The sequence below is a fragment of the Roseivirga ehrenbergii genome (genome assembly GCF_001593005.1).
In the GTDB taxonomy this organism is placed as follows: domain Bacteria; phylum Bacteroidota; class Bacteroidia; order Cytophagales; family Cyclobacteriaceae; genus Roseivirga; species Roseivirga ehrenbergii.
Genome location: NZ_LQZQ01000050.1, coordinates 115,344 through 230,686 on the forward strand (window position 1 = coordinate 115,344; position 115,343 = coordinate 230,686).

A 115,343-nucleotide genomic window follows, 5' to 3' on the forward strand; every position below is an offset into this window, starting at 1 on the left:
ACAGAAAAATGGTAAAGAAAGAAATTGAAGAAGCGCTCAAGGCAAGAATGGATGGTAAAGTGCAGGTAATGAAGCCAATGATTGAATTATCGGAAGATAATGAGAAGGATATTAAATGGTATCAGGCTAGCTAAAATTTATGAATTATAGGCTCTCCATAGCAGAAACAGAAATGGAGTCTTCGGACTCCTTTTCTATGTAAATAACCAAGCCCAGTAAATTAAAAATCCCTGCAGCGGAAGCCTTACCCACAGGGCAATTATGTACCATGTCTTTTTTACTTTGTTCGTTTGGAGCATATGGATATTGGCAGGGAAAACGCCAATGAGTACGGCTATAATTCCCCAAGCACCAATTTCTTGAGTAGAAGGAAAGAGGAGTAATGTACCAAAAACGATCTCGAAAACACCACTCAAATATACCAAGGCTAAATGGTAGGGAAGATACCTCGGCATAATTCTGAGGTAGGCCTTTGGTTTAATAAAGTGCATAATGCCAGCTAAAATGTACATGGCACTCATGATATAAAGCGAAGTATTCTCCATGAGGGAACGGTTTAGCTGTTCAATATAAGTCAATTCGATTTGAGAACCCTACATATTAATATTGGGGTACTTAATTACTTATAAAGTCGACCAGAGGCATAGTCAATTCCAGCGCTAGAAATGTTGTATTTAGACACTAGAGCAATGGCTTTGAGTCGGGCTTCTATCAAACTAGATTCGCGGGAATTGACTAAGAAAAGAGAACTCTCGCCTATATTAAATTTGATTCTTTCTCCTTCTAGTAAGCTACTATAGTTGCTTACAGCATCTCTATATATATCTACCTGTTTTCTTAATGCAACATGTTCATTAAAGTAACTCAGTACTTTATTTTCTATTTCCAACTGTTTTTGTCGTTGCCCAAAGGCGGTATTCTCTATTTTATACTTGGCCAATTGCAGGTTGCCACGTTGTTCTCTTAAAAAAATAGGTAAGCTAAACTCAATACCCCATTTGTAGTTTTGGTTCGAAACATTATTCAGGAAATTGTCTCCTACAGGTTCGCTTAGGAAATTATAGTTGAGGTTGAGTTTTGGTTTTATTTTCTCTGCTTTCAATTTTCTTTCAATTTCTAGTGATGACAGCTTGAATTGATAAATCTGCATGTCGGGATGAGCATTAGGTACAGCATTAACATAGGCTTGTAGAGTATCAAAGGAGGTGGTGTTACTCAACTCAATTTCATCGAAAAGCGGAGGTCTGAGTTCGTCAGTAATCTCTAAAGGAGTGTTGTTTTCAAACCATAAGTAGTTTGAAAGTTCGAGCGTAGCATTTTGGTAGGCTAGTTGATATTCATTTCGACCTAACTCTCTATTCTGAACTTGAATTTTTGCTTCTAAGGTATCTATTGCAGGCTTGTCGCCAAGTAAATGACTGTTTTTAACGGCTTCAAAACGAGTAACTGCCAAGCTAACAGACTCCTCATAAACTCGATATTCATTATAGGCCTGTACCCACTTCCAATATTGTTTAATAGCATCAAAGTAAAGTTCATTCATCAGTGCTTTTTGTTCTGCCACAGTCGAAGAAGCAAATACATTGGCTTTTTGTAATGCCGCCCTGCGTTTATCTATAAACAGGCCTTGTCCTAGTGACACTGAAACACCCCCATACCAAAGACCTCCATTAGGAACTTTGTTTTCTGGATTTAGGTATACACCACTGTTTTGATCAAATCCAGTTTTAAACTCAAGTCCATACCAAGTTGGGATTTTCAAACCACTATTCAGGATGCTGTAATACTCTTTGTCTTCAAATTGCTTTTGATCAAAATTGGCGAATAACTTGGGGTCGAAGCCACCACGGGCTGCCCTTACAGAGCTTTCTCCTTGCTGAATTAGTAGTTTACCTTGCTGAGCAATAGGGTGATAATTCTCTATGTACCAAAGAAGTTGATCTTGGGTAAATATTGGACGCTCTTCTTGCCCTTGAGCAAAATGGAAGCAGATTGAAAGTAATAAGATGGTTTTTATCAATCTATTCATTACTTCTTTTTTGAACTATTGTCTGTACTGTTCTCGGCTACATAGTAGTCTGCAGGAAAGCCATTGAGCTTACGCCATAGTTCATACCATATAGGTACGTTTTTCAATAAGGCCATTCCATTAGCGCCAGAACCCACACGCAAACCTTCTGGCCAAGGTTCATCACTTGGGTCTGGGGCTACCAAAACCCTATACTGTCCGTTTGCACTTGTGAAATTGTCTATGGCTACTACATTTCCTCCGAAAGTTCCGTACGACAGGTTTGGCCAGCCAGAAAAAGCAATAGACGGCCAGCCATCAAAGATGAAACGGATCGGTTGACCTTCTCTAATGAGAGGTAGATCCATTGGTTTTATGTAGAGGGAAACGGCTAAATCATAATCTGCAGGCATAATCGTCAAAAGTTGTTCGCCTTCTTTTAAGGTTTCTCCTATACCAGATTTAATGGTTTCTGTAATGTATCCATTTTGAGGAGCCGTAATATAATGCATGCCCATTCTTACAGAATAGTTTTTGTACTGATTCTCCATTTTAGATACTGTAGCCTCAGTATCAAACTTATTCGACATGGCCGTGAATTTGTCCGATTCTGTTTTGGCAATTTTATCTTGGTACTGATTTTCAATGGAGTTAACCTCAACTTGAGCATTGATCAGTTCATTTCTGCTGCTGAGTAATTTGTTTTCAGCACTAATCTTTTTGGCTTGTGTTTCTTGAAGCTTTAAACGAGTGCTTTCCAGATCTGTGAGCGACTTTAAACCACTTTCATAAAGTTGTTCCATCCGTTTCAATTGATTCTCTGCAATTGCGTTGTTTGTTTTAGAGGCTTGAAAATCAATACTATCTGACTGAATTTTGAGCTCAATTTGTCGAATGTAGTTTTTCGCTTGCTCAAGCTTAAGCTCCTTGGTTTTTAATAAGGCTTCTAGCTGGTTATCTAAAGCGTTTATTTTTCCTGAATAGGAATTCAAGCTAGATGATTTCGAAGTGATTTGTTCTTGGGTTCTAGACAAAAGTTCAGGATCGAAATAATCGTCTTTCACTTCTGAGATGTATAAAATGGTATCTCCCTTATTTACATAATTGCCTTCCCTTACATACCACTTTTCTATTCTACCACTAATAATTGAGTTTACTGTTTGCGGACGTTGATCGGGCTGCAAAGTGGTTACCACGCCAGTTGACCTAATGTTCTGTGTCCAAGGTAAAAACAAGGCCAGAATAAAAAGCGTGAAGAATATGGCAACAAGCCGAGTGAAGATTTTACCAGCATAATAATCCTTTACCATGGCAAACGATCGGAATTTTGATGTTTCAACCTTCCCCTCAATTTTGTTTGGACTGATGTTTAGCATGCTATGATTATTTTTTAGAAAAAATGTTTGAATACCATGGGTAAGTCGTCATCGATGACACCGTACCCTTTGCAATAATTTCTCCCTTTTCCATCACAATGGTTCGGTCAAATTTGTCTGCTACAAATGGGTCGTTCGAAACCGCTATTACTGTCCATTGCTGGCTAAGAAGGAAGTCCAAGAATGAAGCCTTGTCTTTCTCATTCAGTTGATTAAAATTGTCTTCTAGTAGAATCATTTTAAAATTTCCAGCAATACTTCTGGCCAACATTATTCTCAGGATTATGCTTTGCGGTAGGTTTCGCCCTTCGGGCAATAGGGTAGTGTAATAGCCTTGAGGAATGGCATCTACAAAATCTTTGAGACCCACAATTTCTGCTACTTGCTGTACGCGACTCATAGTGATTTCAGGTTTGCCTAATGAAATATTCTCGAATAGAGTGGCATTGAAGATGTCACCACGCGTAAGGTTGTCGCCAATAAGTTTATGAAAATCTGCTTTACACCAGTTCGTCAATGGTACGCCCTGGCTTGAAATCGAACCGCTGTATTCATCGTATAAACCAGAAACAACATGTAGAAGCAAAGATTTGCCGGAGCCATTATAGCCTGATAAACATATCTTTTCACCCGGGTCAATACTTAGGTTTACATTTTTGATGGTGTCTTCTTTCAGGTAACTGAACCTGTAACCTAAATTGGTAATATTAATGGAAAGGCCAAGTTCGTCTGATGTATCTGCCGTTGTGCCACTATCACTGTCAAGAGGAATATCTGTTACATTTCCTATTTTTTCAATTGAAGTGAGTACATCGTAAATGGTTTCCATGCTCAGAATGAGCTTTTCAACTGAGTTTAAAACCAAAATGATGATAATTTCAGCCGCTACAAATTGGCCTATGTTCATTTGCTGATTAATCACCAAAAGCCCACCGATTAATAGCAAACCCGCAGTAACCAATACTTTAAAACCTACCAGGTTAATGTATTGCGTAAGTAGGGTTTTAAAATGCGCTTTCCTAGAGGTCAAGTAGCCTTCTACAACATCATCTGTTCGCTCTAAAGGTAGAGGTGTTTGACCAGCCAGTTTAAAGGTTTCCATAGCGCGGGCCAACTCTTCTAACCAATGCGCAACCATATACTTGTTTTTGGATTCTATAATGCTGGTTTTAAGGCCTTTTGGTGCCGTAAAACGAAATATTAAATACACTACAACCACCAAAAGCAATCCGAACATGATGAAAAACGGATGGTAAAGCGAAAGTAAAATCAGCCCAAAAACTACCTGCAACGATGCACTTGAAAAGTCGATCAAGATTTTTGATAGTCCTTTTTGAACCGATAAGGTGTCAAAAAAACGATTAGCCAATTCAGGGATATAGGCATTCTTAATCGATTCCATCTTCATTCTAGGAATGCGATAGGCAAACTCAAAAGCGGAACGAGTAAATATTTTCTGCTGAATATTTTCCGTTATGGTGAGTTGCATGATTTGCATTACACCTGATGCTATTACTCCAACGATTACGAAAATCACTAAAATAAACCATGAGGTAGATACCTGCCCGCCACTAATAAGGTTGATGATAGCTTGAATTCCTAAGGGTAGTGAAAGTGTGATAACGCCATTAAAGAGTGCATATACATACACGCTTATAATTTCACGCTTATCCACTTTAAGCATGTTTAAAAACCTTTTTACAGGAGAAATACTTATTGCAGGGTTCATTATTTAGTGTTTTGCTGAATGGTTGAAATGGCCATGTCGGTATAAAATTGTGTAAGAACAGATGAGTCGCCAGATATATCTGTTAGGGTAGGCAAATGCTCGGCAAAATATTTTTGATCATGAATGCCTTCTATAATCGTTGAAGTGAGCGTACTCGCAAAACCAAAATTTGGATTTAGCTCTTTAATAATTTCGCTAATTCGAAGCACCATACGTTTGTAACCCGCATAGAAGCCTTCCTTATTGGCATCGTCTACCTGCTTGGTAAGGTATGCCTTAGATGATTCTGAGATTACAATTTTGTTGAGCAAACCAAGATTGATATGGCCAAACATTTCATTGTCGGGAATGTCTTTTGAGATCACTTTGATAGCCACTTTCAACCTTTCCTCCGCAGATGAAATATTAGCAGTTGAAAACACTAAGTGATACTCTAACCAGCCCCAGTACCAAGAAGTAAGGTATAAAAGGAGTTTGTGCTTGCTTTCGAAATAACGGTAGATTGAGCTTTCTGTAGTTTCTAGTTTAGTAGCTAACTTCCTGAAAGTGAAACTTTCCAGCCCTATTTCATTAATTAATTCGATTCCGTTACTAATGATTTTTTTACCAAGTTCAGATGAATTAGGATCCTTTAAGAAGATCTTCTCATTCACTTGGATTTGCATCTGGCTAATTAAATTATTCATGTCGCGAAAACCTAACGCCTACTTTCAAAAAAGGTTTAAATACTTTTGAAATAAAAATTAAAATAAACAATAACGATAGTATTACTTTCAATTATGAATTTTGTTGATTGAAAAGGGTTATGAGATTTCCAGGGTGGACATAAAAAAGCAGCTCAACCTTTCGGCTGAGCTGCTTCATTATAATTTTTTGTAGAAGTTTACTACTTGTTAGTATTCAAAGAGTTCGCTTCCCATTTGTTGTTTCCTCTTTCTACATCGGCCATTCTACCAGAAGGATCAATTTCAATTGAAGCAATGTCAGACATTGGTCTGTCAATTGTGAAATCATAAGTAGGGCTTACCCATGCCCAGTCAGGGTGTACAATTCTTTTGTCTTGAGTTTCAGCTGGTTTTTCGCCACGCATCATTCTCAAGGCCATGTAGTGTACTTCTTTTGAACCATCTTTATAGGTCACAACCACATCCATTGGCATTGGCATCATACCAACTCTTTCTAGAGTAACGTTGGTTTTATTGCCTTCACCGTTTACTTCTTTTACTCCATAATCAATTGATTTTGTAGTGTATACAAAGTATTCGTTGTACCAATCTAATTCTAAGCCCGATACTTTTTCAAAAGACCTCAAAACATCGTTTGGATTAGGATGTTTGAATTTCCAATCATCGAAGTAGGCCAATAAAGCCTTGTTTAGGTTTTCTTCGCCAATTACATATCCCATTTGACTCATCCAAACTGCTCCTTTACCATATGCCGAGCTACTATAAGCCCCATTAAGGTTGAAATGATCCGAGTGAGTACTTAAAGGTTCTTCTCTTCCGCTTTTTGATAAACCCACATAGCTTCTTTGACCAGAGTTATTACCTAGGTTTTCTAGGGTTACTTCAGGCTCAGATTCACCTCTAGTTTTACGGTTAATGTAATCCATAATTCTAGTTGAAGCATATGAAGCAAAACCTTCGTCCATCCAAGGGTGAAGAGCTTCGTTACTGCCCAGAATACCGTGATACCAATCGTGCATTGCTTCATGAACAGTTACACCTATTAAGCTTCCTCTTGATCCTGTAATCAAAGTAGACATTGGGTATTCCATACCACCATCTCCGCCTTGAATTACAGAGAATTGCTTGTAAGGGTATTTACCAAAGTGTTTGCTCGCATACTCAAATAACATTTCTGTTTGAGGTATTACTTTATCCCAGTTTTCTTCATTCTGACCTTTTTTGTGGATGAAATGAAGTTCTAAACCGTCTTTTGTAGTTAACTTTTTGTGTGTATAATCAGGGTCAGCAGCCCACATGAAATCATGAACATTTGGCGCTACAAAATGCCAAGTCAGCTTTCCGTTTTCAACTTTTTGATTTACGGTTTCTCCTTCGTTTTCATATCCATGCCCAATTTCTAATGGGTTTTGTAAATAACCAGTGCCACCAATTAAATAATCTTTGTCGATCTTGATTTTTACATCAAAGTTACCCCAAACACCATAAAACTCGCGGCCAATGTATTCATCCGCATGCCAGCCTTGGTAATCGTATTCAGCCATTTTAGGGAACCATTGCGCCATAGAGTAGCGTACGCCTTCGGCATTATCACGCCCTGTTCTTCTAATTTGAACTGGAACTTGTGCTTCAAATTCCATATCAAAATCAACAGTGCTTCCTGGGGCGATTGGTTGGTCAAGTTGAACTTCTAAAACCGTTCCTACCACTTCGTATTTTACAGGCTTTCCGTTTAGTTTTAAAGATTTGATTTTTTGGTAGCCGATTTCATCTTCTTTCAAATTGAAAATTCTATCTCTTACTCTTCTGTCTGGATCAGCAATGGTTCTTGATCTAACATCCATCATGCTTCCTGGTTGGAAGGCATTAAAATAGAGGTGGTAGAAAACTTGATCTAAGGCATCTGGAGAATTGTTAGTGTATTTCACATTCTGAACGCCCTGAAACCTGTTGGTTTTCACGTCCATATCAATTTCCATTTTGTATTCAATGGCTTGTTGCCATCGCTCATTGTCGGGCTTTGTTGCCGCAGGTCCGTTTCCTTGAGAGCAGGCCTGTAAGCTAAACATTAGCAAGGCCATGGAAAGGAAGTAACTTCCAATTTTTTTCGTCATCGTCTTTTAAGTTTAAAGATGTAAATTATTAAACTGATGTCATCAGTCCAAAACAATATTTTCGAGTGGTAGGATTTATTGTTTCAGGAGTAAACAGAATTGAAATTTGGTAGGATGAAATTTACGAACTTAAACCGTTTTGTCGGGCTTAGTTTAATCTATACCGTACCTGAAACTTGACCTCTGTCCGTTTATTTCCATTAATCGTTTCTAGTCCTGTTCCAATTTCGTTTCGGTCGTAATAAGTGGTTCTGGCAATTCTTGCCCATAGGTCCATTTTTCGGAATGCTTTATAGTGAACCAGTAGGTAGTTTCTAATGCCTCTGCCGCTGTATGCTGGAATTGAAAACGCATAGAGTACATCACGCTCATATGCATATTGTCTGTTTTGGCTTCCTTCTGTATCGAATAGGGCCATTCTTGCACTAAAAACCCAGTCCCCATTTTTATAAACGGCATCTTGAATAAAAGCATAGCCCATTGTTTTTTCATTAATCAGACGGTATTCGCTGAATTGTACTCGTGATTTAAAACTAAACCGAATACCGGAGGCATATTCCAGATTAATGAGGTACTGATCTTTCCGTCCTGAGGTTATAATATTGTTGTTCAAAGTTTCACTACTCACATTGGTATCCTTGAACTCTCGTCTGAATTGGCCATACAGTTTTATTCTGCTGCCAGGGTTATAATTTAGCCTAAGCAAATAATCATGACCATTAGAAGGCGCGTCAACCCGAAATCTTAACCACGGGAAATGGTATGTGTCATAATAAGCAGTGAGATAGAATTTTCGATTCAGGGTGTATTTGATACCCCAATAAACGCCTTTTTCGTTGATGTTACGGCTTCCTTCGGCAAATGAGGTTCCACGAAAAGTGTGGAAATTCTTTTGGTAAGATCGAAGTACCATAGCAAATTCGACACGAGGAGTTAAGCTGGTTGTAAAGCCACCAACAGCACCAATTCCTCCACTTTTGGAGATGGCACTTTCACCAAAAAGCAGAAAATGCTTCCATTGGTATTTTCCATACATACTCATGTTCAGGTTGGATTGGCCTTTAAATTCAAACTTATTATAGGGTTTGTCGCTACGTAAAATTGGGGTTGAGAAATGATTGGTACTTGCGATAAAACCAGCTTCGGTACGGTCGTTTGGTCGGTAATTAAGATTCATTCCCAAAACAGTTTCACCTACCTGTTTTTTGTTGGCCAATTCTGTTGGCGTTCGGTGCATTCCTGTAAGTTGTATGGTAGAAAAATAGGATTCAAAATCCTCATTATTTCCACCTGTTTGAACATTGGCGTCTTGTTTTAAATAAGATATAAAAGTGGTGGCTGTCAGCTTTTTATTCAAAGTATAACTGGCTGCTGCTCCTCTTAAAAAGCCACCTTCCAAAACTGAAGTATAAGGCTTGATTCCTAATGTAACTCGGTTGGCTGTATTTACTGTTTCAGAACCTTTTCCAACCCCAAATCCAGCGCCAAAGATTAGGCCTTGTCCAAACTGTAATTGGTAGTCTCCAACAATCAGTTTTTGCCATTTGCCTTGATTTTCGAGCATAAAATGAGCCGACCAGAAATCGCTGAAATAGGTTTTGCTTTTTGGGTTCCAATGAAATTGTTCTCCTGCGTCTTTTTCTGTGGTAAACCCAATGCTGAAATCATTGGGCTTGGAAACTCGATACCGAAGGTAGAATTTGTCTGCTGAGCCAGCATAACGCGAATCATCAGGGGATTCTTTTGGGCTGTTGCCTTTCTTCTGGTTTAAGATTCGTTCGTAGCGAGAAATGAGATAATTGTTCCGTTCTTCTAAAATTCGCTGCAAAAGCGGACGATCATCTACTAGGGCATCTTTAGAATCAACCGTTACAAAAGGCTTTAGGCGTTCTATGGTTGCAAAATCAAAACCCTCGATTACTTGTAGCTCATAAAGCGTAATCAGCTTTCCTTTTTCTAGGATGTAATTTTGCAGGTTTTGAATTTGAACACTGGAAAGTATATATAAACTCTGTAACTCGTATGTGTTGGCTGTATTGAGGTTTAGCGGATTTTGATAAAGAGTAAGCAAAGTCTCATAGAGGTCTTCATAGTTAATATCTTCATCTTGAAGGTTGAAGAGTTCTTCAATAAATAATTCTAGATCAAATTGTTCTTCTTTTTGTGCTAGTGTTTTTCCTTCACAGAGAAGTAAAGCCGTAAGCGTCACTATGAATAACCGAGCACATTTCATTACTCATTGATTTGGAAGGTTAAACCGAAGTTGTGAGTGTGGCCTAATTTTCTATCAATTCGGATTCCGTAATCCAAACCAAAGCGACTGAGTTGTAAACCTGTTCCAAACGAATGGGTGTTGGTTAAGGTTGAAAAGCCCGTTCTGGCTTTTACTTTTTCTATGACTTGGTACTCCAAACCTAACTTTAAGTCTGGGTCAAGATCAATGTCTTTTTCGCCTTCAATCACCAAAGTGATTTCTTCAGAAGGCTTATAAGCAATGCCCAAATTAATTACTGTGGGTACTTTTTCTCGGTTATCTGCTGCAATTGAAGACTGGGTGAAATTATAAATGTGCGCCCCAAAAGTGAGTTGAGGAGTGAGGTCAGCTACTACACCAATGTCTGAAAGCAGGGTGCTCTTGCTCCCAAACCCCTCGATATTATATTGCAAATAATTCAATTTTAGGCCTAGTCGTATAATCCCAGTTTTTCTAGCAAAAGAAAGGCTCGCCATTTGGCTATTGAAAATATCGTCACCAAAACGGAACACTGAAAAACCCATACTGCCTATACTAGTAGGCATGGCAACACCAGCCGAAACAGTATTGAAAGGAGCAAAATCAAAAATGGTTTTGTAAGCAAAAAGAGCGGTCAGTTCTTCTGTTTCAGTTAGGCCCGCTGGGTTATTGAATATGGACCAACTATCGTGAAAGACGGACGATACACCGCCCATGCTGAGTGCTCGTGGCCCCACAGGTGCTCTGCTGGCTAATTGAGCAGAGGTACTTAAGGAAAAGCAAAGTGCGATTAAAAGAGTATAGACAATCTTCACAAACTAAAAATACAATATTTGGAATAAATCCTATAAATATTTTTTACAAAATTGAGGAGGTCAATATTTGATTTTTTACACTACAGTGCCGACATGAAGTTGACAAAGAAACCTGTTTGCTTTTGTCGGTTTACGCTAAATTCAAAGCGGACCACAAAGTCATAGTAGGTCACTATATCGAGGCCGAGACCAGCGCTATACATTAATTCCTTATTGTAGAAATTATTGGTTGTAGAACGAATCGGGTCACCAGCATAGCCCATGTCTACAAATGCCTTGAGATAAAAAGCATAAGGCATGGTTCTAAATTGATCGATCAGGCTTCTTCTATTCAGTTCTTGAATACCCGAAAGGAATTTGTATTTGAATTCACTTCTATTTGATACAAATGCATTGCTTTCAACTACATAGCGTTCGTAGCCTCGAATAAAATCTGGCCTATAGCCAAAGCCAGAGCGAAGCATATATGGGATTTCATCACTAAAATTATAGTATCCTTCAAGTGAATTAGCTAAGTATAATTTCCCTCCTAAATCAAAAAAGTTACTGGTTGAGCCACGGACAGAAAACATATTTAAGTCATTGAAAATGCCCATTCCATAATTACTGACTTCACCTCTGAACAGATTGCCAGAGAGGGGGTAGGCGAAGTAATCACGGTTGTCCCATGAGTATACATAGCTTAGCCTGAAGTACTTCTGTAACTGTTCACCATTCTGAAAATAGTCGGGGTTGGCATTTGTAATAAGTTGGCTAACACTTGCCCGGCTAAAGCCCGCATCAATGGAATGCCTGCTGTAAAAAGATGGACGATAAGTGAGTGTTCCGCTAGAAGAAAAAATTCTGCGATTAATATCGTCCGACTGTTCAAATTGTAGCCGGTGCCCATCGGTGTTGGTGGCAACCGTTTTGTTATTTGCGAAGCTGGTTCTTAGTGTAAGTCCTAAGGTTTGTGCTTTATTGATATACGGTCGCTGATATTGTAATTCGTATTGCTTTGTAAAGCCGAATTGCGACCTGAAAATAAGTTTGTCGTTATGGCCTGTTAAGTTGAAATGATAAAGTTGAACTCCATAATTCACCCTTGCAAAATCACGTTTTTGGTTCACCCACCATTCTGTGAAGTTCCTGTCGGCAAGCTTAAAAATAGGCAATGGAAAAATGTACCAACGCTCTTGCAGTCGAATTAGAATATCGACTTGAGTGTCGGACATAAAAAGAGGGACAACTTCAGCAATAACAAATAGTCGCGTATTGATTAATTTTTGCTGACTTAAAACAATCGATTGACTGAATTCTCTTGCGCTAATTTGTTGGCCTTCAACAAAATCTAGCTCTCTAAGGATGATTTCAGCTTTCGTTTTTTTATTTCCTGTAATGTAGATTTTGCCAACATTGATAGTCACAGAACCCAAACTGTCTTCAACAGAAATGTTTTGCCCAAAACCATTTAGGCTGAAAATCAACAGAAGGAATAAAACTATTCCACCTTTTAAGCCTTTTTTTACCTTAATGTCGATCACTCTTTTTTCTTGCTTACAACCATAGAGCGGATTAAAACAAAGAACCCGATGAGCACCAAAGGAATACTCAATAGTTGTCCCATATTGTATTTCATTCCTTCTTCAAAAGCCACTTGGTTTTCTTTGAAGGTTTCGTGAAAAACACGAAGCCCAAAAATCCAGATAAGGAAGATTCCTAAGAGTAAGCCTTCTGGCGTTCGTTCTTTGTATTTGAGCCAAAGCGCCAGTAAAATAAAGAATAATATAAGTGATGTTGCCGATTCGTAAAGCTGAGCTGGGTATCGAACAATCCCATAAGTATGGATTGTAGCCGCCCACTGCCTGCCAATAGGTGTTAACTCATAATTTAACGGAGTTCCTAGTGGTTCTTGATAATGCTCATTAACGGGGTAGCGCGTAAGCATGGGTTTGAACTCGCGTTCTAGTTTAGCTCTTATTTCTTGCTCTGTGCTGCTTGTGCCTTCAAAAGTTACATAAATATCTACAGGTACAATACCCGGCTCTAGGTCTTCTGTACTTGTTCCTTTAGAAGCTTCGGCACGGTCCACACCGTTAATGCCATCTTCAAAATACATTTCGGCAATGCGCCCAAATACTACCCCTTGGTCGGTTCCTGTTGGTTTTCCTACAATTTCGGAATTCACAAAATTACCCATTCGAATAAAAACTGCGGCTAGAGCCACAGTAATTACAATTCTATCTACAATCCAGAGATAACTCTGGCCGGCTTTTTTCTGTTTTTTGAATTTGAGTGGAGGAAACCAACCAACTGTTATGAAGTAATTTCTGTATAGGAAAAGCGCTGCTAAAATTCCGAAAGCTGCACCATGGCTCGCTAAACCGCCTTCCCAAGTTCTAAAGAACATTAATGGGTCGGCTAAAAAGCGATCGGGTTCATAAAACAATAAATGCCCCAAACGAGCACCAATTATGGTGGCCAATACCATATGTACGGTAAGTGTATCTACGTTAAGCGGGTCTTTACCTTCTTTTTTGAAAATATAGACCATGATTTGATAGCCTATAATAAAGCCAAGTGCAAAAAGTACACTGTACCAAACGGGCGGTTGAATTCCCCTGATGATTTCTTTCATGGGATCCCAAACGATGTAGGAGAGTATTGTCAAATGGTGCATACAGCAAAGATATAGGAATTAGGAAAAGGTGAAGGTTTTAGAATGGATAAACGTCAATATTTTGAGGAAAGGTATTTGAAGGAACTAAATTATGATGAGCGCTTGAGGTTAATGTTTATGGAATTCCAGTTTAATATATTTTTAGTGTTAAATGAAATGAGTTTTGTTTTGGTTATTCATAATTGTTATTTTCCTGAATAAATTGAAATTATGAAAGCGTTTTTCACTCTACTCTTATCAGCCCTTTCGGTTGCTCATTTCAATGCTCAATCTTCGCTTCCTAGTTCCGTAATAGGCAATTGGTTTTTGGTAGATGGCTCGAATACCCTTGAATTAAGGGTTTCAGATAATTATATGATGTATGAATCTGATTTCTGGAACTTCAAAGATCCTATTAAGAAAGGTAAAGAATGGCATGTTAATCTTTCTCAACCAGGAAAAACAAGACAAATCATAATAAGAGAGGTTGGTGATTTTCTGATTTTGGAGGATGGAAGAATTATTAAACGATTGAGTAAAAATAAATTGGGTGATGACCGTCAGAGAATGCCTAACCAAAGTGTTTGGCAAGATGACTTTTTTAAAAGTAGTCAAGTAACTCTTTCTGGTGTGGTAAAACCTAAAGGCGAAATGCCCTTAACGGCTTCCGTTATTTATAATCATGCCTTTAGCTCTGGGCAACAAAAGTTCACTGTGAATGTGGATGAACAGGGTCGATTCAAAATATTTTTCCCTTTAGATAATCCACAAGATATAATGTTTAGGGTGGGAGAGGTCTTTACGATGTTTTTAGCCGAGCCTGATAGCAAAATGGCAGTATTTGTAGATGAAGAAAAAGCAGTTAGCGGTATTGATGGCTGGTATGCAGAATCTCCAATTTCGTTTATGGGAGCTTTGGCAAAGGAAAACGAGGAGCTGAGAGTGGTAAAGCCAAAGTATATGAAGGTGAGAAACTACTTTGAGAACGATAGTTTGCAAAAGGCTTTGGAGCCCATGGAGTATTTAGAGTACCGCTTAGATTTACTAAAAGAGCATCAGAATTTTTATCAGAATTACTTTAGTGAAAATAGCCCAAGCCGAATAGTAAAAGAATACAGCGAGCGAAATATCAATTTGTATGCAGCTAATGATTTGATGAGGTATCGCTGGTTGCATAGCGCAGATAATGGTGCTTTAACTCCAATTGATTTACCTGAGGCTTATGAGGCAAAAGTTAAAGATATGATAGTTGATGAGCCTTTGAATATGCTTGCTGGAGAGTTTGGTGATTTGATGCGAGAGTTTTCGATGGCCATGATGCCTAAAGAGAGAGTGGCAATGCACGATTACAGAATAGAGCAGGTTTATGGTTTTTTGAAATCTAAAATTATTTCTGAAACTGGAAGGGCTGAGATTGAGGAATGGAAAATTGAAGAGAAAAAAAGAGAAAAACATTTTGGCTATGTTAAGCTAAGCGACCCATTAAAAGCCAGAACAGAAGAGTTCTCAAAAGAACTTTTAGAATTAAACCAAAAAATTACTTGGGATGATTTGTTAATGAGAATCGACAAGTTGGACCCAATGTCTAAATCTAGTATCATTGCTACTTATATTGATGAGAGCTACTTTAGTCGAGGAAATGAGCTTCCTCAAGTAATATGGGATAAAGTGAAAACCTTAAACTTGAATAGTACAGCGAGAAATGTGCTAGAACGTAAGTATAGCGACTTTGTGATTTTGAAGGATAAGAAGTTTGTCAATGGAGTAGAAATAGTTGATTCAGAAGGAGATGTGTTAAGTCAACTGAAAAAAACTTACCCTGGTAAAGTGGTTTATATAGATGTTTGGGCTACTTGGTGTGGGCCGTGCATAACAGAGTTTTCTCACTTACCAGAAATCAAGGCCAATTTTAAAGAGGATGACAATGTAGTTTTTGTTTACCTAGGTGCCCAATCTGAAAAGAAATCATGGGAAACTATGGTGAAAAAGCATGAGCTAAAGGGAGAGAATTTCTTTTTAGATGACGCCCAATATGCCAAGTTTGATCAGGCTGTAAACATTACGGGCTTCCCTACTTATATGGTAATTACAAAAGAAGGCAAATTGATAAGAGAAGGGATTAAAAGACCTAGCGCTAAAAAGGAACTTGTTGAACAGCTCAAAGGATTCGCAAAGCGTTAATCAATTCATTGTTTCAATTTGCTTGAGGAGTTCATCTGCTTCCGCTGTTTTTAGATCACTAGCTCTACGGTTGGTGTGCGAAAGCTTGTAGGCTTCATCAATAAGTTTTTTGTATTTGGCCTGAAGCTTTTCCTTTTCTGTTTTCCTTGAAAATAATCCCATGATTGAAATAACAGTAATTGAATAAGAATGTTTAACGATTTACTTCATCAATCAATTCTCCGCTTTCGTATACTTCTATTCTGATGAGTTTGCCGTTTTTTGCATAGATGTTCCAGCCACCTTCTTTTATGCCATTCTCTAATTTTCCAGTACTCAATTTGCGACCTCTTTCATCAAAGAATGTCCAATTACCGTTAGGAAGCCCGTTTTTGTAAGGTCCTTCAGAGAATTTGGTTCCATCAGGGTAATAGCCAATTTTAATTCCTTCTCCGTTGATTATCGTGCCTGAGCTGTGTTTGTCACCGTCATCGTCTGTAAATTCAGATACTTTCATGAGTTTTCCTTTGTCGTAGGTTTCATCTAGCATGGGTGAACCATCTTCATGAAAATAGCCCCAAAGCCCGTCTTTTTCGCCAGCCAAATAACTTCCAATAGATGATAATTGTCCGCTTTCATGATAAGTGAACCATTGGCCTTGCTCTTTTCCTAATCGGTAATCGCCTTCGGAAATCAGTTTTCCTCGCGGACTAAAGCTTTTCCAGTTTCCAACCCGGAGATCGTTCTTGTAGCTTCCAAATTCTGAAATCATACCATTATCGTGGTAGTATTTCCACACGCCTTCCCTAAGGCCTAACTTAAAATCACCTGTTTCTGCTACCACTTTATTGTCGTAGTAGGCAGTAAAAGTGCTGTCAATAAAACCCAATCTATATCGGCTTTCACTTGCCACTTGGCCATTTGAATACCACTCTTTAGAAGTGCCAATTGGTTTGTCGTCTGCATATGTGATTTGACTTGCCATTCTGCCACTTTCATGAAAAGTTGTCCAAGTCCCAGTTTTTTTGCCTTTGTCATAATACTCTTTAATCGAGGGTGAGAACTCACTGAATTCATAATACAGCCACTCTCCATCTCTTTCACCATAAACAAACTGGCCTTTTTCAATAACAATGGCACCATCGTATTTAACCCAATCACCGTTGAGGTAACCTTCTTTATAATTGGTTTCAATCATTAGTGAACCAAAAGGATCGTATTGCTGAAATGGCCCATCGAGCTTACCTTTTTTATATTGACTTTTGATTTGAAGAGCACCGTTGTCATAATAACTATTCCATATCCCGGTTTTTAAACCATTCTCAAACTCACCTTTTTCATATAGTTGGCCAGAACCATAATATGAAGACCATGTGCCATTAAGCTTACCTGCTGTATAATTGGTGATGACTGTCGATTTTCCCTCTTCATTAAAAAGTACATAAGCTCCATTTAAGACGTTGTTGTCATATTTAAGTCTGGCCCTTTCTTGTCGGTTTAGAAAGATCATCCATGCCCCAGCTTTTTTACCTTCAACATAATAGCCTCTTTGCAGAAAACTACTATCCGCATTGTATATGGCCCATAGCCCATCACGTTTGCCTTCTTTGGTTTTTCCTTCTTTCTTCAGCGAGGGGTCGTCAGAGGGGAATATTAGTTCATAGCTTTCTTCTTGAGCAAAGCCTGAAAGGCTGAACACTGTAAAAAATAAACTTGAAAGTATGAATTGACGAAAGCGCATAGAACGTATATCGGATTGCATGCAATTGGGTTTCATGAAAAATGATTCGGATCTTTCTTCTCAAATATTACGCCAAGAAAGCCCAAAACATTGCGCCTCATGACGTCTATTAATAAACGCTATAAAATGTTCACCTCATTAGCTGAATTGATTATCAATTCAAACTCTCAATAAGAGCTTTTAAGCTACTCATCTAACATTTAAAGCCGTTTTTAGTTCAAAATAAGGAGAGGTTTGCTAACGAAAACGGCATAAAGAGTGAATGCTATACTTACCAGCGAATTAATGCCGAAGCCCATGTGAATCCGCTACCAAAGGCCGCTAAACAAACTAAATCGCCTTCTTTGATTTTACCTTGTTCCCAGGCCTCGCTTAAGGCAATTGGTATTGATGCCGCGGTAGTATTACCATAGTGCATAATGTTGTTGAATACTTTTTCATCTGGCATATTTAATTGCTTTTGCACATAATTGCTAATGCGCAGGTTGGCCTGATGCGGAACCAAAAGATCAATATCTTCTGCCGATAGATTGTTAGCGGCCAAAGCTTCTGCAATTACTTCGCTAAAACGAACCACTGCATGTTTGAATACAGCATTTCCGTTCATGGTAAGGTGAAAAGTTGGGCCTTCAATTAGTTCTTGAGAAAGCCTTACAGTTCTGCTACTGCCAGGGTCTTTTACATAAAGTTCTTCGGCAAAATCACCATCGGCATGTAGGTGAGTTGACAGGATACCTCCCTCAGAAGGTTCAGCAGCTTTTAATACTGCCGCTCCGGCACCATCGGCAAAAATTACCGCACTCGACCTGCCGGCTGTAGATTTGTCAATGGCCGAAGATTGAATTTCGGCACCAACCACTAAAACAGTTTTATACATGCCTGTTTTAATAAATTGATCGGCAATTGAGAGTGCGTAGATAAACCCACTGCATGCGTTCCTAATATCTAATGCGCCAATGCCTTGTAGCCCAAGTTCTCTTTGCATTAAAACGCCAGAGCCAGGGAAAAAATAATCTGGAGTAATGGTGGCAAAAACAATAAAGTCAACTTCACTAACATCTGTTTTTGCTCTTTCGAGCGCCATCTTTGCTGCTTTGGTGGCCATATTAGACACGGTATCCTGTTCAGGATCGAACCACCTGCGCTCTTCAATACCCGTTCGCTCTATAATCCATTCATTACTAGTGTCTATTATTTTCTCTAAGTCTGTGTTCTTAACAATGTTTTTCGGTACATAATGACCTAAACCAACAATTCTGGAACTCTTCATGGCAATTCTATTTATCGATACAAAGTAAAGAAATATCCGATAGTTCGAAATTGTTTCTGCATGCTTACTTATTTAAAAGGAAATTAAGGCCATTCATCACAGCATGTGTTGTTCTACTCGGTTCAAAGGAATTTCTTCGGCCACCCAAGTAATGAAAGTAACTAATTGGGAATATTACCGTAATGGCTTACGGAAGAATTGAATTGTGTAAAATGATAAGAGTTAATCCAAGTGTTTTTATTGTGTTGACCTGGGTTATGGTGTCTTCAAGCTGTGCTGTGAATGAGCCCACTGCTCAGCAAATACTGGATTCGGCCATACAAAAACATGGATATAAATCTGGTGAACCGTTAGAAATTCAGTTTGATTTTCGTGGTAATCACTACAACGCTAGAATTTCTGATAAAGGAGATGTTTATAAGCGCACCTCTTATAAAGGTGGAAATGAACTTGAAGACATTGTTACTTCCAATACCTTTATAAGAAGGGTAAACCAAAAGGAAGTTCGAATGGAAGAAGATTCAATTTCCAGCATTTTGGCTGGTGATACCAGGTCTGTGGTTTATTTCGCGTTGCTTCCATATGCTGCTAACCGGGAAGTCATTAGCAAACACCTTATGCCTTCTATAAAAATAAAAGAAGACACTTATTATAAAGTAGAGGTGACCTACGGAAAGAATGGTGGGGGAAAGAATTTCGAAAATATTTTTGTTTACTGGATCAACCAAAAAACGCACACTATTGATTACTTGGCATATAGCTACTATATAAATGGTGGAGGAGTGAGGTTCCGTGAAGCATATAACCAAAGGGAAGTAAATGGAGTGCTATTTCAAGATTACGTCAATTACACTATTGATAGTGATTTCCCTGCACATGAACTGGATTACGCTTTCCAGACCGATCAGCTAAGAGAAATTTCAAGAATTGACATCGAGAACGTTCAAGTCACACGATAATCCCAAATACTAAACTATCCAAACAGCGTAAAACTTCCGAATTGGTTTGCGGGGGGTGCTTTTTTAAGAAGCTCCGGGCTATCGAAATCGGGGTTACTGATTTTAGGTGTGATTGAGAATCGATCTAATGGCTTTTCCCTGTAAGGAGTAATGAAGTTGATTACGCTTTCCTCTGTATTAGATTCATTTAGCCAATCTATCATTAAATCGCTGTCGAGTATGGCTGGCATTCGGTCAGTAATATCTTCTACATCTGGATTAGCCTTGGTCGTTATCATCATGAAAGTATGCACCGACTCTCCGTTTTCATCTTCAAACTCATCCCATAAACCAGCAATGCCAAAGGGGCTTTTATCGGCCAAATGAAAACGATAAGGGATTTTTTCTTTTTTTGAAATGCTTTTCCAAGCGTAAAAACCATCTGCAATAATTACACAGCGTTGAGTTTTTAAATTTTTTCTTAGGCTGGCCTTGTTTAGTATTTGATCTACTGGCGCAAAAATTAGTTTTTCGCTAATACTATGGTTTTTTACAAATGCGGGATTTATTCCCCAGTAGAAAAAAGAAAGTCCGTCTGGGTTTTCTGCAGTAATTACTGGGAGTAGTTTTGTAGGCGAAGCATTATACTTTTCTTTATACTGTCCAGTCACTTCAACATTGAAATATTCTTCAATAACTTTAGCAGAACTGGCAATGGAATAGCTGGATGGCATATTAAACTTTTTTAGAAATTTAAGTGATCAGGTTCATAAATACTAATACTTCGAACCATTCCCCGAGGGGCTAAGTTGCAGAATTATTCTATTGAAGATTAACCGATTATAAAATGATAACAAAAGCTTAGGGCAATAGGTCATTCAATAATTTGAATATCGGTTGTTTAAAACTATTTTTGGGCTCAATTTTCACAAATCTTATGGCAGAAATCGTTAGGATGCCGAAAATGAGTGACACCATGGAAGAAGGGGTGATCGCTGTTTGGCATAAAAAAATAGGTGATAAAGTAGAATCAGGTGAGTTAATGGCTGAAATCGAGACCGACAAAGCCACAATGGACTACGAATCATATAATGAAGGAACCGTATTATATCTTGGCGCAGAAGAGGGAGAGGCCGTTCAAGTCAATGGCATTTTAGCCATTGTTGGAGAAAAAGGCGAAGATTATAAGTCGCTTCTGAATGAGTCAAGTGAAAATGGCTCGGATGATAAAGAAGAAAAATCAACTGAAGCGAAGAAAGCCGATGCCGAGGCGATAGATACGAGTAACATCAAAGCAGAAGTGGTGAGAATGCCGAAAATGAGCGACACCATGGAGGAAGGAGTTATTTCGGCTTGGCATAAAAAGGTGGGCGATACAGTAGAGTCAGGTGAACTGATGGCTGAGATCGAGACCGATAAGGCTACCATGGAATACGAGTCTTACAATGATGGAACTGTATTGTATCTTGGCGCTAAAGAAGGAGAGTCAGTGGCTGTAAATGGTGTTTTAGCCATTGTAGGCGAAAAAGGAGCTGACTTTGAAACGCTTTTAAAGGCTGAAAGTCAAACAGAAAGTGAGACAGAGCCGGCCAAGGAAGAGCCTGCTAAAGCTACTCCAAAGCAAGAGACTTCTGAACCTAAGAAAGAAGAAAGCCCTGCACCAGCCCAAACTAATAACGGAAGAATTAAAGCTTCACCTTTGGCTAAGAGATTGGCGGAAGAAAAGGGAATCAATATTTCAGAAGTGAAAGGTTCTGGCGATGGCGGAAGAATTATAAAAAGAGATGTAGAAGATTTTGTTCCTGCTAAAGCTGAACAGACTAAATCTGTAGCTCCAGCACAAAAATCATCAACGCCTGCAGTGGAGCTTCCTAAGATTGTAGGTGAAGAAAGTTTTGAAGAGCTAAGGGTATCGCAAATGCGAAAAACCATAGCCAAGCGTTTAGCCGAAAGTAAATTTACTGCGCCTCATTTCTACCTTACCATGGAAATCAACATGGATAAGGCCATTGAAGCAAGAGCTAGTATGAATGAAGTTTCGCCAGTGAAGATTTCATTTAACGATATGGTAATTAAGGCCGCAGCCGCAGCTTTAAGAAAACATCCTCAGGTAAATTCATCTTGGTTGGGCGATAAAATTAGAATCAATCACCATATCCATATCGGTGTAGCAGTAGCTGTAGAAGAAGGTCTTCTTGTGCCTGTAGTTAGGTTTGCAGACAATAAGCCACTTTCTCATATTGCTGCCGAGGTAAAACAATTAGGAGCAAAGGCAAAGAATAAAGAATTACAGCCTGCTGAATGGGAAGGAAATACTTTCACCATTTCTAATTTAGGAATGTTCGGTATAGAAGAATTCACAGCCATTATTAATCCGCCAGACGCTTGTATTATGGCTGTTGGTGGTATTAAGCAAACGGCTATTGTTAAAGATGGTGAGTTGACTATTGGTAACATCATGAAAGTAACCATGTCATGCGACCACAGAGTAGTTGACGGTGCAGTTGGCTCAGCATTCCTGCAAACCTTCAAATCTTTATTAGAAGATCCAGTTAGGTTGCTGGTTTAGAAACTTATTAAGTTCAAGTCCCGTTCTCATACGGGACTTTTTTATTTAGAAATAACATGACCAAGATTAGATCAACCACCGTATTAGCGGTAAAACATAACGGTTCAATTTCAATTGGTGCCGATGGGCAAGCTACTATGGGTAATACCGTAGCCAAGAGTAACGTAAAGAAGATCAGAAAGCTTCAAGACGGAAAGATAGTAACAGGTTTTGCAGGCTCTACTGCCGATGCCTTCACTTTACTAGAAAGGTTTGATGAAAAACTGAGTGCTTACGGGGGCAACATGAAAAGAGCAGCTATAGAACTGGCTAAAGATTGGCGTACTGATCGCTACTTAAGAAAGCTAGAGTCAATGCTGATTGTAGCAGACAAAGATGATATTCTGATCTTATCCGGAACGGGTGACGTTTTAGAGCCAGACAATGGTATTGCGGCCATCGGTTCTGGAAGTATGTATGCTCAAGCTGCAGCCCAAGCGCTAAAAACTCATGCGAAAGATTTAGACAGCTTCGCAATTGTTGAAGAGAGTCTTAAAATTGCTGCTGACATCTGTATATACACAAATCACAATTTGATTATAGAGAAAATTTCTTAATTTCGTAATAAGGAAAAGATTTTCAATCACTTAGCTGATTTTGTAGTAGCTATTTGTTGAGTGGAAATTCAATTTAACCAACTGAAACAATGCGTACTCCTATCTCAAAGCTCTTTGCTTTAATGGCTTTAATTGTCATGAGCAATAGCTGTATTGACACCAAAATTCCCTCATATACTGAAGGAAGTGAAGGAAGACTTCTATTAGGGGCTACAGTACACTTAGGAGATGGAGAGGTAATTGAAAATGCAGCTTTAGCGGTAAAGGACGGGTACGTTACCTTGTTAGCAGATGGTGCCCCAAAAAAGCTTGACCTATCTAAATTTCAAGTAGATCGCTTAAGTTCTGAATATCATATCTATCCTTTTAAGAAGACGGAATTAGGTAACTCTGGAATTGTTTTGGCCAGAGCTGATGCAAAGCCCTTTAACATTACCATTCGAGATAATGAAGTGGAAAAATGCATTACGATTGGTTGCGAAGCGGCCTTATTGATTTGTAGAGGAAGTATAACCGACATCAGTAAGTTCAGAGTGGAATATGTAGTGGATGGTAACGATAAAGTTAAAATTCTAGAGCAATCAGACTACAAGGTGAATGGTAACAACCGCTAGTCCGTATCCTCATTAAAATAGTATAAAAGAGCGACTTATTGGTCGCTCTTTTTGTTTGAGGTCTGTTGCTTAATAAGCTTTTATCGTTAATAGATGTAGCCTCTAATGGTTGGGGGAACGAAAAAGGCCATCGTTTTCGATGACCTTTTAGCATTCATAGTAAATAATATTTACTCTTATTTTTTAGGTTCTAACCAAGCTTTTCTCAACTTGAGCTGGGCTGGCGTAGCATTCTCGTCAAAGGCCAATGTAAAGGCAACAGGTACATCAATTTGTTTGTTAGGTGTTGTAAGGGTCATTTCTTTTGGTTCGCCATCTACAGCCCTAATAACCGTAACGCTCATGGTTTCAAGACTTGGGATTTTTTGAAACTGTCCTCCAAGAAAATTGTTGATTTCAGGTCCAAACTCGGGAAATTCATCTCCGTTCATTTTTGTGAGGATGTCACCATTTTGTAACCCCAGCGCTTTACCTATAGCATCAAGTTTATCTTGATCTCCAATGGCCAACATTCTTTTTCCTTGATATTGAGTTACAGCAATGCTTTCCTGACTGATGATTAATGAGTATTGTTTCTTGGTGCCGTCTTTAACTACTTTTACACCTACTTCGGCCAATACTTCTTCATAGTTGATAGGTGTGTTTCCTGCCACATAAGTGTTGAGGAATTCTCCGATTTCAGGATAGGTCATGGCTACTATTTCACTGAACAGTTGATCATCTTTAAAAGATTTCTCCATACCGTATTTCTTAGAAAGATCAGCCATCATTTCTTGCACGCCATAAGCACCGTCAGAAAGTTTTCTAAGCTTGATGTCTAAGGCCATTCCAATTAAGGCACCTTTCATATACACATTGTAGTATTGGTCAGCATAGGTATCTAAAGCGCCAAGACTCAACTCTGTAAAAGGCAAATCATCTTTAAACTGTGCCGAGGTAAGAATTTTTTCAGATAACATATCCAAGTATTCCTCTGGGCTTACCAAGCCGTATTTAACTTGTACGCTACCTGCGAAATACTCAGTCATACCCTCGTACATCCAAAGGTGACGCGACATTTTAGGATCGTTAAAATCGAAGCTTCCAATTTCTTCAGAATGAATTGTTAAAGGAGTTACGATATGGAAGAATTCATGGGCAGCAAAGTCACGCAATTGCTGATTCATTTGCTGAATAGTTTGCTCAGGCATAAAATAAAGTGAGCTGAAAGAATGCTCCAGAGCACCATATGATACTACTGGCTGATCTGTGAAGTAGAAAATGAAAGCATATTTTTCAACTGGTAGTTTTCCGCCTAAGAAGGTACTTTGGGCAGCAAGAACTTCTTTAATGCTTGCAGCGATTTCTTTAGCTGTAACCTTTTTATTAGGAGAATAACTAGCTACTAGTACTTCAGTATTTGCTACTTTAACTATGGCTGTGTCAGCTCTACTGTACATTAAAGGAGAATCTACTAAGCGATCGTAATCTAAAACTTCGAACCTATCAATAGTGCTGTTGGCATCAGGTGTATTGAAGTCTTTCTTTATTAATTTACGGCTTAAGCTTGTGTTTGTAGCCTCTGCTTTTAAACCAGTGGCTCCATAAAAGTTCATAGGGCGAATGATATTAATCTCGAAAGCTTCTTTTTTCATTCCCTCAAAGTAGCCGAAGAAGCCGCTGGAATTTAAAAGGAAGTTTTTTCCTTCTTCAATATTAGTTCCTGCTGGTTGAAATATCTCAGGGCCTTCTTTTGGGTTATCATAAGTATCATCTACCCAGTAGCTTATTTTGGCAATTTTTTTAGCATCACTGATTTTCCAAGTGTTGTCATCAAGCCTTTTTACCTGAAGTGGGTTTCCTTTTTTATCGAAAGCTTCAAAGTCTGAAACCATTCGGCCATAATCGGCTATGGCGTAAGTACCAGGGATGATTTTTGGTAAGTAGAATAAGATTTCGTCTTGTTTGATTTTGGGTGGGGCGAGTTCTACATATACTTTATCGTCCGACACACGGGAAAGATCGATGATGTATTTGTATGGGTTTGCTGCCCATGTGATTGTTGTGAATAGGAGACCTAAACAGATAAATTTGAGTTTGTTCATGATATTGAATTTAAACACCAGAGGTTTGACATGCTCTAGCGTTGATTTATACTATAACTACAATATTAAGGCTATTGTGTAAATACCATTAATGAAAAGTGCGGATTTTAATTTGAGGGCAAAAAAAAGACCATCAATTGACGGTCCTTTCTATAAAGTCTTTGTGTTCTTACTGGTTACCTGTTGTGTCAGGAGCAGTTTGAGGTATGCTTCCAGCCTCTGGTGTTACAGGGGCTTGTTGTTGCATTGGCAATTCTTGAAGCGCCTTGTCTATGTTAGGGTTATTTGAAAAATCACTATTGCCGTTGTCTACCATCATGCCAGATGCTAGGCTAAGCGCTAATAAGGTTAGTGCAAAACCCCAAGTTACTTTTTCTAATAAATCGGTTGTCTTTTTTGCTCCAATTACTTGAGTAGCACCTGCGCCACCAAACTGGCTTGACAAACCGCCACCTTTAGAATTTTGAACCAATACGATTAAAATTAAAAGTATGGCAACGATGATGGCAAGGATTATTAATAGCTTAAACATTCTGTACTTCCTTTATTTTTTGAATTTGGCTCGCAAAGTAAGTTCTTTTTTCAGGGAATTTCAAGCTTAGTTTTTTATAAATGTCAATAGCCCTGGTATATTTTTTTTGTTTCAGTAATAATTTGGCTAAAGTTTCAGTAACGAACTCGTCTTTAGACTTCATGTGCTTGGCTGCAAGGTCTTCTTGCGTGTACTCATTCTCTTCGTTAATACCCTTTTTGTTTTCAAAACGAGGTTCATTTTGGATGAATTTTTCTATCAACTCTACCTGAGACTTGTTGCTTTGTGGTGTTGTCTCGGCTTTGATTGTTTTTGTTTCTTCTTGGCCTTCAAACATCTTTGCCAATCGGAGTTTACGTTCTTTAATCTCCAATAGGTCTTTTTCCAACTGATTAATCTCTGGATTTTGCTTACCCAATGTTTGAGGAACAATAGGTTCTTCTTGTGGTCCGTCTTTGTCAGTCTTAGAAATAGCTTCTTTAGTTACCGTTTCTGTCTCCGTTTCAGCTTTTGGGGTAACTATTTCCTTTGAGGTTTCCGGAGTTTCAATTGTCTTTCCCTGCTTTTTTTTGATTGTGTTCTCTTGGGGGGCTTCAAAGCTTATTTCGCCAAGAATTATTTTCTTTAAATGCGCCCTGTTAGGAGAATAGATGGCGGCTTTTTTAATGAAAGCATCTGTTTTTGGATGATTTCGGTCTTTAAGTGCCTTGGCAACTATTACGTAGGGTGTTTGAAAAAAAGGATACTTTTTACGCAGATCATTGAGCGATTTAATGTCCTCATTGGTGACTTGGTGTAGGTTTCCAAGAAGTTGATTAAACCGTTCTCTGTTCACTGGTTTTTGTTTTGGGATGTCTAAAATAGAATGAAAATTACCATTGGGCAACTGACTGCTGGAAAATTTCAAAAATAATCTCTTTAAAAATCTGACTTACCAATTCTGGCTCGACAGATGTTAATGAGGTAGTTTGTGGGTCATAATCAGCATAGAAACTAAAGCTACGTTTAAAGTTATTTTCCTCCTTATTTAGATTCGTGAACGCCACCTCTACACCTATCGTCAATCTCATCAAACCTGACCTGTCTGCCACATTTTCGTTTCCAGATGACACAACCGCTTGAGGTGAAATGTTATATCTAGAAATTGCTCCTTCAAACTGTAAATCGCCCTTTGAAGGTACTAATTCTAATTTAGTATTCCGCTGAAAATAATCCTTCATGTCTTCCGTAAACAGTTGCCCCATATTTGGAAGTCCTCCGTCCACAGCATCATTAAAGAAATTGGCAATAGATATAGTTTTCGTGGTGTTATAATCTATTGAGGCACCTGTAAAGCCATAGGTACAGCCAAAAAGCGTGGAAGCCAATAGTGCTATACTCAGTATTAATGATTTACTCAATTTCATACTGCTTGATTTTACGATACAGGGTACGTTCAGAGATGCCTAAATCTCTAGCGGCATACTTTCTTTTATTGTTATTCTTTTTCAAGGCTTTAATAATGAGTTCTTGCTCTTTCTTTTCTATGGATAACGATTCGTCTTCCATTTCATGCGTAATGTCTTCTACTTTATCTTCTTCGTAATCGTAGTCGTCAGCAATAGGCTTAGGCTCTAAGTAATAGCTTTCATTTGTTTGTTTTTCTAGCTGGTCGCTAAGTAGGGCACTGCTGTCATCATCTATGTTTCTAAATAAACTTGCATGCTCGCTAATCGTCTTTTCACTCAAATCACCAGATTCTAAAATATCGTGAACCAACTTTTTAAGCTCTGTCATGTCCTTTTTCATATCGAACAAAACTTTATAGAGCAAATCTCTTTCACTCAAGCTATCCCCTCCTTGTCCGTTATGAGCTTTATAAAGGGCAGGTAAGCTAGATCTGTTTTGAGGCAAATATTTGACCAAAGTTTCCGCAGAAATCTGTCTTTCCATTTCTAATGCAGAAATCTGTTCTACTAAATTTTTGAGCTGACGAATATTACCAGGGAAATTGTAGCGTAAAAGAATGGCTTTGGCATCTTCATCTAGCTTTATAGATTCCACTCTATATTTTTCCGCAAAGTCAGAAGCAAATTTTCTGAATAACAAATCAACATCATTACCTCTATTTCTTAGCGGAGGAACAGAAATCGGAACAGTGCTTAATCGGTAATATAAATCCTCTCTGAATTTACCATTGTCCACCGCATCGAGCAGGTCGACATTAGTAGCGGCTACCACTCGCACATCGGTTTTTTGAACTTTGGATGAACCAACTTTGATGAACTCTCCATTTTCTAAAACACGTAGCAAACGCGCTTGGGTAGACATTGGCATCTCTCCAATTTCGTCTAGAAAAATGGTTCCACCATCAGTTACTTCAAAATAACCCTTTCGGGCATCGTAAGCACCAGTAAATGACCCTTTTTCATGGCCAAACAGTTCAGAATCGATTGTGCCTTCAGGAATTGCTCCGCAGTTGATAGCGATAAACTTACCGTGCTTTCTTGGGCTCAGCTGATGGATAATTTTTGAAAAGGATTCTTTACCACTACCGCTTTCACCAGTAATCAATACGGTCATGTCGGTAGGAGCAACTTGTGCCGCTACCTGAATGGCGTGGTTTAACTGAGGGCTATTGCCAATAATACCAAACCGTTGTTTTATGCTTAATATTTCGTTGCTATTCAAGGTATTAGGATTGCGGGTTAATCAACAGGGTTTCCTAGAAGCGTGGCTGTGGTACAGTCGTCCACAAAAACATTCACATAATCTCCTTTTTTGAAGTTCTTTTTAGGGAAAATCACCACTTTGTTTGCAGAGTTTCTTCCGCTTAAGTGTTCTTCCGAACGTTTCGATGTGCCTTCTACTAGTACTTTATGTACTTTGTTCAGGTCTAGTTTGTTTCGTTCGAACGAATATTGTCGCTGCTTATCAATAATTTCCTGAAGTCTCCTCTTTTTCACTTCCAATGGAACATCATCATTTAATTTTTTAGCTGCTAAAGTTCCGGGTCTTTCCGAATAGAAAAACATGTAGGAGAAATCGAACTTTACATAATCCATTAAGCTAAGCGTATCTTGGTGCTCTTCTTCTGTTTCTGAACAAAAGCCAGCAATCATGTCGGAAGAAATGCCACATTCTTCGCCCAAAATTTCTCTGATGGCGTCAACTCTATTAATGTACCATTCGCGCGTATAAGTTCTGTTCATCAATTCCAATACTCGGCTGTTTCCGCTCTGTGCAGGTAAATGGATGTACTTACAAATGTTCTCATACTTTTTCATGGTATGGAGCACCTCGTTGGTAATGTCTTTTGGATGCGAAGTAGAAAAACGAACCCTAAGGTCGGGAGATACTTGGGCTACCATTTCAATCAGGTTTGCAAAATTGATAATGGTTTCGGCTTCACCTTGCTTTTCTTTTTTCTCTAACCAAGCCTTATTATTCTCTTCAGGAGACCACTTGTAGCTGTCTACGTTTTGGCCTAGAAGTGTCACTTCTCTGTATCCTTGATCGAAAAGGTCTTGTGCTTCACGAACAATTGAATGTGGGTCTCTACTTCTTTCTCGACCTCTGGTAAACGGCACCACGCAGAAAGAACACATGTTGTCGCAACCTCTCATGATAGAGATAAATGCATTGACTCCGTTAGAATTTAACCGAACAGGAGAGATGTCGGCATAGGTTTCTTCTCTAGAAAGTAGTGTGTTGATGGCTTTTAAGCCTTCCTCTGCCGAACCCACTAAACTTGGTAAATCGCGGTAGGCATCTGGACCTACCACTACATCTACCAATTTCTCTTCTTCCAGAAGTTTATCTTTTAGCCTTTCAGCCATGCAGCCCAAAACTCCAATGGTGAGTTCTGGCTTTCTTTTCTTTATTTTATTGAAGTCAGATAAGCGCTTTCTAACCGTTTGTTCGGCCTTTTCCCTAATGGAACAGGTGTTCAGAAAGATAACATCGGCTTGTTCAAACTCCGAGGTGGTATCATATCCATTGTCTTTCATAATGGAGCTTACAATTTCGCTATCAGCAAAATTCATTTGGCATCCATAACTTTCAATGTAGAGTTTCTTTGCTTTACCAGTATTCTCTTCTTTTGAAGTGATTACCGTGTCTGTCGCCTCCCGACTATTTCTATCTAGAATGTCTATGTCCTGAATAATGTTATCCATTTACTTCTATCTCTATTCTACAAAATTGAACCGCAAATATAAGTGATTTGACCGAAGAAGCGCCAATATGGCAGAGAAGTGTTGGGTTAATGTATTTAGGTATTGAAGGGTTGACGTGTTGATGTTTCTAAGATGAAATCAATCTGTTTTCTGAGTTTTAGATTTCGTCATAGCGTTTGATTAAGTGGTCGTAAGCAGAGTTTAAATCTAGGTGAAAATCGCTTTCTGCATGTTTAAAATCTATTTGTATTAAAGAAGAAAGGCCAAATCTGTTTTTATCTGATAAAACGAAGGATGTGATAAAACCTTTATCAGGATAGATAACAACATCTTGAAAAATTTGAAAGAGGTTAATGATTCTGTCTCCATAACTATATTCCAATTCTCGCATGTCAATCAGAATGGCTAAGGGTTGAAATGAGAGAAGCGCTAATCCTATTTTTTGATACAGAAACTTGCCGTAATCTTCTCCTTGAGATCCGTGGCTACACTTGCCTTTTATTTCTACCCAAAGAATGCTTTCTTCCTTGTGGTCGTAAATGTCGCATGTAATTTCAGTACATGGAAGAATGGAAAGGTCTTGATGTATGAAGTTGTTTTTCATTAGTAATGAGGTATCATTTTCAAGATAGGAGGTTTTTTAAATTATTCGGAACATTAAGCAACTACAGTTGTTGGTAAGGTATAATGAGCTACGCAAAACATATTCAATGCCCTAGAAAAATCATTTTTTCTAACCTTCAGGCCCTTCCTGTGGTCTTCTGCGTGTTCGTTAATTAATTCACTGAAATCTATTTAGTTGTCGCTCCCAAGGTATTCACCTGGGGCATATTGCTATATGCAATCTTTAAATTCATTTAATAAACACAATCATGAAAGTGCTAGTAATTGGTGCAGGAAATATGGGGTTGACCTATACTTCTTCCATCGCAAAATCAGGTTATTTAAAGAAGGAAGACCTGATCATCTTCGACAAATCTCTTGAGTTGAGAGAAACCTTAAAAAAATCTACAGAGAATTATGAGGTCTACGATACCCTAGAGGACTGTTTGCCTATTGCGGATATTATTTTTCTAGCTGTAAAACCTTACCATAACGATGAGCTCATGCAAGAAATGAGGGCTATGATGAACGATCAACAGTTGGTGATTTCAATTATGGCTGGCGTTACTATTGAAACCATTCAAAACGGTTTGGGAATTAAAAAAGTAGTACGGGCCATGCCTAATTTACCGGCTCAGGTGGGTAAGGGAATGACATCCTATTTGGCTGCCCCTGAAATATCTCGTATTGAACTTTGGATGGTAGAGGACTTGCTCAATACTACTGGTAAATCGGTAAGGGTTGATTCACAAATGTTTATCGATGCCTCTACAGGTATATCTGGTTCGGGGCCTGCTTATGTTTTCTATTTTATGGAATCAATGATGGAAGCTGCTAAAAGCATGGGCTTTTCAGACAACGATTCAAAAGTACTAGTGAGCGCCACGTTTGAAGGCGCAATCGAGCTCTTCAACAAAAATAAACTTTCGCCAGATAGTTGGATGAAAAGGGTGAGCTCAAAAGGAGGCACTACACAGGCTGCTCTCGATTCTTTAATAGATAATAATGTGCAGCAGCTAATTCACGATGCCGCTTATGCCGCTTTTAACAGGGCCGTAGAACTGGGGAAAGAATCAACCGAATTACAAGAAAAATAGTCGTGGTAAAATCAACTAAGAAAAGAGTAGTAATTAAAGTAGGTACTAACGTATTAACGAATAAAGACAACCGCATTGTAAGGCCTGTAATTCAAGGAATTGTAAGGCAAATTGCTGAACTCTACGAAAGAGATATCCTTTCGGTATTGATATCATCAGGATCTGTAATTGCAGGTAAGGAAGTGCTTGGCCATTCTGAAATTGAAGATAAAGCCATCAGAAGGCAGGTTTTTTCATCAGTAGGCCAACCGCGTATGATGAGAACCTATTATGAAACATTTCATGATTATGGAATGAAGTGCGCTCAAGTATTGGCTACTAAAAGGGATTTCAATCCTGGCGTTTGGCGCGAAAATATGATCAATTGTTACGAAGGGTTGATGTCGGAAGGCATCATTCCCATTGCGAATGAAGATGATGCTACATCTTTATCGCACACTATGTTTACCGATAATGATGAAATGGCAAGTTTGGTGGCTGAATTGATCAATGCTGATATGCTCATTCTTCTGACCGATACGCATGGTCTATATAATGGTCATCCAAATCATAGTGATACTTCAATTATCAGAGAAGTAAATGGCCAGCAGAATCTAGAAAAATACATACAGAAAAGCGAAAAAGGCGAAGCCGAAGGTAGAGGAGGAATGGGCTCTAAACTGAAGATTGCTCAGGGAGCAGCAGCAAAGAACATTACTGCATATATAGCTAATGGCAAACAAGACAATGTGATTTTAGACATTATTGATGGAAAAACGGTAGGTACCAAATTCACAGCATAAAAAGTAAAAATGGAATTATTAAAGACAGATAAGAAGAATAAAGTATTAGCATCATTTATAAAAATTTTAGGGCTGAATAGAGCCCGAATCATTGCCGCAAATCAGTTGGATTTGGCTGCTTTTGATCAGTCTGACCGTGCCATGTACGATAGACTTGTGGTCGACAATACAAAGATCGACAGTATGGTGAAGGCCGTTAAAGAAGTAATGGAAAAGGATGATCCCGTAGGGCAAACCAAATCTACTTTCAAAAGAGAGGATGGACTGGAGATTATTAACAAAACTGCACCATTCGGTACCATCATGATGATTTACGAATCACGACCAGATGTAACAGTGGAAGCAGCGGTTTTGGCTTTTAAAGCCAATAATAGAATTCTTTTAAAAGGAGGGAAGGAAGCCATTCACTCCAATCAAATACTCATTGATTGCTGGCATCAGGCTTTACATCTGAATGGCCTAGATACGAATTGGGTGCAGCTACTCAAAATGTCGAGGACTGAGACGCAAGCGTTCTTGAAAAATCCAGATCAGAAAATTGATTTGATTGTTCCAAGAGGAGGTGAACGTTTGATTGCTTTTGTGAAGGAACACGCTACTTGCCCTGTTTTGGTAAGCGGAAGAGGAAACAACTTCATTTATGTAGATCATAAAGCAGATTGGAATCAAGCATTGAAAGTGATTTTAAATGCTAAAACCGATAAGATTTCAGCTTGTAACGCCCTCGATAAAATTTTGCTCGATAAGCGTTTGCCAGATTTAGAGAATAAACTGATTCAGCTACAAAAGGCTTTACACGAATTTGAGGTAGAGCTTGTGGTAGATCAAGAAGTGAAGAAGGTTTTGCCAGAAGAGCAAACCATAGAAAATGAAGAAATTTGGTTTGAAGAGTTTTTGACACTCAAGGCATGCGTAGCCCTTGTAGGTGACGAAAAGGAAGCCATCCAGAAGATTAATAAATATTCTGGTGGCCACTCTTCAGCCATTATAACAACCGATAAAGTGCTTGCACAGAGCTTTATGGAACAGGTGGATAGTGGAGCAGTATATCACAATGCTTCTACCCGTTTTACCGATGGAGGTCAAATGGGAATTGGTGGCGAATTGGCCATCAGTACAGATAAGCTGCATCACCGTGGTCCATTGGGGCTAGAACAATTGGTGACCAATAAATATTATTTCTTCGGAAATGGTCAGGTAAGAGTATAAACCGAACTGATGATTTTTGGGCCTGTGGACTGTAAGTATTAACTATTTACAGTCTACAGGCCCTGTTTTTTGATCCTGGTTTTTCAGCAAACTTACTTCGATTAAAGAAGATGGACCTGTGCCTAACCAAGCATGAACTTCTCTGGTAATTCCTCCAATATGATCTTTAGAAGAAGGCCCCGTTTCATAGCCTGCAATCACCACTATACTTTTGTTATTCGCCTTAAGTAGGAACTTGGTGCCCCTTTTCGGTTTTGATTCACTCGACCACATCATGCACATGAACCACATTTCATCCTCTGGCGATAACTCACTTCGCTGTACTTCACCCACAGAACCTTGTCCAAAATGCCCGCCTTCTTCAGGTGTCCATTCTTTATTCCATTTTCTAGAATACAATTGCTCAAAAGTAATTTTTGGGTCGAAGGATTGATAGAGAAGAAAGCCACGCTGAAGGTGCTGCTGTATGTTGTCTGTTATGGTTTTGGGCCAAGGCGCTTGGCTATCGAACTTATCTGAATTCGTGACATAATGGTTTTCTTCCACAAACTTTCCGTTTGTCGGTAAGTTGATCGTTCTCTGCCAAGGAGCGTTTCCATAAGGCATATTATGCTTGATTTCTATTGGGCTTGTCTCACAAAATGAGGTAGGTAATTGTGTCTCTAGAACCGACTTATTCACCGTTAGTTGGGTGCAACTACAAACCAAAAACAGAAGTGCTAAAAACAGGAGTGATTTCATGGAATGGTTTAAACCAATTTAAAGCCGTGATTTTTCAAAGGAAGCGAACGCACACGTTCGCCAGTTGCAGCAAAAATAGCATTGGTGAGTGCAGGAGCAATAGGCGGAGTACCTGGTTCACCAACACCACCCGGTGCTTCATCGTTTTCCATGATGTTCGTTAACACCTCAGGCATGTGTTTCAACTTCAACATTTCATAGTTAGGGAAGTTTGACTGCTGAATTTTGCCTTCTTCAATGGTGATTTCGCCATAAACTGCTGCTGTTAAACCAAAAACAATTCCGCTTTGCATTTGCGCTATAATGGTGTTTGGGTTTACATAATTGCCGCAGTCAATCACGCAAAACACTTTGTTCACACTAAATTCTTTGTCGGGGTTGATGCTGATTTCGGCCACTTGCGCCACGATAGAACCGAAAGATTCGTGAAAGGCAATTCCTCGGCTTTTTCCTTCGGGAAGAGGGGAATTCCAATTGCTAATTTCAGCTACTTTGTCCAACACTTTTTTCTGTCTAGAGTTTGAAGGAAGAAGCTTTGCTCTAAACTCATAAGGATCGGTATCGGCTTCATTGGCCAATTCATCTATAAAGCTTTCAGTGAAAAATCCATTGTATGAATGACCTACACTTCGCCAAAAACCTAAACGCATTGGGCTTTCAATAAACGAATACCCCACTTTTCGTGCACCCAGATTATAAGCTAAACCCAAAGCGCCTTCGGCTGCGGTAGTGTCCTGAGATTCTGGTGGAGTCATTAACGGAAAGTTTCGCCCAATGCTGCTTCGTAAAACCGATTGAAGCGTAACATGATTTTCCCAGGCGGATATTGTTCCGTCAGCATTGATTCCTGCCTTAAAACTGGCCATGGCTGCTGGGCGGTAGGTGTCGAATTGAGTATCCTCTTCTCTCGACCAAACCATTTGAATAGGGGTGCCCTTCATTGCTTTGGCAATGCGTACAGCTTCAGTTACAAAGTCGTTTTCGGCCCTTCTTCCAAAACCTCCTCCCAAATATTTGATGTCGATTTCAACTTTACGGCTTTTTATATCCGCCTCCTTGGCGGTGGCCATGGTGACCAAAAATGGCGCCTGATGACCCACCCAAACTTTGGCTTTGTCTTCTTCCACCAACACCGTACAATTGATGGGTTCCATGGTGGCATGCGCTAAAAATGGAACTTCATATTGAGTCTCGAAAACCTTGTCAGAAGCTTCCAATGCTGTAGCAGTATTATCAATCTTCTCTTTTACATGGTCAATTTCTTTGTCGAGCCTTGTTTTTAGAAGTTTAGAAATATGAGCTGAAGAAAGCTGCTCATTTCCTTTGTTGTCAATTTCAAAAGTGAGTGCATTCGCGGCTTGTTGTGCTCGCCAAGTGTTGTCGGCAATTACAGCCACACCAGTAGGCCACTGCACGATGTGCTTTACGCCTTGCATCGCCATTACTTCAGATTCATTCGTAATGCTCGTGATCTCTCCTCCAATAATTGGGCAGTGTTTTACTGCAGCAAAAAGCATGTTCGGTAAACGCACATCAATGCCAAATTCGGCAACTCCTGTCACCTTCTCTTTTAGGTCAATGCGTTGAGTAGGTTTGCCAATGATTTTAAAATTAGACTTCGCTTTTAAAGTTGGTCGGTTATTGGGTTTTTCTTCTGCGGCAAAAGGCGCAAGAGACCCGTATGAGACTTTTTCTCCCGTTTCAGTATTGACGAAAAAGCCTTTTTCTGCTTTCAATTTATTAATGTCAACAAGCCATTTTTTCATGGCTACTTTCATTAACATTTCCTTGGCAGAAGCGCCCATAATGCGGTAATGTTCGTAGCCATCACGAATGGTGGTGCTTCCGCCAGTGGCAATATATGGAAGAATATAGGCCACTTTTTCCATGAAATGGAAACCAGTAGAACTTGACGTTCTTTCGTAATGGGTAGCCAAATTCACGTTGGCGTAAGGCGATTCTACTTGCGGGTGAATTACTTCGATTTGCTCTAAATCTACTTCCAGTTCTTCGGCAGTAAGCATGGCCAATGCGGTATGTACCCCTTGTCCCATTTCCGCCCGAGCAATGGCCAGTTTGATTTTGTTATCTGGTGTAATATGAATGAAAGCATTGAGCGATTCTGCACCTTCAAAGCCCATTCCGCTGAACTGCTTTTTCTTATAATTGGAAAATGCTACTCCGCCCAAGCCCAATGCAAAACCACCTCCGATTACAGCTCCTGAGATAATAAATGCTCTACGACTTATTTTCTGTCCTCTGGTTCTTTCTTTAGCCATTTTCTTGATTTTGGGTCAGCACCTCTTTAATGGCTTCTTTAATTCTTTGGTAAGTTCCGCAGCGGCAAATGTTAGAAATGGAAGCGTCAATTTCCTCTTCAGTAGGCTGGCTATTGTTATTTAACAGGCTTTCTACGGCCATAATCATTCCCGATTGGCAATAACCACATTGCGGCACTTGATGGTCGATCCAAGCTTGTTGAACGCGTGATAGCCGATTATCTTTTGCAATGGATTCAATGGTAGTAATGGCTTTTCCTTGCAGTGCAGCAACGGGTAATACACAAGAGCGAACGGCTTGTCCGTCTAAATGAACAGTGCAGGCACCACAAGCGGCAACTCCGCAGCCGTATTTAGTTCCGGTAAGGTTAAGTTCATCACGCAAAACCCAAAGTAAAGGCATGTTGGGTTCCACATCCACTTCATGGTCAATACCATTCACGTTAATCTTCATAGCATAATTTATCCGTTTTGGAATTTAAGAAAAGAAAGTGGAGGTGAAAAACTTTACTGGTTTTTGATGGCCGTATAAGTTTTTCCTTCTACGAGAAATTCAGTTTTATTGCTCGAAGTTTTGAATAGAGTGGGGAGTGAAACCTGTCGATCTTTTTCAGTTTTACGAACGATAAAATGCAGATGAGGCCCAGTGCTCCATCCTGTATTTCCACTTAAGGCAATGGGATCACCGGCTTCCACTATATCACCCAATTGTACTGTAACGCCTTCATATTGCAAGTGGAGGTAGTCTGCATAAGTACCGTCTTTGTGTAGAATGGTCACGTAATTGCCCATGTCGTTGCACCTTTTGCTTGCGCAGCCTTGATTGGAGTCTTCTTTAACCCTAATCACTTTTCCCGCCCTAGCGGCAAAAATTCTAGTGCCTTCATCCATCGTAAAATCGAGTGCATTTTCTCCTTGATGAGTTCGATCGCCATTATAACCTTGAGTAAGCCTATAGCTTGTTCCTTCTTCAAAAGGAAGTAAATATTCTTGTTTAGGATCGTGTTGTGCGTTTGCATCGCCAAAACGATAGATGTAGCTAAATGAATACTGCCAAGATCTTTCGAAGGGAATTATGAGACTGGTGAGTCTAAATTCTTTGGTGTTGGCAGGAACTACAATAAAGTCAGGAACTTCTTTGGATGGCCTTAAACCTTTCAGTTTGAGCGTTAATGTAACCGTTTGCGGATAGGGTTTGTCGTTGTCTGCGTAAATGCCGATTCTACCATCTTCTCTAATATCGTATACATTGATTTCTTTTTCTTGGGTAAAAGAAAGCTTAGAAGAGCCTGAAAGAAAGAGTAAACCGATAAGTATTAACCGAATGCGCATAAGTGGTCAGACCAATGAGTTAAAGACGCAGATAATATACGGTTTATTATAAAAGGTAGTTTGAAAATAGCTTCAACTCTTTTCCTAAAGCTCGATCAGTTTATGTATGTATTTTTCGAAAGCTGGTGAAATCTCTGGCTTCTGGGTATATAACCCGAAGAGGGTAGAACCTGAACCACTCATGGCAGCATAGGCCGCTCCATTTTGATAAAGGGCTTCTTTAATCTCTCTTAAAACAGGATGATTAGGAAAGATTGATACTTCGAAATCATTGATCAACTTTTCACGCCAAAGTACAAAGTCCTTGCTTTCTAAAAGTGATTTTAGATCTATTTCGTTTGGCTTTGGAGTTACATTGGCGTATGCTTCTTGGGTCGAAATGTGAACATTAGGCTTAATTAAAAGCATCCACATGCCAGATAAATCAAGGTCGAAAATTTCTAAATCGGTACCCGTTCCCGTAGCAATGGCTGGTTTGTTCTGAATAAAGAAGGGGCAGTCACTTCCCAGTTGGGCTGCATAATCTTCTAGAACCGAATCATCTAAGAATAATTGAAATTCGTTGTTCAGCATTTTCAGCATAAAAGCGGCATCTGCCGAGCCTCCGCCTAATCCAGCACCCATCGGAATGATTTTGTGCAGGTGAATATTAAGCTCAGGAAGCCCAAAATCTTTACGAAGTAGTTTGTATGCTTTTAAAACTAAGTTGTCTTTGTCTTCGCCAGGAATGTCTATTCCGCTGGAAGAGAATGAAATTTTCTTACCTGGAATAAACTCCAATACATCGCACCAAGGAATAGGGTAGAGGCAGCTTTCAATGCTATGGTAGCCAGTATGAAGCTTCCCAGTAATGGAAAGTCCTAAATTGATTTTAGCATTGGGGAAGGTAACCATAGCGCGAATTGGTGAATTAAAAACAGCCTGCTGATTTTCGTTTGAAACGCTTAATCGGCAGGCTGTTATACTATTGTCCTAAGGACTATTAATTAATCTTTTTTCAACTGCTCAATTAATGCATCGGTAATTCCAGAAGATGAAAAACCTCCGTCATGCATTAAGTTTTGCATGGTTACCATTCTAGTGTAATCCGAGAACATCATTGCGCAATATTTAGCACAATCTAATGCACTTGCATTGCCTAATGGGCTCATTTGGTCTGCATATGAATAGAATACATCAAAACCTCCAACACCTGTTCCAGCAGTAGTCATGGTAGGCGATTGAGAAATAGTGTTTACTCTTACTTTTTTCAAACGAGCATAGCGTTCACCGTAGCTTCTGGCAATGGATTCAAGCATGGCTTTTGCGTGTGCCATATCTGAATAATCTGGGAAAGTACGTTGCGCTGCAATGTATGATAAACCTAAAATTGAGCCCCATTCATTCATGGCGTCAAGTTTTTCGGCTGTTTGCATTACTTTATGAAAAGAAATGGCAGAAACATCTAAGGTTTTAGTGAGCCAATCGTAGTTCAAATCGCCATAATCACGGCCTTTTCTTACGTTCGGGCTCATGCCTATTGAGTGTAAAACGAAATCGATTTTACCACCCAAAATCTCCACTGATTTGGTGAAAAGGTTTTCTAAATCTTCGATTGAAGTTGCATCGGCAGGAATAATTTCTGCACCGCAGGCTTCAGCTAATTTATTGATTTCACCCATTCTCATCGCAATCGGAGCGTTGGTTAGGGTAAAGGTGGCGCCTTCAGCTTTTGCTACTTCAGCTACTTTCCAAGCAATAGAGCGTTCGTCTAATGCGCCAAATATGATTCCTCTTTTACCTTTTAATAGATTATTTGCCATAGTACGTTTTCTTATTTCGGTTGTAAAAATAGACATTCAATTTAATAAACCGATACGAAATGTGTTTTCGAATAATGAGACATACCCGGCAAATAATCTAATCTGGTTTAATTTAATTTTCTGTTGGTACGTTTAAATCTTTAAGCAAACCGTTTTTAATGTCGTATACCCAACCATGAACTTTTGGTGAATCTCCTTTTGCCCACATGTTTTGGATAATACTGGTAGTGGTAAGGTCGTATACTTGTTCTATCACATTAAGCTCTACAAACCTGTCGGCTCTTGCTTTCTGATCTTCAATGCCGTCTAATTCTGTTTTATGAAGTCTGTAAACATCCTTAATGTGACGAATCCAGTTGTCTACTAAACCATATTGGTTGTTGTCCATCGCAGCTAAAACTCCACCACAACCATAATGACCACATACAATTACGTGTTTCACTTTTAAGATATTTACTGCGTAATCAAGTACACTCAACATATTCATGTCGGTGTGAACCACCATGTTAGCGATGTTTCTGTGAACAAAGATTTCACCTGGTTCAGTACCCGTAATTTGGTTTGCAGGTACACGGCTATCCGCACAACCAATCCACAATACTGGTGGCTTTTGGCCATTTGCCAATTTGTTAAAGAAGTCTTTGTCTTCGTTTAACTTGTCTTCTACCCACTTCTGATTGTTATCTAATAATTCTTTAGCTAATGTCATATCTCTTAAGATTAATGTTTTACGGTTACTGTTGATCCTGTTGGAATGTTAATGAGTTCTAGTGTAATGTTCTTTTCATGGGCTGACTCCTTGAAATTATAGATAACTTCAAGTGCATCGTAATCAATTTTGGTTGATCGCGACCCATCTAGAATTACATTGCTATTGTGTGGTAAGTGTTCTAAGGTAAGTTGTAAACTGGCCTTATTTAAGAACGACACATGTTCGCTTAACTCTAGTCTAATTTTACTGTTATTGGTACTTACTTGCTTCTCTTCTTCATAATGATAAGGCACTTTGTAGTTGGCTTTTAGAATATAGAATATACCTACAGCCATACCGATTAAAATACCAATCAAAAGGTCGGTAAAAAGAATAGCAACTACTGTGGTGATAAATGGAACAAACTGTTCGCGCCCCAGCTTAAATTGTTGTTTGTACAAGGCTGGCTTGGTTAATTTAAACCCAACCACAATTAGGATTGCCGCCAATGATGCCAATGGAATCATGTTCATTATTGTTGGGAAAATTGCCACCGCAATTAGTAACAAAATACCATGAAAAATGGCCGACATTTTTGATTTTGCTCCTGCTTCAATGTTGGCCGAACCTCTTACGATTACTGCTGTAATTGGTAAGCCTCCAATCAGACCAGATACTATATTACCTACCCCTTGAGCTTTCAATTCAGCATTCTGAGGCGTACGTCTTTTATGTGGGTCAAGCTTATCCATTGCTTCTACACACAGTAATGTTTCTAAACTGGCTACAATGGCTAGTGTAAACGCGGTGATGTACACGTTAATGTTAGTCAGTAGAGAAAAGTCTGGAAATTGGAACACAGCGCCCAATGAATCTAAGCCGGAAATTACAGGAATATTTACCATGTGATCTCCGCTAATCGAAAGGTCTGGGTAGAATACACCAAAAAGGTAGTTAATCAATACACCTATCGTTACTACAATGATGCCCCCTGGAACACCCTTAAGGAACTTGTTTTGTTTTATGAAATTACTACCCCAAGCAATTAAAATGAACAAGGATATTAATCCTACAATTAAACTGCCCAAGTAAATATGGTCGAAGGAAGAAACGAGGAATGAAAGCGTATTGCTACCGTCTTGTTGCATAAACTCCATTTCACCAAAGGCATCAGCGTCAAAGCCAATAAGGTGTGGCACTTGCTTCAGAATTAGGATTAACCCGATTGCTGCCAGCATACCTTTAATTACTGGCGAAGGGAAGTACAAACCGATAATTCCAGCTTTCAAGTAACCTAGCGCTACTTGAATTATACCTGCCATTACAACGGCAAGTAAAAAGCCCTGAAAACCACCTAGATCGTCAATCGCTGAAAGAACGATAACGACCAGACCAGCGGCTGGCCCACTTACGCTCAAACTTGACTTACTTAACATTCCCACCACGATACCGCCTACAATACCGGCAATTAAGCCTGAGAAGAGTGGGGCTCCTGATGCGAGTGCTATTCCTAAACAAAGCGGTAGTGCTACTAAGAAAACTACCACACTTGATAGCATATCGCTTTTCAAGTTTTCTTTTGAAAACATATTTTTAATACTCATAAACGGATTTTTAAAAATTTTTCGACTTGCCCTTATGTAAAGAATAAGCCTGATTCACTGTGCTTTAGCAACAGTATTTTGATAAAGTAAAAATTGAATGGAATTGTTTTGTTACACTATTGCTAACAATTCGGGGGGTGGGGTTGGTATTTTCTCTTTTATGAACTCTCCATCTAAAATGAAGAAGTAAAAATCTCTTTTCACGAAGTCAATGAGAGTCCAGTTTTTACGATAGGAAGAGTGACTCACTACTAAGTCATCTATATCAACGCAGTCTTCTTTGGTTTCTTCGTCAGGTAATGTTAGAGGGAGTGGGATCGAGTCAGAATCTGAGTTTTCTTGATCCTCAGTATTATGCTCCTCGTCTTGGCTCATGTCAACCACAATGCTTTGACTTGGTGCCATAACAACTCTATTGAAGGAATACACTCCGAAACCCTGTATCGAAACGAGAAAACTCATTAAGATAATAAAGCATGTATGGAGGTATTTTTGCATTAAAAAATTACAGTTGTAATAATATTCTGCAAATATACGGTCTATGAAAGCCTAGGGCTGAATCTCAAGATTAGAATACCATTAGAATTTCTTAACGGTCTATCGAAACGGCTTGTCTATAGTTGGGTAGGCTAATTTTTACATTCGTACCCTCACCCTCTTTTGAATTAATAATTAAACTTCCACCATGGATTTTAATTACTTTTTGAGCTAAAGGCAAACCAATTCCAAAACCGTTGAAAGCTCTAGCATTTGAAGCACGATAAAAGTGCTCGAAGATGTTCTTTAATTCTTGAGGAGGAATACCAATGCCTTTGTCCGTTACTTCAATTTCTACCCAATTTTTATTGGCAGAAACCTTTATTGTTACAGGCTTATTCATTGAAAACTTGCAGGCGTTTTCTACAATATTATTTAGAACCATTCGCAGTAGGCTTTGACTTCCCTGAATGATTAAGTACTCAGCTGTTTCGGGTAATTCTGAAAAATCGAAGCTGATTTGGTTTTCAGGTTTGATTTTATCAATGTCGCTTTTTACAATCAGCATCAATTCATCAACACGGATGCTCTCAATGATTAGTCCTTTGTTATCGTGATCGGCTTGAGCTAACTCTAATAAGCACTTAACAAGAATCTCAAGCCTGTTAGATTCTTTTTCGATAGTGTTTAATGAAGCAATATATTCATCAACAGTTCTTTGTTTTCGGAGCGCTACTTCAACCTCACCCAGAATAGCGGTAAGCGGGTTTTTAAGTTCATGCGAAGCATTGCTTACAAAGTTGCTTTGGATTTCAAACGAAGTTTCAAGCCTGTCTAACATATTGTTAAAAGTGGAAGATAGTTCTGCGAGTTCATCATTATTTTCACCGGTATCTAGCCTTAAGTGAAGGTTAGAGGCCCTAATTTCATTCGCCCTTTTTACAATGCCCGAAATGGGAATGAGTACTTGTTTTGCTTGAAAAATACCGACAATAAAAATGACCACTGAACATGTGATAAAGGCAATGATTAATATGCTTTTGAGGCTTTGAATAAGCTTGATTCCGTGCTCATCAATAGCAGAAATAATTACGATATAGTCTTTATTATGATGGGAATGTATCATTCCATAGAAGGCTACATTATCTATTTTTTGGGTAAGCGCTTCGTTATTTGTTATGGATGAAGCAAAAGTTCTAACAGAATCGGGTAGAGTATTTATGTCTGACTTTGGAACTACATAGGCGGTTTCACTGGTAAGGTGAAGCAAATGCTCTTTTTGAATTTCATTGAAAGTCAAAGAATCGAGTTCTTCGGCTTTAAGAAAGAAGTCGGCTTCAATCTTAGCTCTTCTGCTTAGGTGTTCATAAAATTCTTTTTCAGAATATACTTTTGCGAAATAATAAATAGATACAAAAGTTGCCAGAAGCAAGGTGCAGGTGGTTAAGGTAAAAATGAGGGTGATCTTACTTCTAATTCTCATTTCAAGCTTCGTCTTTTAAAATATATCCCATTCCGATTACGGTTTGGATCATTTTCACCTTAAACTCTTTGTCGATTTTATTTCTGAGGTAATTCACATACACATCAACCACGTTGGTACCCACATCAAAGTGTAAGTCCCAAACGTTTTTAAGTAGTTCAACCCTTGAAAGTACTTTGCCAGAATTTACCATCATGTATTCTAGCAGCTTGTATTCTGTTGATGTCAGTTTGATTTCTGTTCCTGCCCGACTTGCAGTTTTGGCATCTTTATCTAGCGTCAGCTTGCCCACAGTTAACAATTGACTGTTTTGATATTTCTGAGCCCTTCGAGCTATGGCGTTAATTCGGGCAAGTAGTTCTTGAAACTTAAAGGGTTTGGCCAAGTAGTCATCTGCACCTGAGTCTAAACCTTGAACTACGTTCTCGGTAGAACTCAAAGCCGTAAGCATTAATATTGGGGTTTGAACACCTTCTTTTCGTAGCTGTTTGCATAATTCTAAACCACTAATGCCTGGCAGAATTACATCCAGTATATACATATCAAATTGACTAGTGGTTATTGTTTCTCTTGCAGATTCAGCACTATGGGCTACCTCAACGGCATAACCTTCCTCTTCAAGCCCCTTTTTTATAAAGGCTGCTACATTCTGTTCATCTTCAACTAAGAGTATGTTTTGCATGGTTTTTTAAAGAGAGGGTAATGAATTATGCTCAATTACAAAAATAGAGATTCAGATCGATTATTAAACCTACTATAATTTGACGCTTATGAATCGTGACTAAACTAAAAACTTAGAAAAATGAGAATTTCTTTAGTGTACTAAATCCACTGCGAGTGCTACCTGCGTATGTCGGTTAAGTTTCAATAATCTTTATTGAAACCGGAATTAAATAGTAGAGTGGTTCATTTCGTGTGGAGTTATGAATCGAGTTAATTGAGGTGAAGGCGGATCCGTAAGGGAACCGCCTTTATTTTTTTCTGACCCCTTATTATCTAAATGTTAAATAAATGTTATCTTCAAGCCAGTTTTAGAACAAAGAAAACGAAGGCATGTAAGGGATTACATGTTTTTGATTAGGTAGAAGGGAGGTGTGATGGCCTCCTTTCATTTTTTCCTCCGGTCAAAGTTGGCTTGTATATCTTCCTCTTTCTGTTTAACTCGAATTAAACCTCTTATAGAATGAATAGATTTGCCCTAGTCCTCAGCATCCTTATTGTGCTTCTTGCCTCAATTTCAGTATCAGCCCAGAATTACTTTCCGCCCAGAGGCAAATGGGAAACCCGAACGCCACAGTCCTTAGGTTTGAATGCGGCTAAAATTGATATTGCTGTAAAATTTGCCCTAGATAATGAGTATTCAGGTTCTAAAGATTCCAGAATTGCTTCTTATGAAGGCTTTAGCAGCGAGCCATATCATGAATTAGTCGGGCCAACAAGAGAAAGGGGAGGGCCGGCAGGGGTGATTTTAAAAAACGGTTATATCGTAGCGCAATGGGGTGATGTAAAACGGGTAGATATGACCCACAGCGTAACTAAAAGTTATTTATCAACTGTAGCTGGTTTGGCATTGGACGAGGGGATAATTGGTAGTGTTCATGATAAAGTCAGTGACTATGTTTGGGACAATACTTTTGATGGTGCTCACAATCAAAAAATAGAATGGCATACTTTGCTCAATCAGTCTTCGGCTTGGTCTGGTACTTTGTTTGGAATGCAAGATTGGGCAGACAGACCGCCAAGAAGGGGAGGGATTGACGATTGGCGTTTTGAAAAGCCTGTACCATCAGGTACAGTAATGGAATACAATGATGTACGTGTGAATGTACTGGCTTATTCGCTACTTCAGGTGTGGAGAAAACCACTTCCACAAGTCTTAAAAGAGTACATTATGGATCCCATTGGGGCGTCTACTACCTGGCGTTGGTTTGGTTATGAAAACTCTTGGGTAAATGTTGATGGTATAAATATGCAATCTGTTACGGGGGGCGGGCATTCTGGTGGAGGTGTTTTTATCAGTGCATTAGATCATGCTCGTTTTGGTCTGTTGTTTTTAAACGAAGGTAATTGGAATGGTAACCAACTCATTTCCAAAAACTGGGTAACCGTGGCTCAGAAATCTTCTGAGGCGAATGCCAGTTATGGTTATTTGTGGTGGTTGAATAGAGGGCCAAGAAAGTGGAAAGAAGTAGATGATGAATCTATTTATTTTGCCGCAGGTTTTGGAGGAAACTTTATTGTAATTGATAAAAAGAATGATTTGGTAGTGGTAACACGCTGGTTAGAGCCTAATAAAATTGGGCCTATGATGAGTTTAGTTTTAGAAGCCACAAAATAACTCTGCCCGTTGTTACCTACAAGAATATCCGAGCTGGAGGGTATTCTTTCACTATGATAAATCTCGGTTCTTCGTCTTAAAATATTTTAACATGAAGAACAGAACTAAATACCTACTAGCAGCTTTGGCCATTTTTGCATTGGTTGGCTGTAAACCCAAAGGCCCTTATGATACCAGCACGCCTGAAAAAATGCTTCTCTCTTTAGGCTTAGTTTCTGCTCAGCCAGTAGATCATAACCCTATTCCTTATTTTTATGTAAAGAAAGATGGAATTGCCATTACGAATTTTGATGAGGCTGGATTCAAAGCACTAGATGCCTTCGAGTCGTTTAAAACAGCCATGATGAACAACTTTCAAACTAAAATTAAGCGTAGCTCTAAAGATAAAATAGAGTTCTATAAAGATGAGGAACTGTTCTCTACCGTTTCACTTTCGCTTTCAGCTTCGCTTATTAGACCGCAATTGCAAAATCGCTCGCCAGAAGATTATGAAGTAATTTCAGTTTCTGAACCTAATGAAGATGGAGTGGTGACTATTAGATGTAGAATGGTAGATAGAGAAACTGACCTTGAAGTGAAGGAAGAGGATGGTCACTATTTAATGTTCTTGAAGGATAAGGATTACGTTCAAATTCAAAAAATGACCAAGTTCTTCGAAAAAGCCAATGCTCTTTTTACTAGGGCGGCTTCTGAAATCAAAAATAAAGAAGTTACAGAAGAAAACTTTGAAGAGATGTCAAATAGTTGGGATACTGAATACATGGATTTATTCGCAGAGTTGAATTGATTGAAAAGAACTCAACCTCACCTGATTAATAATAATGAAAGACTGGAGTTATTTCCTGTCTTTCATTATTTCTGAGAAAATCTGATACGATTTCACACGGTCTTCATGGTGAAAAATATGAGAAGCCACCATCACTTCATTAATTCCTGTGGCCTCAATAAAGTCGTTTGTTTTTTGCTGCACAGTTTCTTTACTACCTACAAACGCATATTTAAGCATGCGCTGAAAAGCCTCGTGTTGTGCTAAGGATTTCAGTTCAGCAGTCATTTCTTGCGGAGGCTGCATATAGTCGATATTATTCGTCAATACCCCGTACATCATTTTTATAAGCGAAGTAGATAAGCGCTCCGCCTCATGATCCGTATCAGCTGCAATCACGTTGATGCAAGCAGTGGTGTAAGGTTCCTTCAAAAATGCTGAAGGTTGAAAATTATTATGATAAATATGAAAAGCCTCAAAAAGCTGAGCTGGCGCAAAATGACTAGCAAAAGCATAAGGCAAACCCATTTTTGCTGCCAAATGAGCACTGTCGGTACTAGAGCCTAAAATGTAAATAGGCACTTCCACACCCTCGGCTACTGACGCCCTGACCTGAGCGGTTTTATTTTCTTGAGAGAAGTACTTTTGAATTTGCGCAACCTCATCGGGGAAGGCAACTACCGACCTCGCTCTATCTGACCTGATGGCATGAGCCGTAGCTTGGTCGGTGCCAGGTGCTCGACCTAAACCCAGGTCAATTCTGTTTGGGAAAAGCGAACCTAAGGTGCCAAATTGTTCAGCCACGATCAGGGGCGAATGGTTGGGGAGCATAATTCCTCCAGAACCCACTCTTAAAGTCTTTGTACCTCCAGCAATATGCCCAATGAGTACTGCAGTAGCAGAACTTGCAATACTTACCATATTATGGTGTTCCGCCAACCAAAACCTGGTATAGCCCATTTCTTCCGCTTTCTGCGCAAGATCGAGACTCTGTGAAAAGGTGTCTCCGGGAGTGGATCCTACCCCCATAGAGGCCAATTCTAGGATCGAATATTTTATATGTTCAGAATGCTTAAACATGGATTCTCTTTTTAATTTCTCTAACCGTGTAGGTAATGAGAAATAGAAGAGAATAATTCCCTCTTGTTGGATTTTTTAAAATGGGTTTAGAAGTAACTGTTAGCCTATCTGTTGGAGTGTAGGTATGTAGATATCGAAAGTAGCTCCTTGGCCTTTTTCACCACTTGCATTAACTATTCCATTATGGTTTTCAACGATTTTTTTCACAATGGCCAGTCCAATACCCGTACCCTTATACTCCGATTTACCATATAGCCGCTGAAACAGCTCAAATATGATTTCGCTATGTTGCTTATCGAATCCCACACCGTTGTCTTGGACTCGAATATGACAATAGGTTCTATCTAATTGAAGTCTCTTAGGCTCAAGTTGCTCTCCTGTTCCTGTTTTGCTCGATATTTTTATAACAGGAGGGATGCCCGGCTTTGCAAATTTTAATGAATTGCTGATAAGGTTTGTGAGCAATTGTTGGAACTGGAAGTGTATGATATGCACCTTGCAAGGTGCGGAAACTTCTAACTTGGCTTGTTTCTGCTCGATTTCCTCTTTTAAATTTTCCGACACTTCATTAACGACTTGATCAAGCGGAATTCGCTTAAACTTTAATTCACCAGTACTTGTTCGCGAATAGGCCAGTAAGTCCTCAATCAAGGTTTGCATTCGGTTAGCAGCATTCTGCATCCTTGATAAGTAGTCTACCCCTTTTTCAGAAAGGTTTTCCTTTTCTTTATCTATAATTCGAGAGGCAAAGGTTTGAATTTTACGCAGAGGCTCTTGCAGGTCATGACTTGATATATAAGCAAAGGATTGCAGCTCTTTGTTCATTTTTTCAAGGTCTTTATTTTTTCTAGCGAGTTCTGATGTACGTTGTTTTACTTGTTTTTCCAGTTCTTGTAAAAACATTTTCTGGTCCTGAATATCAGTACTAGATCCTACCCACATTCTTATGTTACCGTCTTCGTCTCGTTGTGGAATAGCTCTGCTTAGTTGCCAGCGGTAAGTGCCATCGTATCTTTTAAAACGATGTTCTATAAGGAAGTCTTCACCAGTTTCAATCGATCGCTTCCATTGTTTAATATTTTCTTCTCGGTCATCGGGATGAACAATCTGAATCCAGCCATCCTTATCTATTTGTGCTTGTGTTAGACCAGAAAAGTCGAAAACAGACTGATTAAAATAATTCAGGTTACCCATTGGGTCAGATGTCCAAACATGTTGTGGCATGGAGTCTGCCAATAGTCTAAATTTTTGTTCACGTTCAAAGAGCTGTTGTTGTATGCTTTTTTCTTCAGTGATATCGCGAACTGTTCCAATCATGCGATAAGGCTCATTGTTTTTATAGAAAACTGTGCCTTTTGCTTCCATCCAATGTAGCGAATTATCAGGCCAAAAAATTCTGGCTTTGTAGTGTAAAGAGCCTATAGCAAAAGCTTCTTCAAAAGCTTTTTGTCTGATAGGAAGGTCTTCTTTATGAATTTGTTTAAGGAATGTATTATGTGGTAGCTTGCTATCTTTTTCATAACCAAATATTTCTAAATAGCGGTTTGAATAATTGATTTCATGGGTTTTTAAATTATACTCCCAAGTACCTAATTCACTGGCTTGAATTACTACATTTAATTTTTCTCTATTGGCTTCTATTTTTAAACGGGCTTTTACCTGGTCACTCACATCAAATCCTACACTCATTATACCGTTGATAACTCCATTGTCATCATATAGAGGTTCGTAGGAAAAGTTGATGTATACTGTTTCGAGTCGATTTCTCCTTAGTATTTCAACAGGAAGTTCTTTGGCCACAAACCTGTTGCCTGTGTTGTAAACATCGTCTAGTAAAGCTTTTATGCCTTGCTCATTGAGTTCAGGCATTGCGCTTAGTATTTCCTGGCCTAATACTTCATCCTCTTTTCTACCCCAAAGCTCTAAAGAATGCTTATTCACAATTTCAACCACGTAATTAGTGCCGCGAAAAATAGCAATAGCCACTGGTGCTTGATGAATCATCAGCCTGAGGTTACGCTCACTGGCCTTTATCTTTCTATCGATTCGTTTCCGTTCAGTAATATCTCTAGCAATGGCGAACATGTAAGGAACACCTTGAATAGACAGTCCTTTCATTTGAATTTCAACTGGATAGATAGTTCCATCCTTCTTTTTGTGTAGTGTTTCGAAAAGAGGAAGTGCTTCTTTTTGAGCTCGTTGAAATGTGGTTTGGAATAGATCTTCATGGTATATGGGGTCTACGTCAGGTACCTTCAATGATTTGGCTTCTTCGGCAGTGTATCCCCATTTTTCTAAGGCCAATTCATTTAAATACTCAAAAGAGCCATCTTCACGCATTAAGATAAAAGGATCACTGGCAAAATCGGCAATGAACTTAAATCGTTCTACTTCAACTTCTGCTTTTTTTCTAGAGGTAATGTCCAATGAAGAACTAATATACCCAGTGAATTTGCCATCTGCCGAATAGCAGGGGGTGCCTTTTGAAAGAAACCAACGATAATCATTGTTGCGGTCTAAAGCCCTGAATTCACTTGTAAACTCTGTTTTACTTTCGAAGGCCTTTAGGTAGTCATTCAATACACTGTCACGGTCTTCAGGGTGGATTAAGTCTGCCCATCCAAATTCTAATAGGTGTTCCAATGATTTACCCGTAATTTCTACCCATGCCGTATTGAAGTAAGTGGCTTTACTAGTTTCATCACTTAAGCCAATTAAGATATCGGTGCTTTCAGTAATGTTCTTAAATCGTTGTTCGCTAGATTTGACTTCTTCTAAGGCCTTAATTTTTTCGGTGGTTTCGGTACAGGTTACCAAAACACCTGCTGGTTTTTCTGATTCATCAAAAACAGGGCTGTAACCAAATGTCCAATATACCTCTTCCATTTTCCCATTTCTAAAAATAGGAATCAACTGATTTTCGCTCCAAGTAGGTTCAATTTTGTTTAAAACTTGATCAATGAGTGGTTTGATAATATGCCATATCTCGGGCCAGGCGTCTTCTGCTCTCATGCCCAATATGGCTGGGTGTTTTCCTTGTTCGCCTAAACTTGGTCGGTAGTAGTCATTGTAAAAACAAATGAGATCGGGTCCCCAAAAAAGAAACATTGGGAATTTAGAATTTAATACAATACTTAAAGTGGTACGCAAACTTTGGGGCCAAGTATCAGGTGAACCTAACGTGTTTTTGGTCCAGTCTTTTTCTCTAGTGAGTTTCCCCATTTCTCCACCACCCTGAAGAAATTTAAATTCCGTATTTGTTTTCATAAAATGTGAGTGCTGTCCATGGAGAAGGTTCGTAAATGCTATTAATCTTTGGCGATATTTTTATGGGTTACGTGTAGGGTTAATTAACCTTATGTAAACGACTTTGTTTAGATTCTAATTTTATTTTTTCTTGAGTTTAGGGCGGTTTATTGGTACGTAAATATCAAATGTAACACCTTGATTAAGTATTCCTTCTGCCATGATTATGCCGTTATGATTGCTGATAATCTTTTTAACAATGGCCAAACCGATACCGGTGCCACTGTATTCAGATTTACCATGTAAACGATGGAATATCTCAAACACTTTATCATTGTGTTGAGGATCAAATCCTACACCATTGTCAGAAAAAGCAATATGGCAATATTGCTTTTTGGGCGAAAGACTATCTATTCCGAAAGAAGTTCCAATACCTGTTTTAGTTTTAATGTCGACAACGAGTGATGTGTCTTTTTTGGCAAATTTAATCGCGTTGCTAATAAGGTTTGAAAGCAATTGTCGAAACTGAAAACGGATTATCTCAAGGTTGACATCTTCACCGAGGTTAAATTTGGCTCCTTTTTGCTCTAGTTCTTCTTTGAATGTTTGTTGAGTTTCTTCAACGATTTTATTGAAAGATGTAAGCTCAAATTTATGTTCGGCTGTTGTCGTTCGGGAGTACTGCAAAAGGTCGTCTATCAAAATCCGCATACGGTTTGTTGCATTTTGCATGCGGTTCAAATAGTCTAAGCCTCTTTCTGATAAAACCTCTTTTTCTTTATCTGCTATTCGCGAAGCAAAAGTTTGGATTTTTCGAAGCGGTTCTTGCAAATCATGGCTAGAAACGTAAGCAAACGATTGAAGCTCTTTGTTCATCTTTTTGAGCTCTTGATTTTTAAGCTTCAGTTGCTTAGCACTTGTTTTTAATTTGTCATCGGCTGCCTTTTTTTCAGTGAGGTCACGCGTAATTTTTGAATAACCTATAATGTTTTTATCACCATCTTTAATAGCGGTTATTACTACACTAGCCCAAAACAGACTGCCGTCTTTACGAACTCGCCAGTTTTCTTGAGCGGCTTTTCCCTTTTCTTTAGCAAGCGTTAGTAATTTTTGTGGTACGTTGCTATCTCTATCAGATGGAATATAAAATACTGAAAAGTGTTTGCCAATTATCTCTTTTTCGTTGTAGCCTTTTATCTTTTCAGCTCCTTTGTTCCAGTTTTCTATATTGCCTTCGGTATCTAAGTAGATAATTGCGTAATCTTGAATTTCATCTACCATAAGGTGATTGCGCATCTCGCTCTTTTTCAAAGAGTTATTGGATTCTCTTAATTCCTTTGTACGCAACTCTACTTTTTTCTCTAGCTCGGAAGCAAAAGACTGTATTTGTTCTTCAGCAATTTTTTGCGAGGTAATATCGGTGTTGGAACCTAACCAATGAGTAATATTTCCCTTTTCGTCACGAATGGGCAGGGCACGTGATAAAAACCAATTGTATTCGCCATTCTTAGCTCTCAATGGAAAAGTATCTTCCCAAATTTCTCCAGTGTCCCATGAGCGCTGAATTTTTTGGGTTACCCTATCTACATGGTCAGGGTGATGTACTTTTTGCCAGCCCCAGCCTTGCATTTCTTCAAAAGTACTTCCGGTATAATCATACCATCGTTGATTGTACCAATAAATCCAACCTTTTGCATCGGCCATCCACACCAATTGGTGCATGTTGTCCGCTAAAGTCCTAAATCTTTTCTCGCTTTCTTCAATTGTTTTTCTAGCCAGTACTTGGGTTGTAACGTCAGACGCAATGGCCACGATTCCAGAAATACTTCCGTCAGATTCTCTTAAAGCATCGTAAACAAAATTGATAAATATGGTTTGCATCTTACCATTTCTTGGTAAGTCTACGGGTCTTTCTATGGCCGTGAATTTTTCCCCAGTAGTATATACTTGATCTAATAATTTCTCTAGTCCTTGCCCTTTAGCTTCTGGTAAGCCTTCGAAAATTGGTTTTTTTAGAACTTCTTTCTCGCTTTTCCCCCATAGCGAGAGCATTAGGTCGTTGGCAATTTCAACTTCGTAATTTGGCCCTCTGAATATGCACATAGCAATTGGTGATTGGGCAATATTCTGCCAAAAACGCTGATTGCTGTCTTTTAAACTTTTAAGGCTATTTACTTTTTGAGTGGTTTCAGTACAAGTAACTAAAACACCCGCAATTTCACCTTGTTCATTATGTACAGGACTATAACTAAAGGTCCAATAAACATCTTGTATTTCGCCATTTCTATAAATTGGAATTAGCTGATCTTCACTCCAAGTAGACTGTCCTCCTTCTAAAACCTGGTCAATTAATGGCTTAATAATGTGCCATATTTCACTCCAAGCTTCCTCGGCTTTCATGCCTAATATAGAAGGGTGTTTTCCTTCATTTCCTAAACTAGGCCTATATGCATCATTATAAAAACATAATAACTCAGGTCCCCACCATAAAAACATTGGAAATTTAGAATTAAGAATAATTCCTAATGTGGTACGTAAACTTTGCGACCATGTGTCGGGGGTACCTAGCGAGGTTTTACTCCAATCTTTTGACCGGGTTAGTTCACCCATTTCACCTCCGCCAGAAAGGAAGTTATATGTTGTTTCTTTACCCATTGATTATCACTTTACGGCTGAATTAAAAACGAATCTTTCGTAGGTGGCCTATTTTTTTCTCCTTTCACTAACTCAATTGCGCGCTGAATTACTTTTTTTAGGTTTGAAAAGGTTTTGGGCTTTCTAATATAATAATTTGCCCCTTGCTCGAAAAGCTTATTGGCTATTTCTGGATTGTAGGAAGTGGAGTAAATAATAATGGGCAATTCTTTAAAATTGTCATATTGCCTTATTTCAACCAAACAATCTGCACCGTTTTTTCTAGGCATATTCAGGTCTAGGAAGAGGGCGTTTGGAAGCTTTCTATTGTTTTCGGATAGTAATTTTAGAAGCGCTTCTCCATTGTTAACAGTGGTTAAGCCTGCCGATATTGAGAGCTCAAGTAAGGCCTCTTCAAAAAAAAGGCAGTCATCCTGATCATCATCTGCGAGTAAAAGTTCAAACCCATTGCCCATAGTATTTATTTAAAAAATGAATGACACTTTGAACAAACTTTTGGCTAAAGAGTCTCTTTCGGTTCTTAGAAGTTAACTCCTATTTCAAATAAAGGTCAATAAAAATTATTTGTTTAACAAAAGTGGTTTAAAAGGTATAAACCTTTAAAAGGAACTTTTGAGCCAAAAAAGGAATAACTGTACAACGAACCAAAATGTTACAACGCGACCATAAAGAATCGTTGTAATAGACTAGTTATCTGAAACTCTGATACTTTAAATATGAGCTAGTTGAAATGGCTTCATCAGTATTCTGGAATTATCACTGCTTTTTAGGTTGGTACTACCGTTAATCAATAATTAAAAAATATTTTGAAGCAAACACTATTGCCTTATTCCATAATCAAATTGAAAGCCCCTGAGATCAAAAATTCAGTATTGGGCTTGAAGTCTTGTGCATTTAAAATTGAGGTAAAACCATTTTCTGTAATACCCACTTTTACTATTCTTTTTTCAAAGATTGAAGCCCCATTTTCGGATCCTATTTTTACCAAAACGTAATAATTGCCTTCTATCTCTATTACGGCTGCTTCTGGTAAAGCCATTTCGGTTTGGTTAGAAGTTAATATTTCGGCTTCTACGTACATGCCCGGAATAAAGAGCAATTCGTCTTCTTCATTGTCTAAATGGCAATGCACTAATACCGATCTGTTTTCCTCGTCAATGGCTTTATTGATGAGGTTGATTGTAGCGGTAAATGTTTTGTTTGGATCATTTTGACGCTTGAATATTACTTTTTGCCCTACTTTTATCTTATGGAGGTCATTTTCAAATACCCTCAATTCCATATGCATATGTTCTGTATTGGTAATGGTGATGGCAATATCCGAAGGGTTTAAAAACATGCCTTTAGAAGCTTCTACAGAAGTAATAAAACCGCTAATGGGAGATTTTACAGAGATTACTGAAGTCATGTTTTCTGCAGTTAAGTTGTTGGAATCAATGTTCATCAACACCAACTTCTTTTTTAGGGCTTCATATTGAGTCAAAGCACTGTTGTATTCTGTTTCTGCCTGAAGAAACTTCTTCTGAGAGCTGATATTCTCTTCCGAAAGGCTCTTCTGTCTTTCGTAGTCAGACTTTAAAAATGAAATATGGTTTTTAACTTCCAGAAAATCCTGCTGCATTTGAATGTAAGCTGGGTTTTCTAATGTGAACAAGGTTTGTCCTTTCTTGGCTATTTCACCTGGTAACAGTTCACTTTCTTTCACATAACCACCAAAATAGGCACTTACAGAGGCTTTATGCCCTGGAGGCACATCAAACATGCCAGTAGTGTGTACCTTTTCTGAAAACTGGAACGTGTCCATTTTTCCAAGTTGCATGGCCGAAGCCTGAAATTGAGAGTTACTTACGCTTATGATGTTCTCATCAGTGTTTTCTTCTATGACCAACGTTTCGTTAGAAGCGCCTGAGCCGCAAGAAAGTATGCTGAACACTAGGGCAAGACTGCCTAAAAATAAGCTGATACTGAATGTATGTTTAGAACTGTTCATTTCAGAGTTGTTAAATGTTTGATATCCAATAAGATCATGTTGTAGTTGTAGAGATTTTCTAAGTAGGTAATCTCAATCCCTTTGGCATTATCGAGTAACTGTGTGTACTGCAAAAAGTCGATTTCACCACTTTTAAAAGCCTTTGTGCCATTGTTGATCAACTCCTGAGCCAGCAATTTTCCAGCACTTTCATAGTAGTTTATGGCCTCTTGGTATTGTTCCAAATCAGCACGTTGAGCTTCGTAATTCGCTTTTAACTGTGTTTTGTAATTCTCCGACTCGTATTCAGAAATAAGTGATTGAATTTTGGCTGCGTTGATTTTTGCCTTATCGGCTCCAAAAAAGAGGGGAATGCCAATGCCTGCTTGAAAACCCATATAGGCTTTTGCATTTACGCCATTGTTGGTACCTCTGAAAATATTGAAATGTAAATCGGGCAATAGTTGCTGTTGTGCAAGTTTTAATGATTGCTGCGATAGTAATTCCGCCTTTTTAAAGTACTGAATACCCAAATGGTTTATGGTGTCTAATGGGCTGTACTCAAGCATTTGCATTTGCTGTGGCTCTACTTCAATATCGGTATCGGATTGAAGCCACTGATTTAGTAAAGCATATGACTTTTGAACGCTTTCTTTGCTCTGCTTTAGGGCTAAATCAAGCTCTCTTTGCTTGGCCTCTGCCGTTAGTTTCTCCAAATAATTAGATTCTCCTTCTTCAAATTTGCGCGAAGCCGCTCTGGAAAAGTCTTTATATAGGCTGTCTAAATAAGCATAATTCTGGGCTACACTTTGCCAATACACAACAGTGTAATAGGCTTTCGAAACTTCTTTTGTGATTCTATTTTGATCCAGTAAATTCTGTTGTTCCGAAAGGGAGGTAATGCCCTGAAGCACTTTTTTCTGGTTTCCATACACCGTTGGAAAAGCAAGAGATTGACTAAGACCAAAGACATTGAGCGCTTGGTTATTTTCGGCAATGTTGTTTTCGTCATAGTGATAATACACCTGCGTTTTTTCAATGTTGAATGAGCTGCCTACCAAAGATTTATTCTGATCTATTCTAGCAGAAGAAGCTTTCAATTCACTGTTGTTCTTTAGCGCAATGTCGATGGCTTCATTTAGGCTGACGGGTTTGGTTTGTGCTATTCCGTTGCTATTAAAGGCAAGCATCAACAGAATGACAATCATAAGCGGTTGTGCTTTCATTGGTTTTTTAGCTTCTTTTTTATCGAAAATAGAATACAAAACAGGCAGTACAATTAGCGTAAGAATGGTGGCGGAAATTAGTCCACCAACGACAACTGTGGCAAGAGGCCTTTGAACTTCGGCACCAGCGGAAGTAGAAATGGCCATAGGAAGAAAGCCGAGTGCTGCGGCCATGGCTGTTAATAATACTGGTCTAAGTCTTTGCTTAGTGCCGAGAATCACCCTCGAATTAATATCGTCATGACCGTGTTTTTTCAGTTCTTTAAAATGCTCAATCAGCACAATTCCATTGAGTACCGCGATTCCGAAAAGAGCGATAAAGCCTACGCCAGCGGAAATACTGAAGGGCATATCTCTAAAATAGAGTAATAAAACACCACCCACAGCTGACAGCGGAATAGCACTGTAAATCATTAGGGCCTCTTTTACAGAATTGAAAGCGAAATAGAGTAAGAAGAAAATGAGGACTAAGGCTACAGGCACTGCAAGCATTAGTCTGGCTCTGGCTGATCTTAGGTTTTCGAACTGCCCACCATATTCGATGCTATAACCCACGGGGACTTTTACCTTACTTTTAATGATTTGCTGAACATCGTTTACCACAGACTCTAAGTCTCTGCCACGAACATTTACACCTACAACAACACGCCTTTTTGTATCATCGCGCGATATTTTTGCTGGCCCTTTGGTGTAGGTGATTTCAGCAAATTCGCTAAGCGGCACTTTGTTTCCGTTGGGCAAAAGCACCGATGCTCTTTCTATGTCTTGAATGTCTTTTCGGTGTTCTGCATCATACCGAACCACCAAATCGAATTGCTTTTCGCCTTCAAAAACAGATCCTGCAGTTGCTCCTGCAAAACCCATCGTAATAATGTTATTCAATTCTTCTACGTTCAGGCCATAGCGCGCAATTTTTTGGCGGTTGAATTTTACAGACATTTGAGGTAAACCTGCTACTTTCTCCACAATAATGTCTGCTGCGCCATCTACATTGGCAATCGCCTTTTCTATTTCTAAGGCTTTTTGGTAGAGCACGTCCAAATCTTCCCCAAAAACTTTGATTGCCAAATCGGCCCTAACACCAGTGATAAGTTCATTAAAGCGCATCTCAATCGGCTGGGTAAACTCAAAATCAACTCCGGGTATTTTGGCGGAAAGAGCTTCTTTAAACTTGTCGGCCAATTCATCTTTGGTTTCGGCAGAAGTCCATTCTTTGATCGGATTTAGTTTAATGATTACATCACTTTCTTCCATCGACATAGGGTCGGTAGGTACTTCTGCCGCTCCAATTCTGGTCACTACCTGATCTACCTCTGGAAACTCCTTGAGGATTTGTTCCATTTGGGTAGTGGCTTCTATGGTTTTACTTAATGAGGTGCCGGTTTTAAATACTGGCTGGATTACAAAATCACCTTCATCTAAAGTAGGTACGAATTCTCCACCCATTTTTGAGAATAATATTCCTACAGCAATGAGTAGTGCCGTAGCAGCAGCCAATACAATTCCTTTACTTTTCAAGGCCCAAGTAATGGAAGGAGTATAAATTCTGTCCAGAAACCCGATCAGTCGATTAGAGATGTTCTTTTTATTTGGATCAGATGGTTTTAGGAAGATTGAAGAAACTACCGGAACATAAGTGAAACAGAGGATCATTGCGCCAATCAAAGCAAAGCAAAACACCAAGGCCATAGGCTTAAACATTTTGCCTTCGACCCCAGAAAGGGAGAGGATTGGAATGAAAACAATGATGATGATCAGCTGCCCAAAAACCGCAGAGCGCATCATTTTTGTAGATCCGCTAAAAGTAATTTTATCAATTAGGCTTTGCTTTTCAGACTTTGGTAAACTTATGATTTGAGTTCTTTCCGCAGTAATTTTAAAAGCAATGTATTCAACAATAATCACCGCTCCATCTATGATAATTCCAAAGTCAATGGCGCCTAAACTCATTAGGTTGGCATCTACTCCAAAAATGTACATTAAGGACAGCGCAAAGAGTAAGCAGAGTGGAATTACTGAGGCGACTACCAAGCCAGAACGCAGATTCCCCAACAAGAGCACCACTACAAAAACTACAATTAAACAACCTAGAATTAGGTTTTCAGCAATAGTGAAAGTGGTTTTCCCAATCAGCTCACTTCGCTCTAAAAATGCATTTATTTTAACACCTTCAGGAAGGGAACCTTGAATTTCTTCTACTCGCGATTTTACCGCGTCAATTACTGCTTTTGAGTTGGCGTCTTTCAGCATCATTACTTGGCCTAGTACTTTTTCGCCTTCGCCATTTCCAGTAATTGCTCCAAAACGATTGGCATGACCAAAACCTACTTTGGCCACATCTCGAATAAAAATTGGAGTGCCATTTCGGTTGGTAACTATAATGTTTTCAATGTCTTCAAGAGAACTTACTAAGCCTTCACCACGGATGAAAAAGGCTTCATTTCCTTTTTCTATATAACTACCACCTGCAACGCTGTTGTTTTTTTCTAAGGCATCGAATACTTCGGAAAGGGATAAATTTAATGCACGTAACTGCTCCGGATTAATAGAGACTTCGTATTGTTTGAGATAGCCGCCCCAAGTGTTTACTTCCACTACGCCAGGTATTCCAGATAATTGACGTTTTACAATCCAATCCTGAATGGTTCTTAAATCGGTAATTGAGTATTGATCTTGGTATTCAGGCTCTACATCTATTATATATTGATAGATTTCACCCAAACCAGTAGAAACAGGCCCCATAAAGGGTTTGCCAAATTCTGCGGGAATTCTTTCTTCGGCACTTTTAATTTTTTCTGCAATAAGCTGACGCGGTAAATAAGTGCCCATTTTGTCTTCGAACACCACCGTCACCACAGAAAGCCCAAACTTGGATATTGAACGAATTTCCGTTACCCCAGGCAGATTGGCCATTTCTAATTCTACAGGGTAAGTCAGAAATTTCTCCACATCCTGAGTTGCCAAATTACGCGATGTGGTGATGATCTGAACCTGATTGTTGGTAACATCGGGCACGGCTCCAATGGGGATGTTGTTAAGTGAAAAAATACCAAAACCCACCATGATTGCTGTGAAAATCATCACAATGAGTTTGTTTCGAATGCTGTATTGAATAATCTGTTCTAACATTACTATGGTCTAAAAGTGACTTCTCAAATCTATAATGTGTTTCCTTAGGCTTCTCATAAGAGAAACTTAAGGTTTCCTTAAAAATGCAATCGTAAAAGTGGTGCCTTTATTGATTTTACTTTCTACAGTAATCTGCGCACCAATAGCATCTACTGCCTTTTTTGCAATAGATAATCCCAAGCCAGCTCCTGTAATCTGTTTATGTTCTAAAGCATCGGACCTAAAAAATGGATTAAATAGCGAACTAAGGTCTTCTTGCTTAATTCCAATGCCTTGGTCGCTTATTTTACAAAGCGTATACTTTTCTTCTTCTGAGATTTCTACTGATAGCGTTTTGCCTTCAAGGGAATATTTGATGGCATTTATGATGATGTTTTCCAGTATCAAACTCGCGTAATATTGAGGTACTAGAGTTTCGGTTTCGGCCTTTACTTCAAAATTTACTTTTAAATTTTTCTGACTGATGGTGTTGCCATTTCTAGAGAGTACTTCATCAACCAAACTTACCAATGGAATAAGATGATTCTCTTCAATTTCGCCTTTAGAATCAAACCTAGCGAGTAACAAGAGCTGCTCCACAATATTGCTCATGCGGTCTATTTCGCTCAAACCATACTGCACTTTTTCTTCATATTCTGATTGTGTGCGTGGTTTTCTGATGAGCACTTCTAAAGTACCTCTGAGTGTTGAAAGTGGGGTTCTAAGTTCGTGCGAAGCATCTGAAGTAAACTGTCGTTCACGCTGAATGGCGTTTTCTATGCGCTGCAAAAGTTCGTTGATGGCTGAAGAAAGTTCGAAGATTTCATCTTTGTTAGGCGGTAGCGGAACCCGTTCGTTTAGATTATTTTTTGTAATGGTGTTTGTGGAATCTATAATGGCTTGAAGCGGAGTGATGCTTCGGCCTGCCAATGAACTTGAAATTAAATAAAGACCAAAAAGCACAATAGGAAAGGAGATCAATAAAGTATTCTGCAGGTTCTTAATCACCATTGTGGAACTCTCCATTGAAATGGCGGTAATAATATAGCCTTGCTTTCTTCCATTTTTTTCAATTGGAATTTGGGCTTGCCTAATGGCCCTATCTACAAGGAATGTGCTAAAGTGATCGTTGCTTTCTACTGCTTCAAGAAAGGAGAGTTGCTGCTCTTTAAGGTTGGGCGATTTATCCATTAACTGCCCTTGGTTATTGATCAGCTGAATAAATACGGGGTTTACCTGCACCTCACGATGTTCTCTTTCGGCCCATTCGGCTTTGTTCATGAAATGAATGCTGTCATTTTCAATGATGATTTCCTTGGAGTGCTTTTGGGCCTGATAAGAGAGTTCTTTATCTAGGTTGCTGAAAACCGTTTTCTTTACGCTTAAAAAAACGATAAGAAATGCCAATGCCGTGATAATGGCTGTGGCCACAGTGTAGTAGAGGGCAATTCTATTTTTGAAATTCAATTTCATAATTCCTTAGCGATATAGCCTATTCCCCTTACTGTTTGGATGTAATTTTCAGCTTCACTTAACTTTAGTTTGTTGCGAAGCGCGTTAATGTACACATCGATTACTCCAGTATTATATTCAAAATGAATGTCCCAAACCGATTCTATAATTCTTGTTCTGCGGCAAACTTTGTTCTTGTTTCGGAGCAAATACTCTAATAATGCGAACTCCTTTTTCGTAAGGAAAATCTCCTCATTTCCCTTATGCACTTGGTGGGCATTCACATCCAAAACTATGTTTCCAATGCTCAATTTTTCAGAAGAACTTGGCGTGGAGCGCAGTTGTACCCTGATTCTTTCTAAGAGTTCTTCAAAATGGAAGGGTTTTTTAATGTAATCGTTGGCACCTGATTGCAAGCCGAAAATTGTTTCTTGAACTGTATCTTTGGCGGTTAGAAAAATGATAGGAGTAGCGCTGTTTTCTTTTCTGAATTGTCGACAAATTTCTATGCCGCTTAGGCCGGGCAGCATCCAATCGAGCAAGAGCAAGTCATAATCATTGCTTAGGGCTAAAATAAGTCCTTGGTTGCCATCTGCCGCTGTGTCTACCACGAAGGACTCTTCTTCCAAACCTTGCTTAACAAAGCTGGAAATCCCGACCTCGTCTTCAACAATCAGAATTCTCATGCACTAATTTATCATTTGTTGGATTAGAGTGTATCCTGTATTTCCTTAAAGTTTCCTTAAAAAAGGGTAGGGGTATCATAAAGCCCAGTTAATATTCAGGCAATTTGAGTTTTCTATATTTGTACTTACTTCACGAAAACACTTCCGTAAAATGAATAAGTTAACCTTTCTCTGTGTTCTGCTATTTTTTGCCACCAGCGCTCTAGCCCAAACTAAAGTAATTGCTCATCGAGGTTTTTCAGGTATTGCGCCAGAAAATACTTTGGCAGCCATTCAGAAAGCCATTGATCATCAGTTTGAGTATTACGAGTTGGATATTCACAAAACCAAAGACGATTCTTTAATGGTTATTCATGATGCTTCGGTTAACCGAACTTCTTCTAACGGAATGAAAGGAAAGATTGCTGAAATGACTTATGAAGAACTGAGCAAAGTGAGGGTGGGCTATTCTGATAAGTTTGGTGAAGAGTTTAAGGGTGAAAAAGTGCCTACGCTCAGAGAGGCACTGGCCATGTCGAAAGGGAAAATCAAGGTTTGTATTGAGTTGAAGGTCAATGGAGCGGAGCAAGAAATGCTCGATATTATCAATGATTTGGGTATGAAAGATGAAGTAATTGTTTTCTCGTTTTATTATCAGGCATTGGAAAAAGTGCGTGCACTGGATAAAGATATTCCGATTCTATTTTTGGTAGGGTCAGCAAATGAACGATCAATTGATATGGCCAAAGCTATTAACGCTCAAGCGATTGGTGCTGGGGGTGGAAATCCAATTACAAAGGAGTATATAGAAAAGGCTCACGAAACTGGACTTGAAGTGTGGAGGTGGACTGTGGATGATGAAAAAACTATGAAAGCACTGATTGAAGTTGGTGTTGATGGCATTATCTCTAATTTCCCAGATAGATTAGTCAAGCTGCCAGGTGTGAAGATCAAAAAATAGTAATTAGACTTTTGGAAGGAATTAGGCTCCCTGCGAAATCTTTCCCGGTTTTCCTGCGCCTAGACCAACATAAAGCTTAAGTAAAGCAATGGCCAGTAAAAAGGCCAAGGAGTAAGACCAGTTTCCAGTTAAATCGAAAATGCTACCAAATAGAATTGGCCCTGTGGCGGCTATCAAATAGCCAATGGATTGCGCCATTCCCGAAAGTTCAGCCGCTGTTTCGGAATCTTCTGAGCGGAAAATGATAAGCATTAATACCAGACCAAAACTTCCCCCTAAGGCAAAACCTATTAATGAAACCCAAATGGGAACAAGGCCTGCTTGTGGGAACATGAGCCCAACTAGGCTTATGGCTTCTAAAAGTACCAGAACGAGAATAATACTTCGTTGATCCTTTTTTCTTCCAGCCCAAATGGGAATAACTAACGAGCCTAAAACGCCAGTGCCTTGTGAAAGAGAAAGCATCCAGCCTGAATAAGAGGCATCAAAGCCTCGGCTCTGAAGAATATCGGGTACCCAAGCCAAAATCACATAAAAAGCGAAGGATTGTAAACCCATGAAAACGGCCACTTTCCAAGCTAAGGCCGAACGCGTCAGATGCTTCATGGCCTTTAAGAAATTACGATGCTTTTTCGCTTTTTTAATACGCCATATTTGGGGTATCCAAATAAAAAATGCTGCGAAAGAAAGAAGAGCCCAAATGGCCAAAGCACCTCGCCAACCAAAGACTTCGTTTTGAGCTAGGGGAACACTAATGCCGGCTGCAGTAGCAGCTCCAACAGCCATAACTCCCGAGTATAAACTGGTGATGAGACCAGAATTAGACTCGAAATTTCTTTTCACCAAGCTGGGTAAAAGCACATTGCCAAAGGCGATGCCAATACCTGATAAAATTGTTCCTATGTACAGTGCAGGTATAAAATCAATTGAACGAACCAGAATACCGATGGTGATTAACAAGAGTGCGCCCGCTAAAGTAGCAGCCATTCCGAAGCGTTTGGTAAAAAGAGTGGTAAGCATTGAAACCACCCCGAATGCCAAAAGGGGTAAAGCTGTAAGCAAACCCAACATTGAATTCGATAGTCCAGTACTTTCTCTAATGGTACTTACCAATGGACCCACGCTGGCCAGTGCCGGACGTAAGTTGATGGCAATAAATAAAATACCAGCAATAAGTAAAGCTTGCTTGGGTTGACTAGTAGTACTCGAAGCTTTTAAATCAGGTTTTAACATTATTAGCGCTTACAGAATGAAATACTCTGTATGAGTAATCATATCATACCCTAATGGCTAAGTCCGAGTAAAAGTTCGCTGAATAACTGAATTGTTTTTCAGCGTTTATCTTCCTTTTAATTATTCGTTCTCTGGTATTTTAAGCCAGGTCCATCGCAAGGGGCCCAAGTGCCTTTTAATGTGTTTTCTGATTCTATGATTAACACTTCGATTAAATCGCCTGTGCAATTGGCGATAAGCTCGTTGTCGCTTGGGTAGGTAAGTTTGATCGAGTGTTCTTCTTCTGTAGAATTAAAGACGAACGTGCCAGAGGCTGAAGTTTCTACGCCTTCTCTTATTCTAGATTTGGTGAAGTTGCCCGTGTTGGTATTCAAAATATAATATTCTTGCCAATCCATGTCATTCCCTGTGGTAATGGATGGTGAAAAACTACCTGTCATTTCAACCAATTCCCATTTCTGTGGATTACCTTCAAGAACGCAGCAGTCTGGCCCATCGGAACAAGAAGAAAAGGAGATGAGGAGAATGGCAGAAGCAAATAATGATTTCATAGGTGTTATTGGTTTTCTGCTGGTTTAGACCCACCTAAGGTTGGAAAGGTTGGGGGAGGGTTCTTCAAAACCTTCTCTTATTTTTGAGGGGTTTAAGCAAATCTTCCAAGCCGTTGATTTTGATTTCAAAGATGGTGGAAAGGAGCATGCCTAGTTTGCCCTCAGGGAAACCTTCTTTGGCAAACCATTCTAAATAGTAAGTGGGTAAATCGCACAGCGTAGTGCCTTTGTATTTGCCGAAAGGCATTTTCATTGTCACTAAGTCGACTAGTAGTTGTGGGTTAGGGCCTTCCATTGTTGCAAGTTACTAAATCACCGAAAGTATAAGCATAAAAAAATGCTTTGCGATTTCTCACAAAGCATTTTTAATACTTTCAATTGAGTGGGCTTATTCGCCTCCTTCAAGTTCACCTCTTTTGGCCATTCTTTTCATTTTGTCGTTAGCGTAAATCGCAACTTCCACTCTACGATTGGCTTGTCTGCCTGCATTCGTATCGTTTTCTGCAATTGGCTGACTTTCACCATAGCCTGCGATTTCCAATCTTTGGTAATCTAAACCAAGGCTTACTAAATACTCTTGTACTGAAGCTGCTCTTTTCTTAGAAAGGGTCATGTTATATTCGTCAGTACCAGTATTGTCAGTATGACCTTCGATAAGCACGTTAGTGTCTTCATATTTCTGAAGCGTAGCGGCTAAATCTTTAAGGTTTTCTTTAGTATTTACATTCAGGTTGGATTGGTTGGTGGCGAACATTAAACCTGAGTCGAAGGTGATTTTAATCCCTTCTCCTACACGTTCTACTTTAGCTCCTTCCAAATCATTTCTTAATTCTTCGGCTTGTTTGTCCATTCTACGTCCAATTAAAGCACCTGCAGTACCACCAACGGTAGCGCCAATAATTGCACCTAGGGCGGTATTGTCTTTACCTCCAATTACTCCACCCAATACACCACCGGCAGTGGCTCCAATGGCTCCACCTTTTACTGTGTTACTTGCTTGGCAGCCAAATAAAAGAGCGCCCGAAAGAAAAATTGCTGTTATTAGTTTTAATGATGATTTCATGATTTCGTATGTTATTTGATTTGGCTGTTATTATTCAATTCTTGTACCACCTGTGAAAAGCTTAATTAAAGCCGCTTTTTGCAATGGAAGTTGTTTCAATCTTTCCCATATGTGTAAAGGAGTACTCAATTTGATAATCGACAGAGATGGTTTTGCGCAAAGATGAGAGAAATTGATTTCATTCTTTCCGATTGGTACTACCTTTCTTTTCTACATAGAAGCTTGGCCAAATTGTTTTCTTTATCAACATTCAGTTGGTAAACTTTTTTCATGGTATTAGTAATTATGTTACAAAGTGTAGCTAGGTATTGATTCCTGTTTGATTCACTTTTCATGATGGTATTTTAGAGCTGAGGTGTCCTACCTTGTTTTTCGATTTTCAAACTTCTTTCAAGTTTGTTTGGGTAAAAAAATCCTCAATTCGTGTAAGCCTTCGTCCTATTTAACTGAGGTTTCCCCTTAAAACTGCCTTTAAGGGCTAATTTCTTACTTGGTATAATATTTCTCTATGGTAGGCTGTTGCGAGCAACTACTAACCTTAAAACCACGAGTTATGAAATATAGAATACTAAGTTTATTGGCAGTGTTAATGGGAGCCACGGTGCTTCTCAGTGTTTCATCTTTAATTGTAAGTTCAAAGAATGTGGAAATCGAGAATGATATAGAAGATGAGTTTGAATATAGGTCATTTAAGGTAGCCCCTTCCGAACTGGAACTTGAAAACACTGTTTCTCATAAAATAAAAGGTTCCGACTATTACGAGGAGATAAAAGATGAACTAAGAAATTTATACTCCGAGCGGAATAATCAATCCATTTGGTTTTATTCAGATAGTCCTAAGCCTATATTTTATGAAGCCGTAAGACAAATTGATTCTAGTGTTGCACATGGTTTGAGCCCACATTATTATGGAGTAGATGAGCTTAGAAATGTGGATTCCCTGTTTCAACGAGGTATTAGTAAGGAACACGTTTTGGAAATGGAAATTGATATGACGGCTAATTACCTGCTTTACAATTTTCATATTCAGAACGGGCGTTTACCTGATGAACAAATGAGTGGTTATTGGCATAAGGACAAAAAGAACAATGGATTTTTGACGGGTTTGGTTAAAGTAAAAACTCCTCAACAACTCAAGGCTCAGTTGGAAAGTGCTTTTCCTACTCACCATAAGTATGCTGAACTTCTAGATCATTTAAATAAATACCGTGAGCTTGAAGCCAGCGGTGGTTGGTCAACCATTAATATCGGTGACACCAAAGTAATTGAGCCGGGCGAAAAACATGAGGCGATTCCTCAGATTAGAGAAAGATTGTCTATTACGGACCCATTCTTCAATACTCCGAGACCAAAAGATCCATTTGAAATTAGTTATGACCTTGACGGCTTGGACTTAGATGTAAATTATTACGATGAAGTTTTACAGGCATCGGTAAAGCAGTTTCAGCAGCGACACGGTTTAGCTCCAGATGGTCGCTTGGGGAAGGAAACCATAGCAGCGTTAAACATTCCTGTTGCTGATAAGGTGAGTCAGATTGAGTTGAACCTTGAACGAATGCGATGGTTACCAAGTGAATATGGAGCAAATTATGCCGAAGTTAATATTCCAGATTACAGTTTGAAATTATACCAAGACAATGAAAAAACGCTTGAAATGAAGGTGATTGTTGGAACGGAGTTTACTTCTACACCTATTTTTTCCGATACTTTAAAGTACTTAGTATTTAGTCCAACATGGACGGTGCCTTTCAGCATTAAGTCTAAAGAGATGCTGCCTAAACTTCAAGAAGACCCTGCGTATTACACAAAGCTGAATTATAAATTTTATAGAGGTTGGAGCACAGAAACAGAGATCGATCCATCAAAAGTAGATTGGTCTGAGTATTCATCCAGTAACTTTCCGTTTAATGTTGTTCAGCAACCAGGGGGATCGAATAGTTTAGGACGGGTCAAGTTTATAATGCCCAACGATTTAAGTATTTATTTACATGATACTCCTAGCGGTCATCTTTTTAATCGTTATGATAGAGCATTTAGTCATGGGTGTATTAGAGTAGAAAAGCCAGAGTTATTAGCTGAATACTTGCTGCGTGATCAAGCGGATTGGACTTCAAGCAAAATCAATCAAGCTATGTTCAGTAACACGCCTAAAAAGGTGTACTTAGAAAAGGACTATCATGTTCAGATTACTTATTTAACCGCCTTCGTTGATGAAAACGGATTGATGAACTTTAGAAAAGATATTTATGGTCATGACAAGTCTCAGGTTGATAAATTGAAACACTTGTTTGCTACTCAATAAAGAGACAATTCTGAAAACTAAATTCGTGCGTAAAATATGGAGTAAACAGATTCAGTTGCTTGAGTAAAATTTTCCACACATTATGCTGTATGAAAATCATAAATCATGAATTAAGGCCTCTGAGAGGCTTTTTTTATTTTGGTAGATAGTTTGCAATTATAGGTTTTGAATCAAAGATTTAATAACCATGGAACATATAAAATCACACGCTGCATATAAGTTTTTTGAAAGAATCTACCGTCCAGAACTAATGATACTGCTTTACTTTTTCTATTTAACGGCATGTGCCCCCAGCAACGGTAATAAGGGCAAGTTCGATGAGGCGGTTGAGACCTTTCAGAGACAATACCCTAACGGTGAAGACAGTGAGTGGGAGGAGGATGACAAAGGTAACTTAGAGGTAAATTTTAAGCTGAAAGGTGATAAGTACAGAGCTGATTACGATTTGAACGGGAATTGGATTGAGACCGAAAAGAGTGTTAAGTGGTCTGATTTACCTCCAGTTGTTCAGAATAAGATCGAAGCAGAGTACGATAAAGATGATATTACAGAAATTGAATGGGTTGATCACAAAACAAAGGGTAAATTCTATGATGTAGAATTTAAGCGAGAGGGAAAAAATATGGATGTGGAATACAGTTTTTCGGGAGAAAAGATAATGGAATAAAAAACAGTTAGGTCTTTTAATTCAGCCCTTCAAACTTAAGGTTGGAGGGGCTTCTTTTTTTCGAAAAAAAGTATGACTACAAATACGAGGTAGGCTGATTGAATAAGGGGGTAAGTATTTTTGATTTAACGTAGATTCACAAAGAACATTTTTAAAGGGCAATAAGATTAATTAGTTTTCCGTTCAGATGTCGAGATCCTGAATTAATCGCTAAGAAGCAATTTGAATCTGTATTGAAAAATTCCCAATTACTACCCTTAAAAATTTATGAGATATAATCTATTAGCAGTAGCAATACTGCTTTCTGTTTGCTCGTGCAAAAATATTGATAAAGAAGTTGAAAGAAGTAACCCAAAGCTTAAAGAACAAACACAGCCCCAAATTACAAATGTAAATTTCGATGAAGCCGATAGCCGAGGTACTCTTATACCTGCATACTCCCAAACCTTTGAAAGGAACCTAAATCGAATAAATTTTGAAGATTCTCTCTACTCTCTTTATCAGGCAGTTGGTTTGAATGAGATGAATTTAGATTACGAGCCATTCCGATATGCCATGATCGGTTTCTATAGTTTGAAACAAGACAAACTTCTGAATAATAAAAATTTGATATCTATAATTGATTTCTCGCAAACTAGTTCTGAGAAGAGATTTTACACGATTGATTTAAATAAAAAGGAGGTGCTATTTAATACACTTGTGAGCCATGGGAGAACCACAGGTGGTAATAAATCTAGTGTTTTCTCAAACAAATCAGGTAGCAATGCGAGTAGCTTAGGCTTTTACCTAACTGCAGAAACTTATGTTGGCAGCAAAGGGTACTCTATGCGTTTAGATGGACTTGATAAAGGTTACAACGATCAGATGAGGAAACGCGCTGTGGTAATGCATAATGCTAAATATGTAAGTGATGATTGGATAAAGAAGTATGGAAGGCTTGGTCGTAGTCAAGGCTGTCCTGCACTGCCTGTGGAAATTTCAAAAAAGGTGATTGATGTTATTAAAGATCGAACGGTGATTTTTGCTTACTATAAAGATGATGGATATTTAAATTCCTCAAAACATTTAAAAGTTGAAGCTTTGATGGAGAAGCTAGAAAGTCAACACAAAGCTCTAACCTCGATGTAGGCTTGCAAACGCTAGACTTTTGTCATTTGACTTGGAAGTACCGTTTATTTTGAATGGGAAACATTATGAAAAGCTAAGGCCATTCTTATTTCTCCATAACTATAATCATCTCCAAGTTTACTTTTTATTTCTTGTGTACCGGTAGTTTCAGGAGTTATAAGCGAAAGAATGTTGTTAAGTTTTGTTTCACTTATCAACCGTCTGATGTCCACTTCTCCACTCGAAATATATTTGGTTAAATGGCCTTCAATCGTGCCTGGAACCAAACCTCTGGCTTCAGCAATTTCCTCAACGGTTTTCCCCTGCTGGTATAACTCAAAGCTGATTTCGGCAGTAGGTGTTTTCGACTTTTTACCTTTAGAAACGGCTTCTACTTTTCGCTCTTTATACAAGTTAGAACTGAGCATTTCTCCCTTAGTAAGGGTTTTACCTTTTACCGCATTACCTACCAATAAATGAAAGCGCTGAATTTCAGCCTTTTTATTAAAATATAGTTGTTCTAAAGCCTTAAGCTCTTTTTTGTATTCTGTAATTCTAACTTTTGCTTTAATATCGGTTTGGTGTTCGTCTAAAAGGTCGGTGAGTTTTTCTAGTTCCTTATTAAAGTAGCCTTTTGCTTTTTCTGCTCGCTCAGCCAAATGAGGCAGGTAAACCTCCATGGTCAATATTCGCTGAACTTCACCAATAAATGTAGCGCCCACTTTTTGTAAGGGAAGGGTACTTTCTAAAAGCCTTCTATTCCAACCTAGAAATTCTTGTTTGGCCGATTTACTTTCGTCCTTATCAAAGCTTTGAATGTGTTGGCTTAGGGCATACAAAATACCAGCAAAGTCAAAGGTTGTATCAGCTAATTTAGCGTAATATCGCTTTTGGTAGTTAGGTAGTTCACTGGCTAGTTGGTCTTGACTACTTTTCGTAGCCATAAAAGCGTTCATGCTTTGACTTCGTTCAAAGTTCTCCTCTGGCAACCTAGAAGCGAGAATTAATCCATTTAGAGAAGTCAATCTAGAAAGTGCTACATATACCTGACCATGGGTGAAAGCATCCGTAAGATCCAGAATTGCTTTTTCGAACGTAAGGCCTTGACTTTTGTGAATTGTGACCGCCCAAGCCAGTTTTAACGGGTATTGCTCGAATTTACCAAGTATCTTTTCTTCTATTTCGTTTGAAGCTTCGTTGAGTTTGTATCGTTTATTTTCCCAAGTATGCTTGCCTACTTCTACCTCATTTCCGTCCTCGAACTTTACCCAAATTTCAGAAGAACGCAATTGTGAAACTGTTCCTATTTTCCCATTGAAAAACTGACCTTGTCCTGAAGCATCATTCTTAATAAACATCACCTGAGCCCCCAGTTTTAACGAAAGATTGGGGTTGGTAGGGTACGCATTGTCTGGAAAATCGCCACTAATGTCGGCTTTGTATTCATGCGCATTCGACTGAAGATTTTTCAGTCGATTGGCGTTAATTTCATCGGCCTTCCTGTTGTGCGTGGTCAGGTAGATATATCCACTTTCTGACTTTTCTTTTACTTCAGGTTTATAAAACGAATTTAGGTAAGCTAAATCCTCAGTATTTTGTTCGTTATCTCTAAATCGATTTAGGATTTGAATAAAGTTTTCATCGGTTTGCCTGTAAATCTTATCCAACTCTACATGAATAGGAGGGGCTTCGCGAAGGGCATGTGCATCGAAAAAATAACTACTTTTATAATACTCTGAAAGCACATTCCACTCTGAGTCTTTCACCACGGGCGGAAGCTGAAGTAAATCGCCAATGAATAATATTTGAAGACCACCAAAAGGCTCATTTCTGTTTTTTCTGAGGTAGCGCAACATGTGATCGATACAATCCAATAAATCGGAACGCAGCATACTGACTTCATCTATAATCAGGAGTTCTACCTCGCGAATCATTGCCCTTTTTGAGGCATTAAACCTTACATTCGAAAATAGATTGAGTAAGGTTGTTACTTGACTGCCTGTGTTCGGTGGTGTTATTCGTTCGGGAATAAAAGCACCGAAAGGTAAATGCAAAAGTGAATGGAGTGTCACCCCATTGGCATTAATGGCGGCAATCCCTGTTGGAGCGGCTACTACTACCTTTTTATGGGTGTTTTGAACAATATATTTTAAGAAAGTGGTTTTGCCAGTTCCAGCTTTTCCAGTTAAAAAAACATGCTGATTGGTAGTATTGATGTAGTTAGCCGTGGTTTTGGCAATCCCAGTCAGTTCGTAATTCATGATTAATAATAATTATATAAAAACACCAAATCAAACAAATTTACAATTTTGTTTGATTTGGTGTCTGCGAGCAAAACCCTAAAGGTTGAGCTTTACTATTAAATGTTTAGATCCTTTATTAGTGATTAGACTTATTCGATACAGGTACCGGAATTAGGCCGCGCTTTTCCATTTCATAGAATTCTCGGAAGGAAATCATACGCTGTTGTGTTTCATCCCAAAGCTTATTCGAAGCAAGTTTTAAGCTATCTCTAAATCCAATTATAGTAGGAAACTGATTTAACCACGGGTTTTCCTTGATACATTTCTTCAAGTTATAATTTGGAATTAGCGGGTTCAAATGGTGAACGTGGTGAATTCCGATGTTGCCAGTCAACCAATTGAACACCCTTGGGATTTTATAATAAGTGCTTCCTTTTAAGGCCGAAGTAACATAATCCCAGTTCTTTTTCCATTGCTTATAACCGTGCTCATGTTGGTGCTGCACATAGAAAAACCAAATGGCGATGATTGAAAACATAACCAAAATAGTAAGGTGAACCAAAAGAAACTTGGTCCAGCCTAAGGTGAAACCTAAAATCGTAAAGGCGGCAAGCAAAAGAATGTTGTTCACGATTACACCTTTCTTGGCGCTTTTAAAGGCAGGGAGTTTGATTTTAGCCAATCTATTATGAATGAAAACATAGTAAATAGGCCCTAAAAGAAACATTACAATTGGAGAGCGGTAAATTCTGTAACCAAGTCTTTTGCCTTTACTAAACTCTTTAAATTCAGCCACTGTATAGGTAGTCACGTCTCCAATATCCCGCATTTCAAGTTGGCCATTTAATTTATGGTGTACGCTGTGCGATTTTGCCCAATAATTGAAAGGAATAGTAGAGAAATAGCTACAAGCGTAACCAATAATTTTTTGTGCGGTTCTGTTTTTGACAAAAGACTGATGACCGCAATCGTGCTGAATAATGAATATTCTTACCAAGAAAAAAGCATTGATAATACCTAAACCAAAGGTTAGCCAATAGCTAACGTCTAAGGAGAAATACATTAAAATCCAGATGCCAATAAAAGGTAAAAAGGAATTGATAATTTGAATGGTTGCTTTGGTTTTGTGCTCTTCTGCGTACTTACGTAGCGATAAAACTTGCTCTTTTTCTAGGGTGATTTTTTCAGCTGTAATTTTCTTCATTTAAAAGGGTTTGAATAATGCTAACCTTAAAGGTTGCAAGCTACTCAATACAAACTCCGATCCACCATTTTAGTTCGGCCAATGTGGCGTTTCTGTCAAATAATCTGACCATTCGTAATAATAGTAACTACTTACGCTTATGTATTTCTTATCTTCATTTTAGGTCAAAAAAATATGTCGATATGTTAAGGAATTATTTTAAAGTAGCGTTCAGGAGTATCTTTAGACAGAAAGCCTATGCTTTTATTAATATTTTTGGTTTAGCCATTGGTATGTGCTGCTGTCTTTTGATTGTAAGCTTTGTATTAGATGAGTTGAGTTATGATAAATTTCATCCGAACAGCGAAAGTACTTTTCGAATAGCTCTGGATCGAAAGTTTCCCGATAATGGCTTTCAATACGCCCGAAGCCCTATGCCAATGGGCATGACACTCTATAACGAGCTACCTGAAATTACTGCTGCTACTCGACTCTACAATAGCTTTGGTTCGGTAACCATCGAAAAGGACGACCAGTATTTTGATGAAAGAAATGTAATTGCGGCCGACTCGAATTTCTTTGACTTTTTTGGAGCAAAGCTAATTTTAGGTGATGTGGAAACTGTTTTGAACGAACCTAATTCGTTGGTAATCACTACAGAAATGGCAAATAAATATTTTGGTTCGACAGATGTGATTGGTAAACAGCTAGAAATGCAAAATATAGGTCAAATGCTGGTAAAGGGAGTTGTGGAGCCGTTGCCTAGCAACAGTCACTTTCATTTCGATTTTCTTTTTTCTCTTAATACCATTCCAAGTTTATATAACAATCAATTTTGGGGCTCATACGTTGCTTACAATTATGTAAAAATGGAGGCTAGTTCGGTACCTATTGTAGAACGAAAATTACAACAGGTTTTACAGCGAAATATGGAGCCACAAATTCAGAGTATTTTAGGAATAAGTTGGCAGCAATATGAAGAGGCCGGTAATGCACATCGCTATTTTTTTCAACCTTTATCTGAAATACATCTCAACTCTAATTTGCAATGGGAGCTAGAACCCAACGGAAGCGCCTCTACGGTTTATCTTTTTGCAGGAATCTCTGTTTTCATTTTACTTATTGCCTGTATCAACTTTATTAACCTCGCTACGGCTCGTTCTGCCAATAGAGCAAAGGAAGTTGGTATGCGTAAGGTTTTGGGAGCATTAAAGGGTCAGTTGGTTTTTCAGTTTTTGGCCGAATCAATAATTATGTGTTTGCTCGCGCTGGTGTTAGCTGTAGGCATGACAGCCTTATTGCTTCCTTTCTTTAATGAATTGGCTGGAAAATCAATTGAGTTGAATACCTTTTTGACTCCTCTAGTTCTGTTTGCAATGCTTGGATTCTCGCTGCTGTTGGGTGTTGTTGCTGGGCTTTATCCAGCGTTTTACCTTTCTGCTTTTAAGCCTGTTACGGTACTGAAAGGGAAGCTTACGGGTGGTGCAAAGAACTCTTGGTTAAGAAATGGCTTGGTGATTTTTCAGTTTGCCATATCTGCAATTTTGGTAGTGGGCACAATCGTAATCTACCAACAGTTACAATATATGAATGAGAAGAGCTTAGGTTTTGATAAAGATCAATTGGTCGTTATTGAGCGAACTAATTTACTTCGAGGCCAGAGCAATACTTTTAAAAGCGCTTTGCTTAATAATCCAAATATTTTGGAAGTCAGCGGAGTGAATACTATTCCAGGCAGACAAGTGGTTGGCGGTACTTTTACAGATGTTACAGGCGATGCCAGTGATCGCTTTCTTTTGCCAAATTTGCGTGGCGATTATGATTTAATTTCTACCATGGGATTAGAAGTTGTAGAAGGTCGAACCTTTAATCCAGAAGTGGTTTCAGACTCTTCTGCCGTAATTATCAATGAAGCAGCAGCTCGAATCTTCAAATGGGAAAACCCAATTGGTAAACAGCTACAACCTATTAATGGCCCTATTTACAATGTAATAGGAGTGGTAAAGGATTTTCATTTTGAATCTCTGCATCAAGAAATTGGCCCACTCGCCATTTTTGCAAGTAGTTTGAATGCCAGAGCATCTAACCTGATGATTGTAAAAACCAATTCTGCCAATGTAAAGTCAGCTCTTGATTTTATGGATGCACAATGGAAAGAGTTTATTCCTGATCGCCCGTTGGCTTACCGTTTTGTAAATGAAGAATTTGGAGCGCTTTATCAAGCAGAACAGCGTAGCGGAAAGGTGTTTACCTCCTTTTCCGTTTTAGCTATTATCATTGCTTGCCTAGGCGCCTTTGGGCTTGCTGCATTTTTAGCTACCCAGCGTACTAAAGAAATAGGAGTACGAAAAGTATTGGGTGCTTCTACTTTTGGCATTGTTCAGTTACTTTCAAAAGATTTTGTGAAGCTTATACTGATTGCCAATTTAATTGCTGTTCCTATTGCTTATTTAGCCATGAAAGAATGGCTGCAAAATTTTGCTTATTCCATTGATGTGAGTGGGTACACTTTTGTATTTGTTGCTATTGGTTCTATTTCAATTGCCTTAATTACGGTTTCCTACCACAGCATTAAAGTAGCGTTGAATAACCCAGCGAATACTTTACATGCGGAATGATTAGCCTACGTGGCCATCTCCGTTAATATCTTTGCCAATAGTTTCTTCTAAAGTTTTTAGTGTTTTCACTAGAAGTTCTTGGGTGTGTCTCAACTCGAGTTCCAAATGACTTACTCTATCTTCCAGTGAACTTGTTTTGCTTTGTTGATCTGATATTTGACTGTGTTGTATAAGGTCCCAGAATAATCCCATGTTTAAAATATAAGAGGTTTTTTAAAAATTTCTGTGTGCTACTGCAACCCTAATTTGTGTAATTATTTACCCAATAACAATCGGCTTATCATCTCCATTCCACAATTTTTGTGAGCTGAAGATTTTAGAATGTGGCTATACTTCACTTAAACCCATGTTCGGAATAGTTTTCATGGTCTTTGCTTCTATATAGTAAGAAGGGCTTTTTAAGCCTAGAAATCTATGTTGAACTTAAACGAAAGAGAAATGACAAACTATTTTATATCAGTTAGCGATTTAAAAAACAGTGATGTTTTAACACCCGCCCACGACCATATTGGTAAAATTGAAGATATCGTTATTCATCAAGGCTCAGAAAGAGTGGCTTATGTAATATTAAAAGTGAACACTGGCTTTTGGGGGATAGACTCAAAGCATATTCCTGTTCCGTTTGGTGCTTTTTACCTAGACTCTGATGAGGATAAAAAAGTCATATTGAATGCTGATGTTGATAAATTGAAGAAAGCACCATCAATTGATGAGACCAAATCAGGAGTTGATGAGTACACCCAGTTTATTTGGAACATGTACAACTATTATGACCTTCAACCTTATTTAGTGAAGGCAGAAATGGAACCGAATGTAGTGCTCGACACCCCGAAAAATACTGGTCCATCTACAATTGAAGAAGCTAGTTTTAAAACCAGTAGATTCGATAGTAGCCACAAAAGTGTAAGAGATAGACACAAGTCACACTACGGACTTTAAGAATATTTACTTGCTAATTGTAAACCATGGTAGAAAGCTCTACTATGGTTTTTTGTTTAAATGAAAATTACGGAGGAAGAACAACCTACCTTATCTTTTACTAAATAGTCGCTCGTCAAAACTGAAAGGGGTAATTTGATTAAATATATATGTTTCTCGGTGGGTTATGTGGGAAGGGTTAAGCAAGAGGTTGAATTCGTTGGGAACAATTGCCGAAGGTACTTTGAGTAAGTAAGCTTCTGCTCTATGAAAAAAGTTGAAACCTATTTTCTGTGTAGAAAGCGGGGTGTATTTTTTTGTTTGCCAGTCGGCAGGCAGATCATTAAGCGAAACTTCCTCAATTGAAGAGTCGTCTGCAACGAATATTTCCGATAAACAGATTTCTTGTTTTCCCATAACATGAAAGTTATGTACTAAGTACTCCAAACATGCCAGAGATGTACTTCCTGCAGTGTAGACAAGGCTGACACCCTTTGGGTTCCATCTTCCGCCATATAATCCAGCGCCCGTTCCGCTTAGGTCGTTTGCATAGATTTGTTTACTAATTCTGTAAACAAGCATTAGGCAAGTACTCCGTGTTCCATGCGGCCAATTTCATCGAGGAGTTTGCGTACTCCAAAACTATTGGAGAGCAGTTTTTTAGGAATAACTCCCCCTAAGGCCACGTTTTCGGTAGACATCCAAGTGTGGAAGCCCTCGCCAAAGGCGCTGAGCCCTGTTCGGTAAACTTCCTCTATTTCAAGTACTTTTTCAGTGACTGGCGGGTTAAACTCTGTTTTACGCTTGTAGGTATCTATGGAGATAGGAATAATAGCCATCAGCTCAGTTAGAGTAAGTTTTGAGATGTCTAGAATTGCTTTGATGTAATTTTTTGAAATATCATGGTCGGCCAAAGAATAGTAATTTGTATGCCCATACATTACTGCGGGTTCATTGAGAACGTTGGACGAATTTTGCGCTTGTTCTTTCATATGTTTGGTGTAAAATTACTTTAATATCTATGTAAATATACACTTTTTCACCAAGGTTAGTTTCATTTATTCAAAAAAATAGCCACAACATTTGTCTGCTGTGGCCATTTTTCAATTCGCTTTAAGTTGAGGGGCTATTTTTTCACTCCGGGTAAATTTTTTGGAGTTACATCCATCCACCACATTTTAGGAAGTGGCTTTTTAGTTGGGTAAAGTTCATCAAGCGTATTTCCATCATACAGTCGGCCATTTTTCATTACATGACTGATGTCTTTAGAGTTCTTGATATTATCTAGAGGGTTACTATTCAAAATAACCAAATCAGCTAATTTACCCGATTCAATTGAGCCTAGGTCAGTGTCCAAACCAATGGCTTCTGCTCCTAAAATGGTGGCCACTTTAAGTGTGTTCAGTTCACTCAATCCCCCAGACTGCATCGCCCAAAGTTCCCAATGATAACCCAAACCTTGTAATTGGCCGTGGCTACCTACACCAGCTCTTCCGCCAGCTTCTACTAAATCTTTAACAAAATACGCATGGTCTTCAAAAACATGTTCTTCTTCCATAAACCAGCCATCATTTCTTCTTCTAGTTCTAGAGTCAAGATTTTCATGCGGCATAAAGCGATTTAGTTTTGGGTCAGCATGTGGGTTTTCAGTAGCATAGTAGTAATTTTCTGCCCAAGGGCCACCGTAAGCTACTAGCAATGTTGGCGTATAAACGGTTCGCGAAAATGAAACTAAATCAATCACATCTTTATACAATGGAAAGATAGGGAAGGTGTGCTCATGCCCTGGGTAGCCATCTATAACTTGGGTAAGGTTAGCTTTAAAATCCAATCCACCTTCGGTAGTAGGCATAATGTTTTGCTCCTTAGCAGCCTGAATGATCCATTGCTTTTGCTGACGATTTCCAGCACCATACATTTTAATAGTTTTGGTGTTATAATATTCGCTGTAGCGTTTCATTACTTTTTGAGCATGCTCTAGGCTACTGATGTTTTCGCTACCGAAAATACCAGGGCCAGTGGAGTAAATTCTTGGGCCAATCAGCTTACCAGCATCCACTAAGTCTCCATAAGTGAGTACATCTGTGGTGGCAGTTTGGGGGTCGCGTGTAGTGATTACCCCAAATGCTAAATTGGTAAGGTATGGCCAAAACTCTCCTCTGTGAAGATTTACAGGATGACGGAAATGGGAATGAGTATCTACAAAACCTGGAACAATCGTCTTTCCCGCCATGTCCATTACGGTGGTTTTCCTGTCAGCCGTAAGGTTAGTGCCTACTTGCTTAATGCGGTTGTTTTCAATTAGAATATCTCCTTTTTCGATTACTTCATCACCTTTCATGGTAATGATTCTGGCGTTTTTTAATAGAATAGAGCCTTGAGGAGTATCTCTTTTGACCTTTACACTTATTCGATTTTCTACTGGTTCATATTCTTTTTTCTTCTCCTTGTCTTCCTCGGTTTTATTGGCTTCTTCAATGGCTTTAGCTGCGGCCAAATCATATACCACATGTGCATTTCCTACGGCCCAGTGTACTTTAGTTCCATCTGCATTCCAAGCCGGGAATTGCCCTCCAATATCTGTGAGCTGACGTGCTGGGAAAGCGGCATTCGCTGGGTTTGAAACCGAAATCGTTGGTGCTTCATCGCTTACTTGCGGAACAGTTACCACAAATAAATCATTCACTACTTCGGCCAAGGCTTGGTCTCCTTCTGGTGCCATACGAATCCATGAGGCATTTGGAGCATTGCTCGACCCTGCTGCTGCTTTCCCTCTAACGCGAACATGAAATTTTTCATCTGTTCCATCCCAACGAATTGAAGATAAACCTCTTCCACTTGATAAATATATCCTATCTGAATTCTTAACGAAATGTGGGTTATCTCTTCCGTTTGTATATGTGATGAAGTTATCTTTCGATCCATCGGCCGAAATCCAAACCAAATCGCTTGTACCTCTAAAAGCTGTACGCTGAAGTGCTTCCTTAAAGTCTTGAGTTAAGCCTTTTATGACAACGATTTTACTTCCGTCATTAGACCAAACGGGGCTTTGGTAAACAGAATTGTCTTTGTTCAATTGCATAAGGTTTTGGCCATTCGGGCGAACCTTGTATAATTTTCCGCCCTCGGCCTTCCAACTCACAAAGGCAATCCATTCGCCATTTGGCGACCATGCTGGCTGAGCTTGAGATTCACCAAGGTTCACTAGTTTTCGAGGAGTTCCATTAGGTAAGTCCATAATATAAAGCTCGTCTAAGGCGGTAAAGGCCATTTGCTTTCCATTTGGCGAAGGGGCAACGTCTCGAATTTGAGTAACCACAAATTCTTCTGAATCTGAAATTGGGTAATCAAAATCCAATTCAGGGCCTAACTCTATGCTTGACTTTACTCTAAAAGGAATCTCCTGAGCTTTTTTCGTTGCTACATTGATCTTCCATATTTTCCCTCCGTAAGAAATTACAATGCTTTTGTTATCGGGTGTCCATGAAAAACCTGGCAATACATCTCTTGAAGCACGCGATTCTTGGTCGTCATGCTGAATAGGGTAGGCCAACCAACTTTCGTCTCCTGTGGCTAAATCCCTCAAAATTAGGCCTGTTTCTGCATCGTGGCGGGTAGCGTATACTAACCATTTTCCATCACTTGAAGGGGTTGGGCGGAAGGACGATCCGTATCGAGAAGACTGTGCAGTGATTTCTCCAGTTTCGCGGTCGTAAGTAGCCATTTGGTATTGAGGCATACTTGCGTTGTATTGTGAAGAACCTGTTCTTCTGGAGAACCAAATATAACGGTCGTCTTTTCCGAATGCGCCTTCTACCATTCTCATATTACTAGGTTCGTTCACTAAAGCTGTTCCAGAACCACCTTCTACGTGATATAACCAAAGCTTATGTGACCCGCCACCTTTTGACGCGATCATATATTTTCCGTCAGGTGTCCACTCTGGAGACTGATAAGCATTGGAATTGCCTTTCGTGACTTGGTTTTTCTTGTCGGTAGCAAAGTCGTAAGTCCATACGTTTTCCCCGCCAGATTCGTCAGATATAAAGATTACCTTTTTACCATCTGGGCTGAACCTTGGTTGGCTGTCGAACTGCATACCTTTAGTGATTTGAGTAGCATTTCCGCCAGAAACAGGTATAGTATATATGTCGCCCAAAAAATCAAACACTATTGTTTTTCCGTCTGGACTTACATCCAAGGAAATCCACGAGCCTTCTGTGAGGTCGAAGTCAAAAGTTCTCCCAGGCTCAAGGGGTAAATCTTTTTTCTTTTTCTTGTCTGTTTTGCTGGTGTCCGATTTTGCGGGATCGGTCTGTGCAAAACCTGTAAATGCAATGGAGGTAAACAGAATTACCACCAACGCTAGGCTTCTCGAAATGTATTTCATAAAATTCAAATTGATGTGATTGTTCGTGCGACCAAAATAGGGTGTTTTAGTTTTGTCGCCAATCCGAATGATGTGAAGGGTAAGAATTCGTACGAATTAGAGTGTTAAAAAATGTGGGTGATGTTGTGACTTTCTGAATCTAATGTTGAAAAAGTTTACTTCTACGCTCAAGTAAAATGGTGTCTCTCCAAACCCCATTCATTTGCCCTACTTTTTCGCGATAACCAATTTCTCTAAAGCCTAAAGCAGTATGAAGTTTAATGCTGGCTTTGTTCTCTCTAAAAATACCAGCCTGAAGCGTCCAAAACCCTTCGGCTTCACTGGTTAATATCAGTTGTTTTAAAAGCTGACTCCCGATTTTTTGACCTAAATGTGCTGTTGAAACATAAACGCTTACTTCAGCAACGCCTCCGTAAACACAGCGACTAGAAACGGGACTTAAGGCTGCCCAACCTATAACTTCACCTTCTCTTTCTGCCACAAAACGGCAGGCTTTTAAATGTGAACTATCCCATTTTTCCCAACTAGGAATTTCTGTTTCAAATGTAGCTTGACCTGTTGCAATACCTTGTCCATAGATTTTCGCAACCATTGGCCAATCGTTTTCAGACATTGATCTAAGATGAAGCATTGAATTCGTTTGGGGCTAAGCTATTTTTTGATTTCGTCCTATCAAGAAATACAAAATTGATCCCAGGACAGGTAGGAATATAATGACCAAAACCCAAATGATTTTACTGTCTCCTGAAAAGTTGCTTTTGAGGCAGTCTACTAAGGCTGTTATCCATAAAACTACGGGGATTAAAACGAATAACATTTCCATCCCTCCAGGCATACCTAATAAGAGCATGATTTAATTTTTAATGGTGATTCACAAAATTGATTCGCTAATATAATGATTAAATGTAATTATTGTTCGCTTTATTGAAAATCCGAACGAATAAGTTGGGATAAATGAATTGGGCTATTTGTAGATACTTTCTCAACTTTGGTTTTTGAAAACATCTAATGTCAGAGCAAAATCACCCAATCAATACTTATAGCCAAAATGAACTGCTATTGCAGGCTGAGGTTGATGCTTTGCAAAAACAGTTAGATGTATTAGAACAAAAAGTGTTTGCGTTTGAATCTATTATTCGGTCTGAATTGGCCAATGAATTGGTGGAGGTTCAAGAACTAACCGTGCTTTATAAAAAGCAGAAGTTAGCGAAGAAGGAAAAGCGAATTGCACAAAAGCAACGAGGGAAGAATTACACGCCACCAACTTCATTAAAGCACTTGCCTAAAGCTGCTAAAGTCCATGTTTCGGAAGTAGATGAAAAGGAAAGAAAACGACTTTACAGAGAAGCCATGCTTTATGTGCATCCCGATAAATTTAATATGAACGAAGGGCAAGCGGATTTAGCAACGGAGATAACTACAAAGCTTATCCATATTTATCAAACTGGAGATTTAAACGCGTTGAAGGATTACCATGCTCATATATTTAGTGGTAATACATTGATAAATATTGCGGAACACAAGGGAGTTAAGGTTGATCAACGGTCTAAAGGCGAGTTGCTAAAAAAGGAGAAAGAGAGGCTTGAGAAACTTATTGATGAGGTGAAAGAAAAATACACCTACAAGGTGTTGACGGAATACCCAGAACCAATGAAATTTCTTGACGAGCTTAAGCTTTATTACAATGACCGTATTTCGAAGTTGAGAAGAAGAACGAGGGTGGGGTAGTGGACTCCTCCTACATCTTAAATCGTAATTTCATTCTCAAATTTTATAACTTTCAGCCATGTCTACAAAATTCATTGCTGCGGTGGTTCAAGCCTCACCCGTGCTTTTCGATTTAGAGAAAACTTTGGCAAAAACGGCTCATTTGGTATCCGAAGCATCTAGTAAAGGAGCTAAACTGGCGCTGTTTCCAGAAGCTTTTATTTCTGCCTACCCCCGGGGTTTGAGTTTCGGTACTGTGGTGGGGAACAGAAGCACAGAAGGACGCGAAACTTGGTTACGTTACTGGGACTCCTCCATTAAGGTACCGAGTAAAGCAACTGATCAACTGGGTGAGATGGCCAGAAAAGCCAATTTGTTTTTGGTAATAGGTGTGAATGAAAAGGACACTGTTTCAGGAACCATGTATTGCACCATGCTTTACTTTAACCCAAAGGGTGAGCTCATGGGTAAGCACCGTAAACTTAAACCTACTGCTGCTGAACGTATTATTTGGGGAGAAGGAGATGGTTCAACTCTTTCAACCTTTAATACATCTTTGGGCAAAATGGGAGGGCTGATTTGTTGGGAAAACTATATGCCGCTGGCGCGAATGGCCATGTACCAAAAAGGCGTGCAACTCTATTTGGCACCCACTGCCGATAGTCGTGAGAGTTGGCAGCACACCTTAAAACATATTGCTTTGGAGGGCAGATGTTTTGTAATGGGCTGCAACCAGTTTGTGACCAAGTCAATGTATCCTAATGATTTACCTGGAATTACGGATTTAGATCACCAGCCAGAAGTGATGAGCCGTGGAGGTTCTGTGATTGTGGCGCCAACAGGTGAGGTTTTAGCAGGGCCATTATGGGAAGAGGAAGGAATAATTACCGCTGAAATCAGCATTGATGAAGTAATAAAGAGTAAGCTCGATTTCGACCCAATTGGACATTATGCAAGGAACGATGTTTTTTCCTTAACAGTCGAAGGGCAACCAGATTCGGAAGAGTTTGGGTGAGGTTTCAATTGTTTTATTTCTATTTAACTCAAATCCTTGTTTTGATTATTTATACCCCTTCATCAAACTTCTTACCTTTGCCGAAATTTATTTTGAATGAAGAAGATCAATATTGCCATTGACGGTTTCTCAGGTTGCGGAAAAAGTAGTACCGCGAAGGAAGTAGCCAAACGTTTGGCCTATAAATTTATAGATAGCGGAGCGATGTACAGGGCGGTAACCTTATATATGCTTCAGAATAAAGTAGATATTAAGGATGAGGCTCAAGTTATGAGTGCTCTTGAAGCGATAAATATTGATTTCAGACATAACCCACAAACAGGCAAAAGCGAAACTTTTTTGAATGGAGTCTATGTTGAAGAAGAGATTCGAAAAATGTACGTTTCAGAATTTGTGAGCCCTGTAGCTGCCATTAAAGCGGTAAGAGTAGCCATGGTAGCCCAACAGCAAGAAATGGGTAAATACAGAGGTGTAGTAATGGATGGTAGAGATATCGCTTCGGTGGTTTTTCCAGATGCAGAGCTCAAAATATTCATGAAGGCTAGCGATGAAGCTAGGGCCAAAAGAAGGCAAGCTGAACTGGAGGAAAAAGGAGAGAAGGCATCGCTTGAAGAGATTGTGAAGAATTTTAGGGAACGAGATTTGCAGGACTCTACCAGAGAAGAAAGTCCTTTGATTCAGGTACCAGAAGCTATTGTAATTGATACTTCCGATTTGGAATTTGAAGATCAAGTGAATAAGGTGTTAACTTTGGCGAAAGAACAGATAGAAGGCTAGATATCAATCAGTATGGAAGTCACAATCGATAAAAATTCAGGCTATTGTTTTGGGGTAGAATTTGCTATCCAGATGGCGGAGGATGAAATGAAAGAGAGTGAATTATATTGCCTTGGCGATATAGTCCACAACGGTATGGAGGTAGACCGCCTAAATGCCAAAGGCCTGAAGATTATTGATAGGGAAGAATTAAAAGGCATTAAAAACGCCAAAGTATTGATTAGGGCCCATGGTGAGCCGCCAGAAACTTATCAATTAGCCATGGATAATAACATTGAATTGGTGGATGCTTCATGCCCGGTTGTGCTCAAACTTCAGAACCGCGTAAAAATGGCTTATGACCGTATGCAAGATGTGAACGGACAAATTGTGATTTATGGAAAAACAGGTCATGCCGAGGTGATTGGCCTTACAGGTCAGACCAACAATGAGGCGATAATTATTATGGAGGATAAAGACCTCGATAAAATTGATTTCAGTCGTCCAGTTACATTGTACAGCCAAACCACAAAAAGTACTAAAGGCTTCTATAGAATCCGTCAGATGATTGAAGATAGAATCAAAGAAGCAAAGGGTGATTTTAAAGAAATAGACTTTAGCGCGAACGATAGTATTTGCCGCCAAGTATCTAATAGAGAACCGCAACTCCAAAATTTCTCAAAAGACCAAGACGTAATAATTTTTGTTAGTGGAAAGAAAAGCTCGAATGGGCGAGCACTTTACAGTGTTTGTTTGCAGGAAAATGAGCGAAGCTATTTTGTTGAGTCTGAGGAAGAAATAGATCTTTCATGGTTCAAAGAAGAAGATAGGGTTGGTATTTGCGGTGCTACATCTACTCCAATGTGGCTTATGGAACAGGTGAGTAGCTTTATTGAAAAATCATTTAAGAAACTACCAGTCGCATAATTCTATACTAATACTTTTCATACCATTTTTTTTGGACTAAATTGCGCCTCGAAAAGCTAGATAAAGGCTTTTTGTTGACGGTAAATATTTTACTTTTGCCCCAACATTTGATCAAACTATTGATTCGCAATTAAAAGAGTATGTCCAAAATTATAAAGCTTAAAAAGGGCTTTGACATCAATCTGGCAGGAAAAGCAGTACATAAAATTGCTGATTCCGTTCATCCAGAAACGTTTGCAATTAAACCCACCGACTTTGTTGGAATGAAGCGTCCGAAGTTACTCGTTAACGAGGGCGACAACGTTAAAGCCGGAACTCCGATCTTGTTCGACAAGATGCAGGAGAACGTGATGTATTGCTCACCGGTGAGTGGTGAAATTGTCGAAGTGAAAAGAGGTGCCAAAAGGAAAATCCTCGAAGTCAAAATCCTAGCCGATAAAACGATCGAATACGAATCGTTTCAGTCCTACAGCCCATCAGACATTACTGGATTGAGCAGAGAAGAAGCTCAAGCTCAGATGATGAAATCTGGTGTATGGCCAAACATTATCCAACGCCCCTTCGGTGTTGTGGCCAATGAAAATGATAGCCCTAAGGCGATTCATATTTCGGCTTTCGATACCCATCCATTGGCTGCTGATATAGCTTTTACCTTGCAAGGTGAAGAGGATGCTTTTAAAACAGGAATCAATATTCTAAAGAAATTTACTGAAGGTAAAATTCATTTGAATCACAACCTGAATGCAGAAGTGTCTAAAGTATTTGCCAGTGTAGAAGGTATAGAGCATAATAAGTTTTCAGGGCCACACCCAGCCGGAAACGTGGGGGTTCAAATCCATCACTTAGATCCTATTAATAAAGGTGACATTGTGTGGACTGTGACGCCTTATGGGGTTGCTCAAATCGGAAAGCTCTTTAGCCAAGGAAAATACGATGCTTCTAGATTAGTAGCGGTTTGTGGTTCAGAGGTTAAAACGCCTCAGTACTATAAAACCTACAGTGGAGGGGCTATCAATAAACTTGTTGAAGGAAATATCAAACAAGACCATGTGAGATATATTTCTGGAAATGTTTTGACCGGTGAGAAAATTGAGAAAGACGGCTACTTGAGCTTCTATGCAAATAGTCTAACGGTTATTCCTGAGGGAGATCATTCTGAATTTTTAGGTTGGATTATGCCTAAGAAGAATGTTTTGAGCTTCCATAGAGCATGGGGCTTATTCTCTTTCTTGAATGGTAAGGACAAAGAATATGTACTCGATTCTAACACCAATGGTGAAGACAGGGCCTTTGTTCAGACAGGTACTTTTGAGAAAGTAACTCCAATGGATATTTATCCTGCATTCTTATTGAAGGCCATTTTATCAGAGGATTTTGATAATGTAGAAGCCTTGGGTATTTATGAGGTAATTGAGGAAGATCTTGCTTTATGTGAATTTGTTGATGTTTCTAAACATGACGTTCAGCATATGGTAAGAGAGGGTATAGAATTGATACAAAACGGATAAGGATGAAGTTTTTACACAACCTATTAGAAAAACAAAAACCGATGTTCGAAAAGGGCGGTAAGCTTGAAAAGTTTTACTACCTGTTTGAAGCTGGAGAGACGTTTATGTTTTCACCGCCTAGCACTGCCAAAAACAAAGGGGTGCAAGTGAGGGATGCAATTGATTTGAAGAGAATGATGATGACCGTGGTAATTGCCATGATCCCATGTCTGATCTTTGGTATATTTAATACGGGGTATCAACACCACGTTGCGATTGGAGAGGCAACTACTTTCCTTTCATTGGAAAACTTCCTTTTTGGTGCTCGTTGGGTATTACCAATCGTTTTGGTGTCATATGCCGCAGGAGGTATTATTGAGGCTATTTTCGCAGTAGTAAGAAAACACCCTATCAACGAAGGCTTCTTGGTAACAGGAATGCTAATTCCATTAATTGTACCGGCTACCATTCCATTATGGCAAGTAGCATTGGCCACAGTTTTTGGTGTTTTGGTAGGAAAGGAAATCTTTGGTGGAACGGGAATGAACATTCTGAACGTTGCCATGACCTCTAGAGCATTCTTATATTTTGCTTATCCATCACAAATTTCTGGTGCAGTTTGGACGCAACTGGCAGATAAAACACCAGTAGATGGATTCACAGGAGCAACAGCTTTAGCCGTAGCTTATGATACCTCAACAGCAGGAGGAAATGTAGTTTCTGCATTAGGAGATACTTTCAGTTTTAGTAACCTGTTTATGGGCTTGGTTCCAGGCTCAATCGGTGAAACTTCTACTTTATGGGTATTAGTCGGAGCTCTAATTCTGATCGCTACAGGAGTAGGAAGTTGGAAAATTATTGTAAGTGTATTCGGTGGAGCCTTTATTATGGGGGCAATATTCAATGCAGCAGGAATCAATCCTTTTATGGATATGCCAGCGCATTATCATTTGGTAATGGGTGGTTTGGCATTCGGTGCTGTGTTTATGGCAACCGACCCTGTGTCGGCAGCCCATACTGAAACAGGGAAATGGATTTACGGTATTTTGATTGGTATGCTCAGTGTATTGATTAGGGTAGTAAACCCAGCTTACCCAGAAGGTATTATGTTGGCGGTGTTATTAATGAACGTTTTTGCCCCGCTAATTGATTTCTATGTAATTCAAGCAAACAAGAAAAGGAGGTTAGCACGTGCGACAGTCTAATACATATATTATAGTATTCTCTTTAATACTCACAGCAGTATTAGGAGGGTTATTGTCTGGGGTTTCTCAAGTTTTAGGGCCAACTCAAAAGAAGGCGCAAGATTTAGATACTAAGAAGCAGATTCTGGGAGCAATACCTGCGGAAAAAACCAAATTGGGTGACATGTCTCCAGAAGAAATTCTGGCTCGTTATGCCGAGGTAATTAGCTCTGAGGTTGCCGATTATGAAGGTAATTTGGTGACTACCAATGAAAAAGGAGAGCCTTTGGTTGCTGAGAATGTAAACATTGAAAAGAATTACAAAAAACCAGCAGAAGAAAGAGTATACCCAGTTTTCAAATATAGAAATGGAAACGAAGTTGCTTATATTCTACCTACTTATGGTGCAGGTCTTTGGGATGCAATTTGGGGCTTTGTTGCCTTGAATGAAGACTTGGAGACTATAAAAGGGGTGACTTTCTCACACAAAGGAGAAACTCCAGGACTAGGAGCTAGAATTACGACTGATGAAGTTCAGGAGCGTTACCAAGGTAAGTCTATTGTTGAAAACCAAGAATTGGTTTCTGTAACCATGATTAAGGGAGAAGGAAATCCACCATCAAAATTAGACGATACCAAAGTAGACGGTTTGGCCGGTGCAACCTTGACTGCAAACGGAGTAAACGCAATGTTGCTTAATTACTTAGGGTATTATCAGGCATACTTTAATAAGCATTCTGCAAATGCAAATGCAAATGCGGATGCCATGTCAATGAATAATCAGTAAACAAAGAGGATATGAGTACTGAAACTTTAGAAAAACCAATCGTTAAGAAAGAAGCAATTTTTTCTAAGCGCAGGAAGAAATTCGTAATAGATCCGTTGAGTGATGATAATCCAATTACCATTCAGGTTTTGGGTATCTGTTCTGCCTTGGCAGTAACTACTCAAATGAAACCGACAATGGTAATGGCCATCTCGGTAACAATGGTATTGATCCTTTCTAACTTGATTATTTCTCTTATGAGAAACATCATCCCTTCAAGGGTTAGGATTATTGTACAGTTGGCTGTAGTGGCTACCTTGGTAACATTAGTAAACGAGGTTTTGAAAGCATATGCATTCGATATGTATAAAGAGCTATCTGTATTTATTGGTCTAATCATTACCAACTGTATTGTGATGGGACGTCTTGAGGCTTTTGCCTTGGGAAATAAGCCATACGATTCAATGCTTGATGGACTTGGAAGTGGCTTAGGTTACTCTTGGATTATCCTTACTGTTGCTTTCTTCAGAGAGCTTTTCGGATCGGGTAAAGTGTTTGGTTACCCAGTTTTCGAAGCTATTGGTATGGATAACCTTGCCACTAACGGTTTGATGGTTAGCCCAGTGGGTGCTTTTATGGTACTTGGCTTTATCATTTGGGTACAGAGAACTAAAACAGGTTACGTAGAACATTAATTGAAGCAATCATGGATTTAATTAACTTAGGTATAAAGTCAATTTTTATAGAGAACATGGTTTTCGCCTATTTCTTAGGTATGTGTTCTTTCTTGGCAGTTTCAAAAAAGGTTTCTACAGCCATGGGTTTAGGACTTGCTGTAGTATTCGTTTTGGGTATTACCGTACCAATGAACTGGCTATTGGATCAATTCGTATTGAAAGAAGGAGCACTAACTTGGTTAGGCGATAGTTTTGCTACTATTGATTTGTCTTTCTTACGATTCATCATGTTCATCGCTATTATTGCTGCTATGGTGCAGTTGGTAGAAATGATGATCGAAAAGTTCTCACCTTCTCTTTACGGTTCATTAGGTATTTTCTTGCCACTTATCGCAGTAAACTGCTCAATCTTGGGTGGTGCATTGTTTATGGCACAAAGAGATTATACTTTAAGCGAAGCTACCGTATTTGGTTTTGGATCAGGAACTGGTTTCTTATTGGCCATTGTAGCTTTGGCTGCGATCAGAGAGAAATTGAAATACTCAAATGTTCCTGATGCTTTGAAAGGATTGGGAATTACCATGTTCATTACAGGTTTAATGGGTATTGCATTTATGAGCTTTATGGGAATTTCGCTTTAATCGAAGTTCTTACTAGACATACAAAAGCACACTCTATAAAGGGTGTGCTTTTTTTATGCTCAAATTCGAGGGGCATTATCTGCTGCTAAACTTGGCAAAATCTCTTGGCTTATTTCCTCCTTCTAACATCTAAAAACTATCTTTGCAGTCTATGAGTAAGAATGAATTCAAAAGACATACAGTAACGGCTGCTTTGCCATATGCCAATGGTCCTGTGCATATTGGTCATTTGGCTGGTGTTTATGTACCTGCCGATATTTATGCGCGGTATTTAAGGTCGAAAGGAGAGGATGTAGCCTTTATCTGTGGTTCTGATGAGCATGGCATGGCCATAACCATGAGAGCGCGCAAAGACGGTGTTAATCCCCAAGATATCGTGGATAAATACCACGGTATGATCAAAGATAGTTTTGGTCAGCTTGGAATCTCATTTGATATTTACTCAAGAACTTCAAATAAAATACACCACGAAACTGCACAAGAGTTTTTCAAAACACTTTATACTGAAGGTAAATTTGAAGAACGCGTAAGCGAGCAATACTTTGACGAAGAGGCTCAACAGTTTCTGGCTGATAGATATATTACAGGCACCTGCCCACGTTGTTCACACCCTTCAGCTTATGGCGATCAGTGTGAGAACTGTGGTGCTACATTGAATCCAACCGATCTGATTAATCCGAAGTCTACCTTGAGTGGCAATACGCCAATCATGAAAGAAACAAAGCATTGGTATTTGCCTTTGCAAGATTATGAGAAGTGGTTGACAGAATGGATTGTTGAAGGACATAAAGACGATTGGAAGTCGAATGTTTGGGGGCAATGTAAATCATGGATTGATGGTGGTTTGCAGGCCCGAGCCATGACTCGTGATTTGGACTGGGGGATTAAAGTACCTATAGAAGGAGCCGATGGTAAGGTGCTTTACGTTTGGTTCGATGCTCCAATTGGTTACATTTCGGCAACTCGTGAATGGGCAGAAGCTCAGGGAAAAGACTGGAAACCTTACTGGCAATCCAACGATACTAATTTGGTGCACTTTATTGGTAAGGACAATATCGTTTTCCACTGTATCATTTTCCCTGCCATACTAAAAGCACATGGGGATTACATTCTGCCGAATAATGTACCAGCTAATGAATTCCTGAACTTAGAAGGAAATAAGATTTCAACTTCAAGGAATTGGGCGGTTTGGTTACATGAGTATTTAGAGGAATTCCCAGGTAAGCAAGATGTGCTTCGTTACGCATTATGTGCCAATGCTCCTGAATCAAAGGATAATGATTTTACTTGGAAGGATTTTCAGGCCAGAAACAACAGCGAACTCGTTGCCATCTTAGGTAATTTTGTGAATCGAGCGGTTGTGCTTACACATAAATATTTTGAAGGTAAAGTACCTGAAAGGGGAGAGCTCTTTGATATCGATACTGAGACGATCGAGGCATTAAGGCAAATACCGGCTAAGATTGGTGCTTCTATTGAGCGTTATCGCTTTCGCGAGGCGCAATCAGAAATGATGGAACTTGCTCGCTTAGGTAATAAGTATTTGGCCGATACAGAGCCTTGGAAACTGATTAAGACAGACGAAACTAGGGTGGCAACCATCTTGAATATAGCCTTGCAAATTGTGGCTAATATTTCAATTGTAGCCGAACCATTTATTCCTTTTTCTGCGGAAAAATTGAGAGGGATTTTTGGAATGGAACAATTCGATTGGGCTGCTGCCGGAAACCCAGATTTGCTTAGTGCAGGTCAATCGTTAGCACAAGGAGCTTTGCTCTTCGAAAAAATCGAAGACGAAACCATTGCCGCACAAATTCAAAAATTAGAAAACACCAAGAAACAAAACGAAATGGAGAATAAGGAAATTGAACTGACACCTTTAAAAGAGACCATAGTATTCGATGATTTCATGAAATTGGACCTCAGGGTTGGGACGATTTTAGAAGCTAAGAAAGTAGCTAAATCGAATAAATTACTTGAGTTTTTGGTAGATACTGGTGTTGATAAACGCACCATTTTGAGTGGAATAGCCAAGCACTACTCTCCAGAAGAAATGGTTGGAAAGCAAGTGACTATTATTGCCAATTTGGCCCCACGACCAATGATGGGTACTGTGTCGCAAGGGATGATTCTAATGGCAGAAGATGCTGAAGGAAACTTGAGGCTTATTCAGCCAAATGAAAAGGTAAATCCGGGTTCGGTGATTAGTTAAGTAAAGTAAGGTAATACGCCTCTTGATGAGGTAGATATTGAAAATCCTCAATTAGAAATGCTAATTGGGGATTTTTGCTTTTATCTAGTGTCGTTTTGGGGTGTTTTAAGACCAGTTAAAACCGACTAAAGACCTCACTCATAAATGAGTAAAGGAATTTAATCGTATGTTTTAGAATGGGCTTTTTAAGTGTAATGGGGAATTACACTTTCTTAACGCTAACGGCATTCATGCCTTTCATTCCACGCTCAAGCTCAAATGATACTTTATCGCCTTCGCGAACTTCATCAATAAGTCCGTTTACGTGAACGAAGAATTTTTCTTGTGTTTCTAGCTCCTTAATAAAGCCATAACCTTTCTGATCGTTGAAGAATTCGATTCGGCCTGTTCTTACCGTTTCAACAGTATCTTCTCTTTTTGGAACACCAATTTCAATGCTCTTTGCATCGATCTTCTTCTTTTTGATTGTTGGATCTGGAGGAGTATCTGTGATGTTTCCATTTTCATCCACATAAGCAATCATGTTGTCCAGTCCACCGCCTTGAGAGTTCTGCTGACGCTCTTCTTTCTTTTGCTGCTTATCCTGACGTTTCTTTAAACGCTTCTTCTCTTTTTCTTTTTTGTTAAATGTTTCTTGTGATTTAGCCATTCAGTGTTTTTGTTAAAAATGATGCAATGATTGTTCTACTCAAACAACCAAGGGGGGTAAAGAAATACGCAGTTAGTAAGTGGCTTGTTCGTAGAAAGCTGATGGAAATCAGAAAATCATACGATAGGAGAATTACTTGAAGGGTATTTACATCATTACGCTCGTGCAAAGTTACGATAATTTATAAGAAAATCTGTATAAACAATCGCATTTACACTGAGTTATAGGGCTTAACTGTCCGGAGGTTAACTTTATTAGCTTTCTAACCTGACCTCTTCTTTAAATAAAGCAAGAACCCTCCAAAAGTTAGTGCTATATATTCATTGATAGTAAATGAGTTCATCTGGACTGTGAATAAGAACTTTTGGAGGGGTTTTAAATAAGAAAGTTTAGTTATACCTGTGAAATCACTGTTTTAATTATCGAGTTTAGGTTAGTAAGTGTTTGTCATATTGCTGTCAACACAAATAATAAAGTCGGCCATAAGCTTATTTTCTTCTAATAGCTTGTTCAAATCATCTTGCATTACTGTAGCGATAGTTGCGTATTGTAAATCACCTCTTTCTCTTTTTAAATACCATAGAATACCTTCGTAATGATTAGAATGGTATGAGCCATTATAATGCATAAAGGTATGATTTGGTTGGTAGTTCTTTAAAATGAAATGCGCCATGGTAGCATCTTTAGAAGCTTGAGCTTCTACCAATTGAGGTGTGCCGTGGCCAGCCATCATGGCAAGAATGTTTTTGTAAGTAGGTAGCTCGCTATCAAAGGCCATTGGCAACGGAGCCATCCAAGATTTTTCTTCAGTAGAAAGTGTATTCAATACATCAAACCCGCTTTTGTTGACCATACTTGCATACCTTCTTGGAATGTTGGTGGCGATAAAAGGAAGTTGTTTCTTTTTGGCAAGATCTACTAAAGGCGCGTAATCCGTTTTGTAGTTGGGCCAAAGCCGGGCCAAGGTGTCTAGTGCTTTAGCATCGATGTTTCCAGCCAAGTAATCATTAAGTGGTTTCTGATTGTCAGCTTCAAACATTTCCGCCCCTAGAATCATGCTGTTCGATGCACTTAAGTCGTTCGTTACTTCATATTGCATCCAGTGCGCTATGGCATTGTTGTGCAGTTCTCCGAATAGAATAATGTCCTTCTTATCTAATGACTTCAACATTTTCTTGTAAGAAACTTTCTTGCCTGTAGCAGTATAAATTACGTAAGCGGGTTTCTTCTGACTATAGCTAATAAAAGTGATGAGTGAGAAAATTAGGAGGAAAAGTGTGCGTTTCATTCTATTGCTTTAAATAATTATGAGGCTGAATTTAATCAAAAAAGCGGAATCAATAACCAGCTATTATTTGAATGCTGATTAAGGATAGCTAACGCAGTTGTTTCTCTTTTACATTAATGTTGAGCGAGTCTAAAAGGGCGCGTGAGTCTTTGATGAATAGCTTCATTTTCTTTTTTGAGTATTCTGTAAGTCCTTTAAAATCATTGTCTTCATACTCTTTACAAACCAATATTTCATAACTCCTTCTTCCTTTGATAATAGGTTTGTTTACCCAAGTAAGGTGATAACCGTAATCTGTAATTTGACTCAGTCCGTTTTCTTTCGAAATAATGATTTCCACCATAGCACCGCCATCTCTTTTGCGGGTGCGTTGGTCAGAAATAAAATTCCCTAAGGAGTAGGCGATGAATTGTTCTTTGCTGTCGCCTTCTGCTTGAATAAACTCCATAGGCTGAAGGACATGTGGGTGTGCGCCAATAATAATATCTGCTCCTTGTGCAAATAAGAATCGAGCTGTTTCTCTTTGTGTTTTGGAAGGCGCAGAGTCATATTCAATACCCCAATGCAAGAAAACTACTAGTTTGTCGATGTTTTTGCTAAATGCGTCTTCTATGTCGCTTTTCATGGCTGTAGTATCCGTAAGATTAATCAAAGTAGGCTTGGGTACTCTTCTTCCATTGGTGTTTTCGGTATAGTTCAATAGTCCAACCTTAATTGAGCCCTTTTCCATGATCATCAAGTTCGAGCTGTCTTTGTGGGCTTTGTCTAAGAAAGTACCTGTATGCTTAACACCAATAGAATCTAATACATTAATGGTGCGCTTAATGCCTTTGAGGTTGTGGTCGCTGGCGTGGTTATTTGCGGTAAGAAGAATATCTATGCCGCTGTTTTTAGCAGCTACCGCTAGTTCATCGGGAGAAGAGAACCGAGGATACCCACTGTAAGGTGTGCCTGCCAAAGTAACTTCAAGATTGGCAATAGCAAAATCTGCTTTTTGAATCAATGGGCTTACTTTACGGAACATCCTATCAAAATTGTACTCACCACTTGTGGTGTCTAGTGCCGCATTCATCTGACCCAAGTGTCCCATAATATCACCCATAAAGAGCAGTGAAACTGATTCGGTAGTATCTGTCTTTTGCGCTATTGCACAAAATGGAAAAAGAAGTAAAGTGATAAAGAGTAATGGCTTCATAAAAATGAAGTAGAGATAAGTTCTTGACTTATGAAACATAATCAAAAAAATGAAAAAAGGAGAATCGAAATTCACTCAATTTTTGATGTGTTGGGTTTTGGGAGCAGGAGACTCTCTGGCGCTAACCTATTTTGTTATGCATTTTGAGAGTGTCTATTGTTAACCCAAAAGATAGAGCTAGTAGTTCTTGGAGAGGGTTGAGGTGTTTGTGTGTTCTTAATTCTGCTATGAAGCCTGTATTGCTAGTTTTAAGGTAAGGGTCAAAACGCGTATGCTTTTATTAATTATCTTTAGGTATGAAGAAAAAGATAGAGTTATTTAAAGAGAAAGGTGACTTCTGTGTGAAACATGAGGAAGGTGTTATGAAGAGTATGACCTTTATAACTTCTAGGTTTAATGCTGTAATGTTTATTATAGAGGATGTCCAAGGAGTTGATGTAGTTTATCATGGTGACGGAGAGCTAATAGAGGCTTTTTGTCTTCCATCAGCAGGTGGGAGTAATGGGGTGTTGACGCTTGAGAGTTCTGGGCCGTTTAAAATAATTAGCTTAGGTTAGCCTCCTAGCACTCATTTACTTTCACTTTAGCTTAGTGCTTTATATTAAGTGTCTTTTTTCAATTGCTAAATTGGAGGCTGAAAATTCCTAATGAAAGTATTTCTGGTTGGCAGAGAGTGTTGTAATGCTAATGTGATTAAGTGCTTTGAAATCAAAATCATGCGTAACTAAAATTGCGTTTTGTTTTTCACAAAATTTAGCAAAATATACATCATTGAAATCGGCACAATCACATTGGTTAACTATTAACCTTATTTCAGAATCAGTTAAAGTTTCTGATTGGATTTGAGTAATCCTTATTAATTGGTCTATTAACGTCTTGGCTTTAATTAGGCTTGTTTTTCCTTCTTTTGAATCTCTGAAATTTTTGAAATTAAGTTCGCCCCCCTTCCTATTATAAATGTTGTATTCTTGCTTTATTACGACATTAATAATCTCTGATATTTGGATTATGTTAGTCACAACAGAGCAATGGTTTCTTAAAATCTTATCACTAAATTCCGAATATGTTTTAATGTAAGATTGTGCCATTAAGTTGCCTTGAGGGTATAAAAGATATAGCCAAATATTGGAGTCAAAAAAGAATACCTGAGAAGCTTTTGGCTTGAATTTTTTTATTAGCTCAATCTTCATTTACAAAATCTATATTATCTAATTCGTCTGGGTATTCTTTAGAAAACCTTTCCTTTGCTCTGTCAATAACGAGTTTGAGCAATTGAACTTCTTCAGAAGGGAGGTTCTTGATATCTAATAGTTCTTTTATTTGGACTGAAGAGTACAGTGAGTAAAGTTTACCTATACTCGAATTTAAGAATGCAGTTATGGTTAAATCAATACCTTCAAAATCCAGCATAACTGGCTGGTTTTTGCCAAATGAATCAATTATTTTCTTGAAAACTACTTCACCATCTAGTGCTGAAATAGCTCTATGACTTTGCGTAATATCTTGAACTCTAATAGTTTTCATAATTAAAGTATACTCTTTATATCTATTTCTTCAGGTGTGTAATACTCGTTGGTGTCTCGTAGATTGAATTCAATGTTTACAATACTACCTTCAAAGTTTGAAGAACATGAAGATACGAATTTAACACCTTTTTTTTCTTCCCAATAACCATCTGCACTCCTGATCTGTAATTTTCCGTTATTGAGCTTTAAGAATGAACGTATTAAATCCAAACCTAGTCCACCTGTCTCATTATTTGGTTTAGTAGTGTTCCCTGATTTTACAGCCCACTCGATACTCTTTACACCATCATAGGATCGATATTCAGGCTTATGACTAGTGACATTATGTTTAAATGTATGGCCTACTTCTACCATCGTTAACGCCATTCTTCCTTTGAATTTATAAAACTGACCACATACAAAAACTTGATTTGCCCCACTATGCATAACCGAATTTTGATAAACTTCGAAAATGCTTCTAAAAATCTTCCTTTTTGCCCCAGCACTCATGTTAGGGACTTCTCTAGCAAGGAGGACATATTTATAAATATACTCTTCTAACTCTTCTTCATCCTTTAAATCAAATGTTCTGAAAGGTATCCCTGAGTGAGTTTTGGATGGTGTGGCGTGAGCTTGTTTGATATAGTTTAAAAACCCGTTATTCCGTAAAGTGTTTTCGATATATCGATCGTTCAGATTAATGAATTCAAAATCGGAGCCCTGGGCTTTATTTGTCTCAATGATTGCTCCCAATACGGCACATAGATTGGCTTCAAGCCATTCCACATTTTGAAAATCTAGTTTGTACTTGCCTTTTGAAGAGGTGAATTTGTGAAGCTCGGATAGAAAATTGAACCCTAAATAGTCAGTTTTTAAAAAGATGGGGAGTTCAATTCTTTCTGATTTGGAAAACCAACTCAATTTTTCATGATTTAAAGTAGAGGGCTATATTTTTTAACTACTACAAGATACTATAATGCAGCCTTATTTGATACGGAAACTTACTTCCATTTAAAATTCACGAAGTAATTTTAAGGCCAAGGCATAAAAAAAAGCTCCACATTTCTGTGAAGCTTTTTGTTGGTCTACTAGGGCTCGAACCTAGACTCTTCTGGACCAAAACCAGACGTGTTGCCAGTTACACCATAGACCAGCTTTATTTCGGAGTACAAAAGTAGTATTTGCTTTTAATTTCGGAAACGAATTGACGAAAAAATTTAAGTCTTTTTTATCGTTCAATTTTCCAGAAAGCAATACCTCCGGCTTGTTTGCCAAGGTATGCGGTGTCTATCAGGCGGTTAGTTGTTAAATCAATCACATCTACCATACCTGGGTCATCACCAATTCCTTCTACAGAAACAAAGGCAAACTTGCTGTCTGATGAAATGGCCACCCCATGCGTCACTTTTTGACTGTTATCTAATCTGGCCAATTCTTTTCCAGACTCTAAATCCCAAACTCCCGTTTTGGCAGCTGTTTTATAAGAAACCACCATGCGTTTGCCGTCAGGAGAAATATCTATGTTATAAGGCCCCTTGTCGGTAATGAACTTGCGGGTAGTTTTCCATGTATCGGTACTGATTTCTAATACTTCAGCAGCACCATTTCCGGCTACATAAACCAAGTTTTTGGTAGGGTGCGTACTTACCCAAGTAGGCTTGAAAGCAGAGTGTTTCATGGCTGGCATACCCCCCATATCCATTTTAGAGTGATCCATCTGACTATGGTCCATACCCGCCATAGACTTTTTCTCGTCATCCATTTTTGATTTGCCCATGTCCATTTTAGAATGGTCCATCATACTGTGGTCTTCTGGAGCCATTTTAGAAGCTTCATCCAAGTCGAGCGTTTTAGTGATTTTCAAGCTTATGGCGTCTATTTCAAATAATTCCCCCGACATCATGGCAACAGAATACTGTTTTAAGCCGTCTGGGGTAAGTCTTGAGCCATGCGGCATAGCACCAGTCGTGATTTGAGTTAATTCGGTCATGCTCTCTACATCCACTACCGAAACCGTGCTAGGCACCATATCGCCATGTAGGTTGAAGTTAACGCAATAGAGTAGGCCAGTAGCCGCAGAAACCTGCATTGAGGCTGGAAATAAACCAAGAGTAACTGAACCTACAGCTTTGTCGGTACCTGTTTCATATTTGTAAAGTGTTCCGTAGGGATTGCCATGGGCCAAACTGAGGTACCAATATTTTCCTTCTGGGCCAACTGTAATTCCGTGAGGGCCTTCGTTTTCAGCAGGCCATATTCCCACAGGAATATTCTTTATGGTTTCTGCCTTTTTACCATCGAATTTCACCAAAGCCACTTCATCTTCCGATTCGGCCGCAACATATACATAGTAATTTTGGGCCTGTAACGCAGTAATGGCAATTAAGGAAAAAACGATTATGAGTGTTTTTTTCATCTTTTACTTAGGTTTAAGATGTGTTGGTTAATCAAAGCAAACGTGGTACAAAGCTTTATACCACGTTTGCTTTATGGCTTACTTTACTTTAATAGGAGTGTTCTTTGGCTTTTCTGGCTCTAATTTAGCAGACCATAATCCACTGTTCCAATCAGAGAAAAATACATGACCTTTGTGAAGCTGAGCTCCCCAAGTAAAAGGTGCGTTGGCAGTATATCCGTTAGCATCGTTAGGAATGATCCAAGCTATTTCACGACCTTGCTTTCTCAAGTCACCCATTAACTCACCACTAAGGTCCACCACTCTTACACCTGCATTATAGAAGGCTACATAGAGTGTTTCCCCTTCAATCCAATAGTTGTGTGATCCAGCGTAAGGTATTTCGAACCTCGCTACTTCTTCTGGGTTTTCAAGGTCAGTAAAGTCTACTACGTGAAGGTAACCTCCTGCCATGTTGACTCCGCCTTTGCCAGTATTTAATCCATAAGGGAAAATTTCGTCTCCACCAATCACATAAAACTTACCAGTTGAAGGGCTACGGAAAGGGAATGAGGCATGATTTGCTTTGTTAGGGTAAGCATAGCTCGCGAACTGCTTTGGGTTTTCTGGCGAACCACCAGCAATACCGTTTCCTACATCTACTAGCTGTATACCGTCTGCCCAATTTGAAGAATAAGCGATGCCGTCTTCAACCCAAACATCGTGAATAGAATGGCCAGGAGTATCTAATTCGAATTTTGAAACTGCACGTGGGTTCTTAGGGTCTTTAATGTCAATAATATAGTATTTCTGACCACCACTAAGGGCGTATAAATAATCACCAGAAATGAATACGTTGTGTACCCCGCCAGTCATGTTTTCGTCAAATCTTGAAATGATTTCTACATCTCTTGGGTTTGAAACATCAATAATTACCAAACCATTTTTACGGTCAGAAGCTCCTTCTCGGCTGATCACACAAATTTTACCGTCTTCAGAAATTTTTACATCATTTACAGTTCTAGCATCTACCTGTACTGAATCGATTTTAGAAATATTACTTGGGTCGGTTACATCCCAGAAATAGGCAGTTCCATCGGCACCCCAAGTTCCTGTAACGGCATAATCTCTTCCGTCAATTCCTTCCCACACCCAAAAATCAGATGTGTGTTTGTCGTTTACAGAGCCCTGCCCAACCATTTCTATTTTTCGGGTTACTTCTCTTGGTGTGATTTTAAGCGTTTTTGAAGCTGATGCTACTCCGCAAGATGCAGTTATGGTATATTTTCCAGCTTCGTCTGCTACAAAACGGCCATCGTTTTTAATTAAACCAGAAGCGCTTTGCGAAGTATTGTCTGCTACTCCACTGAAAGAGTAGAATATAGGGGCGTCTGGTACTATTTTTCCATTCTTATCTAAGGCTTTAGCTTTAAAGTGGAATACATCGCCAGTTCTAGCTGTATTCATTTCAGCTTCTAATTGAACTTTAACAATTGGATTGCTCACCACATTTACCGTTATGGTATTCGTAACGTTTTCAGCTTTTACAGTAATGGTTGCCTTTCCGGGAATCAAGGTGTTTACTGTTCCGAAATTATCTACTTCGGCAATATTGGTATACATAGAGCTAAACTGTACGTCAACATCATCTCTGGTAGCGCCCGATTTGTCGACAACATGATATTTAAGTGCTACTGATGTTCCCGCATATATTTTCTGTGGAATGTCATCAATTTTGATTTCAGCAATTGCTGGGTAATTCACTTTGATTTGGAAGTTTTTTCTTACCCCATCGGCCACCGCTACAATGTCGTAAGTGCCTGGCTGAATGGCGTGAGCCATCATGGTAGAGTCAATGCTGAGGCTTCTTCTAGCCCTTGAAAGCAGGTTAATCGGATCATTCAGCTTTTTGCCATTTTCCATGACATAGGCTGTGATTTGTTTCTTTTGCCCCACCTCCATGGTAATGTTGGCTGGCTCGATTACAATTTCTTTCTGTGCAAAAAGAGTGACAGGAAAAAGTAAGGCCAATATGTAAAGGGCTTTCTTTAAGTTTTTCATAGTGAGTTGGTGTGATTGATTAATCAAACAATTTAGTCATAAACAAAAGGTAGTACAATTGTTTTTAATGATTAGGTTGAAATTTTATACTGTTGCAGATAATTAGTGTAGAAGAAAATGAGTTTGTTTCACAACGTTGTCCAAATAATATGCATTTAGGCCGCAAGGAGGAATGCGCTTAATAATTGATATAGAAGTTCATGTACGACTTCTGAGGGCTAGAAAAATGTAAGTAATTACACCTGTGGTTCGAACCCTAATCTAATTTTAGATTTTCTTTAAGTGTTTAATACTAGTAACAAGACTTTGAACAGAATTTTCCGCCCAATTGCTATCTTGCTCCACGAAAAAATACTCTAGTCCAGCATCTTGATCGTAGGCAAAGAGCTGTTTCCAATCTATTCTTCCAGCCCCGACTTCTTTCATCTTTCGGTCGTCATCCATACTCATGTCTTTAACATGCCAAAGTGGGAATCGGCCTCTGTCTTTTTGAATGATCTTAATTGGGTTTTGGTCGGCATATCTAACCCAATACATATCAAGCTCCATTTTAACGAGATCGGCATCGGTTTCTTTTAGAAGAATATCGTATGGTACTTGGCCGTCAATCTCTTTAAATTCAAAAGCATGATTGTGGTAGGCGAATTTGATCCCCGATTTTTTGCAAATTTCAGCTGACCTATTGAATAGCTCAGAAACTTTTTTGTACTGGTCAATAGTTTGTCTTTCAGCACTGTCAAGATAAGCGCAAACTAAATATTCAGCGCCCAATTCTGCAGCGTCATCAACGGCTCGTTGCCAATTGTTTACCATTGTGCCAGATACTGTATGGGCTTGTGTCCCAGTGGGTACGTGAATACTTTTTAACTTGATTTTAGAAGCGTCAATAATCGCTTTGGCTTCTTTTACGGGCATGCCTAAAAGTTTGCCATCAGTAAAGTCAAAGAACTCAGCATAATCATAGCCAGCTTTTTTTAGCGTTTTTAAGGTACCGGCCATATTCTTCTTGATGACATCTCTAACGGTGTATACTTGAAAACCGAAATTCTTTATTTTGCCTTCAAAAAATGGTTGGCTAAAAAGTGGGCCTGTGGCTAATAAGCCAGCAGAGGTTAGTGCTGATTTCTGCAAAAAATCTCTTCGTTTCATAGTTCTTAGTTTGAGCTTATTAAGCTACTAAAATATACTCATGCGACAAATTTTAAGGACTTTGATATAAACAGAAGAAGCCTGCTTATGAGGCAGGCTTCTATTCTTTGTTATGAAAATTGAGAGTTACTTCAATGCCGTTAAGGCTTTTTCGTAATTCGGTTCATCCACAATTTCTGGTACTTGTTCAGTGTAAACCACTTTTCCGTTTTCATCCAGAACAATTACTGCTCTTGAATGAAGATTTAATAATGGTGGGTCAACGATTTCTAAGCCATAATCTTTACCAAATTGTCCGGTAGCATAATCAGAAGCGTTGATTACATTTTCGATGCCTTCTGCACCACAAAATCTGGCTTGGGCAAAAGGGAGGTCGCGAGAAATACAAACTACTTTAGTGTTTTCTAAACCCGAAGCTTGCTCATTGAATTTTCTTACCGAAGTAGCGCAAGTACTTGTATCTACGCTAGGGAAAATGTTAAGTACCACTTTCGATCCTTTCAAGTCAGATAATGTAAGCGTTGAAAGGTCTGTTTTTGTTAGGGTAAAATCTTTGGCTTGCTCACCCACTTTTGGGAGACTGCCTGATGTATTAATAGAATTGCCTTTTAGTGTAACGGTGCTCATAGTTTTGTTATTTTAGAATAGAACAAGTCTGTACTTTAATTGTTCCTTGAGTTCATATAATCTTTGGCTTTTTCTAAATCCTCTGGTGAATCAATGGAGATTCCCACATGATCAATTTCAACCATCTTAATTTTTTTACCAGTTTCAAGATAACGAATGCACTCGATTTTTTCGGCATTTTCTAAGGGCGTCATTGGAGTACTTTTGAAAGCCAAAAGAGCGGCCTTTCGGAACGCGTATATGCCAATGTGCTTATAGTATGGAATGTTGATTTCCTGATTCCTAGGATAGGGGATGGGAGAGCGAGAAAAATAAATAGCAAAATTATTTTGGTCTGTAATCACCTTTACGTGATTAGAGTTATCAATATTATCTTTCCCATGTAAGCGCACCATAGGAGAAGCCAAGTCTATTTCTTTTAGGTTATTCTGTTCAAATACATCAAGAAGTTTTTTGAGTGTGTCTGTTTGTGTAAAGGGTTCATCTCCCTGTACATTGACAATAATGTCTGCATCAATGTTTTCGGCTGCTTCAGCAATTCTGTCACTTCCGCTTTCATGCGTTTCAATGCTCATAATCACTTTGCCTCCATGAGCAGCAATTTCATCTCGAATGATTGTGCTGTCGGTCACAACGAAAACATCATTGAATAAACCTGTATTTAAAGTAGCGGTGTAAGTGGTTAAAATCACCGATTGGCCATTTAGGTTGGCCATTAGTTTTCCTGGAAATCTGGAGGCTTCGTATCGAGCCGGAATCATAGCAACTACTTTCATAGGGTGGTTTTTTCCAAAAATAGATAGAAAAGCGGAATCATTAGCTCGTAACAATGTGGTTATTCGTCCCATTTTGGGAATGTCGATGATTGATTGGGAGTATATTCTTCTGTTTGAATTGATTTTAATTTTTAAATAATTGAAAATGAATGTGTTATGTGAAATTCTTCTTTTGGCAGGTCACTTGTAATAGTATGTTCAAAGATTTATAAATAAAGATCTTGTTGGATTGTGAAGTTGATGGTTATTTATCTATTTGGTTGAGGTGTGGCCCGAAGAATACGTCTTCGGGCCACTATTTTTTAAGACAATTAGTAAATTCAAGAGCATAAAAAAAGGAGTGACAAAATCACTCCTTCTTCATTTCTTGGTTGTGTTTAATTACTGAACAAGAATACCTCTCTGTGCTAAAACATCTACATCTGGAATATCTACACCGTAAGCTGTTCTCATTGCACTTAAAATTAAGTTGGCAATAATGGCGTGCCCGCGAGGGTTAGGATGAATACCGTCTGTTGAGAAAACGCCATTAGGGCTGAAATCAGGAGCTAAATTAGTTCCGTTGATAGTTATACCTAATTGTGAATCAGCTTCTGCCTTTACTGCGGTAACTGATTCTGGAGTTCCTAATCCTAGAGCCAACTGATCCACTGTGGCTGCATCTAAACCAAACAAGTCAGCGAATTTTGGCTGAACATCTACTAAAGTGATTACAGTCGCGCCTGCTCCAGCATTAATTTGATCAACTACACCTTTTATAGTTTGGTTAAATGTGGCTCTTGCAGTAACGGTTCTAACTACTTCGTTGGCAGATAAAATGTATTTATCCTCAATCGGAATAGCTAAGCCAATTGGGGCTGTACCTGTACCCAATACTGTTGCAGCGGACAATACTGGTAAATCACTAGATGTGGCAGGTCTTGATTGCCTGTAAGGCTCTAAGGCTGTTCTTTGGGCAGCTGTAATAGCTTGTGCCCCAACCAATGCATCGAATTTAGGACCTAAATCTTCAAGGTCTTTATCGTGCATTAAAATTGCATTAGGACCTGCTTGGTAAGTAACTTTACGTTTTGCGGCTTCAGCTGTAGAAATTAAGTTGTATGCAGCTAAACCATCTAGGGCAGCATTCAGACCTGCAAAAGCAGTATTCAGCTGATCTGCGTTAGCCTGATCCAATGGAATTGCATTCCATTTTACAGCTCTAAAGTAAGGAAGTACTACCAAAGGAGGTAAAGTCATTACTATGCCTTTAGCACCAGTTCCAGCCAATTGAGATAATGAGCTAGCCAAAGCGTTTTGGAAGTCACCTTGGGAAGTAATCATGGCAGCATTAACACCACCACCAACTGCATAACCAAGGGCATCATTATTTCCTAACCAATAGGTATAGAAAGTAGGAGCAGCTGCTAGAGCATCAGACAAAACAGTGGATGTTCCAGGAGTACTTGCAAAACGCGCATACAATGGATTAGAGCCCGCTAGTGCAGGACTGTTGATATCCACTATTCTCATGCCTGGTACAGCAAAATTATTAAGTTCAGCTTTGTTTCCGGCATATGCGGTAGGTACTTGACCAGTAAGTGTAGGTTTAGGTCCAGGTATGCTTAAATCCAGAACATATCTGCCTAAAATGGTATTGCCTGGCCCCATACCTGAATAACCGAAATCTGAGTTAATGTCAGGTTGGTTAAAAGTGGTGCCTCCAACTCCAGAAATTTGGAATTGGGTTCCTAACATGTTTGCAAATGAATGCGCCTGACCATTGGTATAAAGCGCACCATCCATGTAACCTGCGGTAATAGAGTTACCAATACTCACATATTTGGTTAGTGTAACAGATCCATTAGATCCCGAAGGGTCGGTTACCACTGGTAGCGGGTTGTCCGATTTTCTTTGCTCTACTAGGTTTTCTTCTTCATCACAAGAGGTCATGATTGCCCCAGATGCCAATAAAGCGAATAAGTATAATTTTAATTTTTTCATTTTCATCTCGATTTATTTGAAGAATTCATCAAACGTGATTTGGAAATAGTAGATTCCTCCAAGCGATGGGTTACCGAATGAAGTAGTATACCTTTCGTTCAATAAGTTGCTAGCACCTATTTTGAAAGTAGATTTCCAAGTAGGAACCTTATAGCTTACCTGTGCATCTAATGTTCCGAATTCAGGAATTACACCAGTTCCGAAAGAAGACTCCCAAAGGAAAGCCTGCTGCCATCTGTAGGTAACGTTGAACCCAAGTCTGTCAGTAACTTTTCTGTTCGCAAACTTGATATTGTATCTGTACTTAGGTGTGTTGTAGCTAGCTGCAAAACCTTGTGCTATAAGGTCGTCTTGTGAAGTCAATTCGTTGTAGGCAACGTTACCTCCAATTTCATAACCATTACCAATTTGATAGTCTAATTGAATAGCCCACCCTTGTGATTTTACTTTTCCGTCAGCATTAACATCGAAACCATAACGTTGAGTTGGAACAGTACCATCAACAATTTGTTGTCTTTGGGCTGCTGTACCTGCGTCAGGGTTAGATTGTCTTAATCCATTAGGAACTGCTTGCGTAAAATCAATTTCCGCAATAAAGTCGGTGTATGTACTATTGTAATAGTATGCATCTACAAGCAACCTACCATCTGCAAATAGACCTTTATAACCCACTTCAAAAGTGTTTACTTTTTCTGTTTTGAATTCATTGTTAACACGATCTTCAATAACAAGAAGAGCTTCATTTCCAGCCTGTCTAGCAGCATTTACACTTTCTGTAGTATATACAGTATTAGTTTTAAAGTTGTAACGATCAACTAATAAATCGTTACTACCAATAAGTCTTCTGGTTACCACATCTAAATCAATGAACTGATCTTGAGTAGTAGGGATTCTAAAACCTCTTTGGAATGAACCACGAATGTTATGATTGTCGGCAATGGTACCTACGGCTGAGAATCTTGGAGAGAACTGACCTTTGAAGTATTCATTTTTGTCATAACGAACAGAACCTTGGAATGTAAGGTTGTCATTAGCTACACTTTTTGAGGCCTGCAAGAATGCTCCGTATTCGTCAAGGCTAACTTCTGAACCATCGTTTTCTAAAGCGAAAAGAGTTCCTTCTGAGTAAAGCGCATATCTTCTAAAGTTGGCACCTACGATAACATCAGCAAAATCGATTCTTTCACTCAAATTCCAATTCCCTTCCATGTGGTAAAGGTCGGTTTTGTCAAGGAAAAGGGCTCCACCTTGCGAAATAGGCTTAGCTCTGTTTGTTTCAACAAGTGCTTGGAATGCCGCTGAACCTGGCTGAGGTTGTGCTGCATCGGCAGAAACTCTTGCCGAAGCATGTGCTTGCTCGATACTTGCTCCTGCTAATCTCGCACCAGCAAATGCTGATAAGTATGGTGAAAGGTAAGTTTGTTGATTGATCAGTGATGCTAGAGTGTTGGCAGCGTAGGTATCACCTGAATTTTCTTGAGTGGTATAAGCTCTTAGGTAGAATTCGGATCCTTTCAATTCTAACTTGGCAGTTGTAATACTAAAGTTGTCTAATACGAAACGATCGTTAGCAGTATATACTGTACTACCAGAACCGTAATTGAACTGGCCTAGTAACTCTAAGTTATCATTTAATCTGTAGTGAATTGCACCACCGATTTTCACACTTTCTGTAGTATTATCTACAAAAGATGCTTCATTGAAACCAGTTGGAGTGAAGTAACCAGACATGTCATCTGGAAACAATGATCTAATGGCTGCAACTGATGTGTTTCCACCAGCAATAGCACCGTCTGCAATCGCTCCTAGAGTAATTCCGAAATCACCATAAGTGTTTACACCATCATAAAAGCGATTACTACCTCTTTCGGTAGCGCCTCTTTCAACTACACCTCCTGTAGCTAAACCTTGGTCTCTGGTATCAACACCTCTAAAATCATTGGCACTTAGGTAAGATGCGGTTACTTTAAAGGCTAATTTATTATCAAATGCCTTAGCGTAACGAAATCCATAATCTTGATAAAGAGAAACATTGTCATCTCTCTCGTCTACATGGTTTACGCCAGTTTTAGCATAAACACTTAGTCCTTGATATTCGAAAGGGTTTTTAGAGGTAAGTAGAAGAATACCGTTGATTGCATTTGGCCCATAAAGTGCAGAAGATGCACCTGGCTGCAATTCAGCAGACTCTAAATCTAAATCGTTGATACCTACAATATTTCCAACCGCAAAGTTGAGGCCTGGAGCTTGGTTGTCGATACCGTCAATCAGTTGTACAAAACGAGTGTTGCCGTTTGCTCCAAAACCACGAGTGTTTATGGATTTAAATGTAATACTCTGCGTACTCATATCTACACCTTTTAACGATGCCAAACCTTCATAAAACGAAGCCGCAGCAGTGTTTCTGATGTCTAGGATGTCTAGTTTTTCAATTGAGACAGGAGATCGTAAAATACTTTCTTCTACTCTTGAGGCAGAAACGACAACATCTTGCCCGAATATTACTTGCTCCTCTAATTTAACTTCTAGCCCTGTTACATTGGCTTCGGTAATGGAGATTTCTTGCGGAGTATAACCTACGTAAGAAAAAACAAGTACTAGAGGGGCTGATTGATTAACAGTAAGGCTAAAGTCTCCTTTTGCGTTTGTAATCGTTCCTATCACCTTGTCCTTTACCCTAATGTTTACACCGGGTAGACTTTCGCCAGTAGCGGCATCTGCCACTCGGCCTGAGATTGAAACTTGTGATTGACCATAAAGTGCAGCAGACTGCATGATCAAAAATACAAGTGCCAGCCCCTTCAAAATTCTCTTCATCTTCATCATCTTATTCTGAGTTTGGAAACAAATTAAGTTTGGCTTGTTAAGTTAATTACGGTGCGAATAGCAACGTCTATCTCAAAAATACAATGTTTTGTAAGTTTAAAAAGGGTTTATAGGAAAAAATATTCGTCATGCATACTAAATCCTTTAAGCCCAAGCACCGTTATTTGTTTGGTTTACTTCTTACTGATTGCCGTTTTTGGCTTCTTCTTCGAGGTGTTTTACGAGTTTATCGCAAAGTCTGTTCATTGCAGTAGACATAAATTCATCGCCCGTTGAGTTGAGAATGCTTTGGGCTAAACCGCCAAGGCAGTCAACATAAAACCTTTTCATCTCATCAGTAGGCATTTCTTTATTCCATAAGTCTATTCGTAAAGTGTTTTGGCTTTTGTGGTCCCAGATGTTTAGGCTTACCGATTTGGTCTCTTCTTCACCTTCTTCTTCTTTTTCGGTAGCATCCCAAAAGATTTGTTCAGGAATGTTTTCATCATCTAATATTACCCTGAGTTTAATTTCTGATTCCTTCATTTGCGTATTTTTTTTGCCAAAGATAGGGCTTGACAGTTTAGAATGTATTTAATTTTGATTTGAGGAGTTTTAACTATGTGGCCACCTTGTATGCTTCACACAATAACTCTCAGCTATTAGGTAGAACACTGTATTTATCTGTTGGTAAATAATAATTATTCCATTAGCATTGATTTCTACTTTCTTGTTTCGGTTTAATCGTTGAACTGTGTCATGGTTTGTGAAATCCCAGTAGTACAGAACGAGTAGATCATATCTATGGCTTTGTCCATGGCAAACGGAAGTTCTTCGAATTCGGTTTTGCTAAATGGGCTTAAAACATAGTCTACCTGTCTTCCTTTTGAGAAATCATCACCAATACCAAATTTAAGGCGTGGGTAATTTTGGCCTCCACATAGCTCTTCAATATTCTTTAGGCCATTGTGTCCAGCACTAGACCCTTTGGCTCGCATTCGCAGTTTTGCGAAAGGAATGGCTAGATCGTCTACCACCACTAAAACATTTTCGATAGGGATTTTTAGCTCCGACATCCAGAATTTGACTGCCTTACCACTAAGGTTCATGTAAGTAGTGGGCTTTATTAAATGAACTGTTCTTCCTTTATGTTTGAATTCGGCATGGTAAGCAAGACGATTTATCTCAAAGGAAACTCCTTTTGCATCAGCTAGTCTGTCTAAAGTCAGAAAACCGATGTTATGTCTGGTTAATTCATACTCTGGCCCAATGTTTCCGAGACCAACAATGAGGTATTTCATTTTAGTGCTTTTTTAATTTGTATGTATTTTTAATACGTACGCAAATAAAAAAATCCTGCCTTCAAAAGGCAGGATTTCCATATTTTCAAACAAGAAATTCTTATTCTGCAGATTCTGCTGTTTCAGAAGCACCTTCTTCTCCACTTTCTTCACCTTCTTCATCGTCAGTTAATCCTGCACCTCTTAGTGCTCTTGGGATTGTAACGGATGCAATAGTCACTAGTGGGCTATTTTGGATTTCAAAACCTTCAGGATTCAATGCGCCAACTTTAGTTGATTTACCAAGCTTTAACTTAGAAATGTCAACTGGAATTGAATCTGGCATATCTTTAGGTAATGCCTTTACTAATAACTTTGGTTTTTTAATTACCAAGCTACCTCCATTGATTACACCTGGAGCTGTACCTTCCATTTTCACAGGAATTTCCATTTTGATGTATTTTCCTTTGAATAGCTGTAAGAAGTCAACGTGCAAAAGCATGTCGCTTACTGGGTGGTATTGTGAATCTTGAACGATAGCCTCGAATAGTTCGCCTTCAATGTTCAAAGTTACGAAACATGGCTCTGGAGTATATAATACATCACGGAACTGAATGGCAGGCGCATAAAAATGCAACTGATCATCACCACCATAAAGTACACATGGAACTTGTCCTTCGTTTCTAAGCCTTTTTGACTCAGTTTTACCGAGATTTGCTCTTTTAAACCCTATAATCTCTACTTTTCTCATAATATATAATTGTTAAATAAATAGCTCGCTAATAGACCCATCTTGGGTAACACTTTTGATGGCTTTGGCGAAAAGCTCGGCCACAGTGAGTACCTTGATTTTGTCTGACTCTTGTCTTAAAGGAATAGTGTCTGTTACTACTAATTCTTCTAAAACAGAATTGTTGATATTTTCATAGGCCTTGCCAGATAATACTGGGTGCGTACAGAACGCTCTTACTGAAAGGGCGCCTTCATCTAATATGATTTTGGCCGCTTTACAGATTGTGCCTGCTGTATCTACAAGGTCATCTACTAAAATCACGTTTTTACCTTCTACGTTACCGATAATTCTCATTTCGGCCACTTCGTTTGCTTTGGTGCGGTGCTTATCAATTACCACCATTTCGGCATTGAAATGCTGCGCAAAGGCTCTAGTTCTTTTTACGCCTCCAACATCAGGAGAAGCAAAAAGGAGATTGTCTAAGTTCAATTTTCGGATGTAAGGAACAAATACTGCTGCTCCATCTAAATGATCTACTGGGATGTCGAAGAAACCTTGAATTTGACCTGCATGTAAATCACAAGTCATGATTCTATCTGCACCAGCAGCGGTAAGAATATTGGCAACTAATTTAGCACCTATAGCTACTCTTGGCTTGTCTTTTCTATCCTGACGAGCGTATCCGAAATATGGAATTACGGCAATGGCTTTATAAGCACTTGCTCTTTTAGCCGCATCAATCATTAAGCACAGCTCAAATAGATTGTCAGAAGGAGGAATGGTAGACTGAATTAAAAACACTCTATTACCTCTTACTGATTCAGTATAGTAAGGTGCAATTTCTCCGTCACTGAATTTTTGAATCTCAATGGAACCCAATGACTTACCGTAGAATTCGGCAATCATCTTTCCAAGATAAGCTGACTCAGTTCCGGCAAATAGTTGGTTATCCATGATCTTAGGCTTTTGGGCTTTGAAAATTGAACCGCAAAAGTAAAAAGATTTATGTTAAAAACAGTGCTATAGCTTTAGATCATTTTTAGTTTTCTACTCATCTTCTAAATTTTCAACCGAAGCGGGTGAATCTTTAGGTAAAGATACTGTAAAGGTTGTTCCTTCATTTAGCTTGCTAGATACGTCTATTGAACCTCCGTGGCTTTGAACTATGGTTAATGTAGAGGTGAGTCCTAAGCCCATTCCTCCTGATTTTTTGGTGTAAAACAGGTCGAAAAGCTTTTTTATATCCTCCTTTGATATACCTGACCCATTGTCTGTGATGCTTACCTCTATGGAATCATCTAAGTCTATGGTGCTAACATGTAGTACACCTTTATTCTCTTCCATAGCCTCTAAGGCATTGATCATGAGGTTAATTAAAACTACCTTAATTTGCTCTTTATCAACGAGTAATTTTTCTAATTCTGGGTCAAAATTTTGAACCAGTTTCATCCCTTTAAGAATAAACCTGTCTTTCACCAACTCAATTGACTCGTTGATGAGTTCATTCATTGAGAGCTCTTCTTTCTGAAGGCTTTTAGGCTTAGAGGAGTTGAGCATTTCCGTTATTAATTGATTGATACGGCCAGCATTTCTATCCACCATATCAATCATAAATGCCATTTCCGAATCGTCTTCCGTTACTTCATCACGCATTTGAGAAATAGCTAACTGTATATTCGTAAGGGGGTTTCTTACCTCATGAGCTACACTACGCGCAATTTTACCAGTGACCGATAACTTTTCTGCCATCAATAAATCGCGTTCTGCTTTTTTAAGCAGTGTTATATCTCTTAAAATCCCCTGAAAACCAATTGAGTTTTTACTAAAGTCAGTTCTTACTACCGCGTTTAGCTGGCAAATTAATTTGCGATTATCTTTTGCTAGAAAAATAGCTTCTAGGCTTTTAATTTGATTTTTAGAAGATAGTAATCGTGTGAACCGTTCAAAATCAGCAGGGTGAAGAAATAAGTCTTTCATATTCATCCCTGAGATTTCTTCACTTTTATAACCTAAGAGTTTTTCCAATGAGGGGTTAGCTTCCAGTAAGTTATGGTTGCAATCGCATATATAAATTGCATCTATTGAACGCTCAAAAAGTTGTTTAAACTTTCGTTCCCCTTCTTTTACCTGTTTTATGGCTTTATTATGATTAAGAGCGTAACGAATGCTTCTTTCCATTAGTTGAGGTGTGATTTCACCTTTAACTAAGTAATCAGCGGCTCCTTCATTCATTGCTCTTAAGTCAATCTCTTTGTCTCCTTTACCTGTTAATAGTATAAAAGGAAACTGGATTTCATTCTTAACAGCATTACTAATAATACTAATGCCATCATTTTCGCCCAATCGGAAGTCAATCAAGCAAATATCGAAGGCGTTTTCGTTTATCTTACTGATGGCTTTGCTATAGCTGGGCTCCCAGGTGAGCTGATAGGGAAATCTTTCAATTTCATCTAGAATATCCTTCGTCAATACAAAGTCATCCTCGTCATCGTCTACCAATAAAATTCGAATTGGTTGGCTGGTCATAGGTTAAGGGCTATTCGTTGTCTCGTGGTAAAACTACAATTCCGAACCAGTATTTACCGATGTCCTTAGTGACTTCAACTAATTCTTCAAAGGTTACAGGTTTGGTAATGAATGAAGAAACCCCCAAATCATAAGTTTTGAACACGTCTTCATCGGACTTACTTGTGGTTAATACAACAATTGGAATTCTTTTAAGTTTTGGATCAGCTTTAATTTCTTTTAGGGCTGTTCTGCCATCTTTTTTTGGCATGTTCAAATCCAATAAAATCAATCCAGGTTTAGGTGCGTTTTGCGCATTGTATTTTCCTCTGTGTTGTAAATAATCCATTAATTCTTCCCCATCTTGAACAAAGTTGAGGTCGTTGGCCATTCTATTTTCTTCAAAGGCTTCTTTTGCCATTAACTGATCATCTGGATCGTCATCAGCCATTAATATGCTTATGGGGTTTAAATTGGTGCTAGGGCTCATAATTCTTCTTTGGGTAAAATAATTGTAAATATTGATCCTTTTCCTAATTCAGATTCAGCGTAAAGCAAACCTCCGTGATTAGTTACTACTTTTTCACAAAGGGCTAGGCCAATCCCGGTGCCAGTATATTCTGTACGCCCGTGTAGCCTTTTGAAAATGATGAAAATCTGATCTTTGTATTGAGGGTCAAAACCGATTCCATTATCCTTAAAATGAATTTTCCAGCAGTCAGTTTTAGGCATGCCTTCCATTAGGCACTCTTCACTTGATTCTACTGAAATTTCGATTTTAGGAGAGATATCTGGTTTTGAATATTTTATTGCATTAGAAATTAGGTTCTGAAATAGTTGATTGAGTTGAATTGCATCACCTGAAATAGTTGGTAGTTCTTGACTTTCAATAATGGTATTGTTTTTCGAAATCTGGTAA

At 38.9% G+C, this 115,343-nt stretch carries 100 protein-coding genes and 1 tRNA gene (2 of these 101 cut by a window edge); 28 read left to right on the forward strand and 73 right to left on the reverse strand.

Annotated features, from left to right (window positions below; genetic code table 11):
* Positions 1-134: the end of a B12-binding domain-containing radical SAM protein gene (locus MB14_RS16720; protein WP_062593649.1), read on the forward strand. The gene continues 1,501 nt to the left of window position 1, outside the view; only the last 134 of its 1,635 coding nucleotides appear in the window; its start codon lies beyond the left edge, outside the window; its stop codon occupies positions 132-134.
* Between the two features lie 60 nt (positions 135-194).
* Here MB14_RS16720 and MB14_RS16725 read toward each other — a convergent pair whose 3' ends face one another.
* The 10 genes from MB14_RS16725 to MB14_RS16770 all read right to left on the reverse strand — a co-directional run bounded on the left by MB14_RS16725 (position 195) and on the right by MB14_RS16770 (position 13,620).
* A complete protein-coding gene (locus tag MB14_RS16725) occupies positions 195-545 on the reverse strand; it encodes a DoxX family protein (RefSeq protein WP_062593651.1) in 351 nt (116 codons plus the stop codon).
* A 74-nt stretch (positions 546-619) separates the two neighbouring features.
* A complete protein-coding gene (locus MB14_RS16730; RefSeq protein ID WP_062593652.1) occupies positions 620-2,029 on the reverse strand; it encodes a TolC family protein in 1,410 nt (469 codons plus the stop codon).
* Entirely contained in the window at positions 2,029-3,384 is a 1,356-nt protein-coding gene (locus tag MB14_RS16735; protein ID WP_062593653.1) for an HlyD family secretion protein, read from the reverse strand. The genes MB14_RS16730 and MB14_RS16735 overlap by 1 nt, the downstream gene beginning before the upstream one ends.
* A 7-nt stretch (positions 3,385-3,391) precedes the next feature.
* Positions 3,392-5,113 (reverse strand): peptidase domain-containing ABC transporter, encoded by a 1,722-nt coding sequence (locus tag MB14_RS16740; RefSeq protein ID WP_062593654.1) that lies wholly within the window; start codon positions 5,111-5,113, stop codon positions 3,392-3,394.
* Positions 5,113-5,799, reverse strand: coding sequence for a TetR/AcrR family transcriptional regulator (locus tag MB14_RS16745; RefSeq protein ID WP_062593655.1), 687 nt, complete (start codon positions 5,797-5,799; stop codon positions 5,113-5,115). The genes MB14_RS16740 and MB14_RS16745 overlap by 1 nt, the downstream gene beginning before the upstream one ends.
* A 200-nt stretch (positions 5,800-5,999) precedes the next feature.
* Positions 6,000-7,913, reverse strand: a complete 1,914-nt coding sequence (locus MB14_RS16750; protein ID WP_084376128.1) for a M1 family metallopeptidase — start codon at positions 7,911-7,913, stop codon at positions 6,000-6,002.
* A 148-nt stretch (positions 7,914-8,061) separates the two neighbouring features.
* Positions 8,062-10,146: a ComEA family DNA-binding protein gene (locus MB14_RS16755; RefSeq protein WP_062593656.1), complete on the reverse strand. Its 2,085-nt coding sequence runs from the start codon at positions 10,144-10,146 to the stop codon at positions 8,062-8,064.
* On the reverse strand, positions 10,146-10,961 hold the full coding sequence (locus MB14_RS16760) for a PorV/PorQ family protein (protein WP_062593658.1): 816 nt from the start codon (positions 10,959-10,961) through the stop codon (positions 10,146-10,148). Before MB14_RS16760 ends, MB14_RS16755 begins: the two co-directional genes overlap by 1 nt.
* A gap of 80 nt (positions 10,962-11,041) precedes the next feature.
* The gene (locus MB14_RS16765) at positions 11,042-12,484 is read right to left on the reverse strand and encodes a BamA/TamA family outer membrane protein (protein ID WP_062593661.1); all 1,443 of its coding nucleotides are present in this window, start codon (positions 12,482-12,484) and stop codon (positions 11,042-11,044) included.
* Positions 12,481-13,620 carry a prolipoprotein diacylglyceryl transferase gene (locus tag MB14_RS16770; RefSeq protein ID WP_084376129.1) on the reverse strand — a complete coding sequence of 380 codons (1,140 nt, stop codon included), beginning with the start codon at positions 13,618-13,620 and terminating at the stop codon, positions 12,481-12,483. Before MB14_RS16770 ends, MB14_RS16765 begins: the two co-directional genes overlap by 4 nt.
* 210 nt (positions 13,621-13,830) lie before the next feature.
* Between MB14_RS16770 and MB14_RS16775 the strand changes: the two genes are divergently transcribed.
* Entirely contained in the window at positions 13,831-15,780 is a 1,950-nt protein-coding gene (locus MB14_RS16775; RefSeq protein ID WP_062593665.1) for a TlpA family protein disulfide reductase, read from the forward strand.
* Here the strand turns inward: MB14_RS16775 and MB14_RS19000 are convergent, their stop codons facing one another.
* From MB14_RS19000 to MB14_RS16785, 3 genes are all read right to left on the reverse strand, one after another.
* On the reverse strand, positions 15,781-15,942 hold the full coding sequence (locus MB14_RS19000; RefSeq protein WP_311316228.1) for a Lacal_2735 family protein: 162 nt from the start codon (positions 15,940-15,942) through the stop codon (positions 15,781-15,783). It lies immediately after the preceding gene.
* A 31-nt stretch (positions 15,943-15,973) separates the two neighbouring features.
* Positions 15,974-17,521 carry a toxin-antitoxin system YwqK family antitoxin gene (locus MB14_RS16780; protein ID WP_165899478.1) on the reverse strand — a complete coding sequence of 516 codons (1,548 nt, stop codon included), beginning with the start codon at positions 17,519-17,521 and terminating at the stop codon, positions 15,974-15,976.
* A gap of 250 nt (positions 17,522-17,771) precedes the next feature.
* Positions 17,772-18,770, reverse strand: a complete 999-nt coding sequence (locus tag MB14_RS16785) for a 3-oxoacyl-ACP synthase III family protein (RefSeq protein ID WP_062593670.1) — start codon at positions 18,768-18,770, stop codon at positions 17,772-17,774.
* Positions 18,771-18,982: 212 nt separating this feature from the next.
* On the opposite strand from MB14_RS16785, the gene MB14_RS16790 reads away from it, so the two are divergent.
* Entirely contained in the window at positions 18,983-19,729 is a 747-nt protein-coding gene (locus MB14_RS16790) for a DUF6503 family protein (protein ID WP_132644073.1), read from the forward strand.
* 14 nt (positions 19,730-19,743) lie between these two features.
* On the opposite strand, the gene MB14_RS16795 is transcribed toward MB14_RS16790, so the two are convergent.
* Positions 19,744-20,442: an SOS response-associated peptidase gene (locus MB14_RS16795; protein ID WP_062593675.1), complete on the reverse strand. Its 699-nt coding sequence runs from the start codon at positions 20,440-20,442 to the stop codon at positions 19,744-19,746.
* Between the two features lie 203 nt (positions 20,443-20,645).
* Here MB14_RS16795 and MB14_RS16800 point away from each other — a divergent pair, with 203 nt between their 5' ends.
* The 3 genes from MB14_RS16800 to MB14_RS16810 all read left to right on the forward strand — a co-directional run bounded on the left by MB14_RS16800 (position 20,646) and on the right by MB14_RS16810 (position 23,487).
* Entirely contained in the window at positions 20,646-22,277 is a 1,632-nt protein-coding gene (locus tag MB14_RS16800; RefSeq protein ID WP_062593677.1) for a pyruvate dehydrogenase complex dihydrolipoamide acetyltransferase, read from the forward strand.
* Between the two features lie 56 nt (positions 22,278-22,333).
* The gene (hslV, locus tag MB14_RS16805) at positions 22,334-22,873 is read left to right on the forward strand and encodes an ATP-dependent protease subunit HslV (RefSeq protein WP_053223087.1); all 540 of its coding nucleotides are present in this window, start codon (positions 22,334-22,336) and stop codon (positions 22,871-22,873) included.
* An 89-nt stretch (positions 22,874-22,962) separates the two neighbouring features.
* Positions 22,963-23,487: a hypothetical protein gene (locus tag MB14_RS16810; protein WP_062593680.1), complete on the forward strand. Its 525-nt coding sequence runs from the start codon at positions 22,963-22,965 to the stop codon at positions 23,485-23,487.
* 176 nt (positions 23,488-23,663) lie between these two features.
* Here MB14_RS16810 and MB14_RS16815 read toward each other — a convergent pair whose 3' ends face one another.
* The 7 genes from MB14_RS16815 to MB14_RS16845 form a co-directional block, all read right to left on the reverse strand.
* Positions 23,664-25,571 (reverse strand): M61 family metallopeptidase, encoded by a 1,908-nt coding sequence (locus tag MB14_RS16815; RefSeq protein ID WP_062593682.1) that lies wholly within the window; start codon positions 25,569-25,571, stop codon positions 23,664-23,666.
* A 169-nt stretch (positions 25,572-25,740) separates the two neighbouring features.
* Entirely contained in the window at positions 25,741-26,103 is a 363-nt protein-coding gene (secG, locus tag MB14_RS16820; RefSeq protein ID WP_062593684.1) for a preprotein translocase subunit SecG, read from the reverse strand.
* Positions 26,096-26,938, reverse strand: coding sequence for a DUF8458 domain-containing protein (locus tag MB14_RS16825; protein ID WP_172796119.1), 843 nt, complete (start codon positions 26,936-26,938; stop codon positions 26,096-26,098). Before MB14_RS16825 ends, secG begins: the two co-directional genes overlap by 8 nt.
* Positions 26,939-26,975: 37 nt before the next feature.
* A complete protein-coding gene (locus tag MB14_RS16830) occupies positions 26,976-27,509 on the reverse strand; it encodes an LptE family protein (RefSeq protein WP_062593688.1) in 534 nt (177 codons plus the stop codon).
* Positions 27,496-28,773 carry a sigma-54 interaction domain-containing protein gene (locus MB14_RS16835; protein WP_062593689.1) on the reverse strand — a complete coding sequence of 426 codons (1,278 nt, stop codon included), beginning with the start codon at positions 28,771-28,773 and terminating at the stop codon, positions 27,496-27,498. The genes MB14_RS16830 and MB14_RS16835 overlap by 14 nt, the downstream gene beginning before the upstream one ends.
* A 17-nt stretch (positions 28,774-28,790) precedes the next feature.
* Positions 28,791-30,260 carry a tRNA (N6-isopentenyl adenosine(37)-C2)-methylthiotransferase MiaB gene (miaB, locus tag MB14_RS16840; protein ID WP_062593691.1) on the reverse strand — a complete coding sequence of 490 codons (1,470 nt, stop codon included), beginning with the start codon at positions 30,258-30,260 and terminating at the stop codon, positions 28,791-28,793.
* 157 nt (positions 30,261-30,417) lie between these two features.
* A complete protein-coding gene (locus MB14_RS16845; protein WP_062593693.1) occupies positions 30,418-30,864 on the reverse strand; it encodes a hypothetical protein in 447 nt (148 codons plus the stop codon).
* Between the two features lie 268 nt (positions 30,865-31,132).
* On the opposite strand from MB14_RS16845, the gene proC reads away from it, so the two are divergent.
* From proC to MB14_RS16860, 3 genes are read left to right on the forward strand one after another with little or no spacing between them, the layout of a single operon-like run.
* Entirely contained in the window at positions 31,133-31,960 is an 828-nt protein-coding gene (gene proC, locus MB14_RS16850) for a pyrroline-5-carboxylate reductase (RefSeq protein ID WP_062593695.1), read from the forward strand.
* A gap of 2 nt (positions 31,961-31,962) precedes the next feature.
* The gene (gene proB / locus MB14_RS16855) at positions 31,963-32,742 is read left to right on the forward strand and encodes a glutamate 5-kinase (RefSeq protein WP_062593697.1); all 780 of its coding nucleotides are present in this window, start codon (positions 31,963-31,965) and stop codon (positions 32,740-32,742) included.
* A gap of 9 nt (positions 32,743-32,751) precedes the next feature.
* Positions 32,752-33,951 carry a glutamate-5-semialdehyde dehydrogenase gene (locus tag MB14_RS16860; RefSeq protein ID WP_062593699.1) on the forward strand — a complete coding sequence of 400 codons (1,200 nt, stop codon included), beginning with the start codon at positions 32,752-32,754 and terminating at the stop codon, positions 33,949-33,951.
* Positions 33,952-33,993: 42 nt separating this feature from the next.
* Here MB14_RS16860 and MB14_RS16865 read toward each other — a convergent pair whose 3' ends face one another.
* The 11 genes from MB14_RS16865 to MB14_RS16915 all read right to left on the reverse strand — a co-directional run bounded on the left by MB14_RS16865 (position 33,994) and on the right by MB14_RS16915 (position 45,042).
* On the reverse strand, positions 33,994-34,692 hold the full coding sequence (locus tag MB14_RS16865) for a hypothetical protein (protein ID WP_132644071.1): 699 nt from the start codon (positions 34,690-34,692) through the stop codon (positions 33,994-33,996).
* Between the two features lie 8 nt (positions 34,693-34,700).
* Entirely contained in the window at positions 34,701-36,971 is a 2,271-nt protein-coding gene (locus MB14_RS16870; protein ID WP_062593703.1) for a xanthine dehydrogenase family protein molybdopterin-binding subunit, read from the reverse strand.
* Positions 36,964-37,425 (reverse strand): (2Fe-2S)-binding protein, encoded by a 462-nt coding sequence (locus MB14_RS16875; RefSeq protein WP_062593705.1) that lies wholly within the window; start codon positions 37,423-37,425, stop codon positions 36,964-36,966. The genes MB14_RS16870 and MB14_RS16875 overlap by 8 nt, the downstream gene beginning before the upstream one ends.
* Positions 37,426-37,478: 53 nt before the next feature.
* Complete coding sequence (locus MB14_RS16880) at positions 37,479-38,303, reverse strand: M23 family metallopeptidase (protein ID WP_062593707.1); 825 nt, start codon at positions 38,301-38,303, stop codon at positions 37,479-37,481.
* A gap of 84 nt (positions 38,304-38,387) precedes the next feature.
* The gene (gene ispE / locus MB14_RS16885; protein ID WP_062593709.1) at positions 38,388-39,197 is read right to left on the reverse strand and encodes a 4-(cytidine 5'-diphospho)-2-C-methyl-D-erythritol kinase; all 810 of its coding nucleotides are present in this window, start codon (positions 39,195-39,197) and stop codon (positions 38,388-38,390) included.
* Positions 39,198-39,289: 92 nt separating this feature from the next.
* The gene (locus tag MB14_RS16890) at positions 39,290-40,105 is read right to left on the reverse strand and encodes an enoyl-ACP reductase FabI (protein ID WP_062303192.1); all 816 of its coding nucleotides are present in this window, start codon (positions 40,103-40,105) and stop codon (positions 39,290-39,292) included.
* 112 nt (positions 40,106-40,217) lie between these two features.
* Positions 40,218-40,814 carry a carbonate dehydratase gene (gene can / locus MB14_RS16895; RefSeq protein WP_062593711.1) on the reverse strand — a complete coding sequence of 199 codons (597 nt, stop codon included), beginning with the start codon at positions 40,812-40,814 and terminating at the stop codon, positions 40,218-40,220.
* A gap of 11 nt (positions 40,815-40,825) precedes the next feature.
* Entirely contained in the window at positions 40,826-42,400 is a 1,575-nt protein-coding gene (locus MB14_RS16900; protein WP_062593713.1) for a SulP family inorganic anion transporter, read from the reverse strand.
* Positions 42,401-42,511: 111 nt separating this feature from the next.
* Entirely contained in the window at positions 42,512-42,805 is a 294-nt protein-coding gene (locus MB14_RS16905; protein ID WP_132644070.1) for a hypothetical protein, read from the reverse strand.
* A gap of 184 nt (positions 42,806-42,989) precedes the next feature.
* On the reverse strand, positions 42,990-44,360 hold the full coding sequence (locus MB14_RS16910; protein ID WP_062593717.1) for a sensor histidine kinase: 1,371 nt from the start codon (positions 44,358-44,360) through the stop codon (positions 42,990-42,992).
* A 1-nt stretch (position 44,361) separates the two neighbouring features.
* On the reverse strand, positions 44,362-45,042 hold the full coding sequence (locus tag MB14_RS16915; RefSeq protein WP_062593719.1) for a response regulator transcription factor: 681 nt from the start codon (positions 45,040-45,042) through the stop codon (positions 44,362-44,364).
* Positions 45,043-45,543: 501 nt separating this feature from the next.
* On the opposite strand from MB14_RS16915, the gene MB14_RS16920 reads away from it, so the two are divergent.
* A complete protein-coding gene (locus MB14_RS16920; protein ID WP_062593721.1) occupies positions 45,544-46,698 on the forward strand; it encodes a serine hydrolase domain-containing protein in 1,155 nt (384 codons plus the stop codon).
* 91 nt (positions 46,699-46,789) lie between these two features.
* On the forward strand, positions 46,790-47,485 hold the full coding sequence (locus tag MB14_RS16925; RefSeq protein WP_062593723.1) for a hypothetical protein: 696 nt from the start codon (positions 46,790-46,792) through the stop codon (positions 47,483-47,485).
* 48 nt (positions 47,486-47,533) lie between these two features.
* Here MB14_RS16925 and MB14_RS16930 read toward each other — a convergent pair whose 3' ends face one another.
* The 8 genes from MB14_RS16930 to MB14_RS16965 all read right to left on the reverse strand — a co-directional run bounded on the left by MB14_RS16930 (position 47,534) and on the right by MB14_RS16965 (position 62,886).
* The gene (locus MB14_RS16930; protein WP_062593724.1) at positions 47,534-48,544 is read right to left on the reverse strand and encodes an LLM class flavin-dependent oxidoreductase; all 1,011 of its coding nucleotides are present in this window, start codon (positions 48,542-48,544) and stop codon (positions 47,534-47,536) included.
* A gap of 99 nt (positions 48,545-48,643) precedes the next feature.
* On the reverse strand, positions 48,644-51,811 hold the full coding sequence (locus tag MB14_RS16935) for a PAS domain-containing sensor histidine kinase (RefSeq protein ID WP_062593726.1): 3,168 nt from the start codon (positions 51,809-51,811) through the stop codon (positions 48,644-48,646).
* A 120-nt stretch (positions 51,812-51,931) separates the two neighbouring features.
* Positions 51,932-54,445, reverse strand: a complete 2,514-nt coding sequence (locus MB14_RS16940) for a PAS domain-containing sensor histidine kinase (RefSeq protein ID WP_062593728.1) — start codon at positions 54,443-54,445, stop codon at positions 51,932-51,934.
* 11 nt (positions 54,446-54,456) lie between these two features.
* On the reverse strand, positions 54,457-54,900 hold the full coding sequence (locus tag MB14_RS16945) for a response regulator (RefSeq protein WP_062593730.1): 444 nt from the start codon (positions 54,898-54,900) through the stop codon (positions 54,457-54,459).
* Positions 54,901-55,271: 371 nt separating this feature from the next.
* Positions 55,272-56,435 carry an efflux RND transporter periplasmic adaptor subunit gene (locus MB14_RS16950; RefSeq protein ID WP_062593732.1) on the reverse strand — a complete coding sequence of 388 codons (1,164 nt, stop codon included), beginning with the start codon at positions 56,433-56,435 and terminating at the stop codon, positions 55,272-55,274.
* Positions 56,432-60,769 carry a CusA/CzcA family heavy metal efflux RND transporter gene (locus MB14_RS16955; protein ID WP_062593734.1) on the reverse strand — a complete coding sequence of 1,446 codons (4,338 nt, stop codon included), beginning with the start codon at positions 60,767-60,769 and terminating at the stop codon, positions 56,432-56,434. The genes MB14_RS16950 and MB14_RS16955 overlap by 4 nt, the downstream gene beginning before the upstream one ends.
* 66 nt (positions 60,770-60,835) lie before the next feature.
* A complete protein-coding gene (locus MB14_RS16960; protein ID WP_062593736.1) occupies positions 60,836-62,221 on the reverse strand; it encodes a sensor histidine kinase in 1,386 nt (461 codons plus the stop codon).
* A complete protein-coding gene (locus tag MB14_RS16965; RefSeq protein WP_053223118.1) occupies positions 62,218-62,886 on the reverse strand; it encodes a response regulator transcription factor in 669 nt (222 codons plus the stop codon). Before MB14_RS16965 ends, MB14_RS16960 begins: the two co-directional genes overlap by 4 nt.
* A 151-nt stretch (positions 62,887-63,037) precedes the next feature.
* Here MB14_RS16965 and MB14_RS16970 point away from each other — a divergent pair, with 151 nt between their 5' ends.
* On the forward strand, positions 63,038-63,826 hold the full coding sequence (locus MB14_RS16970; protein ID WP_062593738.1) for a glycerophosphodiester phosphodiesterase: 789 nt from the start codon (positions 63,038-63,040) through the stop codon (positions 63,824-63,826).
* Positions 63,827-63,847: 21 nt separating this feature from the next.
* On the opposite strand, the gene MB14_RS16975 is transcribed toward MB14_RS16970, so the two are convergent.
* From MB14_RS16975 to MB14_RS16995, 4 genes are all read right to left on the reverse strand, one after another.
* Entirely contained in the window at positions 63,848-65,059 is a 1,212-nt protein-coding gene (locus MB14_RS16975) for a CynX/NimT family MFS transporter (RefSeq protein WP_062593740.1), read from the reverse strand.
* A gap of 116 nt (positions 65,060-65,175) precedes the next feature.
* Positions 65,176-65,610, reverse strand: a complete 435-nt coding sequence (locus MB14_RS19005; RefSeq protein ID WP_132644069.1) for a hypothetical protein — start codon at positions 65,608-65,610, stop codon at positions 65,176-65,178.
* Positions 65,611-65,674: 64 nt separating this feature from the next.
* Positions 65,675-65,905, reverse strand: coding sequence for a DUF3820 family protein (locus MB14_RS16990; RefSeq protein ID WP_062593745.1), 231 nt, complete (start codon positions 65,903-65,905; stop codon positions 65,675-65,677).
* Positions 65,906-65,998: 93 nt separating this feature from the next.
* The gene (locus MB14_RS16995; RefSeq protein ID WP_062593747.1) at positions 65,999-66,673 is read right to left on the reverse strand and encodes a YiaD family glycine zipper/OmpA-like lipoprotein; all 675 of its coding nucleotides are present in this window, start codon (positions 66,671-66,673) and stop codon (positions 65,999-66,001) included.
* A 553-nt stretch (positions 66,674-67,226) separates the two neighbouring features.
* Between MB14_RS16995 and MB14_RS17000 the strand changes: the two genes are divergently transcribed.
* The 3 genes from MB14_RS17000 (at position 67,227) to MB14_RS17010 (ending at position 70,770) form a co-directional block, all read left to right on the forward strand.
* The gene (locus tag MB14_RS17000; RefSeq protein WP_165899477.1) at positions 67,227-68,975 is read left to right on the forward strand and encodes a L,D-transpeptidase family protein; all 1,749 of its coding nucleotides are present in this window, start codon (positions 67,227-67,229) and stop codon (positions 68,973-68,975) included.
* Positions 68,976-69,162: 187 nt separating this feature from the next.
* Positions 69,163-69,642, forward strand: a complete 480-nt coding sequence (locus MB14_RS17005; protein WP_062593751.1) for a PepSY-like domain-containing protein — start codon at positions 69,163-69,165, stop codon at positions 69,640-69,642.
* Positions 69,643-69,909: 267 nt separating this feature from the next.
* On the forward strand, positions 69,910-70,770 hold the full coding sequence (locus tag MB14_RS17010; protein ID WP_132644068.1) for a murein L,D-transpeptidase catalytic domain family protein: 861 nt from the start codon (positions 69,910-69,912) through the stop codon (positions 70,768-70,770).
* Between the two features lie 44 nt (positions 70,771-70,814).
* Here MB14_RS17010 and MB14_RS19200 read toward each other — a convergent pair whose 3' ends face one another.
* Positions 70,815-73,010 (reverse strand): helix-turn-helix domain-containing protein, encoded by a 2,196-nt coding sequence (locus tag MB14_RS19200; RefSeq protein ID WP_062593753.1) that lies wholly within the window; start codon positions 73,008-73,010, stop codon positions 70,815-70,817.
* Positions 73,011-73,128: 118 nt separating this feature from the next.
* Positions 73,129-74,196, reverse strand: coding sequence for a fatty acid desaturase (locus MB14_RS17020; protein WP_062593755.1), 1,068 nt, complete (start codon positions 74,194-74,196; stop codon positions 73,129-73,131).
* Between the two features lie 182 nt (positions 74,197-74,378).
* Between MB14_RS17020 and MB14_RS17025 the strand changes: the two genes are divergently transcribed.
* On the forward strand, positions 74,379-76,793 hold the full coding sequence (locus MB14_RS17025; RefSeq protein WP_062593758.1) for an ABC transporter permease: 2,415 nt from the start codon (positions 74,379-74,381) through the stop codon (positions 76,791-76,793).
* Here MB14_RS17025 and MB14_RS17030 read toward each other — a convergent pair whose 3' ends face one another.
* Positions 76,794-76,985 (reverse strand): hypothetical protein, encoded by a 192-nt coding sequence (locus tag MB14_RS17030; RefSeq protein WP_053223129.1) that lies wholly within the window; start codon positions 76,983-76,985, stop codon positions 76,794-76,796.
* 222 nt (positions 76,986-77,207) lie between these two features.
* On the opposite strand from MB14_RS17030, the gene MB14_RS17035 reads away from it, so the two are divergent.
* Positions 77,208-77,732 (forward strand): PRC-barrel domain-containing protein, encoded by a 525-nt coding sequence (locus MB14_RS17035; protein ID WP_062593760.1) that lies wholly within the window; start codon positions 77,208-77,210, stop codon positions 77,730-77,732.
* 90 nt (positions 77,733-77,822) lie between these two features.
* Here MB14_RS17035 and MB14_RS17040 read toward each other — a convergent pair whose 3' ends face one another.
* From MB14_RS17040 to MB14_RS19245, 5 genes are all read right to left on the reverse strand, one after another.
* Positions 77,823-78,293 carry an RES family NAD+ phosphorylase gene (locus tag MB14_RS17040; RefSeq protein WP_062593762.1) on the reverse strand — a complete coding sequence of 157 codons (471 nt, stop codon included), beginning with the start codon at positions 78,291-78,293 and terminating at the stop codon, positions 77,823-77,825.
* A complete protein-coding gene (locus tag MB14_RS17045) occupies positions 78,293-78,703 on the reverse strand; it encodes an Xre family toxin-antitoxin system antitoxin (RefSeq protein WP_062593764.1) in 411 nt (136 codons plus the stop codon). The genes MB14_RS17040 and MB14_RS17045 overlap by 1 nt, the downstream gene beginning before the upstream one ends.
* 134 nt (positions 78,704-78,837) lie before the next feature.
* Positions 78,838-82,101: an amidohydrolase family protein gene (locus tag MB14_RS17050; RefSeq protein WP_062593766.1), complete on the reverse strand. Its 3,264-nt coding sequence runs from the start codon at positions 82,099-82,101 to the stop codon at positions 78,838-78,840.
* A 139-nt stretch (positions 82,102-82,240) separates the two neighbouring features.
* The gene (locus MB14_RS17055) at positions 82,241-82,732 is read right to left on the reverse strand and encodes a GNAT family N-acetyltransferase (protein WP_062593768.1); all 492 of its coding nucleotides are present in this window, start codon (positions 82,730-82,732) and stop codon (positions 82,241-82,243) included.
* 15 nt (positions 82,733-82,747) lie between these two features.
* A complete protein-coding gene (locus MB14_RS19245) occupies positions 82,748-82,951 on the reverse strand; it encodes a PLDc N-terminal domain-containing protein (protein ID WP_062593770.1) in 204 nt (67 codons plus the stop codon).
* A gap of 158 nt (positions 82,952-83,109) precedes the next feature.
* Here MB14_RS19245 and MB14_RS17065 point away from each other — a divergent pair, with 158 nt between their 5' ends.
* From MB14_RS17065 to metG, 10 genes are all read left to right on the forward strand, one after another.
* Entirely contained in the window at positions 83,110-83,829 is a 720-nt protein-coding gene (locus MB14_RS17065) for a hypothetical protein (RefSeq protein WP_062593772.1), read from the forward strand.
* Positions 83,830-83,887: 58 nt separating this feature from the next.
* Complete coding sequence (locus MB14_RS17070; protein ID WP_062593774.1) at positions 83,888-84,823, forward strand: carbon-nitrogen hydrolase family protein; 936 nt, start codon at positions 83,888-83,890, stop codon at positions 84,821-84,823.
* Positions 84,824-84,919: 96 nt separating this feature from the next.
* The gene (cmk, locus tag MB14_RS17075; protein WP_062593776.1) at positions 84,920-85,600 is read left to right on the forward strand and encodes a (d)CMP kinase; all 681 of its coding nucleotides are present in this window, start codon (positions 84,920-84,922) and stop codon (positions 85,598-85,600) included.
* A 12-nt stretch (positions 85,601-85,612) separates the two neighbouring features.
* Positions 85,613-86,506, forward strand: a complete 894-nt coding sequence (locus MB14_RS17080) for a 4-hydroxy-3-methylbut-2-enyl diphosphate reductase (protein ID WP_062593778.1) — start codon at positions 85,613-85,615, stop codon at positions 86,504-86,506.
* 140 nt (positions 86,507-86,646) lie between these two features.
* On the forward strand, positions 86,647-88,014 hold the full coding sequence (locus MB14_RS17085) for a Na(+)-translocating NADH-quinone reductase subunit A (protein ID WP_062593780.1): 1,368 nt from the start codon (positions 86,647-86,649) through the stop codon (positions 88,012-88,014).
* 2 nt (positions 88,015-88,016) lie between these two features.
* Entirely contained in the window at positions 88,017-89,198 is a 1,182-nt protein-coding gene (locus MB14_RS17090) for an NADH:ubiquinone reductase (Na(+)-transporting) subunit B (protein ID WP_062593782.1), read from the forward strand.
* Positions 89,185-89,964: an NADH:ubiquinone reductase (Na(+)-transporting) subunit C gene (gene nqrC / locus MB14_RS17095; RefSeq protein WP_062593784.1), complete on the forward strand. Its 780-nt coding sequence runs from the start codon at positions 89,185-89,187 to the stop codon at positions 89,962-89,964. The genes MB14_RS17090 and nqrC overlap by 14 nt, the downstream gene beginning before the upstream one ends.
* A gap of 11 nt (positions 89,965-89,975) precedes the next feature.
* On the forward strand, positions 89,976-90,638 hold the full coding sequence (locus MB14_RS17100) for an NADH:ubiquinone reductase (Na(+)-transporting) subunit D (RefSeq protein ID WP_053223142.1): 663 nt from the start codon (positions 89,976-89,978) through the stop codon (positions 90,636-90,638).
* A gap of 11 nt (positions 90,639-90,649) precedes the next feature.
* The gene (nqrE, locus tag MB14_RS17105) at positions 90,650-91,261 is read left to right on the forward strand and encodes an NADH:ubiquinone reductase (Na(+)-transporting) subunit E (protein ID WP_062593786.1); all 612 of its coding nucleotides are present in this window, start codon (positions 90,650-90,652) and stop codon (positions 91,259-91,261) included.
* Positions 91,262-91,412: 151 nt separating this feature from the next.
* Positions 91,413-93,473, forward strand: coding sequence for a methionine--tRNA ligase (metG, locus tag MB14_RS17110; RefSeq protein ID WP_062593789.1), 2,061 nt, complete (start codon positions 91,413-91,415; stop codon positions 93,471-93,473).
* 202 nt (positions 93,474-93,675) lie between these two features.
* Here the strand turns inward: metG and MB14_RS17115 are convergent, their stop codons facing one another.
* From MB14_RS17115 to MB14_RS17125, 3 genes are all read right to left on the reverse strand, one after another.
* Positions 93,676-94,122 carry a cold-shock protein gene (locus MB14_RS17115; RefSeq protein WP_053223145.1) on the reverse strand — a complete coding sequence of 149 codons (447 nt, stop codon included), beginning with the start codon at positions 94,120-94,122 and terminating at the stop codon, positions 93,676-93,678.
* A 433-nt stretch (positions 94,123-94,555) separates the two neighbouring features.
* A complete protein-coding gene (locus MB14_RS17120) occupies positions 94,556-95,410 on the reverse strand; it encodes a ChaN family lipoprotein (protein ID WP_062593792.1) in 855 nt (284 codons plus the stop codon).
* Positions 95,411-95,498: 88 nt separating this feature from the next.
* On the reverse strand, positions 95,499-96,605 hold the full coding sequence (locus MB14_RS17125; protein ID WP_062593858.1) for a CapA family protein: 1,107 nt from the start codon (positions 96,603-96,605) through the stop codon (positions 95,499-95,501).
* Between the two features lie 296 nt (positions 96,606-96,901).
* On the opposite strand from MB14_RS17125, the gene MB14_RS17130 reads away from it, so the two are divergent.
* Complete coding sequence (locus tag MB14_RS17130; protein WP_062593794.1) at positions 96,902-97,162, forward strand: hypothetical protein; 261 nt, start codon at positions 96,902-96,904, stop codon at positions 97,160-97,162.
* Positions 97,163-97,249: 87 nt separating this feature from the next.
* Here MB14_RS17130 and MB14_RS17135 read toward each other — a convergent pair whose 3' ends face one another.
* The 18 genes from MB14_RS17135 to MB14_RS17220 all read right to left on the reverse strand — a co-directional run.
* Positions 97,250-97,795 carry a PIN domain-containing protein gene (locus MB14_RS17135; RefSeq protein ID WP_062593795.1) on the reverse strand — a complete coding sequence of 182 codons (546 nt, stop codon included), beginning with the start codon at positions 97,793-97,795 and terminating at the stop codon, positions 97,250-97,252.
* Entirely contained in the window at positions 97,785-98,129 is a 345-nt protein-coding gene (locus MB14_RS17140; protein ID WP_062593804.1) for an STAS-like domain-containing protein, read from the reverse strand. Before MB14_RS17140 ends, MB14_RS17135 begins: the two co-directional genes overlap by 11 nt.
* A gap of 2 nt (positions 98,130-98,131) precedes the next feature.
* Positions 98,132-99,031 carry a hypothetical protein gene (locus MB14_RS17145; RefSeq protein ID WP_062593805.1) on the reverse strand — a complete coding sequence of 300 codons (900 nt, stop codon included), beginning with the start codon at positions 99,029-99,031 and terminating at the stop codon, positions 98,132-98,134.
* 159 nt (positions 99,032-99,190) lie between these two features.
* Positions 99,191-99,263: transfer RNA gene (locus MB14_RS17150), tRNA-Gln, on the reverse strand.
* A gap of 75 nt (positions 99,264-99,338) precedes the next feature.
* The gene (locus MB14_RS17155; RefSeq protein ID WP_062593807.1) at positions 99,339-100,526 is read right to left on the reverse strand and encodes a YncE family protein; all 1,188 of its coding nucleotides are present in this window, start codon (positions 100,524-100,526) and stop codon (positions 99,339-99,341) included.
* A 78-nt stretch (positions 100,527-100,604) separates the two neighbouring features.
* Positions 100,605-102,566, reverse strand: coding sequence for an LVIVD repeat-containing protein (locus tag MB14_RS17160; protein ID WP_062593809.1), 1,962 nt, complete (start codon positions 102,564-102,566; stop codon positions 100,605-100,607).
* Between the two features lie 267 nt (positions 102,567-102,833).
* Entirely contained in the window at positions 102,834-103,715 is an 882-nt protein-coding gene (locus tag MB14_RS17165; RefSeq protein WP_084376132.1) for a sugar phosphate isomerase/epimerase family protein, read from the reverse strand.
* Between the two features lie 126 nt (positions 103,716-103,841).
* A complete protein-coding gene (gene tpx / locus MB14_RS17170) occupies positions 103,842-104,342 on the reverse strand; it encodes a thiol peroxidase (protein WP_062593812.1) in 501 nt (166 codons plus the stop codon).
* Positions 104,343-104,377: 35 nt separating this feature from the next.
* The gene (gene kdsB / locus MB14_RS17175; RefSeq protein WP_062593814.1) at positions 104,378-105,118 is read right to left on the reverse strand and encodes a 3-deoxy-manno-octulosonate cytidylyltransferase; all 741 of its coding nucleotides are present in this window, start codon (positions 105,116-105,118) and stop codon (positions 104,378-104,380) included.
* 381 nt (positions 105,119-105,499) lie between these two features.
* Positions 105,500-107,101 carry an SGNH/GDSL hydrolase family protein gene (locus MB14_RS17180; RefSeq protein WP_157716611.1) on the reverse strand — a complete coding sequence of 534 codons (1,602 nt, stop codon included), beginning with the start codon at positions 107,099-107,101 and terminating at the stop codon, positions 105,500-105,502.
* A 12-nt stretch (positions 107,102-107,113) separates the two neighbouring features.
* Positions 107,114-109,918 carry a TonB-dependent receptor gene (locus MB14_RS17185; protein ID WP_246032610.1) on the reverse strand — a complete coding sequence of 935 codons (2,805 nt, stop codon included), beginning with the start codon at positions 109,916-109,918 and terminating at the stop codon, positions 107,114-107,116.
* A gap of 189 nt (positions 109,919-110,107) precedes the next feature.
* Complete coding sequence (gldC, locus tag MB14_RS17190) at positions 110,108-110,452, reverse strand: gliding motility protein GldC (protein WP_062593817.1); 345 nt, start codon at positions 110,450-110,452, stop codon at positions 110,108-110,110.
* Between the two features lie 194 nt (positions 110,453-110,646).
* Positions 110,647-111,207 (reverse strand): aminoacyl-tRNA hydrolase, encoded by a 561-nt coding sequence (gene pth / locus MB14_RS17195; RefSeq protein ID WP_062593819.1) that lies wholly within the window; start codon positions 111,205-111,207, stop codon positions 110,647-110,649.
* Between the two features lie 100 nt (positions 111,208-111,307).
* Entirely contained in the window at positions 111,308-111,937 is a 630-nt protein-coding gene (locus tag MB14_RS17200; RefSeq protein ID WP_062593821.1) for a 50S ribosomal protein L25/general stress protein Ctc, read from the reverse strand.
* Positions 111,938-111,949: 12 nt separating this feature from the next.
* A complete protein-coding gene (locus MB14_RS17205; RefSeq protein WP_375596899.1) occupies positions 111,950-112,873 on the reverse strand; it encodes a ribose-phosphate pyrophosphokinase in 924 nt (307 codons plus the stop codon).
* A 93-nt stretch (positions 112,874-112,966) separates the two neighbouring features.
* On the reverse strand, positions 112,967-114,445 hold the full coding sequence (locus MB14_RS17210) for a hybrid sensor histidine kinase/response regulator (protein ID WP_062593825.1): 1,479 nt from the start codon (positions 114,443-114,445) through the stop codon (positions 112,967-112,969).
* 10 nt (positions 114,446-114,455) lie between these two features.
* Positions 114,456-114,914: a response regulator gene (locus tag MB14_RS17215; protein WP_062593827.1), complete on the reverse strand. Its 459-nt coding sequence runs from the start codon at positions 114,912-114,914 to the stop codon at positions 114,456-114,458.
* Positions 114,911-115,343, reverse strand: the 3' end of a protein-coding gene (locus tag MB14_RS17220) for a sensor histidine kinase (protein WP_062593829.1). It continues 1,379 nt past the right edge of the window; 433 of the gene's 1,812 nt are visible here — the last part of the coding sequence; the start codon falls outside the window, past its right edge; its stop codon occupies positions 114,911-114,913. Before MB14_RS17220 ends, MB14_RS17215 begins: the two co-directional genes overlap by 4 nt.

Excerpts from the sequence above, each read along its gene's own strand:
- MB14_RS17065 (WP_062593772.1), top strand. The coding sequence starts at position 83,110 with ATGTCAGAGCAAAATCACCCAATCAATACTTATAGCCAAAATGAACTG.
- MB14_RS17205 (WP_375596899.1), bottom strand. The coding sequence starts at position 112,873 with ATGGATAACCAACTATTTGCCGGAACTGAGTCAGCTTATCTTGGAAAG.
- MB14_RS17120 (WP_062593792.1), bottom strand. The coding sequence starts at position 95,410 with ATGAAACGCACACTTTTCCTCCTAATTTTCTCACTCATCACTTTTATT.
- miaB (WP_062593691.1), bottom strand. The coding sequence starts at position 30,260 with ATGGATAACATTATTCAGGACATAGACATTCTAGATAGAAATAGTCGG.
- MB14_RS16935 (WP_062593726.1), bottom strand. The coding sequence starts at position 51,811 with ATGAAAACAAATACGGAATTTAAATTTCTTCAGGGTGGTGGAGAAATG.
- metG (WP_062593789.1), top strand. The coding sequence starts at position 91,413 with ATGAGTAAGAATGAATTCAAAAGACATACAGTAACGGCTGCTTTGCCA.
- MB14_RS17100 (WP_053223142.1), top strand. The coding sequence starts at position 89,976 with ATGAGTACTGAAACTTTAGAAAAACCAATCGTTAAGAAAGAAGCAATT.
- MB14_RS17210 (WP_062593825.1), bottom strand. The coding sequence starts at position 114,445 with ATGACCAGCCAACCAATTCGAATTTTATTGGTAGACGATGACGAGGAT.
- MB14_RS16740 (WP_062593654.1), bottom strand. The coding sequence starts at position 5,113 with ATGAACCCTGCAATAAGTATTTCTCCTGTAAAAAGGTTTTTAAACATG.
- MB14_RS17130 (WP_062593794.1), top strand. The coding sequence starts at position 96,902 with ATGAAGAAAAAGATAGAGTTATTTAAAGAGAAAGGTGACTTCTGTGTG.
- MB14_RS16785 (WP_062593670.1), bottom strand. The coding sequence starts at position 18,770 with ATGAAGAGTTCCAGAATTGTTGGTTTAGGTCATTATGTACCGAAAAAC.
- MB14_RS16795 (WP_062593675.1), bottom strand. The coding sequence starts at position 20,442 with ATGCCATCCAGCTATTCCATTGCCAGTTCTGCTAAAGTTATTGAAGAA.
- MB14_RS16865 (WP_132644071.1), bottom strand. The coding sequence starts at position 34,692 with ATGAAATCACTCCTGTTTTTAGCACTTCTGTTTTTGGTTTGTAGTTGC.
- tpx (WP_062593812.1), bottom strand. The coding sequence starts at position 104,342 with ATGAGCACCGTTACACTAAAAGGCAATTCTATTAATACATCAGGCAGT.
- MB14_RS16830 (WP_062593688.1), bottom strand. The coding sequence starts at position 27,509 with ATGAAATTGAGTAAATCATTAATACTGAGTATAGCACTATTGGCTTCC.
- MB14_RS16745 (WP_062593655.1), bottom strand. The coding sequence starts at position 5,799 with ATGAATAATTTAATTAGCCAGATGCAAATCCAAGTGAATGAGAAGATC.
- kdsB (WP_062593814.1), bottom strand. The coding sequence starts at position 105,118 with ATGAAAGTAGTTGCTATGATTCCGGCTCGATACGAAGCCTCCAGATTT.
- MB14_RS16950 (WP_062593732.1), bottom strand. The coding sequence starts at position 56,435 with ATGAACAGTTCTAAACATACATTCAGTATCAGCTTATTTTTAGGCAGT.
- MB14_RS16880 (WP_062593707.1), bottom strand. The coding sequence starts at position 38,303 with ATGCGCATTCGGTTAATACTTATCGGTTTACTCTTTCTTTCAGGCTCT.
- MB14_RS17045 (WP_062593764.1), bottom strand. The coding sequence starts at position 78,703 with ATGAAAGAACAAGCGCAAAATTCGTCCAACGTTCTCAATGAACCCGCA.
- MB14_RS16845 (WP_062593693.1), bottom strand. The coding sequence starts at position 30,864 with ATGAAAAACAACTTCATACATCAAGACCTTTCCATTCTTCCATGTACT.
- MB14_RS16730 (WP_062593652.1), bottom strand. The coding sequence starts at position 2,029 with ATGAATAGATTGATAAAAACCATCTTATTACTTTCAATCTGCTTCCAT.
- MB14_RS16860 (WP_062593699.1), top strand. The coding sequence starts at position 32,752 with ATGGAATTATTAAAGACAGATAAGAAGAATAAAGTATTAGCATCATTT.
- cmk (WP_062593776.1), top strand. The coding sequence starts at position 84,920 with ATGAAGAAGATCAATATTGCCATTGACGGTTTCTCAGGTTGCGGAAAA.
- MB14_RS19245 (WP_062593770.1), bottom strand. The coding sequence starts at position 82,951 with ATGCTCTTATTAGGTATGCCTGGAGGGATGGAAATGTTATTCGTTTTA.
- MB14_RS16910 (WP_062593717.1), bottom strand. The coding sequence starts at position 44,360 with ATGAGAATTAGAAGTAAGATCACCCTCATTTTTACCTTAACCACCTGC.
- MB14_RS16815 (WP_062593682.1), bottom strand. The coding sequence starts at position 25,571 with ATGAACAAACTCAAATTTATCTGTTTAGGTCTCCTATTCACAACAATC.
- MB14_RS16925 (WP_062593723.1), top strand. The coding sequence starts at position 46,790 with ATGAAGAACAGAACTAAATACCTACTAGCAGCTTTGGCCATTTTTGCA.
- MB14_RS17055 (WP_062593768.1), bottom strand. The coding sequence starts at position 82,732 with ATGCTTCATCTTAGATCAATGTCTGAAAACGATTGGCCAATGGTTGCG.
- MB14_RS19000 (WP_311316228.1), bottom strand. The coding sequence starts at position 15,942 with ATGGGATTATTTTCAAGGAAAACAGAAAAGGAAAAGCTTCAGGCCAAA.
- MB14_RS16900 (WP_062593713.1), bottom strand. The coding sequence starts at position 42,400 with ATGAGTATTAAAAATATGTTTTCAAAAGAAAACTTGAAAAGCGATATG.
- MB14_RS16790 (WP_132644073.1), top strand. The coding sequence starts at position 18,983 with ATGATAAGAGTTAATCCAAGTGTTTTTATTGTGTTGACCTGGGTTATG.
- MB14_RS19200 (WP_062593753.1), bottom strand. The coding sequence starts at position 73,010 with ATGAATTACGAACTGACTGGGATTGCCAAAACCACGGCTAACTACATC.
- MB14_RS17125 (WP_062593858.1), bottom strand. The coding sequence starts at position 96,605 with ATGAAGCCATTACTCTTTATCACTTTACTTCTTTTTCCATTTTGTGCA.
- MB14_RS17070 (WP_062593774.1), top strand. The coding sequence starts at position 83,888 with ATGTCTACAAAATTCATTGCTGCGGTGGTTCAAGCCTCACCCGTGCTT.
- MB14_RS19005 (WP_132644069.1), bottom strand. The coding sequence starts at position 65,610 with ATGAAATCATTATTTGCTTCTGCCATTCTCCTCATCTCCTTTTCTTCT.
- MB14_RS17080 (WP_062593778.1), top strand. The coding sequence starts at position 85,613 with ATGGAAGTCACAATCGATAAAAATTCAGGCTATTGTTTTGGGGTAGAA.
- MB14_RS16930 (WP_062593724.1), bottom strand. The coding sequence starts at position 48,544 with ATGTTTAAGCATTCTGAACATATAAAATATTCGATCCTAGAATTGGCC.
- MB14_RS16940 (WP_062593728.1), bottom strand. The coding sequence starts at position 54,445 with ATGGGTAAAGAAACAACATATAACTTCCTTTCTGGCGGAGGTGAAATG.
- pth (WP_062593819.1), bottom strand. The coding sequence starts at position 111,207 with ATGAAATACCTCATTGTTGGTCTCGGAAACATTGGGCCAGAGTATGAA.
- MB14_RS16755 (WP_062593656.1), bottom strand. The coding sequence starts at position 10,146 with ATGAAATGTGCTCGGTTATTCATAGTGACGCTTACGGCTTTACTTCTC.
- MB14_RS17140 (WP_062593804.1), bottom strand. The coding sequence starts at position 98,129 with ATGAAAACTATTAGAGTTCAAGATATTACGCAAAGTCATAGAGCTATT.
- MB14_RS17050 (WP_062593766.1), bottom strand. The coding sequence starts at position 82,101 with ATGAAATACATTTCGAGAAGCCTAGCGTTGGTGGTAATTCTGTTTACC.
- MB14_RS16960 (WP_062593736.1), bottom strand. The coding sequence starts at position 62,221 with ATGAAATTGAATTTCAAAAATAGAATTGCCCTCTACTACACTGTGGCC.
- MB14_RS16775 (WP_062593665.1), top strand. The coding sequence starts at position 13,831 with ATGAAAGCGTTTTTCACTCTACTCTTATCAGCCCTTTCGGTTGCTCAT.
- MB14_RS16810 (WP_062593680.1), top strand. The coding sequence starts at position 22,963 with ATGCGTACTCCTATCTCAAAGCTCTTTGCTTTAATGGCTTTAATTGTC.
- ispE (WP_062593709.1), bottom strand. The coding sequence starts at position 39,197 with ATGGTTACCTTCCCCAATGCTAAAATCAATTTAGGACTTTCCATTACT.
- MB14_RS17035 (WP_062593760.1), top strand. The coding sequence starts at position 77,208 with ATGTTGAACTTAAACGAAAGAGAAATGACAAACTATTTTATATCAGTT.
- MB14_RS16990 (WP_062593745.1), bottom strand. The coding sequence starts at position 65,905 with ATGGAAGGCCCTAACCCACAACTACTAGTCGACTTAGTGACAATGAAA.
- MB14_RS16750 (WP_084376128.1), bottom strand. The coding sequence starts at position 7,913 with ATGACGAAAAAAATTGGAAGTTACTTCCTTTCCATGGCCTTGCTAATG.
- MB14_RS17005 (WP_062593751.1), top strand. The coding sequence starts at position 69,163 with ATGGAACATATAAAATCACACGCTGCATATAAGTTTTTTGAAAGAATC.
- MB14_RS17000 (WP_165899477.1), top strand. The coding sequence starts at position 67,227 with ATGAAATATAGAATACTAAGTTTATTGGCAGTGTTAATGGGAGCCACG.
- MB14_RS17165 (WP_084376132.1), bottom strand. The coding sequence starts at position 103,715 with ATGAAACGAAGAGATTTTTTGCAGAAATCAGCACTAACCTCTGCTGGC.
- MB14_RS16770 (WP_084376129.1), bottom strand. The coding sequence starts at position 13,620 with ATGCACCATTTGACAATACTCTCCTACATCGTTTGGGATCCCATGAAA.
- proC (WP_062593695.1), top strand. The coding sequence starts at position 31,133 with ATGAAAGTGCTAGTAATTGGTGCAGGAAATATGGGGTTGACCTATACT.
- MB14_RS17085 (WP_062593780.1), top strand. The coding sequence starts at position 86,647 with ATGTCCAAAATTATAAAGCTTAAAAAGGGCTTTGACATCAATCTGGCA.
- MB14_RS17155 (WP_062593807.1), bottom strand. The coding sequence starts at position 100,526 with ATGAAAAAAACACTCATAATCGTTTTTTCCTTAATTGCCATTACTGCG.
- MB14_RS16735 (WP_062593653.1), bottom strand. The coding sequence starts at position 3,384 with ATGCTAAACATCAGTCCAAACAAAATTGAGGGGAAGGTTGAAACATCA.
- MB14_RS16920 (WP_062593721.1), top strand. The coding sequence starts at position 45,544 with ATGAATAGATTTGCCCTAGTCCTCAGCATCCTTATTGTGCTTCTTGCC.
- MB14_RS17135 (WP_062593795.1), bottom strand. The coding sequence starts at position 97,795 with ATGAAGATTGAGCTAATAAAAAAATTCAAGCCAAAAGCTTCTCAGGTA.
- MB14_RS16995 (WP_062593747.1), bottom strand. The coding sequence starts at position 66,673 with ATGAAATCATCATTAAAACTAATAACAGCAATTTTTCTTTCGGGCGCT.
- MB14_RS17215 (WP_062593827.1), bottom strand. The coding sequence starts at position 114,914 with ATGAGCCCTAGCACCAATTTAAACCCCATAAGCATATTAATGGCTGAT.
- can (WP_062593711.1), bottom strand. The coding sequence starts at position 40,814 with ATGACATTAGCTAAAGAATTATTAGATAACAATCAGAAGTGGGTAGAA.
- nqrE (WP_062593786.1), top strand. The coding sequence starts at position 90,650 with ATGGATTTAATTAACTTAGGTATAAAGTCAATTTTTATAGAGAACATG.
- MB14_RS16905 (WP_132644070.1), bottom strand. The coding sequence starts at position 42,805 with ATGGCACCAAGTCAAAGCATTGTGGTTGACATGAGCCAAGACGAGGAG.
- MB14_RS16955 (WP_062593734.1), bottom strand. The coding sequence starts at position 60,769 with ATGTTAGAACAGATTATTCAATACAGCATTCGAAACAAACTCATTGTG.
- MB14_RS17180 (WP_157716611.1), bottom strand. The coding sequence starts at position 107,101 with ATGAAAAAATTAAAATTATACTTATTCGCTTTATTGGCATCTGGGGCA.
- MB14_RS17200 (WP_062593821.1), bottom strand. The coding sequence starts at position 111,937 with ATGAGAAAAGTAGAGATTATAGGGTTTAAAAGAGCAAATCTCGGTAAA.
- MB14_RS16965 (WP_053223118.1), bottom strand. The coding sequence starts at position 62,886 with ATGAGAATTCTGATTGTTGAAGACGAGGTCGGGATTTCCAGCTTTGTT.
- MB14_RS17160 (WP_062593809.1), bottom strand. The coding sequence starts at position 102,566 with ATGAAAAACTTAAAGAAAGCCCTTTACATATTGGCCTTACTTTTTCCT.
- MB14_RS17010 (WP_132644068.1), top strand. The coding sequence starts at position 69,910 with ATGAGATATAATCTATTAGCAGTAGCAATACTGCTTTCTGTTTGCTCG.
- secG (WP_062593684.1), bottom strand. The coding sequence starts at position 26,103 with ATGTTTAAGCTATTAATAATCCTTGCCATCATCGTTGCCATACTTTTA.
- MB14_RS16780 (WP_165899478.1), bottom strand. The coding sequence starts at position 17,521 with ATGCAATCCGATATACGTTCTATGCGCTTTCGTCAATTCATACTTTCA.
- gldC (WP_062593817.1), bottom strand. The coding sequence starts at position 110,452 with ATGAAGGAATCAGAAATTAAACTCAGGGTAATATTAGATGATGAAAAC.
- MB14_RS16725 (WP_062593651.1), bottom strand. The coding sequence starts at position 545 with ATGGAGAATACTTCGCTTTATATCATGAGTGCCATGTACATTTTAGCT.
- MB14_RS16870 (WP_062593703.1), bottom strand. The coding sequence starts at position 36,971 with ATGGCTAAAGAAAGAACCAGAGGACAGAAAATAAGTCGTAGAGCATTT.
- MB14_RS17090 (WP_062593782.1), top strand. The coding sequence starts at position 88,017 with ATGAAGTTTTTACACAACCTATTAGAAAAACAAAAACCGATGTTCGAA.
- MB14_RS16875 (WP_062593705.1), bottom strand. The coding sequence starts at position 37,425 with ATGAAGATTAACGTGAATGGTATTGACCATGAAGTGGATGTGGAACCC.
- MB14_RS17025 (WP_062593758.1), top strand. The coding sequence starts at position 74,379 with ATGTTAAGGAATTATTTTAAAGTAGCGTTCAGGAGTATCTTTAGACAG.
- MB14_RS16800 (WP_062593677.1), top strand. The coding sequence starts at position 20,646 with ATGGCAGAAATCGTTAGGATGCCGAAAATGAGTGACACCATGGAAGAA.
- MB14_RS16890 (WP_062303192.1), bottom strand. The coding sequence starts at position 40,105 with ATGGCAAATAATCTATTAAAAGGTAAAAGAGGAATCATATTTGGCGCA.
- hslV (WP_053223087.1), top strand. The coding sequence starts at position 22,334 with ATGACCAAGATTAGATCAACCACCGTATTAGCGGTAAAACATAACGGT.
- MB14_RS16975 (WP_062593740.1), bottom strand. The coding sequence starts at position 65,059 with ATGTTAAAACCTGATTTAAAAGCTTCGAGTACTACTAGTCAACCCAAG.
- MB14_RS17185 (WP_246032610.1), bottom strand. The coding sequence starts at position 109,918 with ATGAAGAGAATTTTGAAGGGGCTGGCACTTGTATTTTTGATCATGCAG.
- MB14_RS16915 (WP_062593719.1), bottom strand. The coding sequence starts at position 45,042 with ATGCAAAACATACTCTTAGTTGAAGATGAACAGAATGTAGCAGCCTTT.
- MB14_RS17040 (WP_062593762.1), bottom strand. The coding sequence starts at position 78,293 with ATGCTTGTTTACAGAATTAGTAAACAAATCTATGCAAACGACCTAAGC.
- MB14_RS17030 (WP_053223129.1), bottom strand. The coding sequence starts at position 76,985 with ATGGGATTATTCTGGGACCTTATACAACACAGTCAAATATCAGATCAA.
- MB14_RS17020 (WP_062593755.1), bottom strand. The coding sequence starts at position 74,196 with ATGAAGAAAATTACAGCTGAAAAAATCACCCTAGAAAAAGAGCAAGTT.
- MB14_RS16970 (WP_062593738.1), top strand. The coding sequence starts at position 63,038 with ATGAATAAGTTAACCTTTCTCTGTGTTCTGCTATTTTTTGCCACCAGC.
- MB14_RS17115 (WP_053223145.1), bottom strand. The coding sequence starts at position 94,122 with ATGGCTAAATCACAAGAAACATTTAACAAAAAAGAAAAAGAGAAGAAG.
- MB14_RS16945 (WP_062593730.1), bottom strand. The coding sequence starts at position 54,900 with ATGGGCAATGGGTTTGAACTTTTACTCGCAGATGATGATCAGGATGAC.